Genomic DNA, 115,343 nt, shown 5'->3' on the forward strand with positions numbered 1-115,343 from the left:
GGGAAGGCGTTCATAATACAAACAGGCCAACTGTTTGTGTCCACCATAATTTTATTCTGCATAATAATCTCACTGTATGTCATCAAAGTGTACTAGAGTGTACACTTTTTATTTGAGACCAGTCAATAATGATTATCATTTGTATTTTGCAAAATATGCTATTCTATAACTTGTTGTGCAGGAATAATCTCAATATGTCTAAAATTATTATCACTTAAAATATTAATAAAAGTTGAGTGATGCGTTTTTTAAAATGGAATGTTATCCTGATATTATTGTGACTTTTGAAAGTGAAAATACGATGAAAAAAACTCTTCCGATTGCATGTGGGTTATTTATGGCTGTTGTTGCCTTTAATGCGAATGCAGGTGCAACATGTGATACCTACTTTAAAGAAATGAACGAACTTGTTAAACAAGCTGAAGAACAATATAAAGATGAAGCCAATGCGGGAGAGCAAATTGCACTGATGAAATCTCAGTTAGAAGAGGCGAAAAAAGCCCTCGCTAGTTACCCTGATGATGCTCAAGAGCAAGCTTGTAGCCAGGCACTAAAAGCAATTGAGCAAGCCAAAGAAGCGGTTAAAACAAAATAATCCATCTTCCATATATTCTAAAAAAACAGCCTGAAACCAGGCTGTTTTTTATTTTAGCGAACGACAAGCACCGATATTTTCGCATAAGAAACAATACCAGATGCATTCGAACCTAATAAATGTGTTGAAATGCTTGGGTTTCTAGAGCCAATAACAATTAAATCAGCATCAATAGTTTCAGCTTCCGCTAAAACTTTGTCCCTTGGAGAACCAAACTCCACCTTATAAGTAATTTTATCTGAAGGATAATCGATTTTTTCAATAATTTCTTTGAGCTGTTCTTCCGAACGTTCCACAGCTTTTTTTGCAAATGAAGACAATAAATCATAGTGATAACTATAGCTCATCGAAAATCTTGAAACATCAGGAACAGAGTGAAATAAGTGAATTGTTGCATTCGAAATTTTCGCCAAATAGACCGCATGTTTCAATGCATTATCTGTTAAAACATCTTCAGATATGTCCACAGGAACCAAAATTGTTTTATACATACGATGCCCCTTATTAATTGTGTTTATCCATTTTCAAACCGTATTGTTGTTCATTTTCACGATTTGATTATTCGGTATTGCGGGTGAATAATTATCATTAAGCCTTTAAAAGTATAGTATCGCTATACTTAAAAAGCTGTGAAGCTCCCTACTTTTTACTGCAAAAAGTTTATTCCTCTAAATGCCATTTATGCAAAAGACGATGAATAAACGGGGTTACAATCAGCCCAATACTAATAATAAAAACGCTTTGTAAAAATAAGCCATAAATCGCAATAAAAAAACGACCGCCTTGGGTTATAGGGGCTGGCTCAATAGCTTGGCCACTCAGCATTGATAGTGCATTTAGCATCGATTCAACAATGGAATGCCCTTCAATAAAATAAAAACCAATAATACCAGGCAATAATCCAAGAAAAAAAACCAAAAGAGCCAATAAATAAAAGCGTATTACCCTGAGAACAAAATGCTCAATACGCAGTAATTCTTTCGAAAATTTTTCCATATAAACTTAGTGAAACCTTATTATTAGCTAAACTGATTAAATATAAAATTAAGCACAATTAAGCCCATAACTTAATCAATATAAATAAAAAAGAGCCTACAACATAGTGTAGGCTCTTTTCTTATTCATTAACGAACAACAAGTACGGATGTTTCTGCGTAGCGGACAATACCCGCTGCTGTTGAACCTAACAGGTGAGTCGTAATATTAGGACGGCGAGAACCAACCACAATGATATCGGCTTCAATATCTTTGGCTGTATTAATAACCTCATCACGTGGGGAACCAAAGGTAATAGTGTAACTCACATCTTCATGAGGTAAATCAATCGAATCCATCAACATTTTCATGTCTTCTTCCGCTTTTACCGTCGCACGATCTTTTATTTCCATATAACCTAACGCGTATGCATTGATAATTGCAGAGGAAATAGGCAAGACATGAATTAGGTGAATTTTCGCGCCGGACTGTTTTGCTAGATTAACCGCATGGCGAACCGCTTTACTGGTTAATTCGTCTTCAGTTAAATCAATAGGGACCAGAATCGTTTTATACATAACCCCTCCTAAATAAATGTTAAAATTAAGCTCTACAACAAAATTATAAACAATTACTTATAAATGTCTCTTATTCATAAAGATAAATGAGATCTCTAGCGACAAATTCAAACACTATTCCCGTAACCATGGAGTGATTGTTAAACCTACTAACATGCCTTCTGGGCTTAATAAACGGGTGACAGTTTGTCCCCATGGCTCCATTTGGTTATTAACCAACAATTGATAACCGTGTTCTTGGCAAGTCTGAGTCACTTTTTCAATATCTGAAACTTCAAATTCCATCCAACTTTGTGGAATAGGAATATCTGCAGGCCATTGGTCTTTGTTAAAACACGATTGCGCAGCTTGATTTAAAGGCCAAAGTGCAAAATGTTTAACACCATCAAGATGTTCAGGCTCACAGATCAAATATTCGCTACCATTTTCTATCGGTTTCAATGGCAGCCCTAAAACATCTAAATAAAAATGCTGACTTTTTTCGAAATCCGCTACAACTGGGCCAAATCCAGCAATAAACAATACATCCGAGCTATCGTGTAAATCTAACATGGTGTGACCTCAATAATGTATCATCCGACCTTATTAAACATAGCGAACAAAACACCTGCCTTTAGCGCTCGCCATTTTATTTTATTCAGTCATTTTGCAACTGTAACAGCATAGATTCAACCATTCTCTGAGCAATAATTCCCTGCTCTGCGCTGATTATGGGTTGTGTCTGGTTTGCGACTGAATCGATAAAATGCCGAACAGCACCATCAAAACCACGTTGCACCAAAATAGAATCCCAGTTGCCAGGTTGTTTATCACGGATCTCTGACGCCGTTTCGCAGCGCCAATGGTTCATATTGGTAATTTGGTGAAGCACATCTTCAGCGATAGCCGTGACCTGTTCTTGCTGGCTACCTGCTTTACGGTGCATCGAAGTCGTTAGCCAGCAATCACCCGCCTGTAAGTGATGTTCTGCATAGAATAATTCACCATTACGAGTTTGTTGAATGTTGCCACTTTTCAAAACAGCCTCAAAACCGCCTAACCAAAGCACTGTATCAATCACATGTAAATAATCATCGTACAGCGTATAGGCCATATCTTTAGGCCCAATGCTATTGATGCGGTGCTTATCCATACGAATAGAAGAAAAGTGTTGCGTGTTTTGTTTTAACGCGACATAGAAAGGAGAAAATCGGCGATTAAACCCCACCATTAAGGTTCTTTGTTGTTGATGCGCTAATTCAATCAATTGTTCAGATTGTACAATCTGTTCAGTCAGTGGTTTATCTACATACACATGCACATTCGCTTGCAACAAGCGTTGTATCACCTCAAAATGGCTCGCAGTCGCGCTGTGAACAAAAACAGCATCACATTGAGCAGCCAAAGCATCAATGGAGCTAAATAAAGGGAGCCGATAGCTGTCACAGACTAATTTAGCTTTTGCCTGATTTGGCGAGAATGCGCCAACTAAATGCCAATTATCTTCTTTAGTTAAAATAGGCAAATAGGCTTTTTGCGCAATTCCCCCTAGGCCTACGACTCCAATCTTTAATCTACCCATCTTAATTTCGCTCTTAAGTGATTTATCTAGTCGGAAATCATCTCATTATTATAATTTTTTTTAAAAATTTTTTTGTCGAAAAACTCAATAACATAACAGACAAAAACATAATTATTTGTTTTATTTGAAATAAAAGGCAATTCCGTCATGAAAAAGCTATGAGTAGCAATACAAAAAAAGGGGTTGATTTATTAAATGAGAATGGTTATCTTTTACCTCGTGAATACTTGAGTAAATCACTCAGGTTTGTCACAAACGACATTGCTCACATTGCTTCCAGTTTAGCAGGCCAACTTAGTTGTTGGCCTTTTTTTATTCTTCAGCATGTTGTTATTGCTTTCGTATCGCGCTGCTAAAGCTCCATGACTTTAAGTGACCAACATATAGTAAGCGCTGAGTTGGCATAAATGTTGGTACATCGTCTGTACGCATATGCAATATATCAGCAGGGGTGATCCATGATGAATTTCCTTCAAACAACGGTATGCCTGCATATTTATAAGCATCTAGGACAAACTGCGAACAAAAGAAGCCGTTCGATTGGTCAATATCATCCCCTAGTTGGACCTTTGCTAAGGTGCTCAAGCAAAAATTACGCACAGTTTCACCAATTAAAGGTAATTCACATACCCGCTTAGTGATCATCCACGGGGCTATCATCACAATACCTTTATAGTTATACTTATTTCCGTTGTTGTGTACTGAAAATTCACGTAGCTTATCCGCATGAAACGAGGTTAACCCAGCCTGCCTTAATACCACCATATTGTTTGAATCTTTAACGGCTTGTTGCAACGTAATGATTCTAACACCACTACCAACCGACTCAGCAACTTCCCCAAGCCCTAAATAAATAGAGGCATGGCTTACACCACTGATACTAAACAACCGAATCCCCCAAGAATTCAACCCTGTAGCGGATGACAATAGGATATCACCAGGTAACATATCTGAGACAGACAAAGGCTCTACTGTATCTTTGATAGGTACAGTATTCGCATGTTGAATACTGAATTTGAAACGATTAGTTTCTTCATCGGATTTAAATTGAGTTGAGCACCCTGAGAGAAAAAAATAAAATACAAACAAAAGCAAAAATTGAAACTTCATTCTAAAACACCCAACATTCTATTCTACATTTTTTAATGGAATACTCATGTTATCGTCAAAAATTATTTATGACTATCACTTATTATAAAAGAGACTTAAATTGAAAATCGTGATCACAAAATTTGAATAGAATGTAATGATGGGAGGCAAAAATAAATATTGGAGGACAATTTATAGCATTTAGCTATCTATAACCCTCTAGTCAATACTAGAGGGCGACATACTCTCAGTTAACTCACCACATATTCAGGGTAAAATACCGTTACTGAATGGTATGTTTTCTTTTCCGTCGCTTTATTGTTTTGAATAGCAACAGTTTTATTCTCTTTTGAACCTATTGATACGCGAATATTTTTTTTAGAACGACTTTGCTTATAAGGCATTCCTAATAAGCGACGTGCACTGTTATTACTAACCATTATCGACTCCTTATACTAGTCAATTTAAATTCATTAATTTAATGAATATAAAAAATATAGTCATCGTTGACCACAAGGGTATTTTTTGTTTTACATCAAATATAAAACAAAATGTAACCTAACTAGTATAGCAGCAATTTAATGTTATTTAATGTAATTAAACTTATTAATTTCACTTTGAAACAAAAATCAAACAAGAGCAGTATAAATATATCTGTGGTAAAAAATTCACCTCGGTAGATATTATTTTCTGTTTATCTATGCAACGTCTGTTATTAACACTAATTGAGCACCCTATTGTTTTAAATGCATCACTCCCAATACTGTATAAAAAATAGAATTAAGCAGGCCTGCTAATCAACATTTTAGCACGCATTTAATTACACTAAAGGAGATGCAGGACTAGAACACTTTTCGTTCCAAATCCGATTAACTTGTTCTGGTAATAAAATTTCATGACCACCTTCAACAAAGGGAATAGAGATATCCATTCGTGAATCGTCATCGCGAGTGTATGCTTTTACAATGAACCGTTTATATCCGTCTGGTTTATCATTTTTATAGCGAAACACTTCCCCACAAACATAGCCCACCTTACCGTTATCCTCAGTGTAGCGCGAAAAATGGTATTCAATATTTTTGAATTGTGCAGCTTGTGGATAAGCAAGAACATCATTTACATTTTTTTTTACTTGCTCAACTAAACTTAGCTGTGTGGGCTTCATGTACAATGTACCGAGTAAAAATGCAGCGCCAAAAATAAGTATTGCAATGATCGCTTTAAAAAAATTCATTTTATTGTCGCCATTAAGTGTAGACATAACGTATATTCATTCATGATGATAACGTTATATCAGCTAAAATCCATCATTAAAACGTAAATAATATTTACAACTTTCCTTAAATAAATATGCTTACTTTTACATACATTAATAACCATACATTTATTAATGCTAACACCACAAATAAATACAACTTAAGCTAAACTTTGAAGTAAATCCAACTAATAAGTTACATCTCTATAACACCAGTATTTCTTCACTCATAGATGTTCTTGTATTGTGCATATATAAAAATTATCAGTATAGTGAGCACCTCAGCTAAATCATTTATTCGGAGTCTTCAAATGAAAACAATCGGCTTAATCGGTGGAATGAGTTGGGAGTCCACATTACTTTATTACCAACAAATCAATGAATCCATCAAGCAAAGTTTGGGTGGTTTACATTCTGCTAAAATTGTACTATATAGCGTTGATTTTGCTGAAATTGAGCACTATCAAACCCATGGTCAATGGGATCTTGCTGCTCAGTGCTTAGTAGATGCAGGAAAACGCTTAAAACTTGCTGGTGCAGACTTCCTTGTATTATGTACCAATACAATGCATAAGGTTGCTAATGAGATTGAATCTCATGTACACCTTCCATTATTACATATCGCCGATGCCACTGGTGAACGTATTGTTCAGGCAGGATTAAAGAAAGTTGGTCTATTGGGTACCGCGTTTACTATGGAGCAATCTTTTTATAAAGATAGGTTAGCCAAGCAATATGGATTGGATGTACTAACACCTAATAGTGACGATAGAAAGATTATCCATGACATTATTTATAATGAATTGTGTCTAGGAAAAGTTCTCCCGTCATCTAAAAAAGAATATCAACGAATTATGTCATATCTTGTCCAACAAGGCGCAGAAGGTATCATTTTAGGATGTACTGAAATTACATTACTGGTTAGCCTCAATGATACAACAGTAAAAGTTTTTGATACCACGGCTATTCATGCAGAAAAAACTGTCGAAATTGCATTATCAATTTAATATAAAAACATGTGAAGGTACTATCTTTAAATAAAAAAAATCAAGATAGTATCTTACTATTCATCACTTTTTTCATAGGCCAAAAAAATATCCAGATTCAAATTCAGAATAAAAATCTATATTTATATATTTTAGCTTCATTAAATTATTTAGATTAAAATCTTTTAATGACTAATTCATATTTTTATTAGTTTCAAAGATTTTTAACATTGATTATACAATTTTATTTGTCTATTTAATTTACAGATTTTTTCCCATTGAATATTCGTTTTTATCCATGATAATCGACGTAAATTTAACTTTAGGGAAATCATTATGACAAACAAAAAATCAGGAAATATAGCTTTAGGACATTTCATTAAGAAAAAACGCTTAGAATGCCAAATAACACCTCAAGAAATGGCGAAAAATATTTCCATTCCTGAAGCTACCTATCTTAGGTATGAAGATGGCTCATTATCAATATTCATTGACGACCTTGTCATATTGTCAAAAATCTTTAACCTTGATTTAAACTTATTATTCAATATTTATCTTAATCCTGAAATGCATCACTAAATTATGCGAATTAAAGATTGATGGTCGCATCAAACATGCTCTTTTTTTGATATAACGAATATTATTCTCGACAATATGTGTAGCTCTATTAATATAGTATTAACTATTCATGATTATTGCGAGGCAATATATGTTGTTTTCAAAAGCGGAAAGATCGCCCTTCTAATAACGTTATTTATTAATTATTAGAAGGGAAAAACAATGAGTTATACTCGATTCAACGTTGAAGCATGGCAACGAAAAGAACACTACCATGTTTATAATGAACAAGTAAACTGTGGGTTCAGCCTAACAGCAAAAATTGACATAACATCGCTATATAGTTTTATATCATTACGTGACTATCGCTTTTATCCTACGATGATTTACTTACTCTCATCCATAGTGAATAAACACGATGAGTTTAAACTATCTAAAAAAAACAATGAGCTTATTTTATGGGACAAAGTACACCCCAGTTTCACTATTTTTCATAATCAAACAGAAACATTCTCCTCTTTGTGGTGCGAACATTCTGATAATATTCATATTTTTATGGATAATTATCATCTTCAGCTAGCATTATATAAAGATGATAACAAACTAGCCCCTCAACCAGTGCAAGCAGAAAATATTTTTTATATTTCTTCATTGCCTTGGGTTTCGTTTGACAGTTTTAATTTGAATATTGCCAATATCGCCAGCAATTTCACACCTATTTTTACAATGGGGAAATTCTATCGTGAAGGTAATAAAATACTATTACCCCTTTCAATTCAAGTACATCATGCTGTCTGCGATGGGTTTCATGTAGGCCGATTCGTGAATGAATTACAAACGTTATGCAATCAATTAGCGGATTAATTGAACGATCTTAGTGTTATTATTCAATCATACAGATAAGCAAGGGCAGCAGTATGCTGCCCTTCAGACTACTGACAAATCGATTAGATTTGACTGCAGGTTGGACTGTTTTTGAAAATAGACGAGGAAAATCAATTCATTGATTTTTGGCTGATAACACAAAGCAGGAAAAACCACGCTTTTATCCTGCTTTGTCAACAACCTCAAGGGAAGCAGTATGCTTCCTTTTTTAGATGGTACTTTCAGACAATTATTATCTCTACAACTCGCCAATAAGAAGCCAGCTAATATAGAGCACATCTCCGACAGCCCCACTTTGGAATACATAATCGATTGGGGTAACAACCATTTTTATGGTATTTGCGAGTGTTAACGCAATAAGATCTACAGGGTTCGTTGCTGGCATATTTCCTCCATTTTACCTTAGCCTAATTGGCAACTTTCCATTATTCAATCAGATAAACACGATAATGACACCTTTTATAGAATAAGTTTCACATGTTAAAAATGTCTTTTTACTAACAAGTATCACTCCCCCCCTCGATTCTGTTATTATGTGCTTCTTTTCACAGATTTTTGCTAATAGCGATTTATAAAAAACAATAAAAATACTAATTAAATTTTATAAAACTACTATCTATCAGCAACATAAATAACAATCCGCAACAGAATCTTATAGAATGACAACCAATAAAGAACAGTACAACTTAAACAAATTGCAAAAACGGATTCGCCGTGACGTTGGGCAAGCTATTGCTGACTTCAATATGATTGAAGATGGCGATCGTATCATGGTCTGTTTATCTGGTGGGAAAGATAGCTATACGTTACTTTCCATTTTGCAAAGTTTACAAAAAAGCGCGCCTATTCAGTTTTCGTTAGTCGCAGTTAATCTTGACCAAAAGCAACCAGGTTTTCCTGAGCATATTCTGCCAGCTTATCTCGATGATTTAGGTGTTGAATATAAAATTGTTGAAGAAAATACATACGGAATTGTGAAAGAAAAAATACCTGAAGGAAAAACAACCTGTTCTTTATGCTCACGTTTGCGTCGTGGCATTCTGTACCGTACAGCAACGGAATTAGGTGCAACCAAAATTGCATTAGGGCATCACCGTGATGACATTTTACAAACTATGTTCTTAAACATGTTTTATGGTGGCAAACTAAAAGGCATGCCACCAAAACTGATGAGTGATGATGGAAAACATATTGTTATTCGCCCACTCGCTTATTGCCGTGAAAAAGATATTGAACGCTTTGCTCAAGCGAAAGAATTCCCGATTATTCCTTGCAACTTGTGTGGTTCACAACCAAATTTACAGCGCCAAGTGATTAAAGAAATGCTGCGTGATTGGGATAAACGTTATCCAGGCCGGATTGAAACCATGTTCCGTGCAACACAAAATATTGTTCCCTCTCACTTATGTGACACTGAACTATTTGATTTCAAAAACATTTCGCATGGTGATGACGTTATCGCTGGCGGTGATTTAGCCTTTGATCGAGAAGATATACCAACACAACCTTTCATTGATGAAGATGATACACCCGATTTTACTACGCAGCGCTTGGATATTGTCGAAGTGAAATAAACCGTTAAATAGCCTCCTAACTGGAGGTTATTTTTTTGCTATCAGATTTTAAGCAAAAAAAAGCCGATGTAAATTACATCGGCATTACAGTGGTCAATTATTCTGTATAAGAACTCAATATGAGAAAAACTACAATTATGGAGCACAACGTTCATCGCTCAACGTTGCATTCACCTGCGGAAGTAATAGTGCCCTAAAACTCCATTAGTTTTATTGATTTATCTCAAACTAGGTCTGGTTATACAAAATAAGTCATCAAATTTAGAGCCAGCGGCTTTTTCGTAGCCACCACAGCACCGTTCCAATTAAAACGGCAAGTAATACGCAAAATACACTAAAAGCAAAACGAAATTCATTTCCAGGTATCCCGCCTAAGTTAACACCAAATAGCCCCGTCAAAAATGTCGTCGGTAAAAAAATCATCGCCATCAGTGACATCGTATAAATACGGCGATTCATCATCTCCGTCATCATATTAGTAATTTCATCAGAGATGATCGCGGTACGTGCAATAAAGCCATCTAAATCTTCGATACATCGGCCTAATCTATCTGAAATTTCTTGAAGTCTTCGACGATCAGTATCATCCAACCAAAGTAACTTTTCTGCCGTTAGGCGAGATAACATATCTCTTTGTGGTGCCATGTAACGACGAACAACAATAATTTGCTTACGTAATAATGCTAATTCACCACGTTCAGGAATTTCGCCATTTAATATGACATCTTCAAGCTCAATCAAGCGTTCATGCAAAGAATCCGTGAAATCACTAATTTCATCTGTGATAGAATCTGCCACTTCAACAAGCCAATCACCTGTACTTTGTGCTCCGACCCCTTCTTTCAGATCATCAATAACAGAGTCCAACGAATTCACTTTACGGTGTCGGCTTGAAATAATAATACGGTTATTGATAAATACACGGAATGCGACAAGTTGCTCTGGACGTTGCCCTGTATTGGTATTTAAGGTTTGTAATGTCAATAATATACCATCACCAACTCGAATTAACCGCCAGCGCCCTGATTGCCCTGACAACGCCGATTTAACTTGGTCATTAAATAACTCAGATTGTTGGATCCAATTAAAACTTTTTGGGTCTTTATAATCAAAATGAAGCCAAAATGGACATTGCTGCGTTGCACTCGCATTAACATCAATCGGGAGCAGGCCCCCATTTCCATTTAATTGAAATGCATGTACAGGATTTGAGTTTTCAAATAACGAACCATAAACCAACGCCATGCAATATCTCCCTTTTATAAATAATAAGTTATTTTTAATAGAATAGAGGAAATATTGCAATAATTTCAATGAAATGTTTGATAATGCTATTCACGTAGCTATTCGTAGGTAATTAACGAAATCAACAAGATACAAAATATAATCAAATGAGCTTTGATAAAATAAAAGCGCCATTTTTGTTAAATAAGCATCACTAATTTGACACAAACGAGCAATAAACTCGCCTATAAATTTTTTATGATAAAAGCGTAGTGTTTATTCCTTTTTGGTCCTCCTTCCCATTCTCCAGTGGGAGGAGTTTTTTTCAAAAAATAAAAACGGCCCATATACAATACAGGCCGCTAGTCGCATTTAAAATTAATGCTTAATAATATATAAACTGTGGCTATATGCTACATCTTCTGGATTTTCAATAGGATACCCTTTAAGCCACGGTTTAATTAACCGTGCGTTAGTATATTGATAAATCGGCGCAATAGGTGCTTCTTTCGCTAAAATAGCTTCTGCACTATTGTAATAACGGTTTCTCAATTGTGCATTGGTTTCTATACTTGCAGAGTTCATCACTTGGTCATATTGCTGGCTATTAAACTTTGGAATATTACCGCTATGCTGTGATGTCAAAAGCGATAAAAATGTTGACGGCTCATTAAAATCCCCAATCCAAGATGCTCGGATAACATCAAAATCCCCTGTATTACGGCTGTCGATGTACGTTTTCCATTCTTGATTCACTAATTTGACATTCACCCCTAATTTTTTCTTCCACATTGAAGCAATAGCGATGGCAATTTTTTGGTGATTTTCTGAACTGTTATACAATAAAGTCAGTTCTAAGGGATGGTTAAGTCCGAAACCCGCTTCTTGTAATAATATTTTCGCCTGTTGATCTAATTCTTTTTGCGAATGGCTATTATAAAGTCCTTTTTCAGGTTTAAAACCATCCGTAACATCAGGTGTAAAATAGTAAGCAGGTTTTTCACCTGTTCCTAATACTTTATTAGCAATTAATTGTCTATCAATTGCCATTGATAACGCCTTTCTTACCCTCACATCATTTGTTGGCGCACGTTGTGTATTAAAAGCATAGTAATAAGTCCCTAATTGGTCAGGTGTAAACACTTCATTAGGAATATCTTGTAATAATTTTTGATAACGTTGTTTCGGGAATGACTCTGTAATGTCTAAATCCCCCGCTAAATAACGGTTTGTCGCATGGGACTCTTGGTTAATAGGAACAAATGTGACTTGGGTGATAACTGTATTTTTGTGATCCCAATAATAAGGGTTTTGGGTTAAAACAATTTTTTCATTTACGACGCGGTCAGCTAGCGTAAAAGCGCCATTACCGACTAAATTACCTACTTTAATCCAATCCGCCCCTAATTTTTCAATAGTCCCACGGTGAACTGGGTATAAACTAAAATTTGCAGCTAAAGAGGGAAAATAAGGGACTGGCTTATTAAGAACAATTTTTAATGTGTGTTTATCAACCGCTTCCACACCTAACTGATCCACAGATAGTTTGCCATCAATAATATCTTGCGCATTATTAATCCCAGCCAATGCGGCAAACCACGCAAAAGGAGATGTATTTGCAGGTGCCACCAAACGCTGCCAACTGTAGACAAAATCATCGGCTGTTACAGGTTCACCATTTGACCAACGAGCATCTTGTCTGAGTGTAAATGTCCAAATACGGTTATCTGCGGTCTCCCATTTGAGCGCAACCCCAGGAATAGGTTTGCCATGGCTATCTTGGTTCACCAAGCCTTCGAACAAATCACGCATGACTTGTGCTTCGGTCAACCCGACTGATTTAATGGGATCTAATGACGCGGGCTCATCTTTCAAATGGCGAGTTACGGTTTGGTTATCAGCTAAAATTGTCCCAGCTGGAATAATTGCGCTAATAGCCGGTGTAGCAAGAAAAAGTGAAGCGAACAATACAGCTAAAGGAGAGAATGAAGGTTTATGCATGTTATTTTCTATCTTTGTTAATATAAACGAAATCAGCTAAATGTTTAGCGACACAGTATTGAAAAGAGACTAACGCATTAACAGCACTACCGAATTTATCGTGGGTACACCCATACAAAGTGGAATGTTTTCCTTTTTGCATCATATGCTTTCATGTTTTAAAAATCCATACATCCAGTTTAATTTATGAATGCGGTTACTGAATAACAAATTAATCTTTGGTACGATTTTTCAATAGATGGCTTACTTTAATTGTTATAGCCCTCTGATACATTCGTCCATCCCCTTATAATTGTGCTGATAAACTGATGATCACTAAAGAAACCGATACTTATAACCTTACTTTTGTTACACTCAATAATGTATTTTAAAAGACAATATAATAAAAAACGTAAACTCGGCTAGCGATTGTCAGTTGTATAATCGCTGACTGTGAGAAACTTACCAGCCATACAAGTAACGTCCTTGCGCCGCATATACGTTAAGGTATACAGTTAGTTTTTTCGGTATACAGTTTATTTTGGTCATTAATAGAATGTAAAACTCAAAGGTCTAATTTAGCCTGAATGGAAACCTTTTATCGCAAAGATTTTCCTTAAGAAACTGGTTAAGTTGGCACTGATACAACTTATAAACGGGAGAAAAATTCATGTCGCAAACAGTTAAATTAAAAGGTAATGATATCGCAGTTAATGGTGTTTTCTTGCAATCTGGCACAAAAGCAAAACCTTTTACTTTAGTCGCAAAAGATCTTAGCGAAGCCACATTAGAAACATATGCTGGTAAACGCAAAGTATTAAATATTTTCCCAAGCGTTGATACAGGGGTTTGTGCGGCCTCTGTTCGTAAATTCAACCAACTTGCTAACGACCTTGATAACACAGTTGTCCTGTGCATTTCTGCTGACTTGCCTTTTGCTCAAGCACGTTTTTGTGGTGCTGAAGGCCTCGATAATGTCGTCACATTATCCACTTTCCGTAGCCCTTCTTTTGCTGATGATTATGGTGTTGCAATTGCAAGTGGCCCATTAAAAGGTTTAACCGCACGCTCTGTCGTTGTGTTAGATGAAAACGACAAAGTCATTTATAGCCAATTAGTATCTGAAATTACTGAAGAACCTGACTACGATAACGCATTAAATAGCCTGAAATAAGCTTATTTGATTATCGAGCTTCTAACATAAAAAAGCGGGATAATTTCCCGCTTTCTTGTATCTCAATTTTATCTTTCAATAGTTATCACATTAATCAACATACGCCCAATACAGAGGGTGGTGATTTTTAGCATTAACAACATTAACAAATAGCGGGTTACCTTTCATGTAACTAATCAATGTGTGGGATAACGTACTTAAGATTTTTAGCGCCTGATCCTGTGTAACAGGGCAACAAGATGTCAGAATATCAATAATCAAATCTCGGGGCTTATGGCCATTCTTAACCAAAACTTCCCATGTAAAACGGTTTTTCTTCGCTAAGTATTTAACTGCAGCTTTATTCATTAAATAAAGCTCTGCTGCTGACGCCGCAGACTCAAACATATCATTTTTGTAATGACATTGGCCCATATACTCGCGTAGCTTAAGGTTGACAACAAAATTAATCGTGAATTGATCCATGGCAACTCCTTGTAGGCTTAACCCCATTAAATAAGATAAGAACCCAATACAGCAGCTGTCTATGTTATATAGCAGGAAAAATAGTCAACAAGCAAGGAGATTGCTCAAAGTTTACTCAAGCAAGAAAGTGTAGAAGAGATAAACTGCAAAAATAAGCCGAAAAGAGTTTAAAACAGGCACCTTGTCCTTCTCCACTTACTCACCATTGTGTTATTGAAGAGAAAATTAATCCATATGTTGAGTTATCGCTATCGTTGTACCTTGATTATCTTGCGTAAATTGTAAGTGTGTTTCACCACCCTCGAACTCCTGAACAATATTTAATTTTTTATCGCCATCCCAACGGTAATTAATGGCAATGCATCCTTCTACTGGGCAAGGCATTGCCATATTTTTTTTGATGACTAACTTTTCAGCTAAGAATAACTGACCATCTTCAATTAACCCACTACGATAGTGTTTATACGCCTCAGATAAAGAGCTTCCCGCAAAATAACACTTAGTCAAGGCTCCATTTTCATAGATTTCATCCATGGTTTGCTCTTCATCTTGGCAATATTTATTCAATCCATCATTTGGGATAGTTGTATTAGCCTGACTAGAAGCACTCGCACCCCAAAAAATTGTGGCAAATATAAACATTAAATATTTATTCATTTTATTTAATCTTGCTCTTTTTTTGCATTAAGGCCATATTCTCGGAGTTTATTGGCAATTGCTGTATGAGAAATATCCAAGCGTTTTGCTAATTTACGCGTACTCGGGTAGTCACGATATAAACGTGATAACACCGACGCTTCATACCGTTTAGTTATTTCGTCCAGAGAACCATTCAATGAATCTAAAGCAAGAGTAGGCGTATTTACCACATCAGGCAATTGAATATTACCTGCCTCTAAAGTGCTACCTTCAAGCTCTGTTAGGCCTTGATACAGCGCATTTCTTAATTGGCGGACATTACCAGGCCAATAATAACTACTTAAATATTCAATTAATGAAGGTGCTAATTTGGGTTCTGCGACATGTAATTCTTTTGAAAAATTAGCAACAAACGTTTTTGTTAATGGAAGTAGGTCTTCTTTTCGCTCACGAAGAGGCGGGATCGTCAGTGTTAATACATTTAAACGATAATAAAGATCTTCTCGGAATTTCTTTTCTGCGACAAGTGCAGGAAGGTTTTTCTGTGTCGCACAAATCACACGCACATTCACTTTCACTTCACGCTCTTCACCGACACGCCTAAAGGTTCCATCATTTAAAAAACGCAGTAACTTAATCTGCATTTGTGGTGACATTTCGGCAATTTCGTCCAGCAACACCGTACCGCCATTAGCTTGTTCAAAAAAACCTTTTTTCCCTTCGACAGCATTTGGGTATGCCCCTGCGGCGTAGCCAAATAACTCGCTTTCAACCACATCGTCAGGCATTGAGGCGCAATTTAAGCCTAAAAATGGCTCTTTGCCTCTGGCACTGTATAAGTGACAAGCTTTAGCTAAAATATCTTTCCCTGTTCCTGTTTCTCCCACCAGCAACAATGGTTCATCCAACATCGCAATGCGTTTTGCACGTTCGACGACATTTGACATCACAGGGCTCACAGCAATGATTTGCTCAAATCCGCTATTATCCACGTCTACCACTTGCTGACGTTGCTTATCCAAAATAGCGACCGACTTAAGCAGCAAAACAGCCCCTGTACAATGGGATTTACCCGTTTCATCCGCTAAAATAATTGGAGTGACCTGCATCAAATAGTCTTGGCCTTTGATCGTCACTTTTTCACTGTATGGTTCTGGAGATTCACGTTCAAACCAACGCACTAAGCCATTATTTCCAATCAGCTGAGAAAACGTTTTTTCCCGTATTTTGGTTTCATCATAACCAAATAACTGCAATGTCATTGGATTAACCAATTCTATATTTAACTTATTATCGATAGATAAAACCGCTTCAGGGAATGAATTCAATAATGCCCATACTGCTTTGTGTTCACGTTCTGATGGCATAAAAAAGATGCGACGTACATCCAACACGCCATTAATTCGACGTATTTCAGCCATCAACGAGCTAAATACCTGAAAATCGACAGGCGTAAAATTAAGGTAGATGCGACGCTGTGGGGATATTTCAATGCCTTTAAGATCAATATTTTGTAGAACTAAAAGATCAAGCAATTCACGCGTTAAACCAATTCGGTCTTGGCAAGTCACTTCGAGACGCATTGGGAGGAAACCTTATTAAAAAGTCGATTTGATGGGATTATTTTAACGTTAATCGCAATGAGAAGACAGTGTTTGTGTCACAAATTGTTGACACACTGTAACTCAATTAAAATTAACCGAATAAAATGGTACGCACGCCCACTTTTCATTCATTTTAGGAGGGGTTACCTACAATATTAATAAATAATGCTGCAGAGTGAGCAAAAACTGTCAACTCACCCTGCCATCGAAAAAACCTTAGCTTTTTGCCTTTTTATTTGGAATAACGCTCTTTAACTGACCAATTAACTGATGGCGAAAATCAGCCAGTCGTGGCTTATTTTCAATCCAAGGTAACGGTCGGCACAGTTCCATAGCCTTAATCCCTAAGCGCGCCGTTAATAACCCAGCTCCAATTCCTTGTGCCGCACGGGTAGATAACCTAGCAGTAATATCTTGCGATAACCAATCCATTCCAACTTCACGAATGAGTTCTGAAGCTCCCGCAAATGCAATATTTATCAATACCATACGAAATAATCGAATACGGCTATAATAACCTAACTCAATACCATAAATTGCCGCAATACGGTTAATTAATCGAATATTCCGCCAAGCAATAAACGCCATATCGACAATCGCTAATGGGCTCACCGCAATCATAATGGCGGATTCAGCACTACAGCGGCTAATTTCTTTTCGTGCTTGTTCGTCAAGGATTGGCTGAACCATCCGACTATATAATTCAACCACTTCGCGGTCATTATGCGAGTCATGTAGCATACTTTGCCAACGTTGAACTGCGGGATGTTGCGCAGACAATGCTGACTGTTTAGCTAATTTTACACAGAAGTCTTTCCCCTTTCCCATGCCATGGCTATGCAGTAATTCACGAGCAAAATCCCGTTCCTCCGCACGTTCACGCAATTTATATAAACGACGCCATTCCCCGACAATAGAACCTGCTCCTGCAATAACAATCAAGCCACCTGCTGATGCTGTGCCTAATGCTGTCCAATCTTGCATCACCCATGATTGATGGATCCAAATACCCAACTGAGCAACTACGCTAACAGCGAAGATCCCCGCTGCTGTCCCGATAAGCTTACGCCAAAAAGAACGCTTAGGTTTTAACGCTTCATTAATCAGGCTTTCAACTTCCCCATCTTGGGCTTCTTGCTCCGTGTCTAATTCGATAGGCGTAAAATTGTCAAATTCCTGGTCATCAAAGACATGTGCTTGTTTCAGTTTTTCTGCAGTTTCTTTAGTCATGCCATCAGCAAAATCAAGGCGTTGTTTTATTGGTTCATTCATTTTAGTTTATCTCCCAACAAAAATTCTAACGCGCTATCCATGCGTATATGGGGTAAGGGTTGGTCAATCGGTGTTGGTTGTGGCCTAAAGTTTTCAAATTGAAAACCTTGCTGTTGCCAAAATTGTTCCGTCGGTAAACGTTTAGGCACTTCTCCAGGGTAAAACGTTAATGGTTGCCCATCGCTTAAACGGTCACCTTTTAATGCAGGCAACTTTTCTCCTTTATAATCCACAACGCCACTTTTTGTTGCTTGAATGGAAGCTAGTCCCATACAATCCATACTAATACCTTCAAATGCAGCATGTTGCCACGCTTCTTGTACCAATTGTTGCAGTAAAGACACTAAATTCGCATGTTGATCAGGGGTGACGTGGTCAGATTTACTCGCAGCGAATAACAGCTTATCAATACATGGGGAAAATAAACGACGCAGTAACGTACGTTTCCCATAATGAAAACTACGCATTAATTGCGTCAGAGCCATCCGCATATCATTAAACGCTTCTGGCCCACTATTTAATGGCTGCAAGCAATCAACAAGGACAATTTGACGATCAAACCGTTGAAAATAGTCGCGGTAAAACCCTTTCACCACATGTTCACAGTAATATTGATAACGCTGTTGTAATGCACCAAAGTTAGTATTCTTTCCTGCTTGAGCCAAGGTTTTTAACCCATATTTTGCCACATTTGGCCAAGGGAAAAATTGTAAGGCTGGAGCACCATCCAATTCCGCAGGTAAAACAAAGCGGCCTGGCTGAATAAAATGTTGCCCTTGTGCTTTGCATTCAACTAAATACTGCGTATAGGCTTTAGAAATTTCAGCCAATAAATTTTCATCAACTGGCGCTAATGGGTCACATCGTTCACATAGGGCTAACCAATCTTGGGCTAAATGCGCCCTTTTCCCCTTGATCAGTATATTCATTTGCTCTGACCAATCGATAAAACTGAGATCTAACATCGGCAGATCTAGCAACCATTCACCTGGGTAATCAACAATTTCTAAATATAGGGATGAATTATCAACAAAATGGCGCAAAAAAGAGTCATCAGAGCGATAATGTAATTTCAAACGAATTTCGCTGACGCCACGGGTTGGTGTTGGCCACTCAGGGGGTTGACCATATAAGGATGCAATTCCTTCATCATAAGCAAAACGCGGTACAGATAAATCACGGTGAGGAATGCGTTTTACACCTAATAACCGCTTGTCTCTTGCCGCTGAAAAAAGTGGCAAGCGAGCCCCTGTATTCACATTTAATAACTGATTAACCAGCGAAGTAATAAACGCAGTTTTACCACTACGACTTAGCCCCGTTACTGCCAGTCTGACATGACGATCAACGCTTCGGTTCATCAAGTCCGTCAATTCATTTTGCAGGCGTTTCATGCTCCTCCCGAGACTTACCGTTAGAAATTACGCTTAAACTTACTTATTATTTTGCGCAATAATTTGGCATAAAACAAACTGTATTAGCTTAAACGTTTGATGAGCAGGTTAATTATCCATTTGCTGCTCAACAATTTGATGACTCTCCCTACTAGGCCTGCGGGGCCATATGTGAGTAAGAACACAAAAAGAAGCTTAAACGCTTTCGCTAAAATACGTTGTTTTGCATATTTTTTAATTTGCTGATGCGGTATGTTCGGCATATTGTGTACCCCAATTTCCTATACACAAAAATAAAAGGGATTTGGTCAAAACCTCACCCCTTTTTGTGATGGCTATATAATGATTATAAATCGCGGAATTTACTGTTTACAGTATAGGTGTCTGAAGTGACATAACGCTCAATTTGGCGTAGCTTCATTTCACCTGATTTCAGTTGCATATCGATTTGATTAATCAAGCTGCTAACTTCAGGACCAATATCTTGCTCAGATCGATACCCACTTGGTGCGGTTTCCACCACAAAACACATAACAATATAAAGAATTAATGTGATACCAAAGCTCACAAATAAAGCCAATACGGCCAGTGCCCTGACCAACGCAACAGGTAATTCTAAATATTCCGCAATACCAGAACAGACACCACCAAACACGCGTCTGTCTGACAAACGGTAAAGTTTACGGTTGCGAAGTTGAGTCATTATTTTTGCCTCCAATTCGGGTGTTCTGCATCCAAAATATCTTCAAGTGTCTTAATACGTTGTTGCATGCGCGAAGCTTGCTCAGCAAGTTGCATTAAACGCTGCACTTCATTTTCAGTTAGCTGGCTCCCCTGTCCGTTATTTTTTTTGCTGTAGTGCAACCACAACCAAACAGGCAGAACAAAAATAACAAAAATGATTAATACGAGAGACAGTAAAACGTAGCCCATCACATTTCCTTATCAATATGGTTAGTCTATTTGCCACTCTGGCACAAAACACCAAAGTGGCAAAATACAATTACTGGTCTTTATTAATTTTAGCTTTAAGTGCCGCTAACTGTGCGCTAATTTCATCATCCGCTTTAAGCTCAGCAAATTGCTGATCCAGTGATTTTTGTTTTCCAATACCATAACTTTGCGCTTCACCTTCCATATGGTCAATACGGCGCTCAAACTGCTCAAAACGAGCCATTGCCTCATCCATTTTACCACTGTCTAATTGACGGCGAACATTACGGCTAGATTGCGCAGCTTCCATTCGAACTACCATAGATTGCTGCTTCGCACGCGTCTCTTGCAATTTATTTTCTAATTCTGAAATTTCACCTTTTAAGCGAGTCAATGTTTCATCAACAATAATCAGTTCATGTTTTAATGTATCAACCATTGCACTGACTTTTTGCTTTTCAATTAACGCCGCACGCGCTAAATCTTCTTTGTCCTTGACCAGAGCTAATTCAGCTTTTTCTTGCCAATCTGCAACTTGTTTTTCGCCCATTTCGATACGGCGTTCTAAGCCTTTTTTCTCTGCTAACGTACGCGCAGACGTTGAGCGAATTTCAACTAACATGTCTTCCATTTCCTGAATCATCAGGCGGATCATTTTTTGCGGATCTTCAGCTTTATCTAGCAGTGAAGCGATATTTGCATTAATGATGTCGGCAAAACGTGAAAAAATACCCATTATTTATTTCCTCTTGATGGATTTATCATTTCTGCAGCGCCTGACCTGATGTGGCTTCCAGCCAATCTGACGCTCCGTAAGTGAAACAATTTATTTTATGATACTCAATCTTTGGTACATCTTTCTAACTACTTCTTACCTATAACATAGCAACCTACGTGCCAACTTTTTAAATTTTAAATAATCAATTGATTTTATTATGTTTAATAAAAAATCTTTACATCAAGTAGGTTTCGTTTATAGTTAAACTATCGGTCAAATAAACCAATTATTGGTAAATATAACCATGAAACAGACTAATGATACGATCCTCGGAGTTTCCAGTAATTTTTTAGATGTTCTCGAGCAAACATCCGAACTTGCCCAATTAAACAAACCTGTACTCGTCATTGGTGAACGAGGTACAGGTAAAGAATTGATAGCAGACCGCTTACATTACCTTTCTCCCCGTTGGCAAGAAGCCTTTATCTCTCTCAACTGCAGTGGACTCAATGAGAATTTACTGGATTCTGAACTATTCGGCCACGAAGCAGGTTCATTTACGGGTGCACAAAAGCGCCATCAAGGGCGTTTTGAACGCGCAGACAAAGGCTCATTATTCCTTGATGAACTCGCTACTGCGCCAATGTCAGTGCAAGAAAAGCTATTAAGAGTCATCGAATACGGTGAATTAGAACGTGTTGGGGGTAGCCAATCTCTGCGAGTTGATGTGCGTTTGATTTGTGCGACCAATGCCAATTTACCTGAGCTCGCCAAGCAAGGCAGATTTCGTGCCGATTTGCTCGATAGGCTTGCATTTGATGTCATCCGTATTCCTCCCCTACGCGAACGTCAGCCAGATATCTTATTATTAGCAGAACACTTTGCCATTTTAATGTGTGGGGAGTTAAAACGTTCGCATTTTACAGGATTTACACCTGACGCAGAGCAAGCATTATTGCAATACCCTTGGCCAGGAAATGTGCGAGAATTGAAAAATGTCATTGAGCGTTCAGTATACCGCCATGGAGATCAAGCGACTCCCGTCAACACCATTATTTTCAACCCATTTGGCGAAAAGCTAGCTGAGCTACATGAGACACCCACTAGCAAGGTTGACGTCGTGCCCGCACATTGCACTCTGCCAACACTCCCTTGTGATTTGCGACAATGGCAGCAACAGACTGAAAAACAGCTACTTGAACGTGCTCTCATCGCGAGTCACTACAATCAACGCAAAGCGGCCCAATCCCTATCCCTAAGCTATGATCAATTGCGAGGATTGGTAAAAAAATATCAAATTGAAAATGAATAGATATACCTAAAACAATATTCAGCGATATTGTTTTAGGTATTTACTCTCCTTATTTTTTAATTAATATTCAGAGAATATTTTTTCTTACTAAATATTTCAGTACTTTCAGTGTTTCTATTAATGTAATTACGTATTTACTCATAATAACAAATCATTATCCGATGCTTATTGAAATACGATTATTCACTTTTCATTTTACACCTTAATAAAAATATAATATTCATATAGTTCTATAACTAAAGCTCATTGACCAAACAAAAATTAACAATGAAAATCAGCATTAAGAAAACATTAGCGTTTTATTTATATACATTCGTTTTATCCAAATAGTTTATGATTTTATTTTTAATTCTTTATTCAAAGACGGAAATCATGTGGATATAAAACCTTTTTTCAATTTTTTTTATTTATTTTTACATATTGACATAATTCCCCACAACGAAAAATATATTTATATGGTATTTATGTTAATACTATTGCATAGCACAAGGAGCTTATTATGAAAAAACTAAACATATTTGCTATCCCTTGGTTGCTCCTAGGGATGTCTGCTATGACCCATGCCGAATCATTGATGCGTACATTTAGCTATTGCGATGCTTCTTTTTTTAAAAAAATAAATGAATACCCTGTACTTGAAGATATTTCAAAAACACTAAAACATACAAACATTAATGATAGCCCTTCACTTTCAGTTGACCTTCATTTTTCGCCAACAGGTTTTGTCACCTTTAACCGTTTTTTTGTTAGCCACAGTGACTTCGATAAGTATGATAATTTTACTTATATGGGGATGCGTGGGCAGTATTATTTTTGGGGGTTTGAAACAACACAAAGTCTTGATGAAGTCATCCGCTATACATCCTCAAAAATTAGCATTCTAAAAATAGGTAATAGCTATATTTATGCACCAATGATTAGACACAGTTTAGACGAAAAATGGGTATTTAATGAATATGCAGCTCAAAACTATGGGTTAAAACCTTATTCCGCGGAAAAAATGATGATTATCGAGAAAGATGAAAAACGCGGTGTCGTCCGCTTTTTATGTACACTACAAGGTAATGTTACAGAAGATGATTTAAAATTTGTTGGTTTAGATAAACCTGCTCAGCCATAATAGTCATAAAATGACAAGCCGTAGCCTTTTCTTATAAAAAGTACAAAAAAAAAGCCAGCACCCAAGCTGGCTATCAAATAAAACACTGGAAGCAATGTGAGCAATGTCATGCCTTGTCACTATAGGTATACACCCAAGTGACAAAGCGAATGATAATAGTTATCAGTGTCATTTGTAAAGCTTTTTAATGCGATTTTTTCTCATTCAGACATACTTCAATGATAAACATCATAATTTTATTATTATCAGTTTTATCTAGATTGCTTTTCGTTCAGCGTTAACGTCAAATTTTTGCTTATACCCTGTTTGCTCTTTTTTACGCTACAATAGGTCAATTCAGGTTAACGATATCAGTGTTATGCGCCGACTAACTCTTTGCTTTTTATTTCTCATTCTTACATCTGCCAATGCGCTCAGTAACCAAGAGCGGTTTACAGATATTGTCGCTAATGAAGTCCCTGCAGATATTCGCCAGAAAGGTTTCATTTACTGTGTGAATGGGATTGTGACAACTTTTAACCCTCAACTCGTCAGTAGTGGGTTAATCGTTGATCCGCTAGGCGCACAAATTTATGACCGCTTACTGGATGTCGACCCATTTACATATCGTCTCATTCCAGAACTCGCTGAACGCTGGGAAGTGTTTGATAATGGCGCGACCTATCGTCTTTACCTAAGAAAAGATGTTAAGTTCCAAGAAACACCTTGGTTTACCCCTTCACGCAATATGAACGCAGATGATGTGGTTTTTAGCTTTGCTCGGATGTTTGAAGTTAACCATCCTTATCATTATATTAATGGTGGTCGTTATCCTTACTTTGATAGCCTGCAATTTGCCAGCAGTGTACAAAGCATTCGCAAAATTAATAATTACACCGTGGAATTTCGCCTAAATTCCCCTGATGCATCATTCTTATGGCATTTAGCGACTCACTACGCCCCTATTCTCTCGGCTCAGTATGCTGACTCGCTATCAAGTGTTAATCGCCAAGAATTGATTGATTGGCGCCCCATTGGTACAGGGCCATTTAAGCTAGATGACTACCAAGCCGGCCAATTTGTTCGCTTGCTAAGAAATGATCATTACTGGAAAGGCCAGCCACGTATGGAAGAAGTCGTGATCGATATGGGCGCTGGAGGCACAGGACGTATTTCAAAGCTGCTCACAGGGGAGTGTGATGTGTTAGCTTACCCTGCTGCGAGTCAACTAAAAGTCCTACGAGATGACCCTCGCCTGCGCATCTCCATGCGTTCAGGGATGAATATTGCCTATTTGGCGTTTAATACAAGCAAGCCGCCGCTGGATCAACTCAAAGTTCGTCAAGCGATTGCTTACGCCATTAATAATGAGCGACTGATGCAATCGATTTATTATGGCACCGCAGAAACAGCAGCATCAATCTTACCACGTGCATCTTGGGCTTATGATAACCAAGCTAAAATTACAGATTACAACCCTGAACTTTCCAAGCAAATGCTACAAGATATGGGGTTAGAAAATCTGAAATTAGATTTGTGGGTGCCTATTGCCTCACAATCGTATAATCCAAGCCCATTAAAAATGGCAGAGCTTATTCAAGCAGACTTAGCCCAAGTTGGCATCACCATGAATATCCGCTCAGTAGAAGGCCGCTTCCAAGAGAATCAGCTAATGGATAGAACTCACGATATGACATTAGCAGGTTGGACAACAGACAGTAACGACCCTGATAGTTTTTTCCGCCCGTTACTCAGTTGTGCAGCAATTGGTTCACAAACTAACTTAAGTCATTGGTGTAACCCCATATTTGATGAAGTTCTGCATAAAGCACTACTGACCCAACAATTAGCCTCACGGATTGATTACTACCATCAAGCTCAGCAAATTTTAGGTGAGGACTTACCTATTTTACCATTAGCCTATTCATTACGATTACAAGCTTATCGTTATGATATGAAAGGACTCGTGATCAGTGCCTTTGGTAATACTTCATTTGCAGGGGTATATCGTGAAATGGAACAAAAACCGAAAGTGGCACCGAAAAAACAAGGGGGGCAACCATGATTATTTACTCATTGCGCCGCTTTTTGTTATTACTGGTTACCGTCTTCTTTTTGTCATTGGTCAGTTTTAGCCTGAGCTACTTTACCCCTAATGCCCCGCTCAGCGGTGCCTCACTCTTAGATGCCTATATTTTCTACTTTGACGGTTTATTGCATTTTGATTTTGGTGTGTCCAGTATTAATGGTGAACCTATTACCGAACAACTTAAAGACACATTTCCTGCCACAATGGAGTTGTGCATTTTGGCATTTATTTTTGCTTTAACAACAGGTATCCCCCTTGGCATTATTGCTGCATTTTGGCGTAACAAACCCGCAGATATTGCCATTAGTGTGTTTGCCTTACTGGGTTTTTCCGTTCCTGTATTTGTTTTAGCTCTGGTACTGACTTTATTTTTCTCATTACATCTTGGCTGGCTTCCAGTTTCAGGCCGTATTGACCTATTATATAACCTAAAACCAGTCACTGGTTTTGCACTAATTGATGCATGGCTCTCTGAATCACCTTATCGTAAAGACATGATAATCAATGTGTTAGAACATATGATTTTACCTGTACTCACCCTCGCCTTAGCGCCAACGACTGAAGTCATTCGCTTAGTGAGAAACAGCACTGAAGAAATTGCAAGTGAAAACTATATCAAAGCTGCGGCTATCCGCGGGCTTTCTCGCCTTAAAATAATTCGCCGTCATATTTTTCATAATGCTATTCCCCCCATAATACCAAAGCTGGGTCTGCAATTTTCCACTATGCTTACACTCACCATGGTTACTGAATTAGTGTTTAACTGGCCAGGGCTTGGACGTTGGCTTGTCACTGCTATCCGACAAGAAGACTACTCCGCAATCTCTGCAGGTGTTATGTTAATTGGCACACTCGTCATTACTGTCAACGTGTTATCCGATATTTTAGGCGCAATGATGGACCCGTTAAAACATAAGGATTGGTATGTCCTCAGATAATTTTTATCGTGAACAGAAAATGCCATCCCCTGCGCGGGTGGTATGGAATTTATTTTCATCAGACATCGTTTCGATGGTTGGCTTTTTTGGTGTGCTATTTTTGCTTATTTTGTGTTTTATCGGTCCTTATCTCGCACCTTACGCCTTAGATCAACAATTTTTAGGGTATCAATTAACGCCACCATCGTGGTCACATTACGGTGAAGTTGCTTTCTTCTTCGGCACAGATGATCTTGGCCGTGATATTTTAAGCCGCTTATTAATCGGGACTAAATCGACTTTTGGCTCTGCAATCCTTGTCACTTTTATTGCCACTGTTATCGGTTTAGTTCTAGGCTGCCTTGCAGGAATGACGAAAGGGTTAAAATCTGCCGTATTTAATCATATCCTCGACACTCTCTTATCTATCCCATCCTTACTGTTAGCGATTATTGTTGTCGCATTTATGGGAGCAAGTCTTGAAAATGCCATGTTGGCCATCTGCCTTGCATTGATACCGCGAATGGTAAGAACAATTTACGTTGCGGTGCATGATGAGTTAGACAAAGAATATATCGTTGCTGCCCGCCTTGATGGCGCATCTAACATTTTTATTTTGTGGTATACCGTATTACCGAACATTACCCCTATCTTAGTCACGGAATTAACCCGAGCGCTATCTATCGCTATTCTTGATATTGCCGCTTTAGGTTTTTTAGATTTAGGCGCACAGTTACCCTCTTCGGAATGGGGAGCTATGCTAGGTGATACCTTAGAATTGATTTATGTTGCCCCTTGGACAGTAATTTTACCTGGGGTCGCTATCATGATAAGTGTTTTATTTGTAAACTTACTAGGTGACGGATTACACCGAGCCATCAATGCGGGGGTTGAATAATGCCGCTCTTAGACATCCGCAATTTAACGATTGAGTTTATGACTGCCAACGGCCCTGTCAAAGCCGTTGACCGTGTCTCTATGACACTTTCTGAAGGTGAAATTCGCGGTTTAGTCGGTGAGTCTGGCTCAGGGAAAAGCTTGATTGCCAAAGCCATTTGTGGCGTAACAAAAGATAACATCCGCGTTACTGCCGACCGCTTTCGCTTCCAAGATATTGACTTATTAAAGCTTAGCCCCCGCAAGCGCCGTAAGTTAATTGGCCACAATATTTCGATGATATTCCAAGAACCACAATCGTGCTTAGACCCTGCAGCTGACATAGGTAAACAGCTCATTCAATCCATTCCTGGTTGGACTTATAAAGGCCGCTGGTGGCAACGTTTTAACTGGAGAAAACGTCGTGCAATTGAGCTTTTGCATCGGGTTGGTATTAAAGATCATAAAGATATCATGCACAGCTATCCTTATGAGCTAACAGATGGTGAGTGCCAAAAAGTCATGATAGCGATTGCTATCGCTAACCAACCTCGCTTGTTAATTGCAGATGAACCCACAAATGCCATGGAATCCACTACACAGGCACAGATTTTCCGCCTGCTAGATAAGCTGAATCAAAATAATAACATGGGGATTTTGCTAATCAGTCATGATATGGAAATGATGTCAAAATTAGTAGACCGCATTAATGTTTTATATTGTGGACAAACCGTGGAAAGTGCGACACCTGAAGATATCTTACAGCGACCACGCCACCCTTATACCCAAGCTTTGATTCGATCTATTCCTGATTTTGAAAGCCCAATCCCCCATAAAGGCCGTTTAAATACCTTGCCTGGCGCAATTCCATCATTAGAACATTTACCTATTGGCTGCCGGCTTGGGCCACGTTGTCCTTATGCACAGCGCACCTGTATTGAAGCCCCACAGCTACGTAATATCAAAAACCATTTAGTGGCTTGCCATTACCCACTCAATACTGAGGAGCAACCCTAATGGAAACGTTATTGGAAGTCCGTAATCTAACGAAAACCTTTCGGTTTCGTGAAGGTTTGTTCCACCGCCACGAACTGCAAGCCGTTAAGCCGATTAGCTTTAATTTACAAGCAGGCCAGACCCTGGCAATTATTGGAGCTAATGGTTCAGGAAAATCAACATTAGCCCGGATGCTCTCTGGGGTTGTAGAACCCACCAGCGGAGATATTATGATCCGCGGACAGCGTCTAAATTTTGGTGATTATAGTTACCGTAGTCAACGTATCCGTATGATCTTCCAAGACCCTAGTACCTCGCTGAACCCCCGACAACGTATCGGCCAAACATTGGAGTTACCGTTAAAACTAAATACAGATTTAACAGGTATAGAGCGTGAAAGGCGAATTATCCAAACGTTGCGCCAAGTCGGATTGTTAGCAGATCACGCAGAATATTACCCACATATGCTAGCGTCAGGGCAAAAACAACGTATCGCCCTTGCTCGCGCGCTTATTTTACAACCCGAAATTATCGTGGCGGATGAAGCACTGGCCTCACTTGATATGTCAATGCGCTCGCAAATTATTAACTTAATGTTAGACTTACAAGCCAAACATGACATCGCTTATATCTATGTAACTCAACACCTTGGGATGATGAAACATATTAGTGATAAAATGCTTGTGATGGATAAAGGCGAGGTTGTGGAGCGTGGCAATACAGCAGAAGTACTTGCCGCTCCACTTCACGATGTGACCCGCCGTTTAATTGAGAGCCACTTTGGCGAACCTCTGTCAATTGATGCGTGGCGGCAAGACCTGTAACTTCTAGCTACTTTCTATAAAATTGTACAACACTAAATGATAGTCTATGGATTAAAGAGGAAAGGGAAAAGGAATGAGCATTCAAATAGATATGGTACGTATCAGTAATTTTCGTGGCATTTCAAACCTTTAAAATACTCAAAAAGCAACTGCATATGCATTACAAGGCATATCCGAAATACACGCATTAGATGATGAAAACATAGAAGCATTATCTGTTATCAATACAATTACAAATTTGACTGCAAGTCGTTTCGATAAGAATATTGAAGGAGAAATCACCCTAAATAAAATGGTTATAATTGCAAGAAATCGTTTTATTTTTCGCCAGTTACCCTAAACAGCGAATGATGCCTTGGGGAGATCAAAAACATCAACAAAAATCCCGCTTTCTCATTGAAATTGAATCTTAGCTACTTGGTTAAGGAATATCATTATCTCCTTAACCAACATACTTATGACAAAGTAACCTTAACGAGCCACTGTGACGTTCGCCTTAATATGTTTAAGGTGAACGACAATCGTAAAGGTGACAATCACCAATAAAGACCACGCTCCCCATTTGCCCGCATGCACCATTGACCATGCACCAATTTGGTTGGGATACTGCCAAACACCGAAAAAAGTCCCAAAATTTTCGGCTAGCCAAATAAAAAAACCGATTAACATAAAGGCAAGTAATAAAGGCATTTTGCGCTCTTTATCAAGTGGAGTATAAAAAACCACACTCCGTGCATACAAACCAAAAATAAAGGCGGTTAAATACCAACGATAATCGTCAATATAATGATGACTAAAAAAATTAATATAAATCGCCAGTGCGACACACGTTGCCATCCAATAGGGTGGGTAATGTTCAATTCTAACTTTAAAAAAACGCCATGATTGAATAATGTAACTCCCCACAGCAGCATACATAAACCCCGTAAATAAAGGAACCCCCCAAAGTTTAGTCAATGCTGCATCGGGATATTGCCATGACGCTATGGTTGCGGACGTTTTAAATAACTCCATCATAAATCCGACCAAATGAAACACACAAATCGCCTTTAGTTCATCCCATGTTTCTAATTTTGACCACACTAATATGGCCTGAAATACGACAGCAAAAATCAGCAAGGCATCATAACGGGGTAATCCTAAAATACCTTTTGCGGGCACTAAAAATAGTGCTAAAAAGAAAAAACCAGCGAATAAACAAGAACGTGCATTGATAAGGCCAAAAAACCAAAATTCTAAAATAAAACGTTTAATGCCACGACTATTACTTGGCGTATGTGCCATGAGTTTTTGGTCTAATTTACCTAAAAATTTGAGCTTATGACTCATACTCCCCATTTATTCACTCACTTATTATTTAAATTTATTATTAATTTTTATGCGCCAATAAGTGAAGAATTTTATCAAATTAGTTTTTAATTCGATAAGGTAACTATCTTAAATCTCTTTGATTTTTTCATTTTCAGTATGAATATCCAAATCTACGCGACAAGGCATTATTCACATTCCTTTTTATTTAAATTCACCTTTTATGGCATAACTCGCACCCGATGGCAATTTGCTAACAGAAAGTAGTGATATACTTAACAAGAGAGATTTTTATTTGCTAATTATTACCCATTTCAAAACTTAGGAGTCCTATGATGAAATTGTATTACGCTCCCGGTGCTTGTTCTCTTTCTCCACATATTATTTTGCGTGAAACTGGATTAGATTTCTCGATTGAACGTGTAAACATCAAAGAGAAAAAAACAGAGAAAGGTGAAGATTTCTTAGCAATAAACCCGAAAGGCCAAGTTCCTACTCTAGTGTTAGATAATGGGGATCAACTTACTGAAGGTGCTGTTATTGTTCAGTATCTTGCAGACCAAAAACCAGATAGAAATCTGATTGCTCTTGCTGGCTCAATGAAACGCTACCATCAAATGGAAGCGTTAAATTTCATCTCAACAGAACTTCATAAAAACTTCTCGCCTTTATTTACCCCTGGAACACCTGAGGATTATAAAGAAACAGCTCGCAAAGTATTATTGAATAAATTCAAATATGCTGACTCCGTATTAGCAAAGCAGGCGTTCTTTGCTGGCGACAATTTTAGCGTAGCAGATGCCTATTTATTTACAGTTAGTGGATGGGCAAAACACGTTGGCTTAGATTTATCAAGCTTAACGCATTTACAAGATTACATTACTAAAGTTGCAAAACGCCCGAATGTCCAAGAGGCACTAAAAGCAGAAGGTTTAATCTAAGATTTCAATCATAGCGCCCTAAAACTAGGGCGCTATTTTATTTCTAGTCAAAAACAGATAAATCAGTCTACCTGAGTGGCACAAAACTTGTGTTCTGGATTAACCATTTTATCTTGAGCTGCCACCAGTTGCAGTTCGTACTCACCCATTTCTTTTGTTTTAATCATTACTTCATAAACTGCAGCTGCAACATGTTCTAGTCCTTTATTAAGGGGTTCACCTTTTAATAAATTCACTAGCATCAAGCCACTCGTCAAATCGCCCACCCCTACAGGTTGCTTCTCGCCGAAATCAACTAATGGACGACTAACATGCCAGCTATGCTCCGCAGTAACCAAAATCATTTCAAAACGATCAGCCCTATAGGCTGCACGGCTCAAATGTTTCACAAGAATAATTTTGGGACCTTTATGACAAAGTTCTCTTGCTGCGCCAATGGCCTCTTCTACCGTCTTGATTGTTCTACCTGCGAGTGTTTCTAATTCAAGTAAGTTTGGTGCAATAACATCACTTGCCGCCAATGCTCTTTCACATAAGAATTCAGCAACGCCAGGAGCAACAATACAGCCTTTCTCAGGATGCCCCATTACTGGATCACAAAAATACAGGGCTTGTGGATTGGAAGCTTTCACTTTTTTCACGATCGCAAGTATATCGTCACCTTGTTCCGCGGAACCGATATAACCACTTAATACGGCATCACAGATTTCAAGTTTATGAATTTTAGCAAGCCCTTCAACAATGTCTGTTAAATGCTGAGCAGGAAATACGGTTCCCGTCCATTGAGGGTATTGCGTGTGATTAGAAAATTGTACGGTATTGAGTGGCCACACATCTACGCCCATACGGCACATAGGGAATGCAGCAGCACTGTTTCCTGCATGGCCGAAAACAACATGGGATTGAATTGATAATACGCTTTTCATTAAGAACCCAGAGAATTGTTATATCGAATGAAGAGAAATCAGTGATTAGCCATTGCTAATATGAATATACCCCAAATAATTCAAATTGCATGTCGTCGAAAAGAGAAGATAACCTGATGAACATATATAAGCATGTCATCAAGCTAGCTAAGTTCAGTTAACACCCATGCAACTTGAAATATGACGAGTATAGCCTGGAAAACTCCCCAGGCTGATATTACAAAGGTTAGTCAGAGCTATTTCCAATTAATTAAGCAGTCGTTTTTCTTACCACGACGGATCAAGGTATAACGGCCAAACAAACGGTCTGCGTCTGTAAAGACATACATTGGCTCAGTCTGTTTTTGACCATTGATAGAAACCGCATTAGAGCTAATTGCTGTTCTTGCTTGCCCACGTGATGGCGTTAATTCTGAGTCAACTAATGCTTGTTGCAGGTCAGCACCCTCTTCTAAAGTGATGCATGGCATACCATCTTGTGCTAGTTGTTCAAGATCTGCTTCTGTTAAATCAGAAACCGCACCAGAGAACAAGCTTTCAGTAATGCGTTTAGCAGCCGCTAAACCCGCTTCGCCGTGAACTAATTTAGTCACCTGCTCCGCTAAAACGTATTGCGCACGTGGTGCTTTACCACTGTTTTTATCTTCTTCTTCCAGCGCGTTAATTTCATCGAGTTCCATGAAGGTGAAGAACTTGAGGAAGCGATAGACGTCTGCATCCGCAGTATTAATCCAGAACTGGTAGAATTTGTATTGGCTGGTTTTTTTCGGATCTAACCAAACTGCACCACCCTCAGTTTTACCGAATTTAGTCCCATCAGCTTTAGTGATCAGCGGAACGGTCATGCCAAACACTTGGTTTTGATGAAGACGGCGAGTTAAATCGATACCAGAGGTAATGTTACCCCATTGGTCGGAACCACCAATTTGCAGTTCTACACCCATTTCATGGTTCATATTTGCAAAGTCATAACCTTGTAATAGGTTATACGCAAATTCAGTAAAAGAGATACCAACATCATCACGGTTAAGACGTTGCTTAACGGATTCACGGTTAATCATTTGATTAACCGAAAAATGCTTACCAATATCACGTAAGAAAGTCAGTACATCCATTTTGCCAAACCAATCATAGTTGTTAGCAAGACGCGCACTGTTATCACCACAATCAAAGCTTAAAAATGGTGAAACTTGGTTACGGATTTTTTCTACCCACTCTTGAACGGTTTCTGCGGTATTTAATTTACGTTCAGTAGCTTTAAAGCTCGGATCACCAATAAGGCCCGTTGCGCCACCTACCAACGCCACAGGCTTGTGCCCGGCTAGTTGGAATCGTTTTAAACACAGCAAAGGAACCAGATGTCCCAAATGCAAGCTGTCAGCGGTAGGATCGAAACCACAATAGAGAGAGATAGGGCCCTGCGCCAGTCTCTCTGCTAACGCATCCTCATCCGTTACCTGGGCAACGAGGCCCCGCTCTTGCAATTGTTTAATCAGGTTATTGCTAGACATCAATGACTCCATCTGTTGTATTTTGTCTATCTACTTTAGTTTGAATGGCCAACGCGTTTTTGATGGATCTCACAAACGCGCCAGTATAATTTGTCAATTTTCTTAAACGAGTCTATAGCATAAAGCGCATATCAATTAAGTGCCAGCTAAAAAACATGATCCTAAGGGGCTAATCTATCAATTTTCCAGCCTTCCCCTTCCCTTTGGTATAAAAAACGGTCATGTAGGCGGTGAGCACCACCTTGCCAAAATTCGACACTATCAAATACCACACGAAAGCCCCCCCAAAAACTCGGCAAAGGCACTTCTCCATTTTTAAACTTTTGTTTTAATTCTAAAAATTTACCTTCTAAAATTCCTCTTGCTGAAATTTTAGAAGATTGTTCAGATGCCCAGGCTGCAATTTGGCTATCTTTAGGCCGGCTGTGGAAATATTTAACCACCTCAATCGGATTTAAACGTTCAGCAACGCCCGTAAAGTTCACTTGACGTTCAAGTGGATACCATGGGAAGTGCAAACTTATTTTATTATTTTTTTCAAGGTGTTGTGCCTTACGACTTCCCATATTGGTGTAAAATACTAAGCCCTTATCATCAAAATGCTTTAACAGTACTATCCGTTGATAGGGTTGCCCAGTTTCATCCACTGTCGCCACTGACATCGCAGTCGGGTCACTTAGTCGCGCCTCACACGCCTGTTTCATCCATAATTCAAAAAGGGTTAATGGGTTAGCAGTTAAGTCACTGCGTCGTAGACCGCCTTTTGTGTACTCACGACGAATAGAGGCGAGATCGACTTCACTTATCTCATTCATTTGATATCCTTTAATTCGATTATTTCTAGTCACTATTTTTAGGGTACACTGCACCTAAAACGGTTTCCCTTGTCGCGCCTGTCACTGAAGCAAGATTACCTGATAACCCAGCGACAGTACGTGCTGCTAACCAAGCAAACGCCAAAGCTTCCATATCATCACCACTAAGACCAAACTTATCACTTGCCGCTACTTCAATACCAGGTAACAGAGCTGATAAACGCTGCATCAAAAAGGCGTTTTTAGCGCCTCCACCACACACAATTAGCCGCTCACTTCCACCACATAATAAAACTTGTTCAGCAATAGAAGCTGCGGTGAGCTCACACAGTGTGGTTTGTACGTCCTGGGCAGATATTGAAGGGAACGCGACTAAATGTTGTTCTAGCCATTGCATATTAAAATATTCACGCCCTGTACTTTTTGGCGATGACCGTTTGAAGTAAGGATCATTCATCATGTTTTTAAGTAACAAATTATCAATATGACCCTGACTAGCCCATTCACCATCATTATCAAACGATTTTTGCTTAATACGCCAAGTCCAAGTATCCATTAACATATTACCTGGCCCTGTGTCATAGCCTTTTACATAAGCGCCTGGTAATAACGCTGTGATATTCGCTATCCCACCAATATTTAAAACAATACGTTTTTCAGTTGGATGGCCTAAAACGGCTAAGTGGAAAGCAGGCACTAAGGGAGCACCTTGACCGCCATAAGCCATATCCCGACGCCTAAAATCACCAACAGTCGTGATCCCTGTTAACGCTGCAACACGATTATTATCACCAAGTTGCATAGTAAATGGCTGTTCTCCGTCAGGTTCATGCCAAACTGTCTGCCCATGGCACCCAATTGCAATAATATCTGCCGAAGTTAACCCTGTTTTTACCAATAATTGATTAATCGCGTCTGCATAAAGTGAACCTAATTCGCGGTCTATCTTACCAATTTCAGATAGTGTTGTTTCTTGGCCTTGGCAGATGTTTAAAATTCTTTTTTTCAAGTCAATTGGAAATGTGACACTCAAACTGGACTGTTCTGCAACAAATTTATCGCTAATTGCGGCGAGAACAACATCAACTCCATCGAGACTAGTTCCTGACATAACCCCTATGTAACGACCTGACTTAATCATCATTCTTGTTCCTTCAGAGTGTACATTCGCTTTCAATTTCAGTTATTAAAGATTGTGCTTTGAAGGAGAATTTTGTCAACAATTCGATGTAATTTCTCGTGCTGCTTCGCAGGAATAATAAATATTTATTTTTAGAGCAGAAATTGCTTTACAACCTAAATAAAAATGGCGTTTTTTAATATATGGATTTAAAATTCTAAACATAATGTTTTGCAATAAAATAATCTGCTAAACATGAAAGTGTTTCAATTTTAAACAGGCACTATTCGGATGCGTTTTAGCTATCAATGCGAAAGACATTCATAAAATGACTGTTCGTGAGGTATGTTTAACAAAGCGTGCCTTACTCAATGAAATAATGTTGAATTTGAGATATTTTACCTAGTGTTTACACTCTATTTAAATCAGAATCAGTATTCTAACCATCGCTTTAAATACCATTATTTTGATAGTTGTTGTGTTGATGGTGAAAACAAATATACGATGCTATGTTAGTGCCACAAACAGCAAATCTCATAGGAGTTATTATGCTTAAGAAAGTTTTTGTAGGTGTTGTTGCAGTTGCAGCGTTATCAGGCTGTGTCAATACCAGTACACTTTCTGGTGATACTATTTCGGCCAATGACGCAAAACAGGTTCAAACTGTGACCTATGGTACTGTTTTGAACGCTCGCCCTGTGACTATTCAAGCTGGTGAAGATGGTAATGTCATCGGTGCAATTGGTGGTGCAGTTCTAGGTGGCTTATTAGGTAATACCATTGGTGGTGGTACAGGAAATACTCTTGCAACTGCAGCGGGTGCTATTGCTGGTGGTCTAGCTGGGCAACAAGCGCAAGGCGCCTTAAATAGAAGCCAAGGTGTTCAACTAGAGATCCGTTTAGACAGCGGTAAAAATATTGTTGTTGTACAAAAACAAGATCCTAGTACATTTCGTAATGGCCAACGTGTCATGATTGCAAATAGCGGAAATACAGTTACAGTATCCCCTCGCTAATTTTGTCATATTAATGATTAAAGCATGTTCACCGACGACAATGTCGGTGAACATCACTTATCATCTGCCATTCAATAACATTCAACTATCTATCACATATAGTATTATCTTCATTGATTAACTAATGATGCGCACGTTAATCTTTAGATTATTTGTGTATAAACTAAAAAGACTGACTTATTTTTCCTGCGCAACATTGATGCATGTTGATATTACCATAAACGTATTTTTCTATTCTAAGTACTAAATTCCATATTAAACTAGTTAATGACACATTTTTTAACCAATATGATTAAACCCCTTTCCTATTCACAATAGTTATAGCACATTAAAATTGATCCATTGAAATAATATCACTCATGACTTTAATGATTAAAGCAAAAGTATATAGGTTATATATATATGCTGTTCAAACTATTTAAAGCTACGCTTGGCTAATAAACATAATAAACCAAATAATTACAAATCCATTTATTATTCATGATATAATATAAATATCATGAATCACTCTGTAAGCGAATAATATTCCTTTCAAGCTTTAATAAAAGTTGAGACAATAGGTCAAGCTCCTCTTGGTTAATGTTACTTAATATTTCAATTCGCGTATTGTTAATCACTTGATCAACTGTTTTAATAAATGGCTCTGATTCCTCAGTTAGTTTGATTCTTTTTGCACGTCTATCATTTGCACAAGTATGCCTTGAAATGAGTTTTTTTTCCTCTAATTGGTCTAATGTTCTGACGAGCGACGGCTGCTCAATTCCTATGGCTTTCGCCAGTTGGATCTGTGATTGTTCAGGTGGTAGCTGGCTAATATTATGTAGTGTAACCCAATGAGTTTGCGTTAGTTTTAGTGGTTTTAATCGATGGTCAATTAATGCTCTCCACATGCGAACTACACGTGATAGCTCTGTCCCTATTTGTGATTCCAATTTACCCTCCTTTTATATAATTATAATGTCTAAAAAATATACCAGACTCATATTATTTTTTAAATTATATATTAATTTCCTTTTATGTTTACAACTTTTTATTGACGTAAAAGCTAACAAATACCTATTTGTAGTGATATCTCCATCAGCTTAAAGTGATATGTATCAGGTTAATACATATCTATTTTAAATTGGAAAGTCTACTCAGGAAAATACCATAATCTATAAACTTTCTTACTAATAAGAATAGCTGGAGTCTTCTTTTGGATCTATCTATTTTAGTCTTTATGGTAATTACCAGAAACAATAGAAAATACAACTTAATATAACTCATTAAAAAACAAAACAATATAGTTAATCTTAAAAATATTCGATATGAAATTCATTTTAATTCAAGCATATTAAATTTTAATAAATAAAATTTAATTGAAATGTAAACACGGAAACTAATAAAATTAAAATAATTATAAATGAATTAATTTAGATGAATTAATTTAGATGAAAACTATATGATTAAAATCAATCAATAATCTCCCAATGTTATTCATTAAAAAGTTGTTGCTGACTATCGATAACGTCACCTTGAACGACTTTTTTATTTATCGTTCTTAGATAGCGTTGGCGGCATAACCGAATGATATTGCGTTTTTCTGCATTCGAAAATTTTAACCAATTGAATCGTTCGTCACGAGTTCGATAGCAGCCTAGGCAATAACCTTGCTCATTCGTTTGGCAAATACTACGACAAGGGCTAGGAATGTCAAAAAACTCAAGTTGTTCAGCCATCGCTTCCCCTTCAACTGTAAAAACTATCGTAAAGGTATGATATACTCTTAAAAACTGAGTATTACCACTATTTGACCAAAAAATAAACTGCTATCGCTGTATTTAGCAATTTAACCACGTTATATTAATAGTTAATAGGTAAATCGATTCAGAAATGTTGAGTAAATTTTAAGAGGGTTATATGCGCTTACTTCATACCATGTTACGTGTTACTGATATGCAACGTTCAATTGATTTTTATACCGAAGTGTTAGGAATGCGTTTACTTAGAACAAGTGAAAATACTGAGTATAAATATTCTTTAGCTTTTGTTGGCTATAGTGATGAAAGTGAAGGCGCTGTTATTGAACTGACCTACAATTGGGGCGTTGATAGCTATGATATGGGGAATGCATATGGTCATATCGCTCTAGGCGTAGATGATGTTGCAAAAACTTGTGATGATATCCGCCATGCAGGGGGGAATGTGACTCGAGAAGCAGGCCCAGTTAAAGGTGGCTCAACAATCATTGCTTTCGTTGAAGACCCAGATGGCTATAAAATTGAATTGATCGAAAACAAAAGCGCAAGTAAAGGTTTAGGCCATTAATTGCATTTACTATTTCTAAGTTTAAGCGGTCAAATAGCCGTTTAAACTTTCTTCTGAGTTTCTCTGCCATTTTTTCCTGATTTAGGCATAATATATGCTAATCAGCAACTTTATAATCGAAAGTCCTAATGTCTGAAAAAAATAATCCAAATGCCCTAGTAAGCCGTTTTAGGGGATACTACCCTGTTGTTATTGATGTTGAAACGGGTGGGTTTAACGCGAAAACAGATGGTCTACTTGAAATCGCCGCTATCACACTAAAAATGGACAAAGATGGCTGGCTTTCAATGGATGAAACACTGCATTTCCATGTTGAGCCATTTGAAGGTGCCAATTTAGAACCATCCGCTCTTGCGTTTACTGGTATTGACCCAACAAACCCATTGCGTGGTGCGGTTAGTGAGTATGATGCACTACATGCCATTTTTAAAGTCATCCGTAAAGGAATGAAAAATACTGATTGTAACCGCGCGATAATTGTTGCACATAACGCAAATTTCGATCACAGTTTTGTCATGAATGCTGCCGAACGTGCGGGGCTAAAACGCAACCCATTCCATCCTTTTGCGACTTTTGATACCGCAGCATTAAGTGGCTTAGTATTTGGTCAAACAATCTTAGCGAAAGCTTGTGTCAGTGCAGGAATACCATTCGATGGTAAACAGGCCCATGGTGCACTGTATGATACGAATCGCACTGCACTTTTATTTTGCGAAATTGTGAATAAATTCAAGAAACTTGGTGGTTGGCCAATTATTGAAGACGAAAAATAAACAGACAATAAAAAAACCGCAGTAGATAAACAGCTTTTGTTTTATCTACTGCGGTTTTTTATTACTATTCAGTGATTACGCGTTAGCGTCATCTTCTGGGCGATATTTATCCGCAGTTTCTTTGATTAGCGATTGCAGCTCACCACGTTGGAACATTTCCATAATAATGTCACAACCTCCAACTAACTCGCCATCTACCCATAACTGAGGAAAAGTCGGCCAATTTGCATATTTTGGCAATTCGGCACGAATGTCTGGGTTTTGTAAAATATCAACATAAGCGAAGCGCTCACCGCATGAAGATAGGGCTTGAACTGCTTGAGCTGAAAAACCACAGCTCGGAAGTTTTGGAGAACCTTTCATGTATAATAAAATTGGGTTTTCTTTAATTTGGCGCTCAATTCTTTCAATTGTTGTCATTTTTACTTCCTTAACATTAAACATGATTAGTATATTCTTATTTATCAATTAGATAATTGATTTTTAGCCCTAAAATATACTACGTAATACGATATTTTGCTTTGAATATGTCAACGGCTATTGTATGAAAAAAGAGGGGGAATCCCCCTCCTTTGATTTGCTACTATTGTGACTTATTTATGATTCAAGTCAAACAAAACTATACCTTGTTTTATAGCGAAACATCATTTTCACTAAGAGTATATTGTCTATATTTAACGGTGATCTATCTGCCAATTTGATGTCTTTAACAATATGTTTAACTTCATATTTTGCTAATTGTTTTGCATTAATCTAAACAAATAACAATAAATCAACGTGAGGGTAGCAATAAAATACGGTATAACTATACTTAGCAACGTAAATCTACTTGATATGCCCCACATAGCTCTCTCATCATACTTGCACAACTCTGCAATAAGGATAGAATTATATTTTTCTAAAATATGAATCTTATGCATAGCAATCCCATTACAACCTTACTAATAGTCGTCCCATTTTTTGTATTTATGATATTTTTTATTATTAAAGATCGGGTGCAACCAGACATAGCCCCTCTTTTCTTCAAGGCTTTTATCTACTTGCTTACAACTATCATTTTCATCAATGTCATTTTTTTGATTAGAACTTTCATTGGCTGGAACTAATGTCAACCACTGGCAAATAAATACTAAAAATTCAAAGTATTATGCCAATCCTCTGCAATATTGCCCCCATTGATGACAGTCCTTTAGAACCCCCCTCGCTCGTTATTATTTCTACATGTTCTCTGTATGCAAGAACCGAACACATCACTTAATCCAATAACAATAAAATATTATTCAAACATTTTATTGTTAACATGCGATTAACGCGATTACATTTACCCTTTGTAGGGTTAATCGTGTTACTATTAATATATTAAGAATCATACAGGCCATTTGGCAAAACTGTAGATAAACAATGAAGTACGACACTTAGCTCACTTTACGAGCAAACACCCATATGTTTTGATACAAAAGCAATCAAGGAGTACGTTATGTCATTTGAACTTCCCGCTCTACCGTATGCAAAAGATGCTTTAGAACCTCATATCTCTGCTGAGACCTTAGAATACCACTACGGTAAGCACCACAATACCTACGTTGTTAACTTAAACAACCTAATCAAAGGCACTAATTTTGAAGGTAAATCGTTAGAAGAAATCATTAAGACTTCTGAAGCTGGGGTATTTAACAATGCGGCTCAGGTTTGGAACCATACCTTCTATTGGCACTGCTTAGCACCAAATGCAGGTGGCGAACCAACGGGGAAAGTTGCAGACGCTATCAATAAAACCTTTGGTTCTTTCGCCGAGTTTAAAGCACAATTTACGGATGCAGCAACCAAAAACTTTGGGGCTGGCTGGACTTGGTTAGTGAAAAAAGCCGATGGTAATTTAGCTATTGTTAACACATCTAACGCAGCAACACCAATCTCTGGTGATGATAAACCTGTGTTAACAGTAGATATTTGGGAACACGCTTATTATATTGATTACCGTAATGCACGCCCTAAATATTTAGAAAATTTCTGGGCACTAGTTAACTGGAAATTTGTAGAAGAAAATTTAGCTTAATTATTAAACAGTTATTCTAGATCGATTAAGGGCGAGTTAAAACTCGCCCTTATGCATTCACCCAATGAAGATGAAACACAAATTAGAAGATATGTGCAGCAATAAAAATAATCATTGCTAATGAACCCAGCGCAGCTAGTAATCCATATTTAACATCTGTATCCATGAGTTCCTCTCATCCTAACAAAATTGAATTAACAATAACCACTCAAACTATAAGGTTATTAAGTATACACATCCAAAAAAGCGAAACCAGTGTCTATATCACATGTTATAACATCAATTATTTCTTTCGTTTTTGCGCTAGATCAGACAAAATCGACAACAAATCGCTAAATTATTGCCAGCGAAGGATCTATGCATCAATATGCAGGTAATTTTTTAACTAGAATTCTTAGAGAGACCTATAGTTGGTCAGGAGTTTTATTCCCCCATGGCAACGATTAAAGATGTGGCGAAACGCGCTGGCGTCTCTACCACCACCGTATCCCATGTTATTAATAAAACGCGCTTTGTGGCTGATGACACCAAGGCTGCGGTTTGGGCTGCCATCAAAGCGCTCAATTATTCACCTAGTGCGGTTGCCCGTAGTTTAAAAGTGAATCACACGAAATCAATTGGTTTGTTAGCGACGTCGAGTGAGGCGCCTTATTTTGCTGAAGTTATCGAATCCGTTGAAAACAGCTGTTATGAAAAAGGCTACACACTGATCCTCTGTAACTCTCATAATAATTTGGGTAAACAAAAAGCCTACTTGCAAATGCTTGCACAAAAACGTGTCGATGGCCTGCTGGTAATGTGTTCTGAATATCCTGATACACTCATTGGCATGCTCGAAGATTATCGCAATATTCCGATGGTGGTAATGGATTGGGGCACATCGAGAGGGGATTTTACCGATAGCATCATCGATAATTCATTCCATGGAGGCTATCTCGCAGGACGTTATCTCATTGATAGAGGACATCGTGATATTGGTGTGATCCCAGGCTCCCTTGAGCGGAATACTGGGATTGGGCGTCTGACTGGCTTCCAAAAAGCAATGGAAGAAGCCAAAGTGACCTTAAAAGACGAATGGATTGTCCAAGGGGATTTTGAACCTGAGTCTGGCTATAAAGCGATGATGCAGATTTTGAGCCATAAACAGCGCCCTACCGCCGTTTTCTGTGGTGGTGATATCATGGCAATGGGGGCGATTTGTGCGGCAGATGAAATGGGCTTGCGCGTTCCACAGGATATCTCAATCATCGGTTACGACAATGTGCGCAATGCGCGCTATTTTACGCCTGCATTGACTACTATCCACCAACCTAAAGAGCGTTTAGGGCAAATGGCGTTCGCTATGTTATTAGACCGTATAGTGAATAAGCGCGAAGACGCTCAAACTATCGAAGTTCATCCTCGTCTTGTTGAGCGTCGTTCAGTTGCTGATGGACCATTTATTGACTATCGTCGATAATCAATATGATGTTGATAACCATTCTGCGTTGAGCGTTTCATTATCGCCAAGATAATCTAATAACCAGCTCAGTGCGGGAGAGGTGTTTTTTTCTACCCATGTTAAACAACATGGGCTGGGTGGAAATGGCTGTGCTAATGTCAATTCCACCAGTTTACCTTCTGCGCATAAAGGAGCTGCTCGATGTTCGGGCACCATCCCCACACAAAGGCCATTTGCCAAACAAGCTAAGCCATTTTCCCAATAGGGAACCACTAAACGCCGTTGGTTATCCAGCGCCCAAGTATCTCGTTTAGGTAAACTTCGAGAAGTATCTTCTAAGCACAAACTTGGATATGCACGCATTTCATCGTCTGTTAGGCTATGTTCTATTTTTGCTAATGGATGTTCAGGGCTTGCGACACACATCCACGACATAAACCCCATATCACGAAAGCTGTAACGTTCGCCAATCGGTGAAGCTCGGGTGGCACCAATCGCCACATCCACGCGGCCATCCGCTAAGGCATCCCAAACACCATTAAATACTTCTGGGTGTATATACAATTCAATGTCAGGGAAATGGCGATAAAAATCGAGAATAAGTTGCTCAGTCCGCTGTGGTTTAACGATGCAGTCAACTGCAATGCTGAACTGCCCACGCCAACCATTAGCCGCTTGTTGGCATTGATGACGTGTCTCTGTCATTTTTTTGATAACAGAACGGCTTTCTTTAATAAAAATCAGCCCTGCTTCGGTTAAAATGACGTCCCGGTGTCGACGTTCAAACAAGGGAACGGCTAACCATTCTTCAACTTGTTTAACGGTATAGCTGATTGCTGAAGGTACGCGGTGTAACTCATCTGCGGCACCACTGAAACTCCCCGTTCTTGCAACGGCATCAATTACTTCAAGTGCATGAGCTGACCACATAGTCTCTCCTTTCAAATATTTTGATAGCAAGATCCAAATATTACCGTTTCACAAGACAAAAAAATAGCCTATACAATGTCATCACCGTTAACATTTTTTTAAATATCAGATAAGTAAATCATTATGACGACGACTGTGAAAAAAAATTCCCCTGGATTTATGCTGTACCTTGCAGGATTAAGCATGTTGGGGTTTTTAGCCATTGATATGTACCTGCCTGCTTTTGGTGCAATGCAGACCTCTTTGCGCACAACAGAAGGGGCTATCAGTGCTTCTCTCAGTATCTTTTTAGCAGGCTTCGCGTTTGCTCAGCTACTTTGGGGCCCACTTTCAGATAAACTTGGCCGCAAGCCTGTGCTCATCGTTGGTCTTACTATCTTTATTGTGAGCAGTTTAGCGATTTTTTGGGCCACGACAGCAACACAATTATTAACCTTGCGTTTTTTACAAGCCGTTGGTGTGTGCTCCGCCGCCGTTTTATGGCAAGCCCTTGTTATCGACCGTTATGATGAAGCAAGCACACAAAAAGTTTTCGCATCTATCATGCCATTAGTCGCGCTCTCCCCTGCGCTTGCGCCGTTATTAGGTGCATGGGTGCTTGAACACCAAACTTGGGAAGCTATCTTTTTAATCTTAATGGCTGTCGGTGTTTTATTACTCTTACCGACATTTTTCCTCAAAAATATTTCTGTAAAAAAACACGAAGATGAAAACCAGCCTCAAACCAAAATCTCATTTGGTAAGTTACTGAGCTCTCCCATTTTTAGTGGCAACGTCTTAGTCTATGCCTCTTGCAGTGCAGGCTTTTTTGCTTGGTTAACTGGCTCCCCCTTTATCCTACGTAATATGGGCTTTAACCCAGCGGATATTGGATTGAGCTATATCCCCCAAACACTTGCTTTCATTGTTGGTGGCTATGGTTGTCGCCTTGTTTTGGCCAAGGTGCGTGCTGAAATCTTATTCCCACTACTCTTAATTGGTTATGCAGTTAGCATGTCTATATTATTTATCATGGCTATCTATACTAAACCATCATTAACCATGATTTTAATTCCATTTTGCTTTATGGCTGCCATGAACGGAGCATCGTATCCAATAGCTGTTTCAAAAGCATTAAATACCTTCCCTACAGCAAGTGGTAAAGCAGCGGCATTACAAAACGCTTTACAACTTGGCTTATGCTTCTTAGCTAGCTTGTTAGTTTCCGCTTTAACTTTTGACCCACTTCTTGCAACAACGGGTGTGATGGCCTTTACCATTATTCCAATGGCGATTGGTTATTTTATGCAGCGCTGCGCTGTCAAAGATGAAAAAACGTTAAAACCAGTTGATTGCCAAGCAAATTAATTCCTTTAGATTCGTTATACGCTGTGCCGCTACTATGCGGTACAGTTTTTCACTATCACTTCCCCATTAATCAAATATATTATTCTTAAGCTAACTGTAGGCATTGACTACGCTTTTGTCATATTCCGTAGCAGGTGATATTTGCTTAAAAATGCGGTTTAACGCATTATCCATTAGCGACCTTTACCTAATTAAAGCGTATTTCACTAAAAAAAAGCTATTTTATTTTTTTATCTTCTAAAACTCATGCTTTCAATGGTTATTTTTCTTGTCAAAAAACGCTATCATTACCATAACAAATAATGAGTGCTCAAGTATGATGTTGAAACAGTATTATCCACCAGATGAATTGAAAGGCTTTGTTAGTTCTATTTTGATTATCAAAGAGTTCACCAGTGCGATTAAAATTTTTCCAGGGACAGGGGCTGAAATTTGGGTTTCATCGGATCCAATTTGTATGTCTGCTGACGGCCACTCTACGACTAACTCATTTCAACTCATCATACCGAGAATCAATACGTTTACAGCAAACCCTAATCATGCAAAAACCATGGTATTGCGTATTCGCCACGACGCATTACGCTTTTTGTTACCCCAACGGACATTCAATTATACGGATAGGCCCATTGCCCTTGCTGATATTTGGCAAGATAACTGGTTTGAAGCGCTTGCCTGTTCATCTTTTAAAGAGCTATTAGATTGCTTTACTCAAACTAAAGCGACCAAAAAACCGCATTTCACGGATGAAATCATCGAATTGCTCTACCGTAATCCAACAAAAAAAATCACCGATATTGCCGATGAGACAGGTTTTCATCTGCGTGTCATTCAAAAAGAGTTTTTAAAAGAGTACGGTATTACACCCAAACGCTACCAGATCAATTGCCGCTTAGAACACGTTTTAAAAAACATGGTAATAGATCATGATACTTATCGCTGGTTTGAAACAGGCTATTATGATCAATCTCATTTTTATCGAGATTTCAAAAGATACTTTACTATGACCCCGTCCGCCTTTTTAAAATCAGATTATTCGCTTTTTTACAATACAAAAACCAAGTACCCATTAAGATAGTTCTTAATACATAAGGAGAACGGAATGAGTATTGTTGTGTATGCCCAAATTACAACTGAAAGAACGGATGGGTATTTAACGAGAGAAATCATTCGTGACTTAGCAAAGCTGAGCCGCCGCGAGAAAGGATGCATTCAATATGATCTTATGGCTAAAGAAAACGGCTATATTGTTTTCGAAGAGTGGGAAAGCACTCAGGCACTCGAAATGCACAAAAACAGTCCGCACTTTAGGCGCTTAGTTGAAGCGATTGAACGTGATAATGCCAGCTTTTCTGTTAATTTTAGTGAAAAGTAACCGATTAAAAAACAAGGTTTTAATCAAATTAGCTATTTTGGTAGTCTGTGGTGTTATTGACTTGATGTTTTTAACAACTTTACACTTGATTAAACACCTTTATCCTAACAACTCTAAAATTTTCATGTTATTAAGGCTATAGTATGACTATATCTACTATAGCCTCATATTCTTCCGCTGTTGATGAATTATTCTGATTTAGCCTTTTCGACAGCGTCATTTCCTTGTTGCAATAACTTTTCTTGTTCTTTTTGGTTGAGCACTCGCTCAACAGTATCCACTATTGCTTGAGTTTGTGGGTCTATCTCAATATTAATCTTATCCCCTAAACGCTTTTGCCCTAATGTTGTTCTTTCTAACGTTTCAGGGATTAAATGTACACAAAAACGGTTATTGATAACATCACCAACCGTGAGGCTAATTCCATCAATGGCAACAAAACCTTTGTGTAAAATATATTTCATCAATGCTTTATCATGAATAGATAGCCATATTTGATGGTTATCTTCTGAAGTGAAAATTTTACTGATTTCTGCGGTTGTCATAATGTGTCCAGATACCACATGACCACCAATTTCATCACCGTATTTCGCTGCACGTTCAATATTGACAACATCCCCCTCTTGTAGCGCACCCAAATTTGTCAGACGGAGCGTTTCTTTAATTAAATCAAAGCTAACCCTTTCACCATCAATTTTAGTGACCGTCAAACAGCAACCATTGTGGGCTACTGAGGCTCCCGTTTCTAAACCAACCAGTAATTCAGGGGTGAATTTCATGACATGAGTGCGAAAATTCGCTCTTTCCGTAATTTCAATAATTGGAGCGGTCGCTTGAACAATACCTGTAAACATAATGACTCTCTGTGTCGTGAATTAATTTGTCCAGTTTACCTAAGAATTTTTTGAGATCTATCTTATTTGAGTGATGAGATACAGACTGAATAACTACCTGTAATCAAATACACTAAGAGACAAAAGTGCTCTTTCATCAATAAGCAGTATATCTTTATTGGAATACATTGGTAAAAGGGATAGAATAAAGGGTTTTTAATAACATTTTGATTTATTGCTAAATCATTTATTTTTCTCGTTTTTCTTCTTCATTATTTTTATTATAAAGGTGTATGCGTGCAGAAATATTTTACAGAAGCGCGTAGCTTGTTGGCTCTCGGGATCCCTATCGTTTTAGCTCAGTTTTCACAAACCGCCATGGGGTTTGTCGATACGGTTATGGCAGGTAGTGTCAGTGAAATCGAGATGTCCGCAGTTGCAGTTGGGTTTTCCATCTGGCTGCCAGCTATTCTTTTTGGTCAAGGTTTACTAATGGCATTGACCCCGATCGTTGCTCAAATGAACGGGTCTGGCCGCCGTAACTTAATTGGCGATCAAATTCAACAAGGTCTGTGGTTAGCGCTATTTTTAGCCTTGGGTATTATGTGTTTGCTTTATAATAGCCAACTAATTATTAGCAACATGCCACACATTGATCCAGAACTTGCCGACAAATCCGTTCGTTTCTTACATGCCATCATGTGGGGTGCGCCTGGGTATTTATTCTACCAAGTCTACCGTAGTCAATGCGAAGGCCTGTCGAAAACTAAGCCGGGGATGGTGATTGGTTTTCTAGGCTTAATGGTCAATATCCCAATTAACTATATCTTTATCTATGGCCACTTTGGTGCACCTGCTCTCGGTGGGGTTGGTTGTGGTGTCGCGACTGCATCTGTGTATTGGGCAATGTGCATGATGATGAGATGGTACGTGAAACGCGCTTCAGCTCAGCGCGATATTCGTCCGACTGTACCTTTTACATCGCCAAATCCATTAATTTTAAAACGAATTATTGTGTTAGGTACGCCAATTGGCTTAGCGTTGTTCTTTGAAGTTACATTATTTGCCGTTGTTGCACTGCTAGTTGCACCATTAGGGGTTGTTGCCGTTGCAGGCCACCAAGTTGCACTGAACTTTAGTTCAGTCATGTTCATGTTCCCATTATCCCTGGGGATCGCCGCGACAATTCGCGTCGGTTATAACTTAGGCCAACAATCTACTGAGGCGGCGAAAGTCTCTTCTTATACTGGCCTTGCTGTTGGTTTAATGATTGCAACAATTACCGCAATTTTTACCGCTGTTTTCCGCGAACCGATTGCAATGATGTATAACAAAAATCCAGAAGTGGTTGTTTTAGCAACTAGTTTGATGCTTTATGCCGCTATCTATCAGTTATCCGATTCTGTGCAAGTTATTGGCGCAGGGATTTTACGTGGCTATAAAGATACGCGTTCAATCTTCTTTATTACGTTCACTGCATATTGGTTATTAGGTTTACCAGCTGGCTATATTTTAGCACTGACCGACTATGTTGGACCTGCAATGGGCCCCAAAGGTTTCTGGATAGGCTTTATTATTGGACTCAGCGCCGCAGCGGTGGGTATGGCAACACGAATTATGTGGATCCATAAGCAACCTGAGCAAGCTGTTCTGTTACGTTCAACACGCTAATTGCCAGTTTTTTAAGCAATTAATTGTGTGGGAAGATGTATTTCGCACCAGATAGTTTTAAATACGAGCAAACTGTCGCAAAATTACATTTTCCCCTTGCCAGATTCACAGCATAACGTTAATATTCGTCCCCGTTGTCACCTAGAAGTTTTAAGCGCGTCCGTAGCTCAGTTGGTTAGAGCACCACCTTGACATGGTGGGGGTCGGTAGTTCGAGTCTACTCGGACGCACCATTCTAGTTAGCACAACACGTTAATTTCAGTGCGTCCGTAGCTCAGTTGGTTAGAGCACCACCTTGACATGGTGGGGGTCGGTAGTTCGAGTCTACTCGGACGCACCATTTCAAGTTAACACAATAGGTTAATTTTTCAGTGCGTCCGTAGCTCAGTTGGTTAGAGCACCACCTTGACATGGTGGGGGTCGGTAGTTCGAGTCTACTCGGACGCACCATTTCCTAACTACTTCATTTATATTCCAATATTTTCCTTGATTGTCACTTAAAATTGCCTTATTTTGTTGCGCAACAAAATAACCCACACAAAATCAACCGAATAATTGATCTTAGCTATCTCTTCATTCAATTTAGTAAAATTTGATTTGTCTCACAGTTTTTTGTTGTCTATAATACTCTCGCTGGCTGAAAGGTTTCACCAGCAATAAATCAGTATGTTAGCTTTAATGAAACTTGTCGACTACACTATTATTAGAATCAAATTGTGACAAGTTTCATTATAGTATTGAATTTAATACCAGACTGTCGCCTATTCTTATAAATGAGTTGCGCAACAAGTTTTATCATGCGCACTAAGCGTCGGCGGCAATACCGATTTCCTTTATAACCTTAGATAGACTGCCATGAAAAAAACCAAAATTGTTTGTACTATCGGCCCAAAAACCGAATCTGAAGAAAAACTGACCCAACTCTTAGATGCAGGCATGAATGTCATGCGTCTGAACTTCTCCCACGGTGACTATGAAGAACACGGTCAACGTATCAAAAATCTTCGCTCTGTTTGTGCAAAAACTGGTAAGCAAGCAGCTATCCTGCTAGACACTAAAGGCCCTGAAATCCGCACCATGAAACTAGAAGGCGGCAACGATGTTTCCCTCGTTGCAGGTCAAACCTTTACCTTTACCACAGACACATCTGTAGTCGGTAATAAAGATAAAGTAGCCGTCACCTATGCTGGCTTAACAGCTGATCTAAAAGTAGGTAACACTGTTTTAGTCGATGATGGCCTTATTGGCATGAAAGTCACCAATGTCACCGCAACTGAAGTGGTTTGTGAAGTATTAAACAATGGTGATCTTGGTGAGAAAAAAGGTGTCAACTTACCAGGCGTTTCAATTGGTCTACCTGCATTAGCAGAAAAAGATAAAGAAGACCTTGTGTTCGGTTGTGAACAAGGTGTTGATTTCGTTGCTGCATCATTTATCCGTAAACGCTCTGATGTTGAAGAAATTCGTGCGCACCTGAAAAAACACGGCGGCGAAAATATCCAAATTATTTCTAAAATTGAGAACCAAGAAGGTTTAAACAATTTTGATGAGATTTTAGAAGCCTCTGACGGCATCATGGTTGCTCGTGGTGACTTAGGCGTTGAGATCCCAGTTGAAGAAGTTATCTTCGCGCAAAAAATGATGATTGAAAAATGTGTTAAGGCTCGCAAGGTCGTTATCACAGCAACACAAATGTTAGATTCAATGATCAAAAACCCACGCCCTACTCGTGCTGAGGCTGGTGACGTAGCGAACGCCATTTTAGACGGTACTGATGCGGTTATGTTGTCAGGTGAAAGTGCGAAAGGTAAATACCCAGTAGAAGCTGTGACCATTATGGCAACTATCTGTGAACGTACTGACCGCGTGATGCCAACCCGTATTGATAACCAAAAACCAAGCCAGCGCTTACGTGTTACTGAAGCGGTATGCCGTGGTGCGGTTGAAATGTCTGAAAAGCTAGACGTTCCACTGATTGTTGTCGCGACCTACGGTGGTAAATCAGCGAAGTCTGTTCGTAAATACTTCCCGACTGCGCCAATTCTTGCCTTAACCACTAATGAAGAAACTGCACGCCAGTTACTGTTAGTTAAAGGTGTGATCCCAATGATTGTCGGCGGTTTCACTTCTACGGATGATTTCTACCGTGAAGGTAAACGTGCTGCATTAGAAAGCGGTTTAGCGGTTGAAGGGGATGCCGTTGTGATGGTGTCAGGTGCACTTGTTCAAAGCGGAACAACCAATACCTCTTCTGTTCACGTTCTATAATTAATATTTTATAGAATACGAAAAGGCCGATAGTTGTTAATTCAGTTATCGGCCTTTTTTATTTTAAGTTAACATTTAGTGCTACCTTGACTTAACTATTTACCCGTTTAGGTTTCTTTAGCAAATATCCTATCTCTATTTAAGCGTAATATCACAAAATGTTCTTTGATTGTTCAAATAACAACCTTCATTAATCTTAATTTAAATTTTTCTTCTTTTTCCTACGACTAAATGTAAAGTATTTCTAGCAAATCTTTAAATTAAGTACTAGCATAAGACTTAGTAAGTGCCATACCCTAATTTTCATTAGGTTGTTTTAAAGGGATATAGCAAGCTTAAAGATAATCGTCTTGGCTCTATTATTTGGTGACTTGCTCTTTATATTTTCAAGATAATCAATCTAGAGGGTAAAATAATGATTCGTACTAAAATTCTACTGGGCTCTATCGTATTAGCTTCAGCATTACTAGCGGGTTGTTCTAACAGCACTGAAGTGCAAAAACTCTCTTCAGACGTACAAACTCTGAATGGTAAAGTTGATCAGCTGAGCAACGACGTTCAGTCACTGCGCTCTGATGTTCAGACAGCTCAAGAAGAAGCAGCACGTGCTAACCAGCGTCTGGACAACCAAGTTCGTACTTACAAAAAATAAGTTCGAATTGGTCGTTATCTAGTTAAAACGACGCTTTTTAGAAGCTGATAGTATTTATGAGGGCCTATGAAAATAGGCCCTTATTTTTTGTGCTGATTATTGCGCAGCTAAAGAGGAGCGGTATTTTGTGGGTAATAATGCGCCAATTTTACCATCGTAAATCGGGCCAGGCTGTGAAATGGTGAATGGCTCAATAGGGGTTAGCCCTTCATATTGGTTTTCATGCACTGGTTCATTAGTGCCCTGATCATTATTTATACGTACAGGCATTCCAGAACGCCTAGCAAGCTCTTTTTGTACTAAAGCCTTATCAATCCCTTCATTTTCAAGAAAACGCTTGAAATCATCAGAGAGCTTGATTGGCATGGTTTGTGGATCATCGTGACTCGAACGGGATAACGGTTGATGCACCTCAATGTAATAGCTTCCATCTGCTTCTTTAGAATATTTCACCGCTTGGTCAATAACTTGGACACGAGTTCCTCTCGGAACTGTTTTAAACAGTGCTTCAATATCATTGGGGCGTAACCGGATACAACCAGAACTTACTCGCATTCCAATACCGAAGTCAGCGTTAGTACCATGGATTAGATATTCGCCACGACCATAGGCTAAACGTAAGGCATACAATCCCATTGGGTTTTCAGGGCCTGCTGGCACTACAGCGGGTAATGTAATCCCTTCTTTTGCATAATTCTTACGAATATTTGCTGTCGGTGTCCATGTTGGGTCTTTAATCGATTGACTGACTGACGTGACCATTTCTGGGGTATCACGACCTAATTGACCAATACCAATTGGATAAACAACGACATTGTCGCTGTTTGCAGGGTAGTAATATAAACGCAGCTCTGCCAAGTTAATCACGATACCTGTTCTTGGCGTTGACGGTAATAACATTTGCGCAGGGATAATCAGCTCTTTACCTGCTTCAGGCAGATAAGGGTCAGTACCTGGGTTTGCCTCAAGCATTCCCAACAAGCCAATTTCATGCTCACTGGCAATCGCCTCAAGGGGACGGCCATCATTCGGCACCACATACGTGTAATTTTCCCCGATGAGTCGGGTGTTACTGTCAGGTAATGGGTACTCTTTTGCCTGAGCTGGCGCTAACAACGCGCTCATGACAAATAAACTTGCCACCGTTAAAACTCTTTTCATACCTACTCCAAGGAAAATAGTGTGCTTACAATAATGCAATGATTATTGCTCATAATAGCAACTATTCTTAATATCTTTAATACTTAATGAATATTTTAGTTAACTAATATTATTGAACAAATCTTTATTGGATGATAGAGCGTTGACAAAGCACTAAGTTAGGGGGGAAATAGACGAGGGAGCTGGGTTACTCCCTCGGTAAAATTAAACTAATTCATTTGCACGGGCTAAGATGGTGCGGATCATCGCATTCAACCCTTGTGTTCGCGAAGGGGTTAAATGTTGTTCTAACGCTAATTGCTCAAAAAAAGATTTTACATCTAACGCTAAAATTTGCTGTGGTGTTTTACCTTGAAAAAGAATAATGACAATCGCCACCAGCCCTTTAACGATTGCAGCGTCGCTATCCCCTGCAAAGGCAATTGTGCCATCAGATTGTAACTGCATATCAATCCACACTTGGCTTTGGCAACCCGCGATAAGATTGCTCTCGCTTTTTTGTGTTTCATTAAGTTCAGGCAAGCGACCACCCAGCTCAATCATATACAAATAACGTTCTTCCCAATCCTGGCAACGCGCAAAATTACGTAATAATTTATTTTCATCGGGTAATGCAGGCATACTCACTTCCTTTACCATTCACTTATTTCTTTGTGCTTAGCCTAACAATTTTTTAATACGCTGTAACGCATTGAATAACGCATCAATATCTTCTTTAGTGGTATAAATTCCCACCGAAGCACGGCACATAGCAGGAACGTGGTAATGTTCCATCAATGGTAAAGCGCAGTGGTGCCCTGTTCGAATAGCAATACCATACCTATCCAAAAAAGACCCCACATCGTAGGCATGGTGTTCACCAAGGTTAAAAGCCAAAACGCCTTCACGTTGGTCGTTACCGTATAACCTGATGGACGGGATGTCTTTGAGCTTTTGCGATGCATACGCCATAATTTGCGCTTCATAAGCAAAAACATCGCGTAAATTTAATGCAGTTAAATAGTCAAACGCGGCACCTAACCCAATAATTGCACTCACATTTGGCGTGCCCGCCTCAAAACGCCAAGGCGCATCCGCAAAGGTAATCCCCTTAGTTAGGCTAACTTGGCGGATCATCGCCCCGCCGCCTTCCCATGGTGGCATCACATCTAAGATAGCCTTTTTCCCGAACAAAATACCAATACCCGTTGGCCCGTATAATTTGTGCCCCGAGAACACATAAAAATCACAGTCCAGATCCTGTACATCAACCTGTTGATGCATCGCACCTTGGGCACCATCCACTAAAATTGCCAGTTCACTGCTTTTTTGCGAGGCAATATCACGCGCTTGCTGGATAATTTCTTTAACTGGGTTTACAGTGCCTAGCACATTCGAAATATGTGTGAAGCTCAGTAACCGTGTTCGTGCATCGATAAATTCATTGAGTTTATCTAGCTGCAAGGTTCCATCATCTGAAATAGGGATCACTCGCACTTCAAAACCAATTTCTTCGGCTAATAGAAACCAAGGAACGATATTGGCATGGTGCTCCATTTCGGTGATGACGATATTGTCGCCTTCAAAGAGATGTTTGCGCCCGTAGCTATTGGCAACGAGGTTAATCCCTTCTGTGGTACCTTTAACAAAAACAATTTCTTCGTTTGAACCTGCATTGATGAAATCTGCGGCCTTTTGGCGCACCTCTTCCATCATGGTTGTCGCATTGGCACTGAGCGTGTGAATGCCGCGGTGAACCGCGGCATACTGATGTAACGTAAATTCACTCTCGCGCTCAATAACTTGCAACGGTTTTTGTGCACTCGCTGCACTGTCTAAATAGACGAGTGGATGGTTATTCACTGATTGTGATAAGGCAGGAAAATCCTGCCTGACTAACGCAACATCAAATGACATGGGATTAAACCTCCGCTAAGCGCTGGCGGATGTTTGCCATCACAGCGTGTTTTAACTCTTCTGACTCAATAGACTCAGTCAATTCCGCAGCGAATGCGATGATAATCATATGCTTAGCAGCTTTACCATCAATTCCTCTTGAGCGCAGATAAAATAATTGCTCGTCATCGATTCGACCGACTGTCGCACCATGGCCACATTTCACGTCGTCTGCATAAATTTCAAGCTGTGGCTTGGTATCAATTTCAGCCTTATCACCGAGCAACAAGGTATTGTTCGTCATTTGGCCATCAGTTTTCAGCGCATTTGGGGCAACTTTGATCATCCCATTAAACACCGCTTTACTGCTGTCCATCGCAATCACTTTATGCAATTGACGGCTGTTACAGAAACTGTTGTTGTGCTCTAAATACGTCCGCGTATCTGCAATTTCGCTATCTTTTGGCAACAATAAGCTATTAAGCTCAAGCTCTGTATTTTCACCATCAAGACGAGCACTCGTGTGGTTACGTGTTAAACCCGCACCCAACAAGAAACTGGTACTTTTAACGCGGCTATCACGCCCAACTACAATATCATTATGGGCGAAATGTTGTGCCTGTGAACTTTCCACATTGAGTTTGAAGTGGCTAAAGTCTGCATTGTCACCCACTTCGGTGGTTAAACGACTCCCCGTCATGTGCGCTTGACCATTTAAACTAACAAAGTGCTCAATGACCTGCGCTTTACTGTTGGTATCGAGTGTTAAATGATAACGATACTGGCTGATATTCATCGCCTGTTCATCATTTTTGCCACTCGAAATATTCATTAAATACAACGGTTTTTCTGCTATTTTATTCGCGGCCAAGTGAATCACTAACGGCTGTACTGCCAAGCTTTCCGTTAAATGCAAAAAGATTTCGCTATTGACTGGCGCAGGGAGTAAATCTTGATTATCGAGCAGAGACACTTGGAAAGGCCCGACATCAATAGAACTCAGAGCTGAACTATAGCGCCCATCAATTAATACAATACGGTAAGCATCAATTGGTAAGGCTAACTTTTCACATTCACTCGCGACGGCATCTGCATCACTAAACTGATATTGAGTATTCAGTACGCTATTTAGTGGTGTGTAGTGCCAATCTTCATGGCGAAACGCAGGTAAGCCGACTTGTTTAGCCTGTTCCCAATGGTTTTTTGCGTGCTGTGAATTTTCGCCTAAGCGTTGTTCGAATAGCTTCGCAAAGCGTGACATAGCTTGCTCATTCAGTGCAGCAACTTCAGCACGCTTTTGTGCTCTTTCACTGTTGGTCAATAAGCCAGCCATAACCCTGCTCCTCCAGTTTTTTCGCCAAACTGAAATCACCTGATTTGATGATTTTCCCTTGATATAAAACGTGGACGAAGTCAGGTTTTACATAATCTAAAATGCGCTGATAGTGTGTCACAATAATAAATGAACGTTCAGGAGAACGCAGTGAATTCACACCGTTAGCGACAATTTTTAAGGCATCAATATCCAGCCCCGAATCCGTTTCATCAAGAATACACAGTTGTGGTTCTAATGCGGCCATTTGCAGGATATCATTACGTTTTTTTTCACCGCCAGAGAAACCGACGTTAACTGAACGCGCTAATAAATCCTCTGGCATTTCCAATAATTTAATTTTATCTTCGATAAAATCTTGGAAATCAAAACGGTCTAATGCATCTTGCTGGCGATATTCACGCACTGCGTTAACAGCTGTTTGTAAGAAAAATTGGTTACTCACGCCAGGAATTTCAACTGGGTATTGGAAGGCTAAGAAAACACCTTCGCCCGCTCGTTCTTCAGGGTCTAATTCAAAGAGATCTTTACCTTTGAAGGTCACTGAACCGCTATCAATTTCATATTCTTCGCGACCCGCAAGCGTTGCCGATAATGTACTTTTGCCTGAACCATTTGGGCCCATGATAGCGTGAACTTCCCCTGGTTTCACTTCCAGAGATAACCCTTTTAAAATTTCATTACCTTCTACACTCACGTGTAAATCTTTAACACTTAACATATTTACATGCCTTTAGCGCTCACGCGCAAATAAACTCGATAAGGATCAGCCAACGCTGTGCTCTAAGCTGATCGCCAGCAATTTTTGTGCTTCTACGGCAAACTCTAATGGAAGTTCCGAGAACACATCTTTACAGAAACCATTTACAATCATAGAAATAGCATCATCTTCGCTAATTCCCCGTTGTAAGCAGTAAAATAGCTGGTCTTCGCCAATACGTGAAGTTGTGGCTTCGTGCTCAAGCTGTGCAGTATTATTTTTAACTTCTACATAGGGGAACGTATGTGCCCCACATTGCGTGCCGATTAACATGGAATCACACTGCGTGAAGTTACGTGCATTTTGCGCGCTTGGCAGGATTTTGACTAAACCACGGTAGCTGTTTTGGCTCTTACCCGCAGAGATCCCTTTTGAGATAATCGTTGAACGGGTATTTTTCCCGATGTGGATCATCTTGGTTCCCGTATCTGCTTGCTGGTTACCGTTTGTCAGTGCCACAGAGAAGAACTCACCGACTGAGTTATCCCCTTTAAGGATCACGCTTGGGTATTTCCAAGTTATCGCCGAGCCTGTTTCAGACTGCGTCCACGACATTTTAGAGTTTTCGCCCTCACACAGTGCACGCTTAGTCACGAAGTTTAAGATACCGCCTTCTTCGCTATCCCCACCAGAGAACCAGTTTTGAACAGTGGAATATTTAACTTCGGCATCTTTATGAATAATCACTTCGACCACCGCGGCGTGCAACTGGTAGCTATCACGAACAGGAGCAGAACACCCTTCGATATAACTGACGTAACTGCCTTCATCTGCAATTAAAATGGTGCGTTCAAATTGCCCCGTTTTGGCTGCATTAATGCGAAAATAGGTGGAGAGTTCCATTGGGCAATGTACCCCTTTCGGGATGTACACAAAGGTGCCATCAGAAGCCACTGCCGCATTTAACGCTGCAAAAAAGTTATCGTGGCTTGAAACGACGCTACCCAAGTATTTCTGAACTAATTCAGGGTATTCTTGGATAGCCTCGCTAAATGAACAGAAGATCACGCCATGTTTAGCAAGATCCTCACGATAAGTCGTAGACACTGATACGGAGTCAAAAATCGCATCCACTGCAACCGCTTTACCTTCACGAACAGGCACACCTAATTGGTTGAAAGCTTCTTCGACTTCTGCCGTTAAGTAATTATTGGTCTCGGCAACGCCCGTTGCTTGGGTTGCCCCAGATTGGGAACCACAGGTATCATCACACGAGCCACAAGATGGCGCAGAATAATAGCTGTAATCCTGATAATCAAGATTTGGGTAATGAGCTTTGAGCCAATGGGGCTCTTCCATGCCTTTCCAGTGATTAAAGGCATCAAGGCGGAATTGTAACATCCACTCAGGCTCATTACGTTTCGCTGAAATAGCGCGGACAACATCTTCGTTGATCCCTTTTGCCATTTCATCTGTTGCGACTTCCGTAAAGAAGCCCTCTTTATAACGCTGGTCATCAAGCCAGCTTTGAACATCATCGCCAACTTCTACATTGCTCTGTGACATAATCTGACTTCACATGTTAAACGCCGAAGCTTTCACCACACCCACAGGCATGTTGGGCTTTCGGGTTATTAAATTTGAAAATTTGATTCAGCCCTTCTTGGACGTAATCAACGACTGTGCCATCAATAAATGGCATTGCTTCTTTTGGCACATAAAGGTGCGCGCCATCGAGTTCAAATAACAGATGGTTGTCGGTTGGATTTTCGATCATTTCAAAAACATAACCGAAACCCGCGCAGCCAGACTGTTTAACGCCGAGTGAAAGCCCTTTGGTATTTGGGTTTTGCACCATCAATTTTTTGATTTGTTTTGCAGCGCTTTGTGTCAGGCTAACTCCCTGCCAATTGTTTTCATCAAATGAAAATGTCTCTACACCGTCAGTCATATTGACCCCACATTTCTTATGGCTTTTCAGCCTGTTATCAGGAGATTAACTCTGTCTACCCTATGGTAATGATTACCTATGCTACTTCAACCATTTGTTTTAAGAGGTTATAGCTATTTTAGCGTTTTTTTTATTCAAATTGAGCTTATTTATTAACCAAAAACAACCGAAAACCCACCTAACACAATGAAAAATAACAGATAAATAGAGTTGCATTTTTTATTCAATTTTGTACTAATAAATACACAAAAATGACACAAATTAATAAAGATGCATTTATTATACAACTTAATTTATTTGAGAAAAATGAAAATGCATTCATCTGAATATATAGATGGGGTCAGTTAATAAAAACAACAACTCGTTTTCGAGATATTTTCCCGAAAACGAGGTAGACAAAGAAAGGATTTACTCAAATAACACAGCGGTTGTCAGACGTGATGTACAACATAGCTTGCCTTGTTCATTGAAAATTTCAATGTTCCAGACTTGCTGACGGCGACCTAGATGAATGGGCTTGCAAACGCCACGCACAATACCTGAACGCGCTGCGCGAACATGGTTAGCATTAATTTCAACGCCCACCACGCGCTGTTCACCTTCAGTACACATATAACCTGCGATAGAGCCTAGTGATTCAGCCAATACAACGGATGCACCACCATGCAACAAACCAAAAGGCTGCTTCGTTCGTTCATCCACAGGCATCGTTCCTTCCATATAATCATCACCCACTTTGGTGATTTCGATACCAATGTGCCCTAACATGCAAGTTTTTGCCATTTCAGCTAATTGCGTTAAATCAAATTGACGTTTCCAAATCATTAAACAATCTCCAACAAGGCTTGAATTGGGTGTTTTATTAATGTATTTTCCATGCGTTTTACTTGGCTGCGGCAAGAATAACCTGAACTTAAACAACGCTCTTTTGGCAGTGACGACATCGCCCCTTTCCAAGATAAGTTATAAATTCCTTTTGAGTTCTCTAGGTTTGCAACCTCGTGCCCATAAGTCCCCGCCATTCCACAACAACCCACACTCACATTATTAAGCTGATGCCCGAAGCGCGCAAATAAAGACGCCCATTGGTTCGCACTATTTGGCAGTGCTGTCGATTCGGTACAATGACCAAAAAAGTACCATGGCTGTGCTGCGCTTGTTTGTACAATTTGTGGTTCAGGCAAGGTAATTAGCCACTCATGGGCCAACATTACCGTAAATTGGCACTGGTCTTTGCCTAAGATTTCGTGGTATTCATCGCGATAACACAAGACTAACGCAGGGTCGACGCCCACCATTGGCAATTGCAATTTTGCCACGCGATTTAAGAAATCTGCGGTCTTACGGGCTGTTTTCGCGAATTTAGCCAGAAAACCTTTGATATGTTGCGCTTTACCATTCGGTGAAAACGGCAACAACACAGGTTTATAACCCAATTTTTCGATTAAACGCACGAAATCAGCAACAACTTTCGCATCGTAATAGCTGGTAAATGGGTCTTGCACCACTAGCACATAGCTTTCCCGTTGGCTTGCCCCCATCCCTTCAAGCTGCTCTAATGTCATGGATACTGCAGCATGGCCTGAAAGCTCTTGTTTTAAAGTTGGCTGCGAAAATAGCGGTAAATCCACCATACCGATAGTGCGCTCACTGAGTTTCTGCACAATGTTTTGGCGTAAAAAAAAGTTAAAAACACCTGGCGCTTTTGACAGTAATGGCGCACTTGATTCCACATTCGCAACAATATGATCACGAACTGGGCGCAAATAACGGCCGTGATATAACGCTAAAAATTTCGCTCTAAACGATGGCACATCAATTTTGATTGGGCATTGTGTTGAACACGCCTTACACGCCAAACACCCTGACATCGAGGCTTTTACTTCATGGGAAAAGTCATAATCCCCTTGCTTAGCTCGCCAGCTGTTGCGCGTTTTCTCAATCAACCCGCGTAATGATGGTTGGCTTTGCGTGATGCCTTTTTCAAGATGCTCTGGTGTCACACCTTGCTCGGCAAGTAATCTCAGCCATTCCCGCACCAAGGTAGCACGCCCTTTTGGTGAATGAATACGTTGCCCACTGATTTTCATTGATGGGCACATCGGGCTCTTCACATCAAAGTTAAAACAAAGCCCATTACCATTACAGTCCATTGCCCCACGAAACTCTTGACGCATCTGTATAGGAATTTGCCTGTCATAAGTTCCTCGTTTAATGCCATCCACTTGTTTCATTGGCACATCTAAACCCGCTGGCGGGCAAATTTTACCTGGGTTCAAACGGTTATCAGGGTCGAAAGCTGCTTTGATATTGCGCAACTCACCGTACAGCACCTCACCAAAAAACTCAGGACTGTACTCCGCACGGAAACCTTTACCGTGCTCCCCCCAAAGGAGCCCTCCGTATTTCGCTGTTAATGCAACAATTTCATCAGAAATTTGTTTCATCAATATTTCTTGCTGCGGGTCACACATATCTAACGCAGGACGCACATGTAAAACCCCTGCATCCACGTGGCCAAACATGCCATAATTGAGTTTATGGTTATCCAACAATGCCCTGAATTCAACAATATAATCAGCAAGATGCTCAGGGGGAACACATGTATCCTCAACAAATGGGATAGGCTTAGCGGCCCCTTTACTGTTGCCTAGTAAACCAACCGCCTTTTTACGCATATTATAAATGCGTGTGATATCTTCAAGATCATGACAAGTTTGGTAGCCAATCACGCCTGCCTGGTTGCTTGCCATTAATTCATCTAAGCGCTGGCACAGGCTTTCCGTCAATTGATTAATTTCATCTTCATCGTCACCACTAAATTCAACGATGTTTAGTCCTAACATTTCTTTGTTTGGCACATCTGTAATTAACGCTTTGACGGAGTGCCAAACGATGTCTTCTTTTGCAAGGTTAAGGACTTTTGAATCCACCGTTTCAACCGATAACGCTTTGGCTTGTACCATAAATGGTGCATTACGCAGCGCAGACTCAAATGAATCGTATTTCACATTCACTAAACGGCGCACTTTAGGAAGCGGCGTAATATCCAAAGTCGCTTCCGTGATAAAGGCAAGAGACCCTTCTGACCCCGTCAAAATACGCGTAAGGTCAAACTCCGTTAATTCATCATTAAATACATGACGTAAATCGTAGCCCGTTAAGAACCGATTAAGTTTGGGGAATTTTGTTTCAATTAGTTGACGTTGTTCAAGGCAGCGTTCTAAAACCGTTTTATAGATACGTCCTATTACTGAATCTTCAGACGCAATCGTTTGGGCGAGAGCAATAGGCATAGCGCGTGTATCAAGGCATTCACCTCCCAATACCATTGCTTTAACGCCTAATACGTGGTCCGAGGTTTTACCGTACACCAGCGAACCTTGCCCCGATGCATCTGTGTTAATCATCCCGCCTAATGTGGCGCGGTTACTGGTCGATAATTCGGGCGAGAAAAAATAGCCATAAGGTTTAAGAAACTGATTAAGCTGGTCTTTAATAACACCTGCCTCGACCTTAACCCAGCCCTGCTCAGGGTTAATTTCTAAAATGCGGTTCATATAACGAGACATATCGACAACAATCCCTTCTGTTAAGGATTGTCCGTTCGTTCCCGTACCACCGCCACGTGGTGTGAAAGTGAGCTCACGGTATTTTTCTTGTCCAGCAACACGTGTAATAATTTGCACGTCAGCACTGGAACGCGGGAAAACGACAGCTTGGGGCAGCAACTGGTAGATACTGTTGTCTGTCGCCATTGATAATCTTTCTGCATAACTGGTGCCATTATCACCCGTAAAACCTTGTTCTTGTAGCTCATGCAAGAACGTGATGACGAGTTGGCTGAGATGAGGTGCTTCTGATATACGCGGGATCATTATTAACGATGACTCTTGTTGTTTAGTGTTCGCATTACTCGTTATGTACTATCTTTATTTTAAGTTGCACAATAGTGTCTTAGGTTTATGAAAAATGGTATTCACAGCCTGTAAAGACAGTACAGCCGCTGATGACATTGTCGTCATGAACCATATCACAATATTGTTTTTTTTAACCGTGAAAAATAATTACGTTATTTTCACCTTAAAAAAGGCCACACAAGCAGAATTTTCATTTGTTAAGGATCAATCATTAATGGAAAAATCGCAAAAACGTTTGGATCTTCCCAAACTTATTTTCGGGCTGTTATCCATCGTTTTAATGATAGCGGCCTGTTTTTGGGTGCTTAACCCCTTTATTCTGGGTTTTGTTTGGGCTGGAATGATGGTCATTGCGACTTGGCCGTTGTTATTACACCTCGAGGCGCGCCTATGGAATAAAAGATGGCTTGCTGCCTTAATGATGGTTCTCCTCATTTTACTGCTGTTTGTTATTCCACTTGGTATCTTAATCGGCAGTATCATTGAGAATAGCTCCCCACTCATTGAGCTAGCAAAATCGCCATCTAGTCTCACATTACCAGACTTAGAGTGGTTAAATACCATTCCAATGGTGGGTGAGAAAATTTATTACGCATGGCACAGCTTAGTAGCAAGTGGCGGTAATGCCCTGCTGGCAAAAATTCAGCCATACTTTGGGCAAGCAGCAGGTTGGTTTGCCACACAAGCGATTAGTGCAGGACGCTTTGTTTTCCACTTAGTATTAATGTTGCTCTTTAGTGGGCTACTCTACCTAAAAGGCGAAACAGTCATGTTAGGCATGCGTCATTTTGCCGTTCGCTTGGCGGGGATCCGTGGTGATGCAGCTGTTGTCTTAGCCGCACAATCCATTCGTGCAGTTGCACTTGGTGTGGTGGTGACCGCATTGATTCAAGCGATTGTCGGTGGTATTGGCCTTGCACTCTCTGGCATCAGCTATGCGGCTATTCTGACCGTATTGCTGTTTATTTGCTGTGTAGCGCAATTAGGGCCCTTATTAATCATGATCCCTTCAGTATTATGGTTATTTTGGACTGGCGACACCACATGGGGCATTATTTTGGCGGTTTGGGCTGCAATAGTGGCCACCATGGATGGTGTACTACGTCCATGGCTGATTAAAATGGGCGCTGATTTACCGATGGTACTGATCCTTGTTGGGGTTATCGGCGGAATTTTATCATTTGGTATGATAGGGTTATTTATTGGCCCTGTTGTTTTGGCGGTTTCATACAGCCTATTAAAGGCTTGGATGAACGAAGTCGCCCCTCCTAATGAAGACCTAAGCGAAACCGAAAAGTTTCTTGAGGAAGAATTTTTGATTAAGAAATAGTTTTAGCTAATTGAAGCAGATATGTTTATCAATAGACATGTCTGTTTCATTAATGATTTCCTTGCCATTAATATTTAGAAACAATATTTAACACTCTAACGTTAGTATTCAGCTTAATTTATGTTAACATAAAACAACTGAATATTTCTCTTTACGTAACAATAGGTAACATTAATATTGAGAGTGTTCTTAATGATTGTATAATGTAATTAGCTTATTATCTAATTATTGAATCAAATAAATTTAATCACTATGCCAACCTTTTATAGGCGTAGTGATATAAACGAATTGCTGTGTGTAGTCTTTGCCTGTCAGCCCATGATAGGCTTTTTTTTTGCCTAAATATTCAATATGAATAATATTCACATCCAAATTAAATCATCAGTTTACAAACATTGATTGAAATCAATTTTCAGTTTACGTTAAATAAGTGAATATACTCCTTTAGTATTATCTTCCCCACTTTCGTTTTAATTAATCACGCGAATGATTAACTCAATACTCATATTATTACACATATTAAGAGTATTAATGTATATATATTTATAATGCGCATGACATATTAAATGCATAATCATTCGCTACTTTTTTATATCTATCGTATTAAATAATCGTTATTACCAATTGCAATTATCGGTATTTTAAATGAGTAAAAAGGCCAATTGGGAGATACCCAATCGGCCTTTTCAACTAATGGTAATAAATCGTTTTATTATTGGTTTTCTGCGATTGTTAGCCACGTTTGAACCACAGTATCTGGGTTCAATGATAAGCTATCAATACCTTCATCAACTAACCACTGAGCAAAGTCTTGATGGTCAGATGGGCCTTGTCCACAAATTCCAACATATTTATTCTGACGTTTTGCCGCTTTAATCGCCATAGAAAGCATCGCTTTAACAGCATCATTACGCTCATCAAATAGCTCTGAAACAACACCAGAGTCTCTATCCAAGCCTAATGTTAGCTGAGTCATATCGTTAGAGCCGATTGAAAAACCATCAAAATGCTCAAGGAATTGTTCAGCTAATAGTGCGTTTGAAGGAATTTCACACATCATAATCACTTTTAAGCCATTTTCACCACGCCTTAAATCATGCTTCGCCAGCTCAGCAATGACAGACTCAGCTTGTGCAACAGTACGCACAAACGGGATCATCACTTCAACGTTAGTTAACCCCATGGTGTTACGCACACGTTTAACCGCTTCACACTCCAACGCAAAACATGCGCGGAAGCTATCAGAGACGTAACGCCCTGCACCACGGAAACCTAACATTGGGTTTTCTTCTTCTGGCTCATAAATATCACCACCTACTAAGTTGGCGTATTCATTCGATTTAAAGTCAGATAAACGAACAATCACACGTTTCGGCCAGAATGCTGCCGCTAAAGTTGAGATCCCTTCAGTTAATTTGCCGATATAAAACTCAATCGGATCTTCATAACCTGCCATCATTTCACGAATTTCAACTTGTAATTCAGGGGATTGTTTATCAAATTCCAGTAATGCTCTTGGATGAACTCCAATCATACGGTTAATGATAAATTCCAAACGTGCCAAACCCACACCTTCGTTTGGTAAACAAGCAAAATCAAATGCGCGATCAGGGTTACCCACGTTCATCATAATTTTGACGTTTAAATCAGGCATATCGCTGACTTCTGAACTGTGAATTTCAAATGCTAACTCACCGCCATACACAAAACCTGTATCACCTTCTGCACAAGAAACCGTCACATTTTGGCCTTCTTGTAAGCGCTCTGTTGCATCCCCACTCCCCACTACCGCAGGGATGCCTAATTCACGAGCAATAATTGCAGCGTGGCATGTACGTCCACCACGGTTTGTGACGATAGCGGCAGCCTTTTTCATAATAGGTTCCCAATCAGGGTCTGTCATGTCAGTGACCAACACATCACCAGGCTGAATTCTATCCATTTCGCTAAGGTTATGGATAACTTTCACCTTACCTGCACCAATACGATGACCAATGGCGCGGCCTTCTACCAATACTTGACCTTGCTGTTTTAACTGGTAACGCTCCATCACTTGTTGATTAGAACGCACAGTTTCTGGCCTTGCTTGAACAATATACAGACGCCCATTATGGCCATCTTTTGCCCATTCTATATCCATTGGACGACCATAGTGTTTTTCAATCTGTAGTGCTTGGCGAGCCAGCTCTTCAACCTCAAGATCAGTCAAAGAGAAACGATTGCGTAACCCTTCTGGCACATCTTCAATTTGCACTTGTTTACCGTGCTCTTTACTGTTGGCATACACCATTTGTAATTTTTTAGAGCCAAGGGTACGGCGCACAATTGCAGGACGGTTATTTTTCAGGGTTGGCTTGTGTACATAGAACTCATCAGGGTTCACAGCACCTTGTACCACCATCTCACCTAAACCATAAGCTGAGGTGATGAAAACAACCTGATCAAAGCCCGATTCAGTATCAATGGTGAACATAACACCCGATGACGCTAAGTCAGAACGAACCATTCTTTGCACACCTGCAGATAATGCCACACCACGGTGGTCATAACCTTGGTGTACACGATAAGAGATTGCACGGTCATTAAACAAAGATGCAAATACGTGTTTAATCGCAACTAAAACAGCATCAATACCTTGAACGTTCAAGAATGTTTCTTGTTGCCCTGCAAACGAAGCATCTGGCATATCTTCTGCAGTAGCAGACGAACGCACAGCAAATGAAGCTTCAGCTTCACCTTCAGAAAGCTGAGCAAATGCATCACGAATATCTTGTTCCAACTCCTTCGTCAGTGGAGTATCAATCACCCATTGACGGATCTGAGCACCTGCTACAGCCAGTTGGTTCACATCATCAATATCCGTTTCATCTAGCAGGTTATAAATGCGCTGATTTACACCGCTCTGCTCCAGAAAATCATTAAACGCCTGTGCGGTTGTCGCGAAACCGTTAGGTACGGATACACCCAGATCAGATAAGTTAGTGATCATTTCACCGAGAGAGGCATTTTTGCCACCAACACGGTCAACATCATTCATCCCTAATTGGTTATACCAAAGTACATTACACGGAGTGAGGCCATTTGTGGACATTGAAAGCGATCCTTTTATAGCAATTTAGTGACAGAGTACAAATCGTAAAAAATCTCGTTGGCGAAATATCGCCTCGTGAAATAGACTAGCACAGACGGTATGAGAAGATGGACTGGTGAATCGTTCCATCAATTAAGAAAACTTTTTTGTTCTAAAAATCGTTCAAAAAATGGCTATACTTCCCCTGATAAACTAATTTTTAAACTTTAAACAAAGATAATATCCCTCAATATCCAGTGATAAATACAATAAGAGGCTAATAATAATGACCGAATTAGGAGCAATGAATACGATGGCAAGCCAAGTTCAACGCACTGTTTTCTTTATTTCTGATGGCACAGCGATCACCGCTGAAACTATAGGGCATGCAGTACTTTCGCAGTTTCCTCTTTCATTTACCTCTTACACATTACCGTTTGTCACCACGCCGACTCGGGCAGAAGAAATCAAACAAAAAATAGATACACTTTATACAGAAACACAGATCCGTCCTTTGGTGTTCTATTCCATCATCTCCCCAGAAGTTAAACAGATAATCACTCAGAGCTTAGGGTTTTGCCAAGATATCGTCCAAAGTTTAGTCGCTCCGATTCAAAAGGAGGTTGGTCTTGAACCCGAGCCAAAGCTAAACCGAACCCACGGTTTATCTATGCAGAATATGAACCAATACGATGCACGTATTGCTGCCATTGAATATACACTGGCTCATGATGATGGTATTTCCTTAAGAAATCTCGACCAAGCTCAAGTCATTCTGATTGGCGTTTCCCGTTGTGGCAAAACCCCAACTAGCCTTTATTTAGCAATGCAATTTGGTATTCAAGCGGCAAATTACCCTTTCACCGCTGATGATATGGATAATTTGCAGTTACCTGTCGCGTTACGTCCTTACACCCACAAATTATTTGGTTTAACCATTAGTCCAGAGCGATTAGCGGCAATCCGTGAAGAGCGCCGTGAAAATAGCCGTTATGCATCGATTAGGCAGTGCCGAATTGAAATTGCTGAAGTCGAAGCCTTATTTAGACAAAATAAAATCAATTACTTAAATACGACGAACTATTCTGTAGAGGAAATTTCTGCCAAAGTGATTGATACCATGGGGTTACAAAGACGTATATTCTAGTGAATATAAAATAAAAAAAATTATTCATTCAATTTACGCTGGAGGTTGAAATTAAGCCATATTCGTTTATTGTGATCTTTATCACTTATATGGCGACAGCCTATTCAAGTTTCTGAGAACAAAAATGCACAAAACTGATGAGTTACGTACAGCGAGAGTGGACAGCTTAATCACACCACAAACTCTTGCCGATGAATTTCCTATTTCCGCAAAAGTTGCCGAAAACGTGACAGCGTCACGAAAACGTATTGAACAGATTTTATCAGGCCAAGACCCTCGTTTGCTAGTGATTGTCGGCCCTTGTTCTATTCATGATATTGATGCCGCTATTGAATATGCAACGAAATTAAATGCATTAAGAGAACGCCATCAAGACCGCTTAGAAATTGTCATGCGCACCTATTTTGAAAAACCGCGCACCGTTGTGGGCTGGAAAGGCTTAATTTCTGATCCAAATTTAGACAATTCATGCCAAGTCAATACGGGTATTCGCCTTGCACGAAAATTACTGATTGAAGTTAACCAGTTAGGATTAGCCACTGCCACCGAGTTCCTCGATATGGTGACGGGTCAATATATTGCTGATTTGATAAGCTGGGGCGCAATTGGTGCGCGTACAACCGAAAGTCAAATCCATCGTGAAATGGCTTCAGCACTGTCTTGCCCTGTCGGTTTTAAAAATGGCACCGATGGCAACATTAATATTGCTATTGATGCTATCAGAGCGGCAAAAGCCCAACATATGTTTTTATCCCCAGATAAAAATGGCCAAATGACCATCTACCAAACCAGTGGTAACCCACACGGGCATGTCATTATGCGTGGTGGTAAACAGCCAAATTACAGCGCTGGTGACCTTGCAGCCGCATGCGATAAACTCCGTAAGTTTGAATTACCAGAGCATTTAGTGGTTGATTTTAGCCATGGTAATTGCCAAAAAATTCATCGTCGCCAACTTGAGGTTGCACGGGATATAGCGGAGCAAATTAAAGATGGTTCAACCGCGATTAGTGGCATAATGGCAGAGAGTTTTTTAGTTGAAGGCACGCAAAAAGTAAGCTCTGAACAACCATTAGTTTACGGTCAATCTATTACCGACCCTTGCCTTGGTTGGGATGATACTGAACAACTGATTGAAATTCTTGCTCAAGCTGTGGATCACCGCTTTAAATAGTTTTTCACTGCATCGCTCTCGCTTTGGTAAATCACTCACCAAAGCGAGCCTCAAACATCACCAAAAAAAATAAAAAAACGAAACCAATAAATCCCACGATATTAATATCTATTAATTTTCAATAATCATTTAATTTAATCCAAAAAATTCTTGACCCCCCATACATTAACGATAATAATTCTCACTACTAACACGCAACTCGTTAGAAAGCACATGAGAACAATTTTATGACCTTATTAAAAAAGACAAATCAAATGGTAACGAAGGATCTTTTTTTAGCTAAGAGAGAAGACCCCACTCTGGTACCTATTGAAGCAAAATCGACCCAAGCGATGTTAGCAACACACATCATTGATAGTCAGCAACTACTTAATAAGGAAGGAAAAGTTGAAATTCTACACCGTGGGGAAATTTACCAACTAAAGCAAACCCGCTCAGGTAAATTAATTCTAACGAAATAAATAAGTTATACCGACAATCTATAGCACGCCACCCAGACATCATCAAGGCAGCCAGCTTAAACCACACATAAGGAAAGGATTTCCTATGCCATTTAAACTGATGCCTACATCAATTTCTAACCCTCAACACCAATATAAACTCCGTTTTTCAACGCTTGCTACCGCTTTGGCAATTTCGAGTACGAGTCATACTGCACTCGCCCAAAATGAAGCAAAAGACGTTATGTATGTATCTCAATCGCCATTGAGTTATGAAAAAATTGCTGTTGCTCAGCAAGTTGAGGTTATTAATGCCCAAGCCCCTGAATTGCAATCTGCGACTTCAGTATTGGATTTACTCAAAGGCCAAGCCGGGGTACTCGTCACGGGTGCAGGTAGCACATATGGGCAGAGTCTTCAAATGCGAGGCTATGATCAACGAGGCGTAAAAATTACTATCGATAATGTCACCCAAGATTTTAACTCTGGCTTATTTGATGCCACTTTTATTGATCCTGCCCTAGTTAAAAAAGTTACCGTTCATAAAGGCGGTGGTTCGCTTCACCATGGTAACGGTGCACTCGCAGGTGTCGTCTCCATAAAAACCCTCAACGCATCTGATTTATTAAAACCTGGGCAACATTTTGGTGGGCATGTTACCACTGGTATTAACCGGAATGATCATAGCTATCATGCAGGTGCAACTCTGTTTAGCCATGTCGATACTTTCGATACCATCTTAAGCTACCAGCAACGTAAAATACAACTCAATAACCCATACGTAGCCCAAGGCCTAGAGACCAATGAAGAAATTCATAATTGGATGTTGAAAACAACGTGGTTTGCTCACCCAGCCTATCAAACCACAATACAACTTAAAGAATACCGTAATAACAGCATTGGCCAAAAACAGCCAAGTATATCTTTTAATCAAACCCTCTTTCCAAACACCCCACATGAAAGGAGTTCACTACAACGAGATATCCACATTGGCCAACACTTCTCACCCAATAATACGCTTAATTGGCAGGCAAACTGGGACTTTTACTACTCAAGTATCGCACTTAACCAGTTAGACCTCATTAAAGTGAAAAAAACACCAAACGATTACCGTGAAGAAGATCGAGACCAATATACATACGGGACCAAATTCACCAATAGCTTCATAGTACCTATGAATAATTGGGCGAATAACGCAATTCAAAGTGGCTTCGAATATTATCAACAAGAACAAAAATCTAATGAGTATTCAATCAGCTATCCTAATGCCCATCTATTAAATAGTTCAGGGTGGCTAAACAACGATCTCACATTACACCACTTACCTATTACATTTTCAGCAGGAACACGTTTTACTTATTATAAAACCTCTCGTAAAGATATCGCGGAAGATAGTCATACAAATTGGTCATCAAGGTTCGCTGTGAGTGCAACACCATCACATTGGCTGAATCTATTTTCTTCCTATTCAGAAGGCTACCGAACACCTCGTATGGCAGAGTTATACAATAACTCTCATCATTTTCGTGTTCCATTTATAGGATATACATCGGACTTTATCCCTTCACCAGATCTAAAACCTGAAACAAATAAAACAGTTGAAGCAGGTATGAAATTCAGCTTCGACGAACTAGCATTGACAGGGGACTCACTTCAGTTTGGTAGCACGGTGTTTCATACTAAAGCCAAAAATCATATTGCCCTTGATGCTCAATACAAAAAAAGAATTGATCGAAGCTTAAAGTTTTTTTGGCTACCTGAAAAGATTTATTATATCAATGTGCCATCTGCGACCATCAAAGGTGTTGAGAGCTTCGTTCACTATAAAACACATTGGTTTGACCTCGATATTAGCCATAACCTCATTGTTGGAAAAGAAGATGAAACACACCATACCCTTTCCTCTCTTCGCCCAAATTCCTTAGTTGCCCGTTTTAATGCACCGATAGCACACACAGGGGTCAATCTTGGGTGGGTTGGTGAATTTGCAGCACGCAGCAAATTTGATGGGGACGATACTTACGTATTACCTGGGCAAAAATCAGTGGAGAAGTTAGATCGCTATCGCCGTGAAGTCATTCAATATCCTGGATATAGCCTTCATGACTTCTACATTAGCTATCAAGCAGACCAATTCATTAAAGGTCTCAGTTCTACCTTAGCACTCAAAAATGCGTTCGATAAAAATTACGTTTCTTCCATGGGGGTTCCACAAGAAGGCCGTAATTTCTATTTTAACCTGAATTATAAATGGTAACGAAATAATTAAGTAGGCTAGTTGGGCCTATTAACACAGTAAATAAGCCCAACTAATTATTATTGGATACAATATAAATAAGGAAATAATTGTGAACTCAGTATATTACAAAGACTACTTACAGTTAAAGCAACAGTTTCCAAATAAGTATGCTCGGGATTTAGCTACTCAGCTTAATATCACTGAAGCTGAGCTTTTATATCGCCGAGTTGGTCATGACAATGTAAAACGGCTTTCAGGTCATTTACCTGAACTACTTCATACGCTATCAACGATAGGCCAGGCTAAAGCCATTACACGCAACAATTACGCCGTCAGTATTCAAACTGGCGTATATGATAACCCACGTTTTAGTGACCATGCGGGCCTATTCCTTAATCCAGGAAAACTGGATTTGAGAATGTTTTTTGCACAATGGGATTCCATATTCACGCTCTCGGAACAAATAGGGAATGACATTCGGCACAGCATTCAATTTTTTGATAAGAATGGGGATGCCATACATAAAGTTTATTCCTGTGAACACACTGACATGAAAGTGTGGCAAGACATTATTACTCACTATACGTCCATCGATAACCCCCCACTACAACTCGATACTGTTTTATCATTTTCAAATAGCGAAATTAGTGATGAAACTAAGCAACAAATTGAACAACAATGGCGCGATATGTCCGATGTTCATCAATTTTTCACCTTATTAAAAACGCATAATTTAAGTCGCCAGCAAGTTTTTCGTATAGTAAGTAACGAACTCGCTTGGCAAGTCCCAACAAATTCACTATCACAGTTACTCTCTCTCGCCCACCAAGCCAAAAATGAGATTATGCTTTTTATTGGTAATCGTGGATGCGTCCAAATTTTCACGGGTGTTATCAACAAACTCTCACCACTGAAAATTGAAAGCTCACAAACAGATTGGCTTAATGTGTCTAGTAATGATTTCAATTTGCATATTATTGAGAATGGTATTTCTGAATGCTGGGTGACGAGAAAACCGACACAAGACGGGTTTGTGACAAGCCTAGAAGTCTTCGATAATCAAGGTAACCAAATCATACAAATGTATGGGCAGCGCACTGAGGGGGTTCCTGAGCAAACTCAGTGGAGCCAACAAATACTTTCTTTACATCGAATTTAATTACTAAATTATTTTATGCAATATTGGCTTCTAATGTTCATAACACTTTGTATCTCAAATTGTACATGGTCAAAAGAACGCATAGTGTCTTTGGGGAATGATATCACCGAAATTATTTTTGCCCTTAATTTCGGTGGCAATATCATTGCTCAAGGTACTTCGGGTTCTGTAGAACAGCAACCTCCAACTATTGAAGATATAAAACAAATTAATCCTCAACACATTGTTTCAATGCAACCTACCCTTGTTTTAGCCAGTGATCAAGTCAGGCCTTCTTCTGCCCTGTTACATATACAAAGCCAAGGAATACACGTTATTAAAGTTGCTCGCGGAATGACATTAGAAGCCATTCCTAAAAAAATTCGTACAATTGCCAAACAAATAAATCAAGTCCATTTAGGGGAACAACTTATCCAAAAATTTCAGAGTGACCTTAGCAAAATTAAGACATCACCAATAAATAAAAATGTTCTCTTTATTATCAATAAAGGTGGTGTTATCCCCTTAATTGCTGGGAAAAATACAACTGCAGATAAACTTATTACCGCAATTGGTGCTAAAAATGCGATGGCAAACATTGAACTATATCAGCCTCTTTCTCCCGAAGCCATTATCGAAGGACAACCTGATTTAATCGTTGTATGCCATGAGAGCGCAAAAACTCTCGGGGGCGCAAAGAGTATTTGGCGGCTTCCAGGTATCTCAATGACACCCGCGGGTCGAAATAAAGCATTAGTCATCGTCGATGATATAGGAATGCTAAACTTTAGCCTAGGAACTCCCTTAGTGATGTTACAGATACGTCAAAAATTAGAACAGCTACCTGATTAATATTTCATAGATAGAAAATGACTCGACCTATAATTTTATTACCTATTGATTTTAAATGGTTTTTACGAAAACCCTTTCTTCGGTTTTTTATAGTAAATAACCCTCATAAACAACAATATCGCTCTTAAAAATATTGCGTTTCCACATATTTATCTAGATAACGTTAATTCTTTTAACATTCGTGATAAAGATGATATTTAATCTTAATTATGCTGTATTTTTAGTTGTTTTCACTAAAACAATTACCTCGGAATTTCCTGTCTATTGTTATATAAAATCTATAATATAATTTTTCAATTATTTACTTGGTTAATAAATTAGAACTGCTTAGTCAAAATATTTGACTGATTATTATAAAATAATTTTTTATTGGAAATAAAAAACAAAATTTAAGCATAACTATTTGTATTTAAATAAATTTAAACATACGTAAGTGTATGTTTAAATCATTGATTTTTTCAACGACTATCATATCAATAGTTATTATCATATAAAAAAAGCACGTTTGGCCTATCGATATATCGGAAAAAAAGGAAGAATAGACCCTAATTTCGTGAGTTATTATTAGTTATTAATGAACAATAGCCTACTTGAGTAGGAGGTAAATATGTCAGAAAGTGTAGTCAACGATATCGTGAAATGGCTTGAAAGCCAGTTGCAACGCAATGAAGGCATCAAAATCGACACAATAGCCGATAAAAGTGGTTATTCTAAATGGCATTTACAGCGTGTTTTCAAAGAAATGAAAGGATGCACGCTTGGCGAATACGTCCGTAAACGTCGTTTGTTAGAGGCTGCTAAATCATTACGTGAAGGCAACTTACCAATCCTTGATATTGCTCTGCAATATGGATTCAGTTCACAAGCTACATTTACTCGTATCTTTAAAAAACATTTTGATACGACGCCAGCAAAATTCCGTCAAACTGGTGAACTGCCTGAATGCAAAAGTTTTATGACATGCAGTTGTCATAACTAGTTAGTTTCAAGATCATTCCTTCCTATTAGTTGTTAGTATTTTGAAGTCTATGTCTGAGCCGACCATGTCGGCTCATTTTTTAACTTAGTTCATGCACTAACCAGTTCTCTAAATCGTTAAGTTGATCTTGTAACTCAGGCCACTGTTGCTTCATCTGGCAACATAATTTTTTGATCGTTTCAGTTTGATAAACTTTCCCCAACATTTGCTCGCTCAGCCACTCAAGGGGCGTTGGGTCTAAACTATCGGTAAAAAACTGACAACGACTAATTACCCCTTTTTCAATATCAAAATGAAATTCAATCCCACCCCAAGGAAAACGGGTATCTGAATAATGGGAAAATGCAGGCGCTTGGCCAAAATTCCATTCCCAGCTACTTTGCTTGGCAAATGTTTCCGTGAAATTAGGCAGGTCAGGCAGTTTTTCAGGAGAGATATACTCCGCTTTAACTGTTTCACCAAAATGATCAAAAAAGCTTTTAATCACCCCTTCACAGACAGTTTCATGGCTGATGTTAGGCACTAGTTCAGAAAGATTCGCAACACGCGAGCGAACCGAGGTAATTCCTTTTGCCTGTAATTTTTTGGGATCAGGATTAAGGTAATTGGCTAGTCGGCTTAAATCTGCATTAATCAATAGTGTACCGTGGTGAAACCCGCGATCTTTCGTTTCGCGATAAGCAGAACCCGAAATTTTGCGTGGGCCATTTTCCGTATTGAGCACTAAATCATTACGCCCTGAAACTTCAGCCACAATGCCCACATTAGCCAATCCATCGACAATAATTTGTGTAGAAACCGTTTTATCGTATTCAGGTTTACCCGCCATAAACGTAAAACAAGTATTGCCTAAGTCATGGAAGACAGCTCCACCGCCACTACTGCGACGTGCTAAGCGAACATTGTCTTCTTCCATTCGGCGAGTATTACATTCTTTCCACGGGTTTTGGGCACGACCAATGACCACCGTATCAGCATTACGCCATAAAAACATCACACGCTGATCGGCAGACATTTGCCTAAAAATAGTTTCCTCGACCGCAAGGTTAAACCAAGGGTCAAACGATTCTGAAATGAGTAAACGCAATGTTGACATGAAGCTATCCTAAAAACAAAACTTGCTCTTAAGATAGCATAATGACTGAAAAAAATTGCGCATTTAAATGCGCCTTGCCTGCCAGAACACTTTTCGCCAATACACGTTGTCCATTGACGAGCGGATCACACCTTTACTGGTTGATGCATGAATAAAAGTGTTATCGGTGTCATAAATACCAACGTGTAACCCATTTTCGCCAGAGCCGGTTTTAAAAAACACGAGATCGCCAGGCATTAAATCCGTTTTATCGATACGCGTACCAAGCTGTGTTTGGTCGACGGTAGTTCTAGGTAGTTGAATAGCAAAGCGATCATTAAAAGTTCGATAAACAAAACCTGAGCAATCAACACCGTTTTGACTCATCCCACCATAATGATAAGGCGTGCCATACCATTGTTCTAGCTGGTCTTTTAACTGAGCGATGGTCATGATAGGGTCTGACAGCTGGGTTTTTAACGGCGGCGGCGCAGTGCGCTTAACGGATGTTGATGAACAACCAATTAAAACCAAGCACAGTAATAATGGCAAGTGTTGTATTTTAATCACCATAAAGCACCTTAATCATCCATCTTATTGCTATATTTAACTTATATCATAACGTGCGATGAATAAAAAACAAACAATTCATCACATTATGCTATTAATGCCTATCTTGTGGTTTAGTTGAGCGACTAATTAACCAAACACCCAGCAAGATAAATGCAATTCCAGCGACTTTCAACCATGAAGCTGGCTCATTAAACCAAGGCAAAACAACCGCTAAGATATAGACAAATACATAACTCAAGCTAATTAGTGGATATGCTTTATTTAAGGCTATATATTTTAGTGCAAACAGCCAGCACAACATCGATAAGACATAACACACTAACCCTAACAAGATAATGCTTAAACTGGTGATATTTGCCAACAACCAATCAACTTGCAACCAATGCCAACCTAAAGAAAAAGACGGTAATTCAACTACCCCCATCTTTAAGCTAAGCTGAGCTACGGTCACTAATAAGGCGCTACCAATCACCCATAAATAGCCTTTATTCATACGCTGATACTCATGAGTAATATCCCTATCATAATAGCAACTACACCAAGCCAATGGTTTAACCCTGTTTTCTCTTTGTATACAAATTGGCCAATCAACGTGATCAGAATAAAATTAATGCTAAGCATTGGGTAGGCAATACTCAGGGGCATGGTTTCAAGGAGTTTTAACCAAAACAACATGCCTAGGCCTAGCATTAAAACAGCCAACACCAGCCACTTTATGGCTGATGCGGTTTTATTTACTTTTTCACTTTGCCAATTCACCACAGCTTGCTTTTGAGCTACTTGCCCAATACAGGTCAGTACACTGACAAGCAGTAACAACAGTAATTGCGCAATCATTGTTGATGATAAACCACAATTGCCATACGTGAATTTTTGATGACTTCATCTGGCTTAGGTATATCAGGGAGAGCTTCATTACGGCCTAATAAAAACACCACCGTAACCTGCCCTTCTTTACGTGCTTTGCTTAACCACTGTGCAAATGCATCTGGCTTAACGATACGATGCTGGCTATCTGGGTACTCTAAACCGTAGCTAAGTTCACCACTGCTATTATAAAGATAAATATTGGAATTCTGTGTTTCCCACGCTAACCCAGCCGCTACACCTACATTACTTGCCATCAAATACTTACTATTCATTAATAAATCATGATTTTGATGAATAAAATTCTGCGGCAGTTTGGAGTCGATGGTGTTATTCGGCAGAGCGCTACCAATACATAGGCTGATCGCTAAGGAGCACGAGGCCGCCCACAGCCAATATTTAGCATTTAGGACAGTACATAAATAACCAATTATCGCCCAAATAGAGAAAGCAACCACACCCAAAACCATTTTCGACCATTCGTCAGGCTCATATAATGGTTTTTTAATGACAGTACTCACTACAATCACGGCAATAACCGCTGCAATCCCCAATATGATATTAATGATGCCATTCGCTTTTAGCGCTCGCATGGTGCCATTTCGTACACAATCAACACCATATTTTGCCATCAATAGTGCCAGTGGAGCCATAAACGGCAGCATATAAGTAGGTAGTTTGCCACGTGAAACACTAAAAAATAGAACGGGAACAACAAACCAACACAGTAAGAAGAACATATCAGGACTTGATTTGCGTTCTTTCCAACCTTTTATTAAAGATCCAGGTACTAACCCCGCCCATGGGAGCGCACCAAGTAGAATAATAGGAATATAGTACCAGAATGGAGCTATGTGCTGCGCGTCATCAGCGGTAAAACGCTTGATGTGTTCAATCCAGAAAAAATAATTCCAATAATCAGGCTCTTGCTTAGCTATTGCCAACGCCCACGGCAAGCTAATGATAACTGCTGAAATAATAGCGAGTGGGCCATATTTTATCAGTTCAAGGAACCGTTTTTGGTAAATAGTAACAGGCAACATAACAATGACAGGAATAGCAAGGGCTAAGAACCCTTTCGTCATAAAGGCCATACCACAGGCTAACCCTAAGCAAACCCATGCAGCAAGCTTTGTTTTGACCTCCCTCGCTTTCATTGCCCACAAGCAACAAAACATACTGGCTGCAATCCACAACGATAGCATGGGATCGAGCACACTGTAGGTCCCGACAGAAAAAACAAGGAACATTGAGATATAAATTAAGCTTGCAACATAAGCAACATGGTTATTACGCCACATCATTTTTGCCATGCGATAGACGAGCAATGCACTGAGAAGAATACAAAAAACTGAACCAAAGCGAACCGCAAAATTCGTTTCACCAAAAATCATTTGGCTAATGTTATTTATCCAATACCCTGCCACTGGTTTTTCAAAATAGCGCACATCCAACATGTAAGGAACAATCCAATCTCCACGTTGAAGCATTTCTCGGCTAATTTCCGCATAGCGGGTTTCATCTGGTTGCCAAAGTAAACGACTATTCAACGGCAAGAAATAGGTTAGGATAAAAAAAAGAGCCAGCAGAGAGGCTCCTACTTTGCTCGCTCGATTATTTAACATGGTGTGTTTATTCCTCTTCTTGGCAACCCAGCCAACCTTCACGTCCTGGGAACGGTGCTCTCACCACTCGCCCCTTTGGTAATGAATTCAGATCGTCAGGTAGCAATTCGCTTAATGTACAGAATTGGATTTCTTCTTGTGAAATTCGTTCCAATAATTGTGAAAATTGTTCTGACTTAGACATTCCTTCCACTTCAGTGTGGATAGTATAAACGGGAACACCGCTATCATCTTTAATCGCTTGAAGAATATAATCATTGAATGCTTCGTCAGCAACTACCGTTCCAACGACTTCATCGTAAGTCGGTAATGTGACAGGAATTTGCACCGTCCCTAACGAACCATCACGCAAAATAGGCCTGAAAGGAAATTTCCCACGACAATCGCTGTTATAGTCAAAATTAAACTTTTGTTTAACCTCTAACACACGCTCATCGCCTCGCCAGCCCGCAACCGCAGAGCAGGTAACACGCTGCCCAATTGCGCACTCAAGGGCATCCACACCAAGCTTAACTTGCTCAGCGAGTTGGACCTCACTCCATTTAGCCACTTTGGCTTGCCAGCCTTGATGATCCCATGCATGTAAGCCAACTTCATGGCCTGCATCCAAAGTTTGTTTCATCAAGTAGCCTAAATCTTTAGCAATTTTTTTGCCTGGCCATGCTGTACCCGCTAATAATATATCTAACCCATACAGGGATGCTGCATTAGACCTGAGCATTTTCCACAGAAATTTAGGACGCAAAAGGCGCCATAAATGGCGCCCCATGTTATCGGGTCCTACACTGAAGAAAAAGCTGGCCTGAATGTTGTGCTCTTTAAGCACTTTGAGTAATTGTGGAACCCCTTTTAGCGTACCTTGGTAGGTATCCACATCAATTCTCAAGCCAACTTTTTTCATTAGTCTTTGTTACCTAACTCTTCAACAGCACCCTGTAAGAAGAAATCTAACGTTTCTTCGATGGTATCTTTCATGTCGATAGTCGGAACCCAGTCAAGTAGACGACGCGCGTTCTCAACACTTGGTTTACGGTGCTCGACATCTTGATAGCCTTGGCCGTAGTAGCTGCTGCTTTCAATTTCACGGAAGCCCGCAAACGGAGGGAACTTGCTGCGCTCTGGATGATTTTCAAAGCTTGCTAATAGCATTTCTGCTAGTTCACGAATACTTGCTTCGTTCGTTGGGTTACCGATGTTGATGATTTGCCCATCACATTTGCCGTCTTTGTTTTCGATAATGCGGAACAGTGCTTCGATACCGTCTTTAATATCCGTAAAGCAACGTTTCTGTGCACCACCGTCAACCAATTTGATTGGCGAGCCTTCAACTAAGTTTAAAATCAGCTGAGTAATCGCACGTGAACTACCAATACGTGCAGAGTTTAGGCTATCTAAACGTGGTCCCATCCAGTTAAACGGACGGAACAAGGTGAATTTCAGGCCTTCTTTCGCACCGTATGCCCAAATAACTCGGTCAAGTAACTGTTTAGAAACAGAGTAAATCCAACGTTGTTTGTTGATTGGACCAACAATCAGGCGGGATTCGTCTTCATCAAACTCTTTATCATCACACATACCGTAAACTTCTGAGGTAGATGGGAAAATAATACGTTTGTTGTATTTCACGCAGTAACGAACTACTTTCAGGTTTTCTTCGAAGTCTAATTCAAAGACACGCAGTGGGTTACGGGTGTATTCGATTGGTGTTGCAATCGCAACCAGTGGAAGAATGACGTCACATTTTTTGATGTGATACTCAATCCACTCTGTGTGAATGCTGACGTCGCCTTCAATAAAGTGAAAACGTGGGTTACCAATAAAGCGTTCAATTGCAGATGAGCCAATATCCATACCATAGATATCATAGTTGCCATCTTTTAACAGGCGCTCAGTTAAATGGTTACCGATGAAACCATTCACACCTAAAATTAGTACGCGAGTACGGCGTTTAACTTGTGCAGTTGGTTTAGCACCTACACGGACATCAGTCACGATACCCATTTCGTTTGCAAGGCGGTTACCTTGCATGTAAAGACCCGTTTCACTTTGACCGCTAACAACTTCAATCGCGCCTTGGCCACAAGCAATACGCAGTGGGTCATTAGACAGTACAGTACCTGCAGCTTTACCTTGGTTGTCATCCAACACGCGAGCGCGCCAAATAATCATTTTACGTGCGCCCAAATATGTGAATGCACCTGGGTATGGCTCAGTCACTGCACGAATTAAGCAGTTAATTTCTTTTGCGCTACGGTTCCAATCGATTTGACCATCTTCTGCAGTACGGCGACCGAAATAAGTCGCTTGGCTTTCATCTTGAGCAACAGCTTTGTAGCTACCCGCTTCAATCAGAGGCAGTGTTTTGTCTAATAATGTTTCCGCTGCTTCACGAACTTTAGCGTGTAATGTTAAGCCAGTGTCAGTATCAGTGATTGTGACTTTCTCTTGCGCAATGATGTCACCCGCGTCTGCTTTCGCAACCATTTTATGTAAGGTTACACCCGTTTCACTTTCACCGTTTAATAATGCCCAATTAATTGGTGCACGACCACGGTATTTCGGCAGTAATGAGCCATGTAGGTTGAAAGCCCCTTTCGGTGCGATTGCTAGTAATTCTTCACTTAACATATCGCGGTAATAGAAAGAGAAAATCACATCAGGTTTCATTTCGCGAATACGTTCAATCCATAATGGGTGATTGACGTTTTCTGGCGCAAAAACAGGAAGTTCCATATCGGCACTTAGGCGTGCTACGGAAGAGTAAAAATGGTTTTCATTAGGGTCATCAGTGTGTGTAAATACAGCCTGAATATCAAAACCTGCTTTTTCAAGCGCTTTTAGTCCTACGCAGCCAATATCATGATAGGCAAAAACAATAGCTTTCATTAGTCTTCTTCCTGATTTTTGTCGGATTTAAGGTCTGCACCGACGACTTTTTGAATAAAATAACGAGGTCTCGCACGTACATCATTGTAAATTCGACCGATGTATTCGCCCAGTAGACCCATAGCAACAAATTGTGCACCAATAAACATAAATAGCACAGCGAACAGAGTGAATACGCCATCTGCGGCCCACTCTGCACCAAAAATCAAACGTAATGCAATTAATAGTACCGCAAGCAAAAAACCACCTGCTGCAATCACACTACCGACCACACTGAGCAAACGCAGCGGTGCTGTCGTTAAACAAGTCAGTAAGTCATACATTAAATTAATCAGCTTCATAAAGCTGTATTTCGAATCACCAAATTCACGTTCCGCATGCGCCACATCAATTTCGATGGTTCTACGAGCAAATGTATTAGCTAAAATCGGTATAAATGTACTTCTTTCATGGCATTGCAACATCGCCTGAATAATATGGCGACGGTATGCTCGTAACATACAGCCATAATCCCCCATTGAGCGGCCTGTTGCTTTAGTGATCATCGCATTAATCATCTTAGATGCCGTTTTACGGAACCAAGAGTCTTGACGATTAGCACGGCGAGTCCCAACAACATCATAACCTTGCATCGCTGTTTGCACTAAGCGAGGAATTTCTTCTGGTGGGTTTTGTAAATCTGCATCAAGCGTAATGACTAAGTCCCCATCCGCTTGGTTAAACCCAGCCATAATCGCAGAATGCTGCCCATAGTTACGGTTAAGGATAATCGCAATCACATGGTTATCAGGGTTTTCTGCTGCTTGAGTTAACATCGCGGCTGACCGGTCACTACTGCCGTCATCCACTAAAATTAATTCGTAGCTTTGTGTTAATTGCTTGCACGATTTAATCGTGCGTTCAAGTAATTGCGGCAAGCTCTGCTCTTCATTATAGACAGGGATTACCACTGAGACTTTTTTTATCTCATCAAATTCATCTGCGTGTGACACTATTTTGACTCCAAAAGAACTGCTTCTACCGCATTAACAACCCGCTCAACATCTGCATTTGTCATATCAGGGAACAAAGGCAACGAACACAACGTCGCGCTATTCCATGTTGATTCAGGCAGTGTTAATTCAGGATATTTTTCACGGTAATATTTTTGCGTATGTGCTGCACGGAAGTGTAGCCCCGTCCCTATATCATGTGCTTTTAATTTTTCCATGAATGCATCGCGGTCAATACCACAAATATCTTTATCAACACGCACCATAAATAAATGATTGGCATGTAAATGCGGGTATTCAGGGACACTGAGCATTTGTAACGGGGAGTTTTTCAGCAATTCGCGGTAATGCGCCGTTAATTCAGCACGACGTTGGTTTAACTGCTCCACACGGGACAGTTGCACAACCGCTATCGCAGCATGAATATCGGATAAGTTATATTTAAAGCCTGGCTCAACAACCTCCGCCTGTGGTTTACGTCCTTGCATTTGTCTATCAAATGCATCAACACCTAAACCATGGAACTTGAGTGTGCGAACACGTTGAGCAAGTTCATCGTCATCAGTGGCAACTAAACCACCTTCTGCACATGTCACATTCTTAATGGCATGAAATGAAAAAATAGATGTACCTTTCTCACCAATCCATTCATTTTTATAGCGTGTACCCACAGCATGAGCAGCATCTTCAATTAGCGCAACACCTGCTTTTTGTGCGATTAAACGCAACGCGTCTAAATCACAAGGTGCCCCCGCATAGTGAACAGGAATAATCGCTTTTGTTTTTGCTGTTAAAGCTTGTTCTACGGCTTCGGGTTGGATCATCAGTGTATCGCGATCGACATCAATCATGACAGGTGTTGCACCGAGCAACTCAATCATATTAATAGTTGAAACCCATGTTTGTGAAGGTGTGATCACTTCATCACCAGGGCCAATACCCAATGCCATCAAAACGACATGCATCCCCGCGGTTGCAGAGGACAATGCAATTGCATGTTTACAGCCATAACGTTGGCAAAAATCTTCTTCTAACTGATGGTTCTGTGGACCTGTGGTAATCCAGCCTGAACGCAGAACCTTTTCAACTGCCTTGACCTCTTCATCACCAATTGCGGGTTTTGAAAATGGTAAGAAATTGCTCATATTGTTTATAGCCTAGTTTTCATTGTGAATAGAATATTCTAGTTAATTGTACTTTAACCGAACCTCAACACCGACAAACATTGCTGCATTATCCCGCATAAAAACGAGTGATTAAAACAACTTTTTGGCTAATCGTCAAAATTTATAATTTGCCATTGTCTATAGGATGTGCTCTGACTTATCTTAATTTCAGTTTTAAAAATGTCAGATAAATTATGTTCCGTCATCACCTCAGCAGGTTTCCCTGAAGCAAATAATTGGCCTTGTTTTAATAGCCAAATTCGCGATGCATTTTTATAAGAATGATTCAGGTCATGCCCACTCATTATAACGGTTCCTTCGCAATCACAAAAATATTTAATCCATTTATCTAGCATTGCCTGTTGAATAATATCCAAATTATTGGTTGGCTCATCAAATAAAATAATTTTCCCTGTTAAGTCTCTATCATCCCAAACCTGTAAAAATGCTGCACAAACTCTCACTCGTTGCCATTCCCCTCCAGAGAGTTGATAAATGCCTTTATGTAAAAGTGGTGATAATTGAAAATCATCACACAGCCGCACAAAAATATCCGCAGCAACAGGTGTTAATGGCAGAAACAGTTCGAGGTATTGAAAAACTTTTATGATAGGTGCATTGCTCGCAAGCTGAATAAAATAAGCCCTTTGCTTAGCTAACTGAGCAATAGAACAATGGTGAATATTTTCACCATTGAGCCAAATTTCACCTGTGACAGGAAGATAGCCACTTAGCGCAGAAAGTAACGTACTTTTCCCAGCGCCATTGGCCCCTAAAAGATGGATTTGCTCACCTGAAAACACATATTCAGTAAAATTGATTAAGCGGTTTTCTGAGGTAATATTTTTAATATCAATAATTATCTGTGTATTCATTTGATTCACCGCCATTGCTGATGACGAATAAGCAACAGAATAAATATTGGTGCACCCAATGTGGCAGTAATAACGCCAATAGGCACTTCAGCATTCGCAATTAATAACCGTGATAATAAATCAGCTAATAACAGGCCTAATGCCCCAGCGATTGCACAAGCAGGTAACAGTAAACGATGATTGGTTAAACCACTTAATCGTAAAATATGCGGGATCACTAAACCAATAAAGCTAATGGCACCAGCAATAGCAACGCTCAAACCAATTAATACACCACTAATGATAATAAGAATAATACGCCACTTATGTACTGATACACCTAATTGATAAGCTTGTAGCGAACCCAAAGAAAGGTAATTTAATATTTTACCTTGGCATCCAGCCCACACTAAAAATGGCATACAGGCGACGACTAAACCAAATTGCCGCCAATCAACACCGCTAAAGCTCCCCATCATCCAATATAATAGTTGGCGCAGGTCAAGGTTACTGCTCATATACACCATCCATGTCATACAAGCGCCACTCACGACGCCTAAAGCGACGCCAACCAGTAATAAACTGGCATTATTCAAGTTTTTTCGTTTGGCAAAATAGAGCAATAAGGCCGTGAGCAATAAAGCCCCTGTAATCGCGCTAGCACTCAGTGTTCCATAGTGTGTGATGCCTGATGACATTAATATCGTGAATACGACTGCAACACCAGCACCATTACTGATCCCCAAGAGACCAGGTTCAGCCAGAGGATTTTCAAATAGAGCCTGCATAATCGCCCCCGTAACCGCGAGCCCTGCCCCTACGACGATTACAGCAAGCATTCTTGGCAATCGTATTTGCCAAACAAACAGCTGTGCAGGGTTATCCATCCATTGATTTGGCCAATACCATGTTTCTCCAGCGCTGAGTGAAACTATCGCAATGATGCAAAGTGTAAACAGCAAGAAAGCAATCAAACGAATGTCCGATTTGTTTTGTTGTTTTCGTAGCTGAAATAAAGAGTGACTCATCGATAGATTGACATATTTATTATTAAGTTAAGGAATTATAGCTTTTTATGCAAGATATAGCACATGAATGAATTTAAACTTATTTTAGCTTTTTAACTTTGGAGTAATGCACATGTCAGCTTTAAAAATAAATACGAGTACGAGTCTAGTACACGCTAATAAAGAAAAACCACCTGAGAAGATACAAAATACGTCTTTTATTCACTCACTAAAAAACGTTAAAAACACAGTAACTCAATCGATTATTTCCACATATCATAAACTCAGATTTATGCTAAAACAGAAATTGGCAAATATTGAAATTGTAGAGAACCCCGCATATCTTAAAAATACAACAACAAGCTTACACGTACCTATCAATAACCAATATACTGAAAACTCTGTAAATCAACGTCTTGAGCTAAATCATACCAAACAGCATCAAAATAAACACAGAATGATAGGAAAAGAATTATTAACTCAGCAGCAACCTCAAAGAGCCCAAGAAGCCGAACAAGAAAAGGCTAAATCCAACAATATCAGCTCAAAGAACATTGAATTAATCAAGCAGTATGCTGATATATCAGAGGATGATAAAAAAGATTTTATTAGCATGAACAAAGCCATTTCAGCTTTGCTGAGCAACCCAGCATTTATTAAACAAGAAGGTATCTTTAGAAGCAATGGCGTTAACTCTAAGATATCTGAGCTCTTATCAAGACTTGCTGATCATCCGACTCTTGGTCAACAGTTAAATACAGAACAGAGTTTTAATCAAAACGAACTTACAGGTGCAATCAAGGCATTACGAAACAAAATACTCACCGAGCATCCAAAGGAAAAAGACAAACTTGATAAGTTAATTAGTACATACAAAGAATCTATTAATCAGGAAAATGCAACGAAAAAATATGTTGCAAACATGCCCCCTGACAAGCGAGATAAAATTTTACAGATAGCGAAAAACAACGCAGATAAAAGATTACCTAGGTTGCAAGAGCTGCCATTACATTTACAAATTTGTATGCCTCTGTTTGTTGAAGTTGCTAAGCATTCACAAGAAAATAAAATGGAACCAATGAATATTGCCATTGCTTTTGGAGGGGGTTTGCACTCAACTAAAAGAACAATTGCTGAAGAAAAAGCGTTCAACAAATTAAACAACGAGCAACAAAAAGAATTGATTAAGCAAGAAACTACTCATATTGATCTCGCAAATAAACTCCTTATGGAGCTAATTAATAAACAGCTTAAATAGTTTAGGTTTCAGTCAAACAAAAGACCGCCTAGGCGGTCTTTTTCCATACCAAATTGAATTGATATGATTACTCTTTTGGCGTTGCTTTTTCCACGCGGCTTTTTAATTTTTGGCCTGGGCGGAAGGTAACAACACGTCGTGCAGTAATTGGAATATCTTCCCCTGTTTTTGGGTTACGTCCGGGACGTTGATTTTTATCACGTAAATCAAAGTTACCGAATCCAGATAATTTTACTTGCTCACCGTTTTCTAAAGAAAGGCGAACCTCTTCAAAGAAGGTTTCGACTAGTTCTTTAGCATCACGTTTGCTAACACCCAATTTTTCAAACACATTTTCTGACATTTCAGCTTTAGTAAGCGCCATAGGTTTAGTCCCTCAAGGAGGCTTGGAATCGCTGTTTTAACGCAGCAACACACAGATCAACGGTAGCGGTAATCTCTTCTTCTTCCATCGTACGCTGGGTATCTTGGAAGACGAGACTGATAGCAAGGCTCTTATAACCCTCCGCTATCCCTTCACCACAATACACATCAAACAAGTTTATGCCAACTATATGATTTATGCCAACTTTTTTACACTCTGCTAAAACTTCTGCAGCAGCTACATTTTCTGGCACGACCACAGCGATGTCACGGCGGTTCGATGGATAGCGTGAAATCGCCTTAGCTTCAGGGATGACACGTTGTGCTATCGCATCACTACGAACCTCAAACACCACCGTACGACCATTTAAATCGAGTTTACGTTCTAATTCTGGGTGAACAACACCAATAAAGCCAATATGTTCATTTTCCAGATAAATCCCAGCACTTTGGCCTGGATGTAACGCAGGATGTGCCTCAGATTTAAATGTAATTTGATTTAGTTTCCCAGTCAATTCAAAAACAGCTTCAAGATCACCTTTTAAATCAAAGAAGTCAACAACTTGTTTATCTAATGACCAATGTTCTTCAAATCTATTGCCCGTGATCACACCTGCAAGCATAGGTTCTTGGCGAATTCCATATTCTGCTTGATTATCAGGAATAAAGCGCAGACCCGTTTCAAATAAACGAATTCGGTTCTGCTGACGATTTTGATTATAGACAACCGTCCCCAATAAGCCAGTCCACAGCGACAAACGCATCGCTGACATATCCGCTGAAATTGGGTTTGGTAACAGTAATGCTTCTTGTGCTGGGTGCAATAAAGCCTGAACTTTCGGGTCAACAAAGCTATACGTAATCGCTTCTTGATAGCCACGGTCTACTAACATCGCTTTAAGGCGTTTTAATGGCAAATTGGCTTCTTTATGATTGGTCATAATGAGGTCAGCACGTAATGGCACATCAGGAATACTGTTGTAACCATAAACACGTGCAACTTCCTCGACTAAATCTTCTTCAATTTGCATATCGAAGCGCCAGCTCGGAGCAACAACATCCCATGTATTTTCCGAAGCAGTCACTTTGCATCCTAAGCGAGTTAAAATATCGGTGACTAAATTGTCCTCAATAAAATGACCAATTAAACGGTCTAATTTATGACGAGTCAGTTTGATATTTGCCGCTTTTGGTAAATACTGTTCGCTAGTGACATCGATGATCTCACCCACTTCACCACCACAAATATCTACAATCAACGCTGTTGCACGTTCAATCGCTTTGAATTGCAGTTCTGGGTCTACACCACGCTCAAAGCGGTGTGATGCATCCGTATGTAAGCCATAGTTACGAGCACGGCCAGTAATCGACAGTGGATTAAAGAATGCGCATTCTAATAGGATATTTTTCGTTTCTGTGTTCACACCTGAGTGCTCACCACCGAAAATACCCGCAATACCCAGTGCTTTAGACTCATCCGCAATCACTAGTGTGTCTGATTTTAGCGTAGCTTCATTACCATCAAGCAGAACCAGTTTTTCACCATCTTTCGCCATACGCGCAACGATAGCACCGTCTAAACGGTCTAAATCGTAGGCGTGTTGTGGTTGCCCCATTTCCAGTAAGACATAGTTGGTGATATCAACAACTGCATCAATAGAACGAACACCACCACGGCGCAGTTTCTCTTTCATCCATAACGGCGTTGGTGCAGAAACATCGATATTTTTAATTACACGGCCCACAAAACGCGGACAGGCTTCTGGCGCTTCAACACGAATTGGGAAAGTGTCTTCCGTGGTCACTGGAACTACATTAATTGTAGGTTCTGTTAATTCTAATTTATTGATAACCGCCACATCACGTGCAACCCCTAAAATGCTTAGGCAATCTGCACGATTTGGTGTAATGCTGATTTCAATCGCATTATCATCCAATTTTAAATATTCACGGATATCGGTACCAATAGTTGCATCGAGTGGTAATTCAATGATGCCACTGTGGTCATCTGAAATACCCAGCTCTGAATACGAGCACAACATCCCTTCAGATGGCTCACCACGTAATTTAGCGGCTTTAATTTTAAAGTCACCAGGTAATACTGCGCCGACTGTTGCTACTGCAACTTTTAAGCCTTGGCGGCAGTTCGGGGCACCACAAACAATATCTAATAAACGCTCACCACCCACGTTGACTTTTGTCACGCGCAGTTTGTCTGCATTTGGGTGTTGACCACATTCAACCACTTCACCAACAACAACGCCGTGAAATTGACCAGCTACACCTTCAACGCCATCAACTTCAAGGCCAGCCATAGTAATTTGGTCTGATAATGCTTCGCTACTGATCGCCGGGTTCACCCACTCGCGTAACCAGAGTTCACTGAATTTCATGAGATAAACCCGCCTTATTTAAACTGTTTGAGGAAACGAAGATCATTTTCGAAGAATGCACGCAGGTCAGAAACACCGTAACGTAACATTGTCAGACGTTCCATTCCCATACCGAATGCAAATCCAGAGTAAACTTCTGGATCAATACCCACATTGCGCAATACATTTGGGTGTACCATTCCGCAACCTAATACTTCTAGCCATTTGCCGTTTTTACCCATGACATCAACTTCTGCTGAAGGCTCAGTAAACGGGAAATAAGATGGACGGAAGCGCACTTGAACTTCTTCTTCAAAGAAATTATTCAAGAAATCATGCAGTGTACCTTTTAAGTTGGTAAAGCTAATGTCTTTATCAACTATCAAACCTTCTGTTTGGTGAAACATTGGCGTGTGTGTTTGGTCGTAGTCATTACGATAGACGCGACCAGGCGCAATAATACGAATTGGTGGCTGCTGCCCATTCATAGTACGAATTTGCACACCAGAGGTCTGGGTGCGTAGCAGACGTTTTGCATCAAACCAAAACGTATCGTGATCCGCACGTGCTGGGTGATGGGCAGGAATATTTAATGCATCAAAGTTATGATAATCATCTTCGATTTCAGGGCCAGTTTCTACGGAGAAACCTAACTCGCCAAAAAACTCTTCAATTCGCTGAATTGTGCGGGTAACAGGATGTAACCCACCATTTTCCATACGACGCCCAGGTAGTGACACATCAACTTTTTCAGATGCGAGGCGCGCATTAAGGATCTCAGCTTGCATCGCATCCTTACGGGCGTTCAGTGCATCTTGAACCTGTACTTTGGCTTCATTTATCACAGCCCCTGCTGCTGGACGTTCATCAGCAGGCAGATCACGCAACGTTTTCATCTGGAGTGTGAAATGGCCGCTTTTGCCTAAAAATTCAACACGCACTGACTCCAACGTAGCAACATCTTGGGCCTGTTCAATGGCTGCTTTTGCCTGTGCAACCAACTCAGCGAGATGTGGCATTGTTTCCCCTTTATGACCACTTGGTCTTTTTGCTAGTTATTCACTAAATTTATTAAGCTTCACATTCCATTACATAATGGATGAGTACTTAACTGATTTTACTGCATTTAATCTTAAACTAAAAACAAAAAAGCCTCCCTAAGGAGGCTTTAGCGTAACTTTTCGTTTCTTCTTTATTTACGCGAAAAAGCCCCCGAACCTCAGGTGCTAAAGTAAAAAAAGAAACGAAAAATAACAGTGTGCATGTGATATCTTTCCAATAAAATTGCATTTTAAAGTAGTAACACAAATAGCTATAAATGAAAAGAGGAAGTTACCTTCCCCTTTTCAAGCAAACAATTAAGCTAAAGCGCCTTTCGCTTTTTCAACTAAAGCAGTGAATGCTGCTTTATCGAAAACTGCGATGTCTGCTAAAATCTTACGGTCGATTTCAATTGAAGCTTTTTTCAAGCCATTGATGAAACGGCTGTAAGACAGACCGTTCTGACGAGCCGCTGCGTTGATACGCGCGATCCACAGTTGACGGAACTGACGTTTACGTTGACGGCGGTCACGGTAAGCATATTGACCAGCTTTGATTACCGCTTGAAACGCTACGCGGTAAACACGTGAACGTGCACCATAGTAACCTTTCGCCTGTTTCAGAATTTTTTTGTGACGTGCACGTGCGATTACACCACGTTTTGCGCGAGCCATAGCTATCTCCTATCGTCTTTTATCTTAATTAACTAAATTGTCTACTTATGCGTAAGGCAGGCAAGCAACTACCAGACCCAGATCGCCTTTAGATACCATTCCTTTCGGACGTAAATGGCGTTTACGCTTAGTTGACTTTTTAGTCAGGATATGACGAAGGTTTGCATGCTTACGCTTAAAGCCACCGCCTGCAGTTTTTTTAAAGCGCTTTGCTGCGCCACGTACAGTTTTAATCTTTGGCATTTCTTTAATTTCCAACTTCGCATTGTGATTAACTACGAATTAATTAGGCGAATAACAACCATATTGCTATGGATGCGTATTACTTGCAGGCCTAATTATTTCTTCTTCGGTCCCAGCACCATGATCATCTGACGACCTTCAATTCTTGAAGGGAAAGATTCCACAGATGCCAGTTCTTCAAGATCAGCTTTGATGCGGTTAAGCATTTCCAGACCAATCTGTTGGTGAGCCATTTCACGACCACGAAAACGTAGCGTGACTTTTGCTTTATCACCATCTTCCAGAAAGCGAATCAGGTTGCGTAGTTTGACCTGATAATCACCTTCATCTGTACCAGGGCGGAATTTAATTTCCTTCACCTGAACAACTTTTTGTTTCTTTTTCTGCTCTTTTTGAGACTTGCTCTTCTCATAAAGGAATTTGCCGTAGTCCATGATACGACAAACTGGCGGCTCAGCATTTGGACTGATTTCAACGAGGTCTACACCTGCTTCTTCAGCTTTTTCAAGCGCTTCACGCGCGCTCATAATGCCTAACTGTTCACCGTCTAAACCTGTTAAACGGACCTCAGGAACACGGATTTCATCGTTAATACGATTTGGACGTGCTGTTGGGATTCTTTTTCCGCCTTTAATACTTCATTCCTCCAACTGGGTAAAGAGATTTGCATATTCTCTCAAGCAAATACACCCGTTATGTTGTTAAAACTTAACGTGTATACGATATTCTTTGTTTGTCTTGGCTCTATAAGCCGTCGACAATATGATTCGACCGCGGATTTTAATGCTTATTGTCCGATTACTCAAGTAAATCTTGAAATAAATCACGCTAACATATTTGAAAACTTAGCTTTTGCGTAAGATTTTTAATCTTAGGAGGGTCGAGACTACCAGTTTTATACTCGAAAAAACGCTATGAGCTGCGAAAAATCGCCTCATATTACTAAAAAATACGTTAAACAGCGTTCAAATGAACGCTGTTTAACTATTACCATACTGGCTTAATTATTTTTTCTTTGGTGCCAATACCATGATCATCTGGCGTCCTTCAATTCTTGAAGGGAATGATTCCACTGATGCCAGTTCATCCAGATCAGTTTTGATGCGATTAAGCACTTCCAAACCAATCTGTTGGTGTGCCATTTCACGACCACGAAAACGTAGCGTAACTTTAGCTTTGTCACCATCTTCCAAAAAGCGAATCAAACTACGCAGTTTAACTTGGTAGTCACCTTCGTCTGTTCCTGGACGGAATTTAATTTCCTTCACTTGAACAACTTTTTGTTTTTTCTTTTGTTCTTTCTGAGACTTACTCTTCTCATAAAGATATTTACCGTAGTCCATAATACGGCAAACTGGCGGCTCAGCATTTGGGCTGATTTCGACTAAGTCGACACCCGCTTCTTCTGCTTTAAAGAGTGCTTCACGCACGCTCATGACACCAAGTTGCTCACCGTCTAAACCAGTGACACGGATTTCGGTTGCACGGATCTCTTCGTTGATACGATTAGGACGTGCTGTTGGGAGTTTTTTTCCGCCTTTAATACCTTATTCCTCCATCTGATTGAGTTGACGACTGCGGATCTCTTTTAGCAGTTCAGTCGTGAATTCGTTGACATCAATGCTGCCTAAATCTTTACCACGACGGGTACGTACGGCAACTTTACCTGACTCAACTTCTTTATCACCACAGACTAACATGTAAGGGACACGACGCAGTGTGTGTTCGCGGATCTTAAAGCCGATTTTCTCGTTACGTAAGTCCGCTTTCGCACGAATGCCAACACTTTGCAGCTTGCTTACTAATTCTTGAACATAGTCGGCTTGACCGTCCGTAATGTTCATAACAACCACTTGTTGTGGTGCTAACCATGTAGGGAAGAAACCTGCATACTCTTCAGTTAAAATCCCGATGAAGCGTTCTAATGAACCCAACACTGCACGGTGGATCATAACAGGAACAATGCGCTCATTGTTCTCACCCACATAGGAAGCTGTTAAACGACCTGGTAAGAAAAAGTCTAGCTGAACAGTACCGCATTGCCATGCACGGTCAAGGCAGTCGTACAGTGTAAACTCAATTTTCGGGCCGTAGAATGCACCTTCACCTGGCTGGTATTCAAATTCAATACCTTTTGATTTCAGTGCATTCGCTAAATCTTCCTCTGCCTTATCCCACATCTCATCAGTTCCGATGCGTTTTTCAGGACGAGTTGACAGCTTAACGACGATTTTTTCGAAACCGAACGTCGCATAAACGTCATAAATCATTTCAATACAGCTGGTCACTTCACTTAAGATTTGCTCTTCAGTACAGAAGATATGCGCGTCGTCTTGCGTAAAGCCACGTACACGCATTAAGCCGTGCAGTGCGCCTGATGGCTCATTGCGGTGACAGCTACCAAATTCTGCCATGCGCAGTGGTAAATCACGGTAAGATTTTAAACCTTGGTTGAAAATCTGTACGTGACCTGGGCAGTTCATTGGCTTAACACAATATTCACGGTTTTCAGACGAGGTTGTGAACATCGCATCTTTGTAGTTTTCCCAGTGGCCTGTTTTTTCCCACAGTACACGGTCCATCATAAATGGGCCTTTAACTTCCTGATAGTTATATGCTTTCAGTTTTGTACGTACGAAAGTTTCCAGTTCACGGAAAATTGTCCAACCATCGTTATGCCAGAATGCCATACCTGGCGCTTCTTCTTGCATATGGTATAAGTCTAGTTGTTTACCAATTTTACGGTGGTCACGTTTAGCCGCTTCTTCTAAACGTAATAAATAAGCCGCTAATTGCTTTTTATCAGCCCATGCTGTGCCGTAAATACGTTGCAGCATTTTATTGTCGCTATTGCCGCGCCAGTAGGCACCAGCCACTTTTTGTAATTTAAAGTGGTGGCAAAAACGCATATTAGGAACGTGCGGGCCACGGCACATATCCACATATTCTTCGTGATGATATAAACCTGGGCGGTCATCTTGGCTAATGTTTTGGTCCAAGATTTCGACTTTATAGTCTTCGCCGCGAGCGACAAACGTTTCGCGAGCTTCAGCCCAAGAAACTCGTTTTTTCACCACGTCATAATCTGTTTTGGCAAGCTCAAGCATACGCTTTTCAAGCTTTTCCAAATCTTCCTGCGTCAGCATGTGGTCTAAATCGATATCATAGTAAAAACCATTATCGATAGTTGGACCGATAGCCATTTTAGTGTTTGGCCATAATTGTTTGATTGCATGACCCAATAAGTGGGCACAAGAGTGACGAATAATTTCGAGTCCGTCATCATCTTTACTCGTAATAATGGACACGTTTGCATCATGTTCAATCATTTCACATGCATCAACACGCTCACCATTAATACGGCCAGCAATACATGCTTTAGCTAAACCCGCGCCAATATCGCGAGCAACATCCATCACAGAAACAGGATGGTCAAACTGACGCTGACTTCCATCAGGAAGAGTAATAACAGGCATTAAAAAATCCTTATCAGCAGTGGTGACCCACACGCCAGATCACTTGCTTGATTATTCCAAAGTTTATAAATCAATACGTTACTAACGATTTCTCGCTTCACTGTGCGAGATATGTACACAATTATAGATAATTTAAGACAACATAAATTGATACATCGCTAGTTACTCAACTATCAATGATAACACAGACATATTTTATGGCGATAGCGCAAAGCCGTTTATTGTGCCTCAATATATGAAGAATCAACACCTTCCCGATTAAATGGCGAATAAACTCTCCAAGGCAGGAATTCGTTTTCCTTTTTTCATGAATGAAAGGCGATACCAATGCGATCCACTAGGCGCGACTAATTCTTCAGTAATAATCTTATTTTGTTTCATCGCAATGAAGTTTTGGATGGTATTCCATAACGAATACAAAATATATGCTTCAAACATTAAAGCTAATACCTGCACATAAATATTATTCACAAAATAGATTTGCTGAAAAATATACACACAGAAAAAAGCTTGAATAAGTCCTCTTAAAATAAGTGCTTTACTAAAGAATGATTGACCTTGCTGTAAAATTGCAAAACAAGGGTTCGCTAAAGACTGTCTTTTTTCCTCAACAGGAATACCTTGGATATAAATCATCCAATCAGATACATCACTATTTTTTAAAACAATCCCCTTTTCTTTCATTGCATGGATTTTAAAAGAAACGACTACAGCCCATACCACCCCGATAGCCAGTAAGTATACAATAAACCCACTAACTGAAAAAAAAACTAAAAAAAGACTTATCACAATCAAACACGCTAACTTTGCAGAATTAATCCAAAGTGGCGCAACTTGGTAGTTCATTGAAATTCCTAATTATCATAAAAAAACAATGATTCATCATAATTGAGAAAACGTCTCATTAACATTAATTTATAACCAACGTCGAGTCTGTTTGCGATAACGTTCCCATTCTTCACTGAATGTGACAGATAAAAAACGTTCTTCTTGCGGGATGGTGTATAAATCTGTCATTAGCCAGAAGGCTAATCCAGAAACCAAAAAGTAAGGTGAGTGTGTAAAAAATGCCAACGCTAAGCTCATGGAAGTAAACGCTAAATACATTGGATTTCGAGATAGTCGATAGGGGCCATTAGTGACAAGGTGCGTTGCTTGAACACTTGGATTTGGTGAGGTCTTATGTTTATAAAAATAAAATAAACTCGTCGCGACCCAGCTAGCACTTTCAAAAGCAACTAAAATGCCAAGTATTCCCATCCAACCTGAAAATTGCCAAATTAATGCATCCTGTTTGAATAGAAAATAAATGGCCACACCATTTGCGATTAGCCAGTTTAACAATGGATATTTTAAAATTCTCATTATGCTACCTTAAACTCTAAATGAGGTTAATTAGCATACCATAAAACAGCGAGGAAACTTTGTGGTGTCTATTGTGAAGTGGAATAATGGACTCAAAAAATTAATTACTGTGCCCTAATGAGAACACACTTTTTAAGCCTTCTAATTTGCTGTATTCCTGTTGGCATACTAAATTACGGACATCTGCAGGCATTGAGTCTATCCTCACCTGTATATTGGCTAATTGCTCATCTAGGCTATTCATACCTTTTATATCCACAATATCCTGATTCACTTTCAGATAGTTAGCGAAACTCTGTAAGTTATTTTCCAAACTATCACAAACATTATTACTGACAAGTCCTTGAGGCAATACAGAACTTAATGATGCAGGGATTACTTGTGACAAACTAGGATAAATGTTTTCTTTCCATTGCTGGGGAAAAACAATGAGCATTATTGCGATAGCTAAAATAAATAACATTGATGCCCCAGCAAACGTCGCTATCAGCTTTTTCATACTCATTCCTACTGTTCAAAATAACTTGAACATAGGATATACAATTGTGCGTAAAGCAATTTTTAAAATTAAAAATACTTTGTAAAGAAAACTCTAGCGACTTTCGGCTATTTAAAGAAACATCATCATTGGAATTTATTCAGTGTGCTTTAAACCAGCAGCTTATAAAAAAATGTCGTCCCTTCAAATCGACCTTGTGAATTAACCACAAAATTTGGAATTTCACCAACCTCTTTATACCCTTGTTTTCGGTATAAAACAGATGCAACATCCTGACTACGAGTATCTAATACTAATAATGTACGATTATTTTTCAGTGCTATTTTCTCAACAACATTAAGTAATTGAGTCGCAATTCCTTGTTGGCGAAATTGACTATGAACCATTAATTTTTCAACATCCGCACGGTGTAGCCCATTAGCCTTTAGGCATAACGCAATTTGTACGGCGCCCACAATTTTATCATCATTAATACATGCTATAAGAAAGCGTTTTTGTTGCACTAAATCTGGCTTTATTTGCTGCCAATAACCCGAGGCTTCATCAATAGATAAAGGGGCGAGAAAGCCCACAGAAGCACCATGTTCTACACTATCAATTAATAACGAAGCAAGCTGCTGTTCATAGTTATCAAGTGAAGTAATTGTAACGATTTCCATATTCACCTCATTATTGATTAATAAAATTCCATACCGTCATAAGGTGAACACTGGCAACTTTTTAAGCGTTGAGTTAAATCACCTACATGCAACTCTAATTTGTGCCCATCTGGATCGAGAAAATAAAAAGAATCCCCTTCACTCTTATTTTCCTTCCACACCACAACTTCGTTCTCTTTTAGCTTATTGACGAGTAGAGCGAAATTGCTCTCTGATATGGAAAATGCATAGTGAGTGTAATCTGTTTCACTCGACGCTAAGTGTTGGCGTGATATATCGACAGACAAGCACAACCATAAATCACCACAAGAAATATACGCCCCATGTTTCCACTTAGCGTGTAGTTTCATCCCTAATAACGATTGATAAAAATAAATGCTTCTTATTATGTCACTCACGGCCAAGGTTAAATGATTAATCCCATCTAGTATATTATCTCTCTCTTTTTATATACTTTAAAAATATCTTTTAATGAATTTACATAAATTATCAGTACATCACATTGCAGAAGGTATACTCAATAACACATCGACATTAGATAACCTGTTAATAGATGCCCTTGACCTTTTTATGACCCCCGTAAGAAGGTTTTTTTTTGCCTATCAAAATTGCATACTTTTAGCACAAGCAGCTATCCAATTGTAAGTTAAGTATTTATCTTGGTTATTCACAAACGAATGCGGCAGTTATCCACAGTAAATGTGAACAACTTCAACCTCCCCCTGATTCTTTATAGTAAGCACTTATTCTGAATATTCATTGCATTAGTTCCTATTCAATAATAAAACATTAACCTAATTAAAGATGCTAAGATACAGATCTATAACAATTTACGTTATTATTTAGGATAAGTTAAATTACTTACACTTATCAGGAGATTGAATTTAATTACTATGACAAATTTCCTAGAACTCTTTCAAGCTGTTGGTATTGGCCTTGTTTTGCTTCTCCCCCTTGCTAATCCATTAACAGCAATTGCAGTTATGCTCAGCATCTCAGCAAACATGACCAAAGAGCAACGCAACCACCAAGCTTTTCTCGCCTCAATTTATGTTTTTGCCATCATGACCATTGCTTTTTATGCGGGTCAACTTGTGATGAATACATTTGGTATATCAATACCAGGTTTACGTATTGCTGGTGGGTTAATTGTTGCTTTTATTGGTTTTGGGATGTTATTTCCTAATAGTGATCCATCAGATGATTCACCGACAACCCCATTAGATGACCCCAGTGTTCCCAAAAAACGCCAAGAATCCCCCAATATTGCCTTTGTTCCCTTGGCTATGCCAAGTACAGCGGGGCCTGGTACCATTGCGATGATCATCAGTTCAACTGCGTCGCTGCAAGGAAACGTAACCTTTGCGCCTTGGGTGCTTAAAGTCGCCCCTGTCATTACCTTTCTTTTAGCCAGTTTAATTGTGTGGATTGGTTTGCGAGGGGCAACGTCAATTATGAGATGGTTAGGAAATAGTGGTATTGATGCGATTGCTCGCGTAATGGGTTTTTTATTAATTTGTATGGGAGTGCAATTTGTCATCAACGGGATTGTTGAAATTATCGCGCAGCTCCCACACTTACTCACAGAGTATCAATAAGACATCGCTAAAGCATTGTAGGCATTTTTCACTTTCCACAAATATCGTGGTGCCTGCGGTGCTGGGTGCTTAGATTGTACATGCTGATAAAATTCTTCAGGCGATAAATTATTAATCATCGCGATCGCCCGACCTTTATCATTATCAAAGGTTCTTAGTAATGCCCCAGCGCCATTGACGTATGCAACAACGGTTGCATAATACAACGTTTGCGGATGATTGATCCCAGCAAGGTGCTGATCCCTTAAAATTCGAATATAAGCTGTGCCGATATCGATATTTTTTTGCGGGTCTTTCAAATCATTGGAACTTGGTTCCCCTGATTTGCCTTGGAAACGATAAGCATCACGCCCTGCTGTCGAGGCTTTAATTTGCATAAGACCAATTGCATTTGATTTACTCACCACTTCTGGCCTAAAGTTTGATTCAACCTCAATGATTGCCCTAATAAGCGTTTCATCGACGCTATAACGGGAAGCAGAGTCACGAATAAATTCATCAAAAGGCGTACGTGGAAACGTGGTATTTTGTGCCGTTGTTGGCAGCGTATTACGATTGTCCAACATCCGCGTTTTTGTTGTTTGCCTATCAGGCTCGCTAGAGCAACCGGCAAGTAGCAGTAGCACAAAAGTACCGCTGATTATTTTTTTCACTGTTGTATCCTCTGCTATCAAAGCCACTGGGAGAATAACTAATCCCAAGAAAAATAAAATAATTTTTACTTAACTTTTACTTCAGGACGTGTTTTAGTCATACAAAATAACAGTGGGAAATCAAAACCCATAATAACTATAGATGTAATTCCCCATTTTTTATGTTTATTTTTACAAATGATATTGATAATCATTATCAACTAAGTTATAAAGTATAATTGTTATCAACCTTAACAACTATACTGTTAAAAATGCTAAGCCTATAATGTCAGGGTCAACTTTTATGAAGAAGAACTTATCTCGATTATCCGCACCTTTACTTACCACTGTATTTGCGCTCGCGGCAATGCTCTTTGTGAGTCAACCCGCCTTTGCTAAAAAATTTAAAGTGGTCACCACATTTACCATTATACAAGATATCGCTCAAAATGTAGCCGGAGATGCCGCTGTTGTCGAATCAATTACAAAACCTGGCGCTGAAATCCATGGCTATCAACCCACACCTAAAGATATTATGAAGGCCTATGATGCAGATTTAATCTTATGGAATGGCATGAATTTAGAGGTTTGGTTCCAACGTTTCTTTGAAAACCTTAACAATGTTCCCGCTGTTATTGTGACCGAAGGGATTGAGCCAATGCCTATTCGTGAAGGGGAATACAAAGATAATCCAAACCCACATGCTTGGATGTCTCCTGCAAATGCCAAGATTTACATCGAAAACATTCGTCAAGCCTTGGTCAAGTATGACCCTGAAAATGCTGAAACCTACAATACAAATGCCAAAAACTACACGCAACAAATTGAAGCCCTTGATGCACCACTGCGTGAACGTTTAAACCGCATTCCTGAAAATGAACGCTGGTTAGTATCCAGTGAAGGAGCATTTAGCTACTTGACGAAAGATTACGGCTTTAAAGAAGTCTATTTGTGGCCAATCAATGCGGAAGAGCAAGGTACTCCTCTACAAGTTAAAAAAGTGATTGATACTGTTCGTCAATATAATATCCCTGTTGTATTTAGCGAAAGCACAATTTCTGACAAACCCGCTCGCCAAGTCAGCAAAGAAACAGGGGCTAAATATGGTGGTATCTTATATGTAGATTCACTTTCCACCGCTGATGGCCCAGTACCAACTTATATCGACCTGTTAAAAACCACTGTAGACACGATAGCTAAAGGATTTTCACAGTAATATGACTCACTCTAATCAATTTGAGCACCCCAATCTGGTCGTTGATGATGCAACCGTAACATACAATAACGGTCACACCGCAATTTATGATGCGAGTTTTAATATTACGGGAGGCTCCATTTGTGCACTCGTTGGTGTAAACGGTAGTGGAAAATCGACGCTCTTTAAAACCATTATGGGGCTTGTCACCCCATCATCTGGCAGCGTGACATTAAATGCCCAACCGATTAAAACTGCTTTAAAAGAAAACATTATTGCTTATGTCCCGCAAACAGAAGAAGTTGACTGGAACTTTCCTGTTTTAGTGTCGGATGTTGTCATGATGGGGCGCTACGGGAAAATGGGCTTTTTCCGTATTCCCAAAAAAGAAGATAAAGACGCCGTGAAGATGGCACTGGAACGTGTTGACCTTGCTGGCCTTGAACATCGTCAAATCGGTGAACTTTCTGGTGGGCAGAAAAAACGGGTGTTTTTGGCTCGCGCCCTTGCCCAGCAAGGTAAAGTTTTGCTTTTAGATGAACCATTTACGGGGGTTGATGTAAAAACCGAAAATGCCATCATCGATCTGCTACGCAGTTTACGTGATGAAGGCCACCTCATTTTGGTTTCCACTCATAACTTAGGGAGCGTCCCTGAGTTCTGCGACCAAGTCATCTTGATTAACCGTACCGTATTAGCCAGTGGCCCAACTGAAACGACGTTTACACAAAGAAACCTTCAGCAGGCCTTTGGAGGAGTACTACGCCACATCAATCTGTCAGGGCAAGAACTGCATGATGATGATGACCCTCGCTCAATTACCGTCATTACCGATGATGAAAGGGCTGCGGTTTTTTATGGTCATGATCACGATGCACCAGTGAGAAAAAATCAGCCAAAGGGTGAAGAATGATTGATTTGTTATTAGAGCCCTTTAAATACGATTTTATGATAAAAGCCATTTGGGTGAGCGCCATTGTCGGTGCCGTCTGTGCATTCTTATCTGCGTATTTAATGCTAAAAGGCTGGTCATTGATGGGTGACGCCCTTTCCCACTCCGTTGTTCCAGGGGTGGCTGGAGCTTATGCATTAGGCTTACCTTATGCTGCAGGTGCTTTTTTTACGGGGATCCTCGCGGCACTTGCCATGACGCTGGTAAAACATTTAACTCGCCTGCGAGAAGATGCCGTTATCGGCTTTATCTTTTCCACTTTCTTCGCTGCGGGATTATTAATTGTTTCATTAAACCCAACCTCGGTAAACGTGCAAAGCATTATATTTGGTAATATTTTAGGCATTGCAGATGCGGATGTGCTTCAAGTTGAAATAATTATCGGTGTTTCATTCATCGTTTTATTATGCTTATGGAAAGACCTTTTAGCCGTCTTTTTCGATGAAAGCCATGCGCGCTCCATCGGTTTAAACCCCTTACGCTTAAAAATCATTTTCTTTACATTATTAAGCGCCTGTACAGTCGCCGCACTGCAAACGGTTGGGGCTATTTTAGTGATAGCAATGGTTGTCACGCCTGGCGCCACGGCCTACTTACTGACTGACCAATTTAAGCGATTGTTAATCATCTCCGTGACTATCGGTACTGTGACCAGCGCAGTTGGTGCATATATCAGCTACTACCTTAATGGCGCAACAGGTGGGTTAATCGTCACGTTGCAAACCATGATTTTCTTATTGGCTTTCTTCTTTGCACCGAAGCACGGCATTTTTGCCTCTCGTCGCAAGGCGAAAAAAGAAGTCGCCCGATTACACCAGCAAGGAGCCTCTCATGAGTGATTTTATTGACTTATTGATGGCACCATTCGCATTTCCTTTTATGCAGAAGGCATTAATCACCGCTATCGTAACAGGAACTGTGTGTGCGATTTTATCTTGCTTTTTGGTGTTAAAAGGCTGGTCTCTTATGGGGGACGCTATTTCCCATGCTGTTTTACCAGGGATCATTATTGCCTCGCTGCTGGGTATCCCATTAGCAATTGGGGCATTTGCCTCAGGGTTATTTTGTGCCGTCGCCACGGGTTATCTCAAAGAAAACAGTCGAATAAAAGAAGATACGGTCATGGGGATTGTGTTTTCAGGAATGTTTGCTATCGGTTTAGTGATGTTTGCTAAAATCGATACAGAGCAACACCTGACGCACATCTTATTTGGCGATATTCTGGGGATCACCGATAGCGAATTTAAACAGATTTTACTGTTTGCTGGGATCACGATTGCAATTATTTTACTGAAACGTAAAGATTTTATGCTGTATTGCTTCGACCCAAACCAAGCTCGCGTGATTGGCTTACCCGTTAAGTTGATTCATTATGGTTTGTTATCATTATTAGCGTTGACCATTGTTGCCTCACTGCAAGCTGTTGGGATCATTCTTGTCATTGCCATGCTGATTTCACCAGGAATTATTGCGTTCGTTCTTTGTCGTAGCTTTGGCAAAATGCTGGTCGTCGCCATTATCGCTTCAGTGACATCTAGCGTCATTGGTACTATTCTTAGCTTTCATATTAATGCAACAACAGGGCCAACCATCGTGGTGACTCAAGCTGTTTATTTTGTTATTGCCCTAATCTATAGCAAGCTGGTATTAGCCCGTAAACGGAGCCAGACAAATCCCCAAAGTATGCACACAGCTTAAACTAAAATCATACGTTCATATAAAAAGGCTGATCTAAGCTATTGAATTTACCCTATATAGTTAGAGCAGCCTTTTTTTGAAATATGATAAATTATGAGTAATCGCTTATTTACGTAGTGTGCGAGGTCGCTGGTGTACAACGGTATTTCTCTGCAGTTCAGCCGCTTCCATATCATAAACTTTCATTTCGCCGCTTCCTGCGGGCAATGCACGTTCAACCACCAGCTCGGCGTCCGATTGAGCAATTAACGCTTGCAATTGCTGATGCTGACTGCACCAAATTGCATCAATATCTTTGTCTCGTTGAGTGTCCCTTTGTGTGGATAATGCCACTGTACGTGTTTGAAAACGAGCTTGTTTTCCCCCCAACTCTAAACCATATCCTGGGGTTGCAGGGTGCCTGACCACGACTTTACCATCATCCATCCAGGTTTTAACATCCGTTTCTTGGACTTGATAACCCAGCTTACCTAAGCCGTCTAGCACCGTTCTTCTTTGCGCCTCTGCGACAAACGCCTGTTCCGCGAAATTAATTCGTGCATCTAATTGTTCAGCCAGTGACATCAACTCAGCAACTGAGCTTAAATGCGTTGAAGCTAATGCCTCATTAATAATTATTGTATTTTCCTCATCAGAAAAAATAGCAAGCTCAGCACAAAGCTGTTCAATTTTTTCAACTAACTCAGTATGTTGCTGGCTTTCTTTCAACTGCTTAGCCAACATTAGGATGAGTGAATCGGCTCGTAAGTGGCGCTGTGGGCTTTCATTCATGGCTTGAATTTCAGTGAGCTGTTGCTGTGCACTTTGTACTTCAGACAAATATTCCACCAGTTTAAGCTTTTCAATCATCAGTAAAATTTGCTCACATTGCTTGGCAAATGGTGATAATGGTGCTCCGTGCTGCCAAAATTGAGGGACACCATCAGATTGAGCTTTTAACTGATCTAATAATTGATTAGCAAATGGTGAAAGCTGATTTTGCACGTCATTTAATACGGCGAGTGCGCGGAAAATGAGTGAGCTCGTGGCCTTTTCGGTCATCGTATCTGCATTTTCTAACTCCGCAATTAGCTGTTTTTCATGGGGAAGTTTTTCACGAACTAACGCGGATAAAGATTCTAGGTTGTGCTGTCGGTGCGCGTTTGTTCTTGCCACTAATGCCTGTTGTTCAAGTTGTTGTTCGCGAACGGTTTGAATCTCGTGTTTCAATGTGCCATTCAACTCACTTAATTGATTTTTCAACACCGTTAACTGGCGTGCAGGCAATGTGGCAGTGTCACTCGTTGAAAGCTGCTGAAATAATGTGGCTAATTGCTCAATACGTGACTGATGATACTGGGTTGTATTGGCCATTTTTTGCCATTGTTGAAACATTTTACTTGTCACAGCCAATTGCCGACGACACTGGATTTCATTCATTTCCCTAACGCTGATACGATGCACAGATGAACTCATAACTCGCCCTCTTGATTAGTCGCCATGCTCTTAGAGCCATTTAAATTTAATGATGCGTGGACAATCGCGTCCTGTAACTGTTGCTGCGCTAATGCTCTATTGTTATACCAGTCAATAATCGAAATGCGGTGACGTTGGGGGATCACGCGACTTAAAATATTGCTGCGCCATAACTCTCGCGCTCTAGCCGTATGCAAAAGTGGGTGTGAGGGCATGTCACATTCAATACCAATGAGTAATTGCCCAGTTATTTTATCTTCAATCAGGCAATCAAAATGAAACACTTCTTTTTTTGTAGATACCGTTACCTGCCAACCATTTTCCTGAATAAATTCAACGACTGAAGCGACAAACGCACTTGGTTCCTCAAGTGTATCCTGCACGGCAAACTGAGTTTGGCACATTCGGTTAAGCAATTTTTGGTTTTCTTTCTGTTTTGTCGGATCACATGCGTCTTTTGCATAAGCTAAATAACCTTGTAAGTAATCTCGCGGGCTTTCAGGCTTACGATAGGTTGTCAATAAATCCGATATTTCTTCAATAGGCATCGAAGACATAATGACCACACGTTGTCGTGCCCGTGTGATCGCAACATTTAAACGACGTTCTCCCCCTGATTGCCCTAATACGCCAAAATTACGCCTAAATGTCCCTTGTGTATTACGGCCAAATGTAGTGGAAAATAAAATCACATCACGCTCGTCTCCTTGCACGTTTTCCACATTTTTGACAAAAAAGGACATATCTTCTTCATCTAAAAAACGTTGATTTTCTTGAGTATAGGCAGCCAAGAATTCGTCGTCCTGCTCCGCACGCAAACGAATATGTTGATTAATCAATGTTGTTTGCTTTTGGTTAAAGGTGACCACGCCTACTGACGGGCGTTGTGCAAAAGGTAATTGCCATAATGTTGCAAGATGGTCGACAATCGCTGCTGCTTCTGCCTCATTTGTTTGATTTGTATACACACCATTAACCGCCACAAGTTGTAGCGGCTTAATTTTATTAACTAATTTTGCTGAAAATTGTGCTGGGATATTTAACCGGTTTTCATAGAAAGCAAAGTTTGAAAAGTTGATCAGTTCCCGATATGCCGAACGGTAGTGGATATCTAGAGTATGCACAGGCAATACGGTACGCGCTAAATGCAGCAAGTCAGGGCAATCACTAATTTGCCGATAATCCCATTCCTCATCGGCCTCTTCCTGCTGTTCATCTTCATCATCATGATTGTCTTCTTCAACCAGCTTCCCTGTGAAGAATTTCGATGGTGGCATTTGCTTCTCATCACCACTGACAATGGCTTGTTTCGCTCTAAACAAGGTAGATAATGCAAATTCAATCGGCATTTGAGACGCTTCATCATAAATTACACTATCAAACATTGCCGCTTGCAATGGCAATACTTGGCTTGCCACATCAGGTGTCATCAGCCAAATTGGGCGTAATTGCATCAAGCCAATTTCGCGTCCTTCATTAATAAACTCCCTTAAACGGCGCGCCCTTGGCCCTGCAAGGCGTGTAATTTCTTCCCATTCACGGCGCCCCCCCATTTTAGCTAAGTCATAATTGCGTGTCAGCGCTGTACGATTAAACGATTGCAGTTGTTTCTGTGCGCTTTCAAGTTCCGCTAAATCCGCCATAAATTGTATATTATTAGTTGAAAGTGCAGGTAATTTGGCATCAAATTGCGCTTTGACAAAGTGATAGAAACCGTAGCTAATGGTTTGGCTCAGTACCGCAACCCAATCTTTTTGGTGGCTATTCTCATGAATATATTGCGCAGCGACAGGGTATAATATTGATAAAACTTGCCAATGTTGTTGAGTAAAATTAGCCGTTTCCATTCTAAATAATTGATATTTTAATAAGTTATTTTTTTCTTGGAATATTTGGGCTAATTCGTCCGTAAATGATTCTCCTTTATTAATGGCACATTGGAAACGTTCAACCGTCTGAGGTGAAAAAACAGACGCCATACGTTTTAATTGGCTCGTGCTTTCACGTTGTGCTTTAACTCTTGCAATCGCAGACTGCACCTCAAGGCACTGGCGTTCAAACCCGATTTGTTGTTCATCAATAATAGCGAATAAAAAATGTGAAATTTCAGGGTATTGAAGTAATAATTGGCTCGTATTATCCACCCATTTTAATTGCTCAATTAATTGCGGTAAGTGAGCTCGCCAATCCTGTTCAAAATTAACACCCATTTTTTGATAAATAGGCATAATTTCTTGTGCAATCAAACGCCATTGTTGCTCTACCTCAATCGTTGCTTGCAACACAGGCAAACTCGTCTGATTTACCCCACTTTGCGCTATAAATTGCTGTAACAGGTTATGGCGCCCGTAATAAAATGGGTTGAGGAAGCGTAACCATGAACCTTGCATTGACTCAATTGCTGCGCGAGATAGCTGAGCCAGTTTTTTCGACTCAATCCCCTTAAACAGTGGGAACAACAGTGAATCTGTATTCACCACGTCAATCAATAATAAGCGTTGATAGTATTGTTCTAATTGTTCAATAACTGTTTTACCTGTGGTGACTGAACCCTGTAAATTGATAAACAAAGCTAGCCACTGGGATAAGCTTTGCCACTGCGCCTGCGTTTGCAGGCCCAAATGCCGTTTTAGTTGTTCCAGAATTAATTCATGGCTTGTCAGTTCAGTGAGTTGAATACGGTGATAATCCGATTGGTACACCTGATCACGCTGCTTTTCAGCCTCTATAAATAATGCAATATATTGATTAAACAGCGTATATTGATGGTCGTTCACAGAAAACAGGGCCAATGCTTTTAGTGCACTATTTTCATAATCGAGTTGCCACCAGGCCTGAGCATGCTGGTTTACATCATCAAAAAGTTGGGCAAATTTGGTTTGATTAAACTCATTAAATACTGGGGCTAACGCATCATTCTGGATGTTTAAGCGCTCTGAATCTTCAACCTCAATTAATTGACTTAAAATTTGCTTATAAGACAGCTGCCAATACTCATCAACATGGTTGAGTGCATGGTAATAACCATCGAGTTTTTGCTCAAAAAATTGTACTCGGTAGAGTAAATTAGCGCGTTCTTCCTGCCAATCTTGTTCAAATAATACGCTGTTTTCTTTGTTCCACAGTTGCTCGATTTGTTCACGTACCGCCAAAATAATATCACGGCCCTTTTGGTTCTGGTTGATGAGCAACGCTCTGTCGCCTAAACCATTGGCAACCAATCGCTTATATACCACCTCAAGCGCCGCAGGCTTTTGGCATACCACTAATACTGTCTGTTGATGGCCTAATGCATCTGCAATTAAACTAACGATGGTTTGGCTTTTCCCTGTTCCTGGTGGCCCTTCAATCAATAGTCCAGTTTGTTGCTGTGCCGCTTGAACGACACGTTCTTGAGAGGGGTCAGCAAGGGACAACGCAAATGGGCTCAGGATATTTTCGGAGTCCATAACAGGTTCTTGAATATTAACTGAATTCACTTTCAGTAAGGTCGACAACGCCGTTTGAGCAATAGAGGTATTCGCGATTTGCTGTAGATCGCTACTCATCGCCTGCCCAATAAATGAGGTATGAAATAGCACCGCGGAACAGGCAATTTGCGCACAGTTTTCAGCAACTGGGTCGGTTAATGCAGGTAATGGAGCTAAATCAAGGTCTTGTACTGGCAGCAATGCTGACAAACTTTCCATGACTTCACCAATGGTCAAGCCTGCTTTAGACAATAACGTGTCTAACGCTCCCTGCCATTGACTCATTGCAGGAATACCGACAAAACTCGCTAATGCAGGGTTAAGACGGACGGCTCCTCGTTCGTGGTCAAAATTCAATTGGATGGGACTTTGTTGTGCAATAGCCGATTGCATTGAAATTGGCCATAAAAATAATGGGGCAATTCGGGGTTTAATTTGGTTTGGCTGGGTATTCAGTACTAAAAAAGGAAATCCCAGATACATTCCATTTATACCTGTATCCCTTTGATATAATTGCGTATCTGCTTGCAACATTCTTAAGCGGCTATTCACACCTTTTCGCTGTAGCAACATATCGCTATCAATCGTTATCAACCCTTTTTTACGATTAAGTAGATGTTCCAATAATGTGCTTGCACGGCGAACTGCGCTATCACACTCAGTTAAATCAATACGCCCTGTATTTGGCGTTAAACGCATGCGAACTAAATTACCCCGCTGTGTCACCGCCGTTAGTTTTTGGTTAAAAAAGCGCAACACTTCTAGTACATATTTTTGTGATTCAGGAACTTGCCAGTGTTCTACGGGTACTGCCAGTAATACCAATATTTTCTTAAGTGAAAGCCTACGCATCAATAAAAACTGGTCAACCCAACTGTCTAAAACGGCCAACCCAATTCGCTTGAAGTCACTTACTCGTTCACTAAGCAGTAAATACAATTCCTTACGCGTTAGTGAAAGCTGCTTTTTGGCGATTTCATGATCAAAATTATGAATATCGTTTTGTTTAGCGAGTTCAAATGCCTGTTCAACTAATGCTGACACTGAAATAAATTGGCCAATATCCGCACTCAATAATAGAATGTAATCAATTTCTTGTGGACTTTGCCTGTCAAATAGCCCTTGTAAACTTTCATTATGTGAATCAGGGAATTGGGCATGAAAGAGCGCCCATCTTGCCGATAATTGATTGATTGACGTAATCAATAAATACAATCTGAGGCTTTCTTCATTCAAAATGATGTTTAACTGATTTGCACGTTCACGCACCAAGTATTGGCGATGATAAAGCTGTACTAGCCAATGCTGTGGGTCAATATCTTGAACGTATTGGTTAAGAGGTTCGCTAATCAATGCAAAAGCTAAATTTGGGTTTTCTAACAACCATGCAGGGGTAATTATCTCACCGCGGTAAATCAACGGAATGTTTTCATTCAAGATTTTTAAAGCGAAGGTCAGCTTAATGTCATCGAGATTTTCTTGATGAAAATCACTATCCAGCAATGCCTGCAATTTTACTAATTGCGCTTGGCTATTTTCAAATTGTGCGAGCCAAGAGCTTATATCCCCCCGAAATAAAAGTGGCAACGCATCATCCCAATGGCTAGCTTCCGCGGCCATCAATGCAAATACATCAGGTTGCTGGAATTGCCGCCCTGCAAACGTCAGCGTATGGAAATGGCTTTGTCTATTGGTTTCTTGAATTTGAGGAGCTTGTTGAGGCTTCCCTTGTAGCCAAGCTGATACTTGTGGCCATTGCCAACGTAAAAAACGATCACGACACAACAACCCGCGTAATAACAACTGAATATTCGGATGTAAATCATCAGGTAAATCAACGCCATTCGTCATAACCTGGATAAGAAAGGCATTATCTTGAACCTGGGTAAAGCACTGCCCTTGGGTGAGTTGTTCCAAGAGAATAATTCCTAGGCTCCACCAATCAGATGCTGCACTGACACCACCCGCTAGCGTTTCAGGTGCTGAATAACGAGAAATATCCAGCGGTGTAACAATATCAAGGTCAAACTCAGATAAGCAGGCGGAACCATATTCAATCACAACGATATCTAAGGGATGACGACGACGAATAAGTAAATTAGCGGGACACAAATTACGATGACGCAGCCCATGTTCTGCAAACGCCGCAAGAGCCTGCCCCATTTCTTCCACTAATCTAGGAATTTCATGAGGTTGCCAAAATTCACCTTGTTGTATAAATTGGCTTAATGATCCCCCCTCAAGCATTTCAGTCACATGCCATGCACGGTTTTCATAGCGGCCTATTTCATAAAACTCGGGAACATGCTCAGTTGGGGTACGCTTAATGACTTGATAAATATTGGGATCTGGCTCCTCCCCTTTTTGATACAGGGTCAGTACACCACGTTTTTCTTCAGTACAATGCGTGACAAAGTAGCGTTCTCGGGGGCTATCACTACCATTAATCCGTCTTTCTATACGCCAAGAGCCTATTTGAGGATAGGATGACGATACAGCTTCAATGACGGGTTCTACTGCGACATCAGCCCCACACTCGAGGCAAATAAAGTCATCTGCAGCTATTGGGTGTCCATTTTCACAGTAGCGTACTTGACGGTTATCTGTTTCTCTTTGATGACTGTTTGAAGCTGAAGTTTCGAGCGGAGTCACTTGCTCTTTTTCTGGTCGCCATCCTTTTGGATGAATAGGCTCTAATGTTAGGTCCCAACTACAGCGTTGGAAACTTCCTTGCTCTGTTTGGATTTGCCCCGCACAAAATATTTCCGTCAGCGGCCGTTCTGTTAAACAATGCGGGCAAAAGCGTATCATCGTCATCCTTCTCTCTCGTTGCTATTTTTTGAGTTGTTTTAAAGTGTTATCTTGCAGAGCAAGGAGTTGACTCAACCGCGACATATCATCACGTTCAGGGATCCCCGCCAGAAACAGTCTCCCTTGTTCATCGAAGGCTAAATCCAATTTCTTATCTTCTGGTGTTATAACGCGTTGGTATTGCTTAAATAATGTCTTTCCGAGCGGTGTTAGAAGGTGAAGCTGTTGGTTATCACTGCCTCTTAACATCAATGTTTGCGGTATTTCGACTTTAAAGGGTTCGCTGATCAACGCATCAATGTAGGGATTCATTCGCTTAACTCTATCTTCAATCACATCCCATTCATAACCGCTATATACTAAGATATCCCCTTGAAATCGCTGTTTTATTTCACGTATAAGTTCAAATAAGGCATCTGGCTGCTCGAATGGCTCGCCCCCTGAAATGGTGATACCATCCGCAACAGGATACCATTCTACAATTTGGTTAATCAGCTTTGCCACCGTAAGATAACTTTCTTTCACATGCCAAGTATCGGGAGATAAACACCCTTTACAGCGCAATGAACAACCTTGAAACCAGATACCAATACGCTTCCCTGGTCCTAAGGTTGTCACAGGAAAATGAATACGTGAGACGCTAATATTCATTAAGTTAATTACCAACCGCGGTTAACATGATTTGCGTATTTTCCCCCATTTGAATGGACGTAATTTGATAAGCGCTATTGGTTTGTATGTCTTGATCAAAAATTGCTCTCGATAATGGATTAATCAAATGCATTTCCAATTGATTACGGATCCCACGTCCACCATTAGAAAGATCCGCCAAGCAACTCACTTTTAACGCCTCTTTGGCTTCAGCGGATATTGAAATAGTTAAAAGCTGCTTTTCTAAGCCTAACAAAATGTTATCCACCATTTGCTCAAAAATCTGCTCAGCAACGTCTGGACGAATAAAGTCAAAAACAATAATGTTTTCACCAATACGGTTAAGTAGCTCAGGGCGATTAAGTACCAATTTAAAATGGCGTTCTATTTCATTTTTTACATTACGCGTAACCGTTTCAAACGGTTCATGTGGCTGGACGTTGGCCACCCGCTCCCCATTAGTATCTAAACGGTAGATACCGAGGTTTGACGTAAAAATAATCAACGATTCCGAAAAATATACGCGATCACCACGCCCAGATGTTAAAACTCCATCATCAATAATCTGTAAGAATTTATCCATTAAATGAGGGTGGGCTTTTTCAATCTCATCAAACAAAACCACGCTAAATGGCTTTTCACGGATAGCATTGGTTAATTCACCACCAGAATCATACCCCACATAACCTGGGGGGGCTCCAATCAGTCTCTGGTCTGCATGTTCGGCACTAAATTCAGACATATCAAAGCGAATATAAGCACTTTCGTCACCAAACAGTAATTGCGTCACCGTTTTGGCAAGTTCCGTTTTACCAACACCTGTAGGCCCTGCTAAAAACAATACACCGCGAGGACGCCCACCTTTATGGCTACCAACCCCTGTCATTGCACGTTTGATAATATCTAATAAATGCGTAACAGCATGTTGTTGGCCTTTTACTCTACGTGAAATCACAGCTGGAGCATGATGAATTTTTTGCTTATCAATTTTTTTCCACGGATCTTCGGTGATCCCCACTTTATATCGGCGAACGGCATCGCGAATACTGGCTGCAGGCACCTGCTCAATACGCGCCAACTGCACAATTGCCGTTAAATCCAATAAAAGCAACCCTTCGGTTTCATCAACAAAGTCATTAATTATCTGTGGCTTATCAGCTTCTTCAATACCATTAAAATCCACCAGCGAGCCTAATAAACTTTGGGCTAATAAACGGCGCACTTGACCATCAGGTTTGGCAACAGGAATAGCTCGAATACGTGGGTTATTAATGACAAACCAATCGGGTAAATCTGTTTCTTTTTCGACTATCCAAAACACCGTATTATAGAACGGCTGATGATGCTCCCCTGCTGGCCTTGCCTTGCTTTGATGTGATGCAACTAATGCACGAGTAAATAAACTGTGTTCTGCAGGGGTGAGGTTATCATGATGGGAAATTAAACAAGAAGCGAAGTCGATACATAAGGCAATAGGCTCTTGTTTATCTTGAATAAGCCGTTCAAGCAGATGATTCAACATATCAATGCCACCAGCTGCTTTACCCTCAGTAATATTTAACCCAAGCCGTTGCATAACGGCCTCAGTTTCTTGGGCATCTTGCGCGGGGTTTGCTAAGCATTGAAAGCCCACTAATGGCGTGTAAGTCAGCGCATATGCATAACCTGCTTTAAATAAGCTATTAAATAAAGACTGGTTAAATGGTAAAGGCGTGACA

The 115,343-nt window shown here is 39.9% G+C and carries 109 protein-coding genes, 3 tRNA genes, 1 other RNA gene and 1 other annotated feature (1 of these 114 running past the window's edge); of the genes, 43 read left to right on the forward strand and 70 right to left on the reverse strand.

Annotated features, from left to right (window positions below):
* Positions 1-301 precede the first annotated feature (301 nt).
* Complete coding sequence (locus tag PR808_RS01820; protein ID WP_225818277.1) at positions 302-595, forward strand: DUF5339 family protein; 294 nt, start codon at positions 302-304, stop codon at positions 593-595.
* 53 nt (positions 596-648) lie between these two features.
* On the opposite strand, the gene PR808_RS01825 is transcribed toward PR808_RS01820, so the two are convergent.
* From PR808_RS01825 to PR808_RS01860, 8 genes are all read right to left on the reverse strand, one after another.
* Positions 649-1,086, reverse strand: a complete 438-nt coding sequence (locus tag PR808_RS01825) for a universal stress protein (protein WP_206084088.1) — start codon at positions 1,084-1,086, stop codon at positions 649-651.
* 169 nt (positions 1,087-1,255) lie between these two features.
* Positions 1,256-1,591: a hypothetical protein gene (locus tag PR808_RS01830; RefSeq protein WP_206084087.1), complete on the reverse strand. Its 336-nt coding sequence runs from the start codon at positions 1,589-1,591 to the stop codon at positions 1,256-1,258.
* Positions 1,592-1,719: 128 nt separating this feature from the next.
* Positions 1,720-2,148 (reverse strand): universal stress protein, encoded by a 429-nt coding sequence (locus PR808_RS01835; protein ID WP_206084086.1) that lies wholly within the window; start codon positions 2,146-2,148, stop codon positions 1,720-1,722.
* A 114-nt stretch (positions 2,149-2,262) separates the two neighbouring features.
* Positions 2,263-2,700 (reverse strand): VOC family protein, encoded by a 438-nt coding sequence (locus PR808_RS01840; RefSeq protein WP_206084085.1) that lies wholly within the window; start codon positions 2,698-2,700, stop codon positions 2,263-2,265.
* Positions 2,701-2,785: 85 nt separating this feature from the next.
* The gene (locus PR808_RS01845; protein WP_272538586.1) at positions 2,786-3,709 is read right to left on the reverse strand and encodes a Gfo/Idh/MocA family protein; all 924 of its coding nucleotides are present in this window, start codon (positions 3,707-3,709) and stop codon (positions 2,786-2,788) included.
* A 330-nt stretch (positions 3,710-4,039) separates the two neighbouring features.
* Positions 4,040-4,819: a YaeF family permuted papain-like enzyme gene (locus tag PR808_RS01850; RefSeq protein ID WP_272538587.1), complete on the reverse strand. Its 780-nt coding sequence runs from the start codon at positions 4,817-4,819 to the stop codon at positions 4,040-4,042.
* 230 nt (positions 4,820-5,049) lie between these two features.
* The gene (gene sra, locus PR808_RS01855) at positions 5,050-5,238 is read right to left on the reverse strand and encodes a stationary-phase-induced ribosome-associated protein (RefSeq protein WP_206084082.1); all 189 of its coding nucleotides are present in this window, start codon (positions 5,236-5,238) and stop codon (positions 5,050-5,052) included.
* A gap of 380 nt (positions 5,239-5,618) precedes the next feature.
* Positions 5,619-6,059, reverse strand: coding sequence for a hypothetical protein (locus PR808_RS01860; protein WP_206084081.1), 441 nt, complete (start codon positions 6,057-6,059; stop codon positions 5,619-5,621).
* A 305-nt stretch (positions 6,060-6,364) separates the two neighbouring features.
* Here PR808_RS01860 and PR808_RS01865 point away from each other — a divergent pair, with 305 nt between their 5' ends.
* The 3 genes from PR808_RS01865 to catA all read left to right on the forward strand — a co-directional run bounded on the left by PR808_RS01865 (position 6,365) and on the right by catA (position 8,461).
* Entirely contained in the window at positions 6,365-7,060 is a 696-nt protein-coding gene (locus tag PR808_RS01865; protein WP_272538588.1) for an aspartate/glutamate racemase family protein, read from the forward strand.
* 315 nt (positions 7,061-7,375) lie between these two features.
* Positions 7,376-7,618 carry a helix-turn-helix domain-containing protein gene (locus PR808_RS01870; RefSeq protein ID WP_206084079.1) on the forward strand — a complete coding sequence of 81 codons (243 nt, stop codon included), beginning with the start codon at positions 7,376-7,378 and terminating at the stop codon, positions 7,616-7,618.
* 201 nt (positions 7,619-7,819) lie between these two features.
* Positions 7,820-8,461: a type A chloramphenicol O-acetyltransferase gene (gene catA, locus PR808_RS01875; RefSeq protein ID WP_272538589.1), complete on the forward strand. Its 642-nt coding sequence runs from the start codon at positions 7,820-7,822 to the stop codon at positions 8,459-8,461.
* A gap of 259 nt (positions 8,462-8,720) precedes the next feature.
* On the opposite strand, the gene PR808_RS01880 is transcribed toward catA, so the two are convergent.
* Positions 8,721-8,867 (reverse strand): hypothetical protein, encoded by a 147-nt coding sequence (locus PR808_RS01880; protein ID WP_206084077.1) that lies wholly within the window; start codon positions 8,865-8,867, stop codon positions 8,721-8,723.
* A gap of 274 nt (positions 8,868-9,141) precedes the next feature.
* Here PR808_RS01880 and ttcA point away from each other — a divergent pair, with 274 nt between their 5' ends.
* Positions 9,142-10,056 (forward strand): tRNA 2-thiocytidine(32) synthetase TtcA, encoded by a 915-nt coding sequence (ttcA, locus tag PR808_RS01885; protein ID WP_206084076.1) that lies wholly within the window; start codon positions 9,142-9,144, stop codon positions 10,054-10,056.
* A gap of 261 nt (positions 10,057-10,317) precedes the next feature.
* On the opposite strand, the gene zntB is transcribed toward ttcA, so the two are convergent.
* Together zntB and PR808_RS01895 are read right to left on the reverse strand one after the other, a co-directional pair.
* Entirely contained in the window at positions 10,318-11,301 is a 984-nt protein-coding gene (gene zntB, locus PR808_RS01890) for a zinc transporter ZntB (RefSeq protein WP_206084075.1), read from the reverse strand.
* 357 nt (positions 11,302-11,658) lie between these two features.
* Positions 11,659-13,281, reverse strand: a complete 1,623-nt coding sequence (locus PR808_RS01895) for a peptide ABC transporter substrate-binding protein (RefSeq protein WP_272538590.1) — start codon at positions 13,279-13,281, stop codon at positions 11,659-11,661.
* A 649-nt stretch (positions 13,282-13,930) separates the two neighbouring features.
* Here PR808_RS01895 and tpx point away from each other — a divergent pair.
* Positions 13,931-14,434 (forward strand): thiol peroxidase, encoded by a 504-nt coding sequence (tpx, locus tag PR808_RS01900; RefSeq protein ID WP_272538591.1) that lies wholly within the window; start codon positions 13,931-13,933, stop codon positions 14,432-14,434.
* A 90-nt stretch (positions 14,435-14,524) separates the two neighbouring features.
* Here tpx and PR808_RS01905 read toward each other — a convergent pair whose 3' ends face one another.
* From PR808_RS01905 to pspA, 9 genes are all read right to left on the reverse strand, one after another.
* Positions 14,525-14,899 (reverse strand): ATP-binding protein, encoded by a 375-nt coding sequence (locus PR808_RS01905; protein ID WP_206084072.1) that lies wholly within the window; start codon positions 14,897-14,899, stop codon positions 14,525-14,527.
* 225 nt (positions 14,900-15,124) lie between these two features.
* Positions 15,125-15,556 (reverse strand): hypothetical protein, encoded by a 432-nt coding sequence (locus PR808_RS01910; RefSeq protein ID WP_272538592.1) that lies wholly within the window; start codon positions 15,554-15,556, stop codon positions 15,125-15,127.
* A gap of 5 nt (positions 15,557-15,561) precedes the next feature.
* A complete protein-coding gene (gene tyrR / locus PR808_RS01915) occupies positions 15,562-17,121 on the reverse strand; it encodes a transcriptional regulator TyrR (protein WP_206084070.1) in 1,560 nt (519 codons plus the stop codon).
* Positions 17,122-17,358: 237 nt separating this feature from the next.
* Positions 17,359-18,414 carry a YcjF family protein gene (locus PR808_RS01920; RefSeq protein ID WP_206084069.1) on the reverse strand — a complete coding sequence of 352 codons (1,056 nt, stop codon included), beginning with the start codon at positions 18,412-18,414 and terminating at the stop codon, positions 17,359-17,361.
* A complete protein-coding gene (locus tag PR808_RS01925; RefSeq protein ID WP_206084068.1) occupies positions 18,411-19,808 on the reverse strand; it encodes a YcjX family protein in 1,398 nt (465 codons plus the stop codon). The genes PR808_RS01920 and PR808_RS01925 overlap by 4 nt, the downstream gene beginning before the upstream one ends.
* 83 nt (positions 19,809-19,891) lie before the next feature.
* Positions 19,892-20,071 carry a hypothetical protein gene (locus PR808_RS01930; protein ID WP_272538593.1) on the reverse strand — a complete coding sequence of 60 codons (180 nt, stop codon included), beginning with the start codon at positions 20,069-20,071 and terminating at the stop codon, positions 19,892-19,894.
* A gap of 83 nt (positions 20,072-20,154) precedes the next feature.
* Positions 20,155-20,511, reverse strand: coding sequence for an envelope stress response membrane protein PspC (pspC, locus tag PR808_RS01935; RefSeq protein WP_206084066.1), 357 nt, complete (start codon positions 20,509-20,511; stop codon positions 20,155-20,157).
* On the reverse strand, positions 20,511-20,741 hold the full coding sequence (gene pspB, locus PR808_RS01940) for an envelope stress response membrane protein PspB (protein ID WP_206084065.1): 231 nt from the start codon (positions 20,739-20,741) through the stop codon (positions 20,511-20,513). Before pspB ends, pspC begins: the two co-directional genes overlap by 1 nt.
* 70 nt (positions 20,742-20,811) lie before the next feature.
* A complete protein-coding gene (pspA, locus tag PR808_RS01945) occupies positions 20,812-21,477 on the reverse strand; it encodes a phage shock protein PspA (protein WP_206084064.1) in 666 nt (221 codons plus the stop codon).
* Positions 21,478-21,763: 286 nt separating this feature from the next.
* Between pspA and pspF the strand changes: the two genes are divergently transcribed.
* The 7 genes from pspF to sapF all read left to right on the forward strand — a co-directional run bounded on the left by pspF (position 21,764) and on the right by sapF (position 29,572).
* Positions 21,764-22,771 (forward strand): phage shock protein operon transcriptional activator, encoded by a 1,008-nt coding sequence (gene pspF, locus PR808_RS01950; protein WP_272538594.1) that lies wholly within the window; start codon positions 21,764-21,766, stop codon positions 22,769-22,771.
* Between the two features lie 499 nt (positions 22,772-23,270).
* Positions 23,271-23,891, forward strand: a complete 621-nt coding sequence (locus PR808_RS01955; protein WP_206084062.1) for a hypothetical protein — start codon at positions 23,271-23,273, stop codon at positions 23,889-23,891.
* Positions 23,892-24,249: 358 nt separating this feature from the next.
* Positions 24,250-25,935 (forward strand): ABC transporter substrate-binding protein SapA, encoded by a 1,686-nt coding sequence (gene sapA / locus PR808_RS01960; RefSeq protein ID WP_272538595.1) that lies wholly within the window; start codon positions 24,250-24,252, stop codon positions 25,933-25,935.
* Positions 25,932-26,897, forward strand: coding sequence for a putrescine export ABC transporter permease SapB (sapB, locus tag PR808_RS01965; protein WP_272538596.1), 966 nt, complete (start codon positions 25,932-25,934; stop codon positions 26,895-26,897). Before sapA ends, sapB begins: the two co-directional genes overlap by 4 nt.
* Positions 26,884-27,774 (forward strand): putrescine export ABC transporter permease SapC, encoded by an 891-nt coding sequence (sapC, locus tag PR808_RS01970; protein WP_206084059.1) that lies wholly within the window; start codon positions 26,884-26,886, stop codon positions 27,772-27,774. Before sapB ends, sapC begins: the two co-directional genes overlap by 14 nt.
* Complete coding sequence (sapD, locus tag PR808_RS01975; RefSeq protein ID WP_206084058.1) at positions 27,774-28,769, forward strand: putrescine export ABC transporter ATP-binding protein SapD; 996 nt, start codon at positions 27,774-27,776, stop codon at positions 28,767-28,769. The genes sapC and sapD overlap by 1 nt, the downstream gene beginning before the upstream one ends.
* A complete protein-coding gene (gene sapF / locus PR808_RS01980) occupies positions 28,769-29,572 on the forward strand; it encodes a putrescine export ABC transporter ATP-binding protein SapF (protein ID WP_206084057.1) in 804 nt (267 codons plus the stop codon). Before sapD ends, sapF begins: the two co-directional genes overlap by 1 nt.
* Before the next feature lie 471 nt (positions 29,573-30,043).
* On the opposite strand, the gene PR808_RS01985 is transcribed toward sapF, so the two are convergent.
* Positions 30,044-30,910, reverse strand: a complete 867-nt coding sequence (locus PR808_RS01985) for a DUF817 domain-containing protein (RefSeq protein ID WP_206084056.1) — start codon at positions 30,908-30,910, stop codon at positions 30,044-30,046.
* Between the two features lie 305 nt (positions 30,911-31,215).
* Between PR808_RS01985 and gstA the strand changes: the two genes are divergently transcribed.
* A complete protein-coding gene (gstA, locus tag PR808_RS01990; RefSeq protein ID WP_206084055.1) occupies positions 31,216-31,821 on the forward strand; it encodes a glutathione transferase GstA in 606 nt (201 codons plus the stop codon).
* Positions 31,822-31,883: 62 nt separating this feature from the next.
* On the opposite strand, the gene pdxY is transcribed toward gstA, so the two are convergent.
* The 4 genes from pdxY to anmK form a co-directional block, all read right to left on the reverse strand.
* Positions 31,884-32,747 (reverse strand): pyridoxal kinase PdxY, encoded by an 864-nt coding sequence (gene pdxY / locus PR808_RS01995; protein ID WP_272538597.1) that lies wholly within the window; start codon positions 32,745-32,747, stop codon positions 31,884-31,886.
* Between the two features lie 236 nt (positions 32,748-32,983).
* Positions 32,984-34,258 carry a tyrosine--tRNA ligase gene (gene tyrS, locus PR808_RS02000; protein WP_206084053.1) on the reverse strand — a complete coding sequence of 425 codons (1,275 nt, stop codon included), beginning with the start codon at positions 34,256-34,258 and terminating at the stop codon, positions 32,984-32,986.
* 161 nt (positions 34,259-34,419) lie between these two features.
* A complete protein-coding gene (gene pdxH, locus PR808_RS02005) occupies positions 34,420-35,073 on the reverse strand; it encodes a pyridoxamine 5'-phosphate oxidase (RefSeq protein WP_225818251.1) in 654 nt (217 codons plus the stop codon).
* 25 nt (positions 35,074-35,098) lie between these two features.
* Positions 35,099-36,214: an anhydro-N-acetylmuramic acid kinase gene (gene anmK / locus PR808_RS02010; protein ID WP_206084404.1), complete on the reverse strand. Its 1,116-nt coding sequence runs from the start codon at positions 36,212-36,214 to the stop codon at positions 35,099-35,101.
* A gap of 527 nt (positions 36,215-36,741) precedes the next feature.
* On the opposite strand from anmK, the gene PR808_RS02015 reads away from it, so the two are divergent.
* Positions 36,742-37,209: a glycine zipper 2TM domain-containing protein gene (locus PR808_RS02015; RefSeq protein ID WP_206084051.1), complete on the forward strand. Its 468-nt coding sequence runs from the start codon at positions 36,742-36,744 to the stop codon at positions 37,207-37,209.
* 497 nt (positions 37,210-37,706) lie between these two features.
* Here PR808_RS02015 and slyA read toward each other — a convergent pair whose 3' ends face one another.
* Both slyA and PR808_RS02025 read right to left on the reverse strand, forming a co-directional pair.
* Positions 37,707-38,141 carry a transcriptional regulator SlyA gene (gene slyA, locus PR808_RS02020; RefSeq protein ID WP_206084050.1) on the reverse strand — a complete coding sequence of 145 codons (435 nt, stop codon included), beginning with the start codon at positions 38,139-38,141 and terminating at the stop codon, positions 37,707-37,709.
* Between the two features lie 540 nt (positions 38,142-38,681).
* Positions 38,682-38,927: a DUF1289 domain-containing protein gene (locus PR808_RS02025; protein ID WP_206084049.1), complete on the reverse strand. Its 246-nt coding sequence runs from the start codon at positions 38,925-38,927 to the stop codon at positions 38,682-38,684.
* A gap of 181 nt (positions 38,928-39,108) precedes the next feature.
* On the opposite strand from PR808_RS02025, the gene gloA reads away from it, so the two are divergent.
* On the forward strand, positions 39,109-39,516 hold the full coding sequence (gene gloA / locus PR808_RS02030; protein ID WP_272538598.1) for a lactoylglutathione lyase: 408 nt from the start codon (positions 39,109-39,111) through the stop codon (positions 39,514-39,516).
* 128 nt (positions 39,517-39,644) lie between these two features.
* Positions 39,645-40,289 carry a ribonuclease T gene (gene rnt, locus PR808_RS02035; protein ID WP_272538599.1) on the forward strand — a complete coding sequence of 215 codons (645 nt, stop codon included), beginning with the start codon at positions 39,645-39,647 and terminating at the stop codon, positions 40,287-40,289.
* A 75-nt stretch (positions 40,290-40,364) separates the two neighbouring features.
* On the opposite strand, the gene PR808_RS02040 is transcribed toward rnt, so the two are convergent.
* Positions 40,365-40,709 carry a Grx4 family monothiol glutaredoxin gene (locus tag PR808_RS02040; protein WP_206084046.1) on the reverse strand — a complete coding sequence of 115 codons (345 nt, stop codon included), beginning with the start codon at positions 40,707-40,709 and terminating at the stop codon, positions 40,365-40,367.
* A 1,057-nt stretch (positions 40,710-41,766) separates the two neighbouring features.
* On the opposite strand from PR808_RS02040, the gene sodB reads away from it, so the two are divergent.
* Together sodB and purR are read left to right on the forward strand one after the other, a co-directional pair.
* A complete protein-coding gene (sodB, locus tag PR808_RS02045; RefSeq protein WP_206084045.1) occupies positions 41,767-42,345 on the forward strand; it encodes a superoxide dismutase [Fe] in 579 nt (192 codons plus the stop codon).
* A 433-nt stretch (positions 42,346-42,778) separates the two neighbouring features.
* Entirely contained in the window at positions 42,779-43,804 is a 1,026-nt protein-coding gene (gene purR / locus PR808_RS02050; RefSeq protein ID WP_206084044.1) for an HTH-type transcriptional repressor PurR, read from the forward strand.
* Here purR and punR read toward each other — a convergent pair whose 3' ends face one another.
* The gene (gene punR / locus PR808_RS02055) at positions 43,805-44,716 is read right to left on the reverse strand and encodes a DNA-binding transcriptional activator PunR (RefSeq protein ID WP_272538600.1); all 912 of its coding nucleotides are present in this window, start codon (positions 44,714-44,716) and stop codon (positions 43,805-43,807) included.
* A gap of 123 nt (positions 44,717-44,839) precedes the next feature.
* Between punR and punC the strand changes: the two genes are divergently transcribed.
* The 3 genes from punC (at position 44,840) to PR808_RS02070 (ending at position 47,435) form a co-directional block, all read left to right on the forward strand.
* Positions 44,840-46,063 (forward strand): purine nucleoside transporter PunC, encoded by a 1,224-nt coding sequence (gene punC, locus PR808_RS02060; RefSeq protein WP_272538601.1) that lies wholly within the window; start codon positions 44,840-44,842, stop codon positions 46,061-46,063.
* Between the two features lie 316 nt (positions 46,064-46,379).
* Positions 46,380-47,138, forward strand: a complete 759-nt coding sequence (locus tag PR808_RS02065; RefSeq protein WP_241016832.1) for a helix-turn-helix transcriptional regulator — start codon at positions 46,380-46,382, stop codon at positions 47,136-47,138.
* A gap of 24 nt (positions 47,139-47,162) precedes the next feature.
* A complete protein-coding gene (locus PR808_RS02070; RefSeq protein WP_206084041.1) occupies positions 47,163-47,435 on the forward strand; it encodes a putative quinol monooxygenase in 273 nt (90 codons plus the stop codon).
* A gap of 188 nt (positions 47,436-47,623) precedes the next feature.
* Here PR808_RS02070 and PR808_RS02075 read toward each other — a convergent pair whose 3' ends face one another.
* Entirely contained in the window at positions 47,624-48,289 is a 666-nt protein-coding gene (locus tag PR808_RS02075; RefSeq protein WP_206084040.1) for a riboflavin synthase subunit alpha, read from the reverse strand.
* Positions 48,290-48,565: 276 nt separating this feature from the next.
* Between PR808_RS02075 and PR808_RS02080 the strand changes: the two genes are divergently transcribed.
* The 6 genes from PR808_RS02080 (at position 48,566) to PR808_RS02105 (ending at position 52,859) form a co-directional block, all read left to right on the forward strand.
* On the forward strand, positions 48,566-49,939 hold the full coding sequence (locus PR808_RS02080; RefSeq protein WP_206084039.1) for an MATE family efflux transporter: 1,374 nt from the start codon (positions 48,566-48,568) through the stop codon (positions 49,937-49,939).
* A 156-nt stretch (positions 49,940-50,095) separates the two neighbouring features.
* Positions 50,096-50,172 (forward strand) — tRNA-Val (locus tag PR808_RS02085).
* A gap of 30 nt (positions 50,173-50,202) precedes the next feature.
* Positions 50,203-50,279: transfer RNA gene (locus PR808_RS02090), tRNA-Val, on the forward strand.
* Between the two features lie 33 nt (positions 50,280-50,312).
* Positions 50,313-50,389 (forward strand) — tRNA-Val (locus tag PR808_RS02095).
* 405 nt (positions 50,390-50,794) lie between these two features.
* Positions 50,795-52,207, forward strand: a complete 1,413-nt coding sequence (gene pykF / locus PR808_RS02100) for a pyruvate kinase PykF (RefSeq protein ID WP_206084038.1) — start codon at positions 50,795-50,797, stop codon at positions 52,205-52,207.
* 415 nt (positions 52,208-52,622) lie between these two features.
* Positions 52,623-52,859, forward strand: coding sequence for a major outer membrane lipoprotein (locus tag PR808_RS02105; RefSeq protein ID WP_047756290.1), 237 nt, complete (start codon positions 52,623-52,625; stop codon positions 52,857-52,859).
* Between the two features lie 96 nt (positions 52,860-52,955).
* Here PR808_RS02105 and PR808_RS02110 read toward each other — a convergent pair whose 3' ends face one another.
* The 9 genes from PR808_RS02110 to ydiJ form a co-directional block, all read right to left on the reverse strand.
* Entirely contained in the window at positions 52,956-54,020 is a 1,065-nt protein-coding gene (locus PR808_RS02110; protein WP_206084037.1) for a L,D-transpeptidase family protein, read from the reverse strand.
* 204 nt (positions 54,021-54,224) lie between these two features.
* Positions 54,225-54,641, reverse strand: a complete 417-nt coding sequence (gene sufE / locus PR808_RS02115; protein ID WP_272538654.1) for a cysteine desulfuration protein SufE — start codon at positions 54,639-54,641, stop codon at positions 54,225-54,227.
* A 36-nt stretch (positions 54,642-54,677) separates the two neighbouring features.
* Positions 54,678-55,916 (reverse strand): cysteine desulfurase SufS, encoded by a 1,239-nt coding sequence (gene sufS, locus PR808_RS02120; protein WP_206084036.1) that lies wholly within the window; start codon positions 55,914-55,916, stop codon positions 54,678-54,680.
* A 4-nt stretch (positions 55,917-55,920) separates the two neighbouring features.
* Entirely contained in the window at positions 55,921-57,228 is a 1,308-nt protein-coding gene (sufD, locus tag PR808_RS02125; RefSeq protein ID WP_272538602.1) for a Fe-S cluster assembly protein SufD, read from the reverse strand.
* The gene (gene sufC, locus PR808_RS02130; RefSeq protein ID WP_047757043.1) at positions 57,203-57,949 is read right to left on the reverse strand and encodes a Fe-S cluster assembly ATPase SufC; all 747 of its coding nucleotides are present in this window, start codon (positions 57,947-57,949) and stop codon (positions 57,203-57,205) included. The genes sufD and sufC overlap by 26 nt, the downstream gene beginning before the upstream one ends.
* 45 nt (positions 57,950-57,994) lie before the next feature.
* Positions 57,995-59,494: a Fe-S cluster assembly protein SufB gene (gene sufB, locus PR808_RS02135; protein ID WP_206084034.1), complete on the reverse strand. Its 1,500-nt coding sequence runs from the start codon at positions 59,492-59,494 to the stop codon at positions 57,995-57,997.
* 16 nt (positions 59,495-59,510) lie between these two features.
* Positions 59,511-59,879, reverse strand: coding sequence for a Fe-S cluster assembly scaffold SufA (sufA, locus tag PR808_RS02140; RefSeq protein WP_047757040.1), 369 nt, complete (start codon positions 59,877-59,879; stop codon positions 59,511-59,513).
* Positions 59,880-60,287: 408 nt separating this feature from the next.
* Entirely contained in the window at positions 60,288-60,704 is a 417-nt protein-coding gene (gene menI / locus PR808_RS02145; RefSeq protein ID WP_206084033.1) for a 1,4-dihydroxy-2-naphthoyl-CoA hydrolase, read from the reverse strand.
* Positions 60,704-63,757: a D-2-hydroxyglutarate dehydrogenase YdiJ gene (ydiJ, locus tag PR808_RS02150; protein ID WP_272538603.1), complete on the reverse strand. Its 3,054-nt coding sequence runs from the start codon at positions 63,755-63,757 to the stop codon at positions 60,704-60,706. Before ydiJ ends, menI begins: the two co-directional genes overlap by 1 nt.
* 256 nt (positions 63,758-64,013) lie before the next feature.
* Between ydiJ and ydiK the strand changes: the two genes are divergently transcribed.
* Both ydiK and rprA read left to right on the forward strand, forming a co-directional pair.
* The gene (gene ydiK, locus PR808_RS02155; RefSeq protein WP_206084398.1) at positions 64,014-65,129 is read left to right on the forward strand and encodes an AI-2E family transporter YdiK; all 1,116 of its coding nucleotides are present in this window, start codon (positions 64,014-64,016) and stop codon (positions 65,127-65,129) included.
* A 226-nt stretch (positions 65,130-65,355) separates the two neighbouring features.
* An RNA gene (gene rprA, locus PR808_RS02160) (antisense sRNA RprA) lies at positions 65,356-65,466 on the forward strand.
* A 375-nt stretch (positions 65,467-65,841) separates the two neighbouring features.
* Here the strand turns inward: rprA and ppsA are convergent.
* Complete coding sequence (gene ppsA / locus PR808_RS02165) at positions 65,842-68,220, reverse strand: phosphoenolpyruvate synthase (protein ID WP_272538604.1); 2,379 nt, start codon at positions 68,218-68,220, stop codon at positions 65,842-65,844.
* A gap of 292 nt (positions 68,221-68,512) precedes the next feature.
* Here ppsA and ppsR point away from each other — a divergent pair, with 292 nt between their 5' ends.
* The 7 genes from ppsR to PR808_RS02200 all read left to right on the forward strand — a co-directional run bounded on the left by ppsR (position 68,513) and on the right by PR808_RS02200 (position 76,168).
* Positions 68,513-69,346, forward strand: a complete 834-nt coding sequence (gene ppsR, locus PR808_RS02170) for a posphoenolpyruvate synthetase regulatory kinase/phosphorylase PpsR (protein WP_272538655.1) — start codon at positions 68,513-68,515, stop codon at positions 69,344-69,346.
* Positions 69,347-69,470: 124 nt separating this feature from the next.
* Positions 69,471-70,520, forward strand: a complete 1,050-nt coding sequence (locus PR808_RS02175) for a 3-deoxy-7-phosphoheptulonate synthase (RefSeq protein ID WP_272538605.1) — start codon at positions 69,471-69,473, stop codon at positions 70,518-70,520.
* A gap of 254 nt (positions 70,521-70,774) precedes the next feature.
* Positions 70,775-70,981: a hemin uptake protein HemP gene (gene hemP, locus PR808_RS02180; RefSeq protein WP_272538606.1), complete on the forward strand. Its 207-nt coding sequence runs from the start codon at positions 70,775-70,777 to the stop codon at positions 70,979-70,981.
* An 85-nt stretch (positions 70,982-71,066) separates the two neighbouring features.
* Positions 71,067-73,217 (forward strand): TonB-dependent receptor domain-containing protein, encoded by a 2,151-nt coding sequence (locus PR808_RS02185; protein WP_272538607.1) that lies wholly within the window; start codon positions 71,067-71,069, stop codon positions 73,215-73,217.
* 91 nt (positions 73,218-73,308) lie between these two features.
* Positions 73,309-74,358, forward strand: coding sequence for a hemin-degrading factor (locus PR808_RS02190; RefSeq protein ID WP_206084027.1), 1,050 nt, complete (start codon positions 73,309-73,311; stop codon positions 74,356-74,358).
* An 84-nt stretch (positions 74,359-74,442) separates the two neighbouring features.
* Complete coding sequence (locus PR808_RS02195) at positions 74,443-75,189, forward strand: heme/hemin ABC transporter substrate-binding protein (protein WP_272538608.1); 747 nt, start codon at positions 74,443-74,445, stop codon at positions 75,187-75,189.
* Between the two features lie 607 nt (positions 75,190-75,796).
* Complete coding sequence (locus PR808_RS02200) at positions 75,797-76,168, forward strand: helix-turn-helix domain-containing protein (protein ID WP_206084025.1); 372 nt, start codon at positions 75,797-75,799, stop codon at positions 76,166-76,168.
* Between the two features lie 79 nt (positions 76,169-76,247).
* Here the strand turns inward: PR808_RS02200 and PR808_RS02205 are convergent, their stop codons facing one another.
* The 11 genes from PR808_RS02205 to btuC all read right to left on the reverse strand — a co-directional run bounded on the left by PR808_RS02205 (position 76,248) and on the right by btuC (position 87,234).
* On the reverse strand, positions 76,248-77,264 hold the full coding sequence (locus PR808_RS02205; protein ID WP_206084024.1) for a lipoate--protein ligase A: 1,017 nt from the start codon (positions 77,262-77,264) through the stop codon (positions 76,248-76,250).
* A gap of 63 nt (positions 77,265-77,327) precedes the next feature.
* Positions 77,328-77,816 (reverse strand): C40 family peptidase, encoded by a 489-nt coding sequence (locus PR808_RS02210; RefSeq protein ID WP_206084023.1) that lies wholly within the window; start codon positions 77,814-77,816, stop codon positions 77,328-77,330.
* 91 nt (positions 77,817-77,907) lie between these two features.
* Positions 77,908-78,309, reverse strand: a complete 402-nt coding sequence (gene arnF, locus PR808_RS02215) for a 4-amino-4-deoxy-L-arabinose-phosphoundecaprenol flippase subunit ArnF (protein ID WP_206084022.1) — start codon at positions 78,307-78,309, stop codon at positions 77,908-77,910.
* Entirely contained in the window at positions 78,306-78,653 is a 348-nt protein-coding gene (arnE, locus tag PR808_RS02220) for a 4-amino-4-deoxy-L-arabinose-phosphoundecaprenol flippase subunit ArnE (RefSeq protein ID WP_206084021.1), read from the reverse strand. The genes arnF and arnE overlap by 4 nt, the downstream gene beginning before the upstream one ends.
* The gene (arnT, locus tag PR808_RS02225; RefSeq protein ID WP_272538609.1) at positions 78,650-80,308 is read right to left on the reverse strand and encodes a lipid IV(A) 4-amino-4-deoxy-L-arabinosyltransferase; all 1,659 of its coding nucleotides are present in this window, start codon (positions 80,306-80,308) and stop codon (positions 78,650-78,652) included. Before arnT ends, arnE begins: the two co-directional genes overlap by 4 nt.
* A gap of 7 nt (positions 80,309-80,315) precedes the next feature.
* On the reverse strand, positions 80,316-81,209 hold the full coding sequence (arnD, locus tag PR808_RS02230; protein WP_206084019.1) for a 4-deoxy-4-formamido-L-arabinose-phosphoundecaprenol deformylase: 894 nt from the start codon (positions 81,207-81,209) through the stop codon (positions 80,316-80,318).
* On the reverse strand, positions 81,209-83,194 hold the full coding sequence (arnA, locus tag PR808_RS02235; protein ID WP_206084018.1) for a bifunctional UDP-4-amino-4-deoxy-L-arabinose formyltransferase/UDP-glucuronic acid oxidase ArnA: 1,986 nt from the start codon (positions 83,192-83,194) through the stop codon (positions 81,209-81,211). Before arnA ends, arnD begins: the two co-directional genes overlap by 1 nt.
* Positions 83,194-84,186 (reverse strand): undecaprenyl-phosphate 4-deoxy-4-formamido-L-arabinose transferase, encoded by a 993-nt coding sequence (gene arnC, locus PR808_RS02240; protein WP_206084017.1) that lies wholly within the window; start codon positions 84,184-84,186, stop codon positions 83,194-83,196. The genes arnA and arnC overlap by 1 nt, the downstream gene beginning before the upstream one ends.
* Positions 84,186-85,331: a UDP-4-amino-4-deoxy-L-arabinose aminotransferase gene (arnB, locus tag PR808_RS02245; RefSeq protein ID WP_272538610.1), complete on the reverse strand. Its 1,146-nt coding sequence runs from the start codon at positions 85,329-85,331 to the stop codon at positions 84,186-84,188. The genes arnC and arnB overlap by 1 nt, the downstream gene beginning before the upstream one ends.
* Before the next feature lie 128 nt (positions 85,332-85,459).
* Positions 85,460-86,227 carry a vitamin B12 ABC transporter ATP-binding protein BtuD gene (gene btuD, locus PR808_RS02250; protein ID WP_206084015.1) on the reverse strand — a complete coding sequence of 256 codons (768 nt, stop codon included), beginning with the start codon at positions 86,225-86,227 and terminating at the stop codon, positions 85,460-85,462.
* A 5-nt stretch (positions 86,228-86,232) separates the two neighbouring features.
* Positions 86,233-87,234, reverse strand: a complete 1,002-nt coding sequence (gene btuC, locus PR808_RS02255) for a vitamin B12 ABC transporter permease BtuC (protein ID WP_272538611.1) — start codon at positions 87,232-87,234, stop codon at positions 86,233-86,235.
* 112 nt (positions 87,235-87,346) lie between these two features.
* Here btuC and PR808_RS02260 point away from each other — a divergent pair, with 112 nt between their 5' ends.
* On the forward strand, positions 87,347-88,471 hold the full coding sequence (locus PR808_RS02260; protein WP_272538612.1) for a RhoGAP domain-containing protein: 1,125 nt from the start codon (positions 87,347-87,349) through the stop codon (positions 88,469-88,471).
* A 67-nt stretch (positions 88,472-88,538) separates the two neighbouring features.
* On the opposite strand, the gene ihfA is transcribed toward PR808_RS02260, so the two are convergent.
* The 14 genes from ihfA to fos all read right to left on the reverse strand — a co-directional run bounded on the left by ihfA (position 88,539) and on the right by fos (position 99,594).
* Positions 88,539-88,835 carry an integration host factor subunit alpha gene (ihfA, locus tag PR808_RS02265; protein ID WP_206084012.1) on the reverse strand — a complete coding sequence of 99 codons (297 nt, stop codon included), beginning with the start codon at positions 88,833-88,835 and terminating at the stop codon, positions 88,539-88,541.
* A 4-nt stretch (positions 88,836-88,839) separates the two neighbouring features.
* Positions 88,840-91,227: a phenylalanine--tRNA ligase subunit beta gene (gene pheT, locus PR808_RS02270; protein WP_206084011.1), complete on the reverse strand. Its 2,388-nt coding sequence runs from the start codon at positions 91,225-91,227 to the stop codon at positions 88,840-88,842.
* A gap of 14 nt (positions 91,228-91,241) precedes the next feature.
* On the reverse strand, positions 91,242-92,225 hold the full coding sequence (pheS, locus tag PR808_RS02275) for a phenylalanine--tRNA ligase subunit alpha (RefSeq protein WP_048606990.1): 984 nt from the start codon (positions 92,223-92,225) through the stop codon (positions 91,242-91,244).
* 123 nt (positions 92,226-92,348) lie between these two features.
* Positions 92,349-92,476 (reverse strand) — a sequence feature (Phe leader region).
* Complete coding sequence (gene pheM / locus PR808_RS20655) at positions 92,426-92,470, reverse strand: pheST operon leader peptide PheM (RefSeq protein WP_206084394.1); 45 nt, start codon at positions 92,468-92,470, stop codon at positions 92,426-92,428. (Overlaps the previous feature by 45 nt.)
* Positions 92,477-92,564: 88 nt before the next feature.
* Complete coding sequence (gene rplT, locus PR808_RS02280) at positions 92,565-92,921, reverse strand: 50S ribosomal protein L20 (RefSeq protein ID WP_004263714.1); 357 nt, start codon at positions 92,919-92,921, stop codon at positions 92,565-92,567.
* A gap of 45 nt (positions 92,922-92,966) precedes the next feature.
* Positions 92,967-93,164, reverse strand: coding sequence for a 50S ribosomal protein L35 (gene rpmI, locus PR808_RS02285; protein WP_004263702.1), 198 nt, complete (start codon positions 93,162-93,164; stop codon positions 92,967-92,969).
* 95 nt (positions 93,165-93,259) lie between these two features.
* Entirely contained in the window at positions 93,260-93,799 is a 540-nt protein-coding gene (infC, locus tag PR808_RS02290; RefSeq protein ID WP_206084392.1) for a translation initiation factor IF-3, read from the reverse strand.
* A 369-nt stretch (positions 93,800-94,168) separates the two neighbouring features.
* Positions 94,169-94,708: a translation initiation factor IF-3 gene (gene infC, locus PR808_RS02295; protein WP_206084385.1), complete on the reverse strand. Its 540-nt coding sequence runs from the start codon at positions 94,706-94,708 to the stop codon at positions 94,169-94,171.
* A gap of 3 nt (positions 94,709-94,711) precedes the next feature.
* Entirely contained in the window at positions 94,712-96,640 is a 1,929-nt protein-coding gene (thrS, locus tag PR808_RS02300) for a threonine--tRNA ligase (RefSeq protein WP_206084009.1), read from the reverse strand.
* Between the two features lie 258 nt (positions 96,641-96,898).
* Complete coding sequence (locus PR808_RS02305; protein ID WP_272538613.1) at positions 96,899-97,486, reverse strand: hypothetical protein; 588 nt, start codon at positions 97,484-97,486, stop codon at positions 96,899-96,901.
* Positions 97,487-97,555: 69 nt separating this feature from the next.
* Positions 97,556-98,005 carry a methyltransferase family protein gene (locus tag PR808_RS02310; protein WP_272538614.1) on the reverse strand — a complete coding sequence of 150 codons (450 nt, stop codon included), beginning with the start codon at positions 98,003-98,005 and terminating at the stop codon, positions 97,556-97,558.
* 100 nt (positions 98,006-98,105) lie between these two features.
* Positions 98,106-98,504 (reverse strand): hypothetical protein, encoded by a 399-nt coding sequence (locus PR808_RS02315; protein ID WP_272538615.1) that lies wholly within the window; start codon positions 98,502-98,504, stop codon positions 98,106-98,108.
* Between the two features lie 149 nt (positions 98,505-98,653).
* Positions 98,654-99,163, reverse strand: a complete 510-nt coding sequence (locus PR808_RS02320; protein WP_206084005.1) for a GNAT family N-acetyltransferase — start codon at positions 99,161-99,163, stop codon at positions 98,654-98,656.
* Between the two features lie 17 nt (positions 99,164-99,180).
* Entirely contained in the window at positions 99,181-99,594 is a 414-nt protein-coding gene (gene fos, locus PR808_RS02325) for a fosfomycin resistance glutathione transferase (RefSeq protein WP_272538656.1), read from the reverse strand.
* Between the two features lie 462 nt (positions 99,595-100,056).
* Between fos and PR808_RS02330 the strand changes: the two genes are divergently transcribed.
* The gene (locus tag PR808_RS02330) at positions 100,057-100,761 is read left to right on the forward strand and encodes a MarC family NAAT transporter (RefSeq protein ID WP_206084003.1); all 705 of its coding nucleotides are present in this window, start codon (positions 100,057-100,059) and stop codon (positions 100,759-100,761) included.
* On the opposite strand, the gene PR808_RS02335 is transcribed toward PR808_RS02330, so the two are convergent.
* Positions 100,755-101,414 carry a transglycosylase SLT domain-containing protein gene (locus PR808_RS02335; RefSeq protein ID WP_206084002.1) on the reverse strand — a complete coding sequence of 220 codons (660 nt, stop codon included), beginning with the start codon at positions 101,412-101,414 and terminating at the stop codon, positions 100,755-100,757. The genes PR808_RS02330 and PR808_RS02335 overlap by 7 nt on opposite strands.
* Positions 101,415-101,697: 283 nt before the next feature.
* Here PR808_RS02335 and PR808_RS02340 point away from each other — a divergent pair, with 283 nt between their 5' ends.
* Genes PR808_RS02340 through PR808_RS02355 form a run of 4 tightly spaced genes read left to right on the forward strand, consistent with a single transcriptional unit; the run spans position 101,698 to position 105,238 of the window.
* Entirely contained in the window at positions 101,698-102,609 is a 912-nt protein-coding gene (locus PR808_RS02340; protein ID WP_206084001.1) for a metal ABC transporter substrate-binding protein, read from the forward strand.
* A 1-nt stretch (position 102,610) separates the two neighbouring features.
* A complete protein-coding gene (locus PR808_RS02345) occupies positions 102,611-103,501 on the forward strand; it encodes a manganese/iron ABC transporter ATP-binding protein (protein WP_206084000.1) in 891 nt (296 codons plus the stop codon).
* Positions 103,498-104,379, forward strand: coding sequence for a metal ABC transporter permease (locus PR808_RS02350; RefSeq protein WP_206083999.1), 882 nt, complete (start codon positions 103,498-103,500; stop codon positions 104,377-104,379). The genes PR808_RS02345 and PR808_RS02350 overlap by 4 nt, the downstream gene beginning before the upstream one ends.
* Positions 104,372-105,238 carry a metal ABC transporter permease gene (locus PR808_RS02355; protein ID WP_206083998.1) on the forward strand — a complete coding sequence of 289 codons (867 nt, stop codon included), beginning with the start codon at positions 104,372-104,374 and terminating at the stop codon, positions 105,236-105,238. Before PR808_RS02350 ends, PR808_RS02355 begins: the two co-directional genes overlap by 8 nt.
* Positions 105,239-105,343: 105 nt before the next feature.
* On the opposite strand, the gene PR808_RS02360 is transcribed toward PR808_RS02355, so the two are convergent.
* The 4 genes in view from PR808_RS02360 to PR808_RS02375 are tightly spaced (at most 15 nt apart) and all read right to left on the reverse strand, a layout consistent with a single transcriptional unit that may run on beyond the window.
* Complete coding sequence (locus PR808_RS02360) at positions 105,344-106,693, reverse strand: hypothetical protein (protein ID WP_272538616.1); 1,350 nt, start codon at positions 106,691-106,693, stop codon at positions 105,344-105,346.
* On the reverse strand, positions 106,690-112,980 hold the full coding sequence (locus tag PR808_RS02365) for a protein kinase domain-containing protein (RefSeq protein WP_272538617.1): 6,291 nt from the start codon (positions 112,978-112,980) through the stop codon (positions 106,690-106,692). Before PR808_RS02365 ends, PR808_RS02360 begins: the two co-directional genes overlap by 4 nt.
* Positions 112,981-112,995: 15 nt before the next feature.
* A complete protein-coding gene (locus PR808_RS02370; protein WP_206083995.1) occupies positions 112,996-113,625 on the reverse strand; it encodes a 4Fe-4S single cluster domain-containing protein in 630 nt (209 codons plus the stop codon).
* A 4-nt stretch (positions 113,626-113,629) separates the two neighbouring features.
* Positions 113,630-115,343, reverse strand: partial view of an AAA family ATPase gene (locus PR808_RS02375; RefSeq protein WP_272538618.1) — the 3' portion only. Its footprint extends 125 nt past the window's final position; the window shows 1,714 of its 1,839 coding nt (coding positions 126-1,839); its start codon lies off the right edge, out of view; it ends in the stop codon at positions 113,630-113,632.

The organism is Providencia sp. PROV197 (assembly GCF_028479625.1).
Classification (GTDB): domain Bacteria; phylum Pseudomonadota; class Gammaproteobacteria; order Enterobacterales; family Enterobacteriaceae; genus Providencia; species Providencia vermicola.

What these genes read in the sequence shown, in the direction of transcription:
- pspB (WP_206084065.1), bottom strand. Translation starts at nt 20,741, where the DNA reads ATGGGCTACGTTTTACTGTCTCTCGTATTAATCATTTTTGTTATTTTT.
- sufC (WP_047757043.1), bottom strand. Translation starts at nt 57,949, where the DNA reads ATGTTAAGTGTTAAAGATTTACACGTGAGTGTAGAAGGTAATGAAATT.
- PR808_RS01850 (WP_272538587.1), bottom strand. Translation starts at nt 4,819, where the DNA reads ATGAAGTTTCAATTTTTGCTTTTGTTTGTATTTTATTTTTTTCTCTCA.
- pykF (WP_206084038.1), top strand. Translation starts at nt 50,795, where the DNA reads ATGAAAAAAACCAAAATTGTTTGTACTATCGGCCCAAAAACCGAATCT.
- zntB (WP_206084075.1), bottom strand. Translation starts at nt 11,301, where the DNA reads ATGGCGTTGGTTTATGGTTCGTTATTTGAAAACTCAAATCCTGTACAT.
- btuC (WP_272538611.1), bottom strand. Translation starts at nt 87,234, where the DNA reads ATGAGTCACTCTTTATTTCAGCTACGAAAACAACAAAACAAATCGGAC.
- PR808_RS01925 (WP_206084068.1), bottom strand. Translation starts at nt 19,808, where the DNA reads ATGAAACGCCTGCAAAATGAATTGACGGACTTGATGAACCGAAGCGTT.
- pspA (WP_206084064.1), bottom strand. Translation starts at nt 21,477, where the DNA reads ATGGGTATTTTTTCACGTTTTGCCGACATCATTAATGCAAATATCGCT.
- PR808_RS02065 (WP_241016832.1), top strand. Translation starts at nt 46,380, where the DNA reads ATGATGTTGAAACAGTATTATCCACCAGATGAATTGAAAGGCTTTGTT.
- rpmI (WP_004263702.1), bottom strand. Translation starts at nt 93,164, where the DNA reads ATGCCAAAGATTAAAACTGTACGTGGCGCAGCAAAGCGCTTTAAAAAA.
- anmK (WP_206084404.1), bottom strand. Translation starts at nt 36,214, where the DNA reads ATGATTAAGTCAGGTCGTTACATAGGGGTTATGTCAGGAACTAGTCTC.
- PR808_RS01835 (WP_206084086.1), bottom strand. Translation starts at nt 2,148, where the DNA reads ATGTATAAAACGATTCTGGTCCCTATTGATTTAACTGAAGACGAATTA.
- ppsA (WP_272538604.1), bottom strand. Translation starts at nt 68,220, where the DNA reads ATGTCCACAAATGGCCTCACTCCGTGTAATGTACTTTGGTATAACCAA.
- sufS (WP_206084036.1), bottom strand. Translation starts at nt 55,916, where the DNA reads ATGTCATTTGATGTTGCGTTAGTCAGGCAGGATTTTCCTGCCTTATCA.
- sapA (WP_272538595.1), top strand. Translation starts at nt 24,250, where the DNA reads ATGCGCCGACTAACTCTTTGCTTTTTATTTCTCATTCTTACATCTGCC.
- arnF (WP_206084022.1), bottom strand. Translation starts at nt 78,309, where the DNA reads ATGAATAAAGGCTATTTATGGGTGATTGGTAGCGCCTTATTAGTGACC.
- PR808_RS01840 (WP_206084085.1), bottom strand. Translation starts at nt 2,700, where the DNA reads ATGTTAGATTTACACGATAGCTCGGATGTATTGTTTATTGCTGGATTT.
- arnD (WP_206084019.1), bottom strand. Translation starts at nt 81,209, where the DNA reads ATGAAAAAAGTTGGCTTGAGAATTGATGTGGATACCTACCAAGGTACG.
- PR808_RS02175 (WP_272538605.1), top strand. Translation starts at nt 69,471, where the DNA reads ATGCACAAAACTGATGAGTTACGTACAGCGAGAGTGGACAGCTTAATC.
- ppsR (WP_272538655.1), top strand. Translation starts at nt 68,513, where the DNA reads ATGGCAAGCCAAGTTCAACGCACTGTTTTCTTTATTTCTGATGGCACA.
- PR808_RS01910 (WP_272538592.1), bottom strand. Translation starts at nt 15,556, where the DNA reads ATGAATAAATATTTAATGTTTATATTTGCCACAATTTTTTGGGGTGCG.
- PR808_RS01920 (WP_206084069.1), bottom strand. Translation starts at nt 18,414, where the DNA reads ATGAATGAACCAATAAAACAACGCCTTGATTTTGCTGATGGCATGACT.
- PR808_RS01930 (WP_272538593.1), bottom strand. Translation starts at nt 20,071, where the DNA reads ATGCCGAACATACCGCATCAGCAAATTAAAAAATATGCAAAACAACGT.
- hemP (WP_272538606.1), top strand. Translation starts at nt 70,775, where the DNA reads ATGGTAACGAAGGATCTTTTTTTAGCTAAGAGAGAAGACCCCACTCTG.
- catA (WP_272538589.1), top strand. Translation starts at nt 7,820, where the DNA reads ATGAGTTATACTCGATTCAACGTTGAAGCATGGCAACGAAAAGAACAC.
- tpx (WP_272538591.1), top strand. Translation starts at nt 13,931, where the DNA reads ATGTCGCAAACAGTTAAATTAAAAGGTAATGATATCGCAGTTAATGGT.
- PR808_RS02200 (WP_206084025.1), top strand. Translation starts at nt 75,797, where the DNA reads ATGTCAGAAAGTGTAGTCAACGATATCGTGAAATGGCTTGAAAGCCAG.
- PR808_RS01830 (WP_206084087.1), bottom strand. Translation starts at nt 1,591, where the DNA reads ATGGAAAAATTTTCGAAAGAATTACTGCGTATTGAGCATTTTGTTCTC.
- sufB (WP_206084034.1), bottom strand. Translation starts at nt 59,494, where the DNA reads ATGTCACAGAGCAATGTAGAAGTTGGCGATGATGTTCAAAGCTGGCTT.
- sodB (WP_206084045.1), top strand. Translation starts at nt 41,767, where the DNA reads ATGTCATTTGAACTTCCCGCTCTACCGTATGCAAAAGATGCTTTAGAA.
- PR808_RS01865 (WP_272538588.1), top strand. Translation starts at nt 6,365, where the DNA reads ATGAAAACAATCGGCTTAATCGGTGGAATGAGTTGGGAGTCCACATTA.
- PR808_RS02330 (WP_206084003.1), top strand. Translation starts at nt 100,057, where the DNA reads ATGACAAATTTCCTAGAACTCTTTCAAGCTGTTGGTATTGGCCTTGTT.
- tyrR (WP_206084070.1), bottom strand. Translation starts at nt 17,121, where the DNA reads ATGCGTCTCGAAGTGACTTGCCAAGACCGAATTGGTTTAACGCGTGAA.
- PR808_RS01880 (WP_206084077.1), bottom strand. Translation starts at nt 8,867, where the DNA reads ATGCCAGCAACGAACCCTGTAGATCTTATTGCGTTAACACTCGCAAAT.
- PR808_RS02205 (WP_206084024.1), bottom strand. Translation starts at nt 77,264, where the DNA reads ATGTCAACATTGCGTTTACTCATTTCAGAATCGTTTGACCCTTGGTTT.
- btuD (WP_206084015.1), bottom strand. Translation starts at nt 86,227, where the DNA reads ATGAATACACAGATAATTATTGATATTAAAAATATTACCTCAGAAAAC.
- punC (WP_272538601.1), top strand. Translation starts at nt 44,840, where the DNA reads ATGACGACGACTGTGAAAAAAAATTCCCCTGGATTTATGCTGTACCTT.
- PR808_RS02340 (WP_206084001.1), top strand. Translation starts at nt 101,698, where the DNA reads ATGAAGAAGAACTTATCTCGATTATCCGCACCTTTACTTACCACTGTA.
- PR808_RS02365 (WP_272538617.1), bottom strand. Translation starts at nt 112,980, where the DNA reads ATGACGATGATACGCTTTTGCCCGCATTGTTTAACAGAACGGCCGCTG.
- PR808_RS02105 (WP_047756290.1), top strand. Translation starts at nt 52,623, where the DNA reads ATGATTCGTACTAAAATTCTACTGGGCTCTATCGTATTAGCTTCAGCA.
- PR808_RS02260 (WP_272538612.1), top strand. Translation starts at nt 87,347, where the DNA reads ATGTCAGCTTTAAAAATAAATACGAGTACGAGTCTAGTACACGCTAAT.
- PR808_RS02110 (WP_206084037.1), bottom strand. Translation starts at nt 54,020, where the DNA reads ATGAAAAGAGTTTTAACGGTGGCAAGTTTATTTGTCATGAGCGCGTTG.
- purR (WP_206084044.1), top strand. Translation starts at nt 42,779, where the DNA reads ATGGCAACGATTAAAGATGTGGCGAAACGCGCTGGCGTCTCTACCACC.
- arnA (WP_206084018.1), bottom strand. Translation starts at nt 83,194, where the DNA reads ATGAAAGCTATTGTTTTTGCCTATCATGATATTGGCTGCGTAGGACTA.
- PR808_RS01860 (WP_206084081.1), bottom strand. Translation starts at nt 6,059, where the DNA reads ATGTCTACACTTAATGGCGACAATAAAATGAATTTTTTTAAAGCGATC.
- PR808_RS01985 (WP_206084056.1), bottom strand. Translation starts at nt 30,910, where the DNA reads ATGGGGAGTATGAGTCATAAGCTCAAATTTTTAGGTAAATTAGACCAA.
- ydiJ (WP_272538603.1), bottom strand. Translation starts at nt 63,757, where the DNA reads ATGATCCCGCGTATATCAGAAGCACCTCATCTCAGCCAACTCGTCATC.
- PR808_RS01870 (WP_206084079.1), top strand. Translation starts at nt 7,376, where the DNA reads ATGACAAACAAAAAATCAGGAAATATAGCTTTAGGACATTTCATTAAG.
- PR808_RS02350 (WP_206083999.1), top strand. Translation starts at nt 103,498, where the DNA reads ATGATTGATTTGTTATTAGAGCCCTTTAAATACGATTTTATGATAAAA.
- PR808_RS01825 (WP_206084088.1), bottom strand. Translation starts at nt 1,086, where the DNA reads ATGTATAAAACAATTTTGGTTCCTGTGGACATATCTGAAGATGTTTTA.
- PR808_RS02345 (WP_206084000.1), top strand. Translation starts at nt 102,611, where the DNA reads ATGACTCACTCTAATCAATTTGAGCACCCCAATCTGGTCGTTGATGAT.
- PR808_RS02070 (WP_206084041.1), top strand. Translation starts at nt 47,163, where the DNA reads ATGAGTATTGTTGTGTATGCCCAAATTACAACTGAAAGAACGGATGGG.
- sufE (WP_272538654.1), bottom strand. Translation starts at nt 54,641, where the DNA reads ATGCCTGCATTACCCGATGAAAATAAATTATTACGTAATTTTGCGCGT.
- PR808_RS02360 (WP_272538616.1), bottom strand. Translation starts at nt 106,693, where the DNA reads ATGAGTTCATCTGTGCATCGTATCAGCGTTAGGGAAATGAATGAAATC.
- sufA (WP_047757040.1), bottom strand. Translation starts at nt 59,879, where the DNA reads ATGACTGACGGTGTAGAGACATTTTCATTTGATGAAAACAATTGGCAG.
- rnt (WP_272538599.1), top strand. Translation starts at nt 39,645, where the DNA reads ATGTCTGAAAAAAATAATCCAAATGCCCTAGTAAGCCGTTTTAGGGGA.
- sapF (WP_206084057.1), top strand. Translation starts at nt 28,769, where the DNA reads ATGGAAACGTTATTGGAAGTCCGTAATCTAACGAAAACCTTTCGGTTT.
- punR (WP_272538600.1), bottom strand. Translation starts at nt 44,716, where the DNA reads ATGTGGTCAGCTCATGCACTTGAAGTAATTGATGCCGTTGCAAGAACG.
- arnE (WP_206084021.1), bottom strand. Translation starts at nt 78,653, where the DNA reads ATGATTGCGCAATTACTGTTGTTACTGCTTGTCAGTGTACTGACCTGT.
- sufD (WP_272538602.1), bottom strand. Translation starts at nt 57,228, where the DNA reads ATGGCTGGCTTATTGACCAACAGTGAAAGAGCACAAAAGCGTGCTGAA.
- PR808_RS02015 (WP_206084051.1), top strand. Translation starts at nt 36,742, where the DNA reads ATGCTTAAGAAAGTTTTTGTAGGTGTTGTTGCAGTTGCAGCGTTATCA.
- ydiK (WP_206084398.1), top strand. Translation starts at nt 64,014, where the DNA reads ATGGAAAAATCGCAAAAACGTTTGGATCTTCCCAAACTTATTTTCGGG.
- sapB (WP_272538596.1), top strand. Translation starts at nt 25,932, where the DNA reads ATGATTATTTACTCATTGCGCCGCTTTTTGTTATTACTGGTTACCGTC.
- pdxY (WP_272538597.1), bottom strand. Translation starts at nt 32,747, where the DNA reads ATGAAAAGCGTATTATCAATTCAATCCCATGTTGTTTTCGGCCATGCA.
- PR808_RS01905 (WP_206084072.1), bottom strand. Translation starts at nt 14,899, where the DNA reads ATGGATCAATTCACGATTAATTTTGTTGTCAACCTTAAGCTACGCGAG.
- PR808_RS02210 (WP_206084023.1), bottom strand. Translation starts at nt 77,816, where the DNA reads ATGGTGATTAAAATACAACACTTGCCATTATTACTGTGCTTGGTTTTA.
- PR808_RS02310 (WP_272538614.1), bottom strand. Translation starts at nt 98,005, where the DNA reads ATGAGAATTTTAAAATATCCATTGTTAAACTGGCTAATCGCAAATGGT.
- PR808_RS02185 (WP_272538607.1), top strand. Translation starts at nt 71,067, where the DNA reads ATGCCATTTAAACTGATGCCTACATCAATTTCTAACCCTCAACACCAA.
- ttcA (WP_206084076.1), top strand. Translation starts at nt 9,142, where the DNA reads ATGACAACCAATAAAGAACAGTACAACTTAAACAAATTGCAAAAACGG.
- tyrS (WP_206084053.1), bottom strand. Translation starts at nt 34,258, where the DNA reads ATGTCTAGCAATAACCTGATTAAACAATTGCAAGAGCGGGGCCTCGTT.
- PR808_RS01820 (WP_225818277.1), top strand. Translation starts at nt 302, where the DNA reads ATGAAAAAAACTCTTCCGATTGCATGTGGGTTATTTATGGCTGTTGTT.
- PR808_RS02370 (WP_206083995.1), bottom strand. Translation starts at nt 113,625, where the DNA reads ATGAATATTAGCGTCTCACGTATTCATTTTCCTGTGACAACCTTAGGA.
- PR808_RS02320 (WP_206084005.1), bottom strand. Translation starts at nt 99,163, where the DNA reads ATGGAAATCGTTACAATTACTTCACTTGATAACTATGAACAGCAGCTT.
- PR808_RS01845 (WP_272538586.1), bottom strand. Translation starts at nt 3,709, where the DNA reads ATGGGTAGATTAAAGATTGGAGTCGTAGGCCTAGGGGGAATTGCGCAA.
- gloA (WP_272538598.1), top strand. Translation starts at nt 39,109, where the DNA reads ATGCGCTTACTTCATACCATGTTACGTGTTACTGATATGCAACGTTCA.
- PR808_RS02355 (WP_206083998.1), top strand. Translation starts at nt 104,372, where the DNA reads ATGAGTGATTTTATTGACTTATTGATGGCACCATTCGCATTTCCTTTT.
- PR808_RS02025 (WP_206084049.1), bottom strand. Translation starts at nt 38,927, where the DNA reads ATGGCTGAACAACTTGAGTTTTTTGACATTCCTAGCCCTTGTCGTAGT.
- sapD (WP_206084058.1), top strand. Translation starts at nt 27,774, where the DNA reads ATGCCGCTCTTAGACATCCGCAATTTAACGATTGAGTTTATGACTGCC.
- PR808_RS02075 (WP_206084040.1), bottom strand. Translation starts at nt 48,289, where the DNA reads ATGTTTACAGGTATTGTTCAAGCGACCGCTCCAATTATTGAAATTACG.
- arnT (WP_272538609.1), bottom strand. Translation starts at nt 80,308, where the DNA reads ATGTTAAATAATCGAGCGAGCAAAGTAGGAGCCTCTCTGCTGGCTCTT.
- PR808_RS02040 (WP_206084046.1), bottom strand. Translation starts at nt 40,709, where the DNA reads ATGACAACAATTGAAAGAATTGAGCGCCAAATTAAAGAAAACCCAATT.
- gstA (WP_206084055.1), top strand. Translation starts at nt 31,216, where the DNA reads ATGAAATTGTATTACGCTCCCGGTGCTTGTTCTCTTTCTCCACATATT.
- PR808_RS01955 (WP_206084062.1), top strand. Translation starts at nt 23,271, where the DNA reads ATGAAAAAACTAAACATATTTGCTATCCCTTGGTTGCTCCTAGGGATG.
- arnB (WP_272538610.1), bottom strand. Translation starts at nt 85,331, where the DNA reads ATGAGCAATTTCTTACCATTTTCAAAACCCGCAATTGGTGATGAAGAG.
- pspF (WP_272538594.1), top strand. Translation starts at nt 21,764, where the DNA reads ATGAAACAGACTAATGATACGATCCTCGGAGTTTCCAGTAATTTTTTA.
- rplT (WP_004263714.1), bottom strand. Translation starts at nt 92,921, where the DNA reads ATGGCTCGCGCAAAACGTGGTGTAATCGCACGTGCACGTCACAAAAAA.
- sra (WP_206084082.1), bottom strand. Translation starts at nt 5,238, where the DNA reads ATGGTTAGTAATAACAGTGCACGTCGCTTATTAGGAATGCCTTATAAG.
- menI (WP_206084033.1), bottom strand. Translation starts at nt 60,704, where the DNA reads ATGATTTGGAAACGTCAATTTGATTTAACGCAATTAGCTGAAATGGCA.
- pheS (WP_048606990.1), bottom strand. Translation starts at nt 92,225, where the DNA reads ATGCCACATCTCGCTGAGTTGGTTGCACAGGCAAAAGCAGCCATTGAA.
- PR808_RS02315 (WP_272538615.1), bottom strand. Translation starts at nt 98,504, where the DNA reads ATGAAAAAGCTGATAGCGACGTTTGCTGGGGCATCAATGTTATTTATT.
- sapC (WP_206084059.1), top strand. Translation starts at nt 26,884, where the DNA reads ATGTCCTCAGATAATTTTTATCGTGAACAGAAAATGCCATCCCCTGCG.
- thrS (WP_206084009.1), bottom strand. Translation starts at nt 96,640, where the DNA reads ATGCCTGTTATTACTCTTCCTGATGGAAGTCAGCGTCAGTTTGACCAT.
- pheT (WP_206084011.1), bottom strand. Translation starts at nt 91,227, where the DNA reads ATGAAATTCAGTGAACTCTGGTTACGCGAGTGGGTGAACCCGGCGATC.
- pdxH (WP_225818251.1), bottom strand. Translation starts at nt 35,073, where the DNA reads ATGAATGAGATAAGTGAAGTCGATCTCGCCTCTATTCGTCGTGAGTAC.
- ihfA (WP_206084012.1), bottom strand. Translation starts at nt 88,835, where the DNA reads ATGGCGCTTACTAAAGCTGAAATGTCAGAAAATGTGTTTGAAAAATTG.
- PR808_RS01895 (WP_272538590.1), bottom strand. Translation starts at nt 13,281, where the DNA reads ATGCATAAACCTTCATTCTCTCCTTTAGCTGTATTGTTCGCTTCACTT.
- PR808_RS02305 (WP_272538613.1), bottom strand. Translation starts at nt 97,486, where the DNA reads ATGAACTACCAAGTTGCGCCACTTTGGATTAATTCTGCAAAGTTAGCG.
- pspC (WP_206084066.1), bottom strand. Translation starts at nt 20,511, where the DNA reads ATGACTCAACTTCGCAACCGTAAACTTTACCGTTTGTCAGACAGACGC.